The organism is Sagittula sp. P11 (assembly GCF_002814095.1).
GTDB lineage: Bacteria > Pseudomonadota > Alphaproteobacteria > Rhodobacterales > Rhodobacteraceae > Sagittula.
Map to the genome: position 1 here is coordinate 3,106,291 of NZ_CP021913.1, position 112,261 is coordinate 3,218,551.

At 69.1% G+C, this 112,261-nt stretch carries 107 protein-coding genes and 1 riboswitch (2 of these 108 running past the window's edge); of the genes, 77 read left to right on the plus strand and 30 right to left on the minus strand.

Annotated elements, in window-relative coordinates; translation table 11 throughout:
- Nucleotides 1-419 carry the 3' portion of a flavin reductase family protein gene (locus CDO87_RS15055; RefSeq protein ID WP_100929532.1) on the plus strand. Its footprint begins 232 nt before the window's first position, so 419 of the gene's 651 nt are visible here — the last part of the coding sequence; the start codon falls outside the window, past its left edge; it ends in the stop codon at nt 417-419.
- Here CDO87_RS15055 and CDO87_RS15060 read toward each other — a convergent pair whose 3' ends face one another.
- The gene (locus tag CDO87_RS15060; protein WP_100929533.1) at nt 420-1,592 is read right to left on the minus strand and encodes a CaiB/BaiF CoA-transferase family protein; all 1,173 of its coding nucleotides are present in this window, start codon (nt 1,590-1,592) and stop codon (nt 420-422) included.
- Between the two features lie 87 nt (nt 1,593-1,679).
- Nucleotides 1,680-2,171, minus strand: a complete 492-nt coding sequence (locus CDO87_RS15065; protein ID WP_157815007.1) for a MarR family winged helix-turn-helix transcriptional regulator — start codon at nt 2,169-2,171, stop codon at nt 1,680-1,682.
- Nucleotides 2,172-2,303: 132 nt separating this feature from the next.
- Here CDO87_RS15065 and CDO87_RS15070 point away from each other — a divergent pair, with 132 nt between their 5' ends.
- From CDO87_RS15070 to CDO87_RS15105, 8 genes are read left to right on the plus strand one after another with little or no spacing between them, the layout of a single operon-like run.
- Nucleotides 2,304-3,365 (plus strand): 2-hydroxyacyl-CoA dehydratase family protein, encoded by a 1,062-nt coding sequence (locus CDO87_RS15070; protein WP_157815008.1) that lies wholly within the window; start codon nt 2,304-2,306, stop codon nt 3,363-3,365.
- A complete protein-coding gene (locus tag CDO87_RS15075) occupies nt 3,362-4,609 on the plus strand; it encodes a 2-hydroxyacyl-CoA dehydratase family protein (RefSeq protein WP_100929536.1) in 1,248 nt (415 codons plus the stop codon). The genes CDO87_RS15070 and CDO87_RS15075 overlap by 4 nt, the downstream gene beginning before the upstream one ends.
- On the plus strand, nt 4,609-5,790 hold the full coding sequence (locus CDO87_RS15080; protein ID WP_100929537.1) for a CaiB/BaiF CoA-transferase family protein: 1,182 nt from the start codon (nt 4,609-4,611) through the stop codon (nt 5,788-5,790). The genes CDO87_RS15075 and CDO87_RS15080 overlap by 1 nt, the downstream gene beginning before the upstream one ends.
- The gene (locus tag CDO87_RS15085; protein WP_100929538.1) at nt 5,787-6,773 is read left to right on the plus strand and encodes a CoA transferase; all 987 of its coding nucleotides are present in this window, start codon (nt 5,787-5,789) and stop codon (nt 6,771-6,773) included. The genes CDO87_RS15080 and CDO87_RS15085 overlap by 4 nt, the downstream gene beginning before the upstream one ends.
- Entirely contained in the window at nt 6,770-7,963 is a 1,194-nt protein-coding gene (locus CDO87_RS15090; RefSeq protein WP_100929539.1) for a CaiB/BaiF CoA-transferase family protein, read from the plus strand. The genes CDO87_RS15085 and CDO87_RS15090 overlap by 4 nt, the downstream gene beginning before the upstream one ends.
- Before the next feature lie 21 nt (nt 7,964-7,984).
- Entirely contained in the window at nt 7,985-8,980 is a 996-nt protein-coding gene (locus CDO87_RS15095) for a TRAP transporter substrate-binding protein (protein ID WP_100929540.1), read from the plus strand.
- Nucleotides 8,981-9,031: 51 nt separating this feature from the next.
- Nucleotides 9,032-9,520: a TRAP transporter small permease gene (locus tag CDO87_RS15100; RefSeq protein ID WP_100929541.1), complete on the plus strand. Its 489-nt coding sequence runs from the start codon at nt 9,032-9,034 to the stop codon at nt 9,518-9,520.
- Complete coding sequence (locus CDO87_RS15105) at nt 9,517-10,812, plus strand: TRAP transporter large permease (RefSeq protein WP_100929542.1); 1,296 nt, start codon at nt 9,517-9,519, stop codon at nt 10,810-10,812. Before CDO87_RS15100 ends, CDO87_RS15105 begins: the two co-directional genes overlap by 4 nt.
- 56 nt (nt 10,813-10,868) lie before the next feature.
- Here CDO87_RS15105 and CDO87_RS15110 read toward each other — a convergent pair whose 3' ends face one another.
- From CDO87_RS15110 to CDO87_RS15120, 3 genes are read right to left on the minus strand one after another with little or no spacing between them, the layout of a single operon-like run.
- Nucleotides 10,869-11,501: a class I SAM-dependent methyltransferase gene (locus CDO87_RS15110; protein WP_100929543.1), complete on the minus strand. Its 633-nt coding sequence runs from the start codon at nt 11,499-11,501 to the stop codon at nt 10,869-10,871.
- Nucleotides 11,498-12,721, minus strand: coding sequence for a DUF3419 family protein (locus CDO87_RS15115; RefSeq protein WP_100929544.1), 1,224 nt, complete (start codon nt 12,719-12,721; stop codon nt 11,498-11,500). Before CDO87_RS15115 ends, CDO87_RS15110 begins: the two co-directional genes overlap by 4 nt.
- Nucleotides 12,718-13,554, minus strand: coding sequence for a UDP-2,3-diacylglucosamine diphosphatase (locus CDO87_RS15120; protein ID WP_100929545.1), 837 nt, complete (start codon nt 13,552-13,554; stop codon nt 12,718-12,720). Before CDO87_RS15120 ends, CDO87_RS15115 begins: the two co-directional genes overlap by 4 nt.
- Before the next feature lie 346 nt (nt 13,555-13,900).
- Between CDO87_RS15120 and CDO87_RS15125 the strand changes: the two genes are divergently transcribed.
- The 12 genes from CDO87_RS15125 to CDO87_RS15180 all read left to right on the plus strand — a co-directional run bounded on the left by CDO87_RS15125 (nt 13,901) and on the right by CDO87_RS15180 (nt 25,169).
- Complete coding sequence (locus CDO87_RS15125; RefSeq protein WP_100929546.1) at nt 13,901-15,205, plus strand: extracellular solute-binding protein; 1,305 nt, start codon at nt 13,901-13,903, stop codon at nt 15,203-15,205.
- 66 nt (nt 15,206-15,271) lie between these two features.
- Entirely contained in the window at nt 15,272-16,153 is an 882-nt protein-coding gene (locus tag CDO87_RS15130) for an ABC transporter permease subunit (RefSeq protein WP_100929547.1), read from the plus strand.
- Between the two features lie 8 nt (nt 16,154-16,161).
- The gene (locus CDO87_RS15135) at nt 16,162-17,073 is read left to right on the plus strand and encodes an ABC transporter permease subunit (protein ID WP_100929548.1); all 912 of its coding nucleotides are present in this window, start codon (nt 16,162-16,164) and stop codon (nt 17,071-17,073) included.
- Nucleotides 17,074-17,175: 102 nt separating this feature from the next.
- Nucleotides 17,176-18,219: a sn-glycerol-3-phosphate ABC transporter ATP-binding protein UgpC gene (gene ugpC, locus CDO87_RS15140; protein ID WP_100929549.1), complete on the plus strand. Its 1,044-nt coding sequence runs from the start codon at nt 17,176-17,178 to the stop codon at nt 18,217-18,219.
- Nucleotides 18,216-19,244 carry an endonuclease/exonuclease/phosphatase family protein gene (locus tag CDO87_RS15145; protein ID WP_254698150.1) on the plus strand — a complete coding sequence of 343 codons (1,029 nt, stop codon included), beginning with the start codon at nt 18,216-18,218 and terminating at the stop codon, nt 19,242-19,244. The genes ugpC and CDO87_RS15145 overlap by 4 nt, the downstream gene beginning before the upstream one ends.
- A 102-nt stretch (nt 19,245-19,346) precedes the next feature.
- Nucleotides 19,347-19,673, plus strand: a complete 327-nt coding sequence (locus tag CDO87_RS15150; RefSeq protein WP_254698151.1) for a hypothetical protein — start codon at nt 19,347-19,349, stop codon at nt 19,671-19,673.
- A 144-nt stretch (nt 19,674-19,817) separates the two neighbouring features.
- Nucleotides 19,818-20,639, plus strand: a complete 822-nt coding sequence (gene phnC / locus CDO87_RS15155; protein WP_100929550.1) for a phosphonate ABC transporter ATP-binding protein — start codon at nt 19,818-19,820, stop codon at nt 20,637-20,639.
- A gap of 33 nt (nt 20,640-20,672) precedes the next feature.
- A complete protein-coding gene (gene phnD / locus CDO87_RS15160) occupies nt 20,673-21,578 on the plus strand; it encodes a phosphonate ABC transporter substrate-binding protein (RefSeq protein WP_100929551.1) in 906 nt (301 codons plus the stop codon).
- Nucleotides 21,579-21,698: 120 nt separating this feature from the next.
- Complete coding sequence (gene phnE, locus CDO87_RS15165; protein WP_100929552.1) at nt 21,699-22,559, plus strand: phosphonate ABC transporter, permease protein PhnE; 861 nt, start codon at nt 21,699-21,701, stop codon at nt 22,557-22,559.
- Nucleotides 22,556-23,875: a phosphonate ABC transporter, permease protein PhnE gene (gene phnE / locus CDO87_RS15170; RefSeq protein ID WP_100929553.1), complete on the plus strand. Its 1,320-nt coding sequence runs from the start codon at nt 22,556-22,558 to the stop codon at nt 23,873-23,875. The genes phnE (CDO87_RS15165) and phnE (CDO87_RS15170) overlap by 4 nt, the downstream gene beginning before the upstream one ends.
- Nucleotides 23,875-24,516 (plus strand): SDR family NAD(P)-dependent oxidoreductase, encoded by a 642-nt coding sequence (locus CDO87_RS15175; RefSeq protein WP_100929554.1) that lies wholly within the window; start codon nt 23,875-23,877, stop codon nt 24,514-24,516. Before phnE (CDO87_RS15170) ends, CDO87_RS15175 begins: the two co-directional genes overlap by 1 nt.
- Nucleotides 24,517-24,551: 35 nt before the next feature.
- A complete protein-coding gene (locus CDO87_RS15180; protein WP_100929555.1) occupies nt 24,552-25,169 on the plus strand; it encodes a chloramphenicol acetyltransferase in 618 nt (205 codons plus the stop codon).
- Nucleotides 25,170-25,362: 193 nt separating this feature from the next.
- Here CDO87_RS15180 and phnF read toward each other — a convergent pair whose 3' ends face one another.
- Entirely contained in the window at nt 25,363-26,097 is a 735-nt protein-coding gene (gene phnF / locus CDO87_RS15185; RefSeq protein ID WP_100929556.1) for a phosphonate metabolism transcriptional regulator PhnF, read from the minus strand.
- Between the two features lie 82 nt (nt 26,098-26,179).
- Between phnF and phnG the strand changes: the two genes are divergently transcribed.
- The 9 genes from phnG (at nt 26,180) to phnN (ending at nt 32,855) form a co-directional block, all read left to right on the plus strand.
- Entirely contained in the window at nt 26,180-26,644 is a 465-nt protein-coding gene (gene phnG, locus CDO87_RS15190; protein WP_100929557.1) for a phosphonate C-P lyase system protein PhnG, read from the plus strand.
- Nucleotides 26,644-27,225, plus strand: a complete 582-nt coding sequence (phnH, locus tag CDO87_RS15195) for a phosphonate C-P lyase system protein PhnH (protein ID WP_100929558.1) — start codon at nt 26,644-26,646, stop codon at nt 27,223-27,225. Before phnG ends, phnH begins: the two co-directional genes overlap by 1 nt.
- Complete coding sequence (locus CDO87_RS15200; RefSeq protein WP_100929559.1) at nt 27,225-28,337, plus strand: carbon-phosphorus lyase complex subunit PhnI; 1,113 nt, start codon at nt 27,225-27,227, stop codon at nt 28,335-28,337. The genes phnH and CDO87_RS15200 overlap by 1 nt, the downstream gene beginning before the upstream one ends.
- A 347-nt stretch (nt 28,338-28,684) precedes the next feature.
- A complete protein-coding gene (locus CDO87_RS15205; protein WP_100929560.1) occupies nt 28,685-29,014 on the plus strand; it encodes an endonuclease domain-containing protein in 330 nt (109 codons plus the stop codon).
- The gene (locus CDO87_RS15210) at nt 29,011-29,880 is read left to right on the plus strand and encodes an alpha-D-ribose 1-methylphosphonate 5-phosphate C-P-lyase PhnJ (protein ID WP_100929561.1); all 870 of its coding nucleotides are present in this window, start codon (nt 29,011-29,013) and stop codon (nt 29,878-29,880) included. Before CDO87_RS15205 ends, CDO87_RS15210 begins: the two co-directional genes overlap by 4 nt.
- Nucleotides 29,877-30,452, plus strand: coding sequence for a GNAT family N-acetyltransferase (locus CDO87_RS15215; protein WP_100929562.1), 576 nt, complete (start codon nt 29,877-29,879; stop codon nt 30,450-30,452). Before CDO87_RS15210 ends, CDO87_RS15215 begins: the two co-directional genes overlap by 4 nt.
- Nucleotides 30,453-30,663: 211 nt before the next feature.
- Complete coding sequence (gene phnK, locus CDO87_RS15220; protein WP_100929563.1) at nt 30,664-31,431, plus strand: phosphonate C-P lyase system protein PhnK; 768 nt, start codon at nt 30,664-30,666, stop codon at nt 31,429-31,431.
- Between the two features lie 82 nt (nt 31,432-31,513).
- A complete protein-coding gene (gene phnL / locus CDO87_RS15225; RefSeq protein WP_100929564.1) occupies nt 31,514-32,197 on the plus strand; it encodes a phosphonate C-P lyase system protein PhnL in 684 nt (227 codons plus the stop codon).
- A gap of 115 nt (nt 32,198-32,312) precedes the next feature.
- Nucleotides 32,313-32,855: a phosphonate metabolism protein/1,5-bisphosphokinase (PRPP-forming) PhnN gene (gene phnN, locus CDO87_RS15230; protein ID WP_100929565.1), complete on the plus strand. Its 543-nt coding sequence runs from the start codon at nt 32,313-32,315 to the stop codon at nt 32,853-32,855.
- On the opposite strand, the gene CDO87_RS15235 is transcribed toward phnN, so the two are convergent.
- Nucleotides 32,837-33,517 carry a DUF1045 domain-containing protein gene (locus CDO87_RS15235; protein ID WP_254698152.1) on the minus strand — a complete coding sequence of 227 codons (681 nt, stop codon included), beginning with the start codon at nt 33,515-33,517 and terminating at the stop codon, nt 32,837-32,839. The two genes, phnN and CDO87_RS15235, sit on opposite strands and share 19 nt — an antisense overlap.
- Before the next feature lie 25 nt (nt 33,518-33,542).
- On the opposite strand from CDO87_RS15235, the gene CDO87_RS15240 reads away from it, so the two are divergent.
- Nucleotides 33,543-34,709 (plus strand): alpha-D-ribose 1-methylphosphonate 5-triphosphate diphosphatase, encoded by a 1,167-nt coding sequence (locus tag CDO87_RS15240; protein ID WP_100929567.1) that lies wholly within the window; start codon nt 33,543-33,545, stop codon nt 34,707-34,709.
- A gap of 221 nt (nt 34,710-34,930) precedes the next feature.
- Here the strand turns inward: CDO87_RS15240 and CDO87_RS15245 are convergent, their stop codons facing one another.
- Genes CDO87_RS15245 through CDO87_RS15255 form a run of 3 tightly spaced genes read right to left on the minus strand, consistent with a single transcriptional unit; the run spans nt 34,931 to nt 38,177 of the window.
- Nucleotides 34,931-35,542: an Isoquinoline 1-oxidoreductase subunit gene (locus tag CDO87_RS15245; protein ID WP_100929568.1), complete on the minus strand. Its 612-nt coding sequence runs from the start codon at nt 35,540-35,542 to the stop codon at nt 34,931-34,933.
- 3 nt (nt 35,543-35,545) lie between these two features.
- Entirely contained in the window at nt 35,546-37,714 is a 2,169-nt protein-coding gene (locus CDO87_RS15250) for a xanthine dehydrogenase family protein molybdopterin-binding subunit (protein ID WP_100929569.1), read from the minus strand.
- A gap of 4 nt (nt 37,715-37,718) precedes the next feature.
- Nucleotides 37,719-38,177: a (2Fe-2S)-binding protein gene (locus CDO87_RS15255; protein WP_100929570.1), complete on the minus strand. Its 459-nt coding sequence runs from the start codon at nt 38,175-38,177 to the stop codon at nt 37,719-37,721.
- Between the two features lie 434 nt (nt 38,178-38,611).
- On the opposite strand from CDO87_RS15255, the gene CDO87_RS15260 reads away from it, so the two are divergent.
- The 5 genes from CDO87_RS15260 to CDO87_RS15280 all read left to right on the plus strand — a co-directional run bounded on the left by CDO87_RS15260 (nt 38,612) and on the right by CDO87_RS15280 (nt 43,797).
- A complete protein-coding gene (locus CDO87_RS15260) occupies nt 38,612-39,679 on the plus strand; it encodes an NAD(P)H-dependent glycerol-3-phosphate dehydrogenase (RefSeq protein ID WP_100929571.1) in 1,068 nt (355 codons plus the stop codon).
- A gap of 1 nt (nt 39,680) precedes the next feature.
- Nucleotides 39,681-40,463 (plus strand): HAD-IIB family hydrolase, encoded by a 783-nt coding sequence (locus tag CDO87_RS15265; protein ID WP_100929572.1) that lies wholly within the window; start codon nt 39,681-39,683, stop codon nt 40,461-40,463.
- Nucleotides 40,464-40,466: 3 nt separating this feature from the next.
- The gene (gene ggpS / locus CDO87_RS15270; RefSeq protein ID WP_100929573.1) at nt 40,467-41,972 is read left to right on the plus strand and encodes a glucosylglycerol-phosphate synthase; all 1,506 of its coding nucleotides are present in this window, start codon (nt 40,467-40,469) and stop codon (nt 41,970-41,972) included.
- A 178-nt stretch (nt 41,973-42,150) separates the two neighbouring features.
- Entirely contained in the window at nt 42,151-43,377 is a 1,227-nt protein-coding gene (locus tag CDO87_RS15275; RefSeq protein ID WP_100929574.1) for a S8/S53 family peptidase, read from the plus strand.
- Between the two features lie 33 nt (nt 43,378-43,410).
- Nucleotides 43,411-43,797, plus strand: coding sequence for a hypothetical protein (locus CDO87_RS15280; RefSeq protein ID WP_100929575.1), 387 nt, complete (start codon nt 43,411-43,413; stop codon nt 43,795-43,797).
- 25 nt (nt 43,798-43,822) lie between these two features.
- Here the strand turns inward: CDO87_RS15280 and CDO87_RS15285 are convergent, their stop codons facing one another.
- A complete protein-coding gene (locus CDO87_RS15285; RefSeq protein WP_100929576.1) occupies nt 43,823-44,830 on the minus strand; it encodes an Ldh family oxidoreductase in 1,008 nt (335 codons plus the stop codon).
- A 54-nt stretch (nt 44,831-44,884) separates the two neighbouring features.
- Nucleotides 44,885-45,604 carry a HAMP domain-containing sensor histidine kinase gene (locus CDO87_RS15290; protein WP_100929577.1) on the minus strand — a complete coding sequence of 240 codons (720 nt, stop codon included), beginning with the start codon at nt 45,602-45,604 and terminating at the stop codon, nt 44,885-44,887.
- A gap of 191 nt (nt 45,605-45,795) precedes the next feature.
- Between CDO87_RS15290 and CDO87_RS15295 the strand changes: the two genes are divergently transcribed.
- Nucleotides 45,796-46,467 carry a response regulator gene (locus CDO87_RS15295; protein WP_157815009.1) on the plus strand — a complete coding sequence of 224 codons (672 nt, stop codon included), beginning with the start codon at nt 45,796-45,798 and terminating at the stop codon, nt 46,465-46,467.
- 23 nt (nt 46,468-46,490) lie between these two features.
- Here CDO87_RS15295 and CDO87_RS15300 read toward each other — a convergent pair whose 3' ends face one another.
- The 3 genes from CDO87_RS15300 to CDO87_RS15310 form a co-directional block, all read right to left on the minus strand.
- The gene (locus CDO87_RS15300) at nt 46,491-47,267 is read right to left on the minus strand and encodes a hydroxypyruvate isomerase family protein (RefSeq protein WP_100929579.1); all 777 of its coding nucleotides are present in this window, start codon (nt 47,265-47,267) and stop codon (nt 46,491-46,493) included.
- Between the two features lie 43 nt (nt 47,268-47,310).
- Entirely contained in the window at nt 47,311-49,497 is a 2,187-nt protein-coding gene (locus CDO87_RS15305) for an AAA family ATPase (protein WP_100929580.1), read from the minus strand.
- 231 nt (nt 49,498-49,728) lie between these two features.
- A complete protein-coding gene (locus CDO87_RS15310) occupies nt 49,729-51,453 on the minus strand; it encodes a hypothetical protein (RefSeq protein WP_100929581.1) in 1,725 nt (574 codons plus the stop codon).
- A gap of 382 nt (nt 51,454-51,835) precedes the next feature.
- Between CDO87_RS15310 and CDO87_RS15315 the strand changes: the two genes are divergently transcribed.
- The 7 genes from CDO87_RS15315 to CDO87_RS15345 all read left to right on the plus strand — a co-directional run bounded on the left by CDO87_RS15315 (nt 51,836) and on the right by CDO87_RS15345 (nt 58,484).
- The gene (locus tag CDO87_RS15315; RefSeq protein ID WP_404944736.1) at nt 51,836-52,849 is read left to right on the plus strand and encodes an ABC transporter substrate-binding protein; all 1,014 of its coding nucleotides are present in this window, start codon (nt 51,836-51,838) and stop codon (nt 52,847-52,849) included.
- A 111-nt stretch (nt 52,850-52,960) separates the two neighbouring features.
- Nucleotides 52,961-53,743 (plus strand): ABC transporter ATP-binding protein, encoded by a 783-nt coding sequence (locus CDO87_RS15320; RefSeq protein WP_100929582.1) that lies wholly within the window; start codon nt 52,961-52,963, stop codon nt 53,741-53,743.
- Between the two features lie 105 nt (nt 53,744-53,848).
- Entirely contained in the window at nt 53,849-54,610 is a 762-nt protein-coding gene (locus tag CDO87_RS15325) for an ABC transporter permease (RefSeq protein ID WP_100929583.1), read from the plus strand.
- Between the two features lie 246 nt (nt 54,611-54,856).
- Entirely contained in the window at nt 54,857-55,642 is a 786-nt protein-coding gene (locus tag CDO87_RS15330) for a crotonase/enoyl-CoA hydratase family protein (RefSeq protein WP_100929584.1), read from the plus strand.
- On the plus strand, nt 55,635-56,084 hold the full coding sequence (locus CDO87_RS15335; RefSeq protein ID WP_100929585.1) for a MarR family winged helix-turn-helix transcriptional regulator: 450 nt from the start codon (nt 55,635-55,637) through the stop codon (nt 56,082-56,084). Before CDO87_RS15330 ends, CDO87_RS15335 begins: the two co-directional genes overlap by 8 nt.
- A 1-nt stretch (nt 56,085) precedes the next feature.
- A complete protein-coding gene (locus CDO87_RS15340; RefSeq protein WP_100929586.1) occupies nt 56,086-57,354 on the plus strand; it encodes a flavin-dependent oxidoreductase in 1,269 nt (422 codons plus the stop codon).
- Nucleotides 57,355-57,482: 128 nt separating this feature from the next.
- Nucleotides 57,483-58,484: an aldo/keto reductase gene (locus CDO87_RS15345; protein WP_100929587.1), complete on the plus strand. Its 1,002-nt coding sequence runs from the start codon at nt 57,483-57,485 to the stop codon at nt 58,482-58,484.
- Nucleotides 58,485-58,648: 164 nt separating this feature from the next.
- Here the strand turns inward: CDO87_RS15345 and CDO87_RS15350 are convergent, their stop codons facing one another.
- Both CDO87_RS15350 and CDO87_RS15355 read right to left on the minus strand, forming a co-directional pair.
- Nucleotides 58,649-60,247, minus strand: a complete 1,599-nt coding sequence (locus CDO87_RS15350) for an acyl-CoA dehydrogenase family protein (RefSeq protein ID WP_100929588.1) — start codon at nt 60,245-60,247, stop codon at nt 58,649-58,651.
- 221 nt (nt 60,248-60,468) lie between these two features.
- Entirely contained in the window at nt 60,469-62,301 is a 1,833-nt protein-coding gene (locus CDO87_RS15355) for a feruloyl-CoA synthase (RefSeq protein ID WP_100929589.1), read from the minus strand.
- A 200-nt stretch (nt 62,302-62,501) separates the two neighbouring features.
- Between CDO87_RS15355 and CDO87_RS15360 the strand changes: the two genes are divergently transcribed.
- Nucleotides 62,502-63,380 (plus strand): amidohydrolase family protein, encoded by an 879-nt coding sequence (locus CDO87_RS15360; protein WP_100929590.1) that lies wholly within the window; start codon nt 62,502-62,504, stop codon nt 63,378-63,380.
- Nucleotides 63,381-63,680: 300 nt separating this feature from the next.
- On the opposite strand, the gene CDO87_RS15365 is transcribed toward CDO87_RS15360, so the two are convergent.
- The 4 genes from CDO87_RS15365 to cobU all read right to left on the minus strand — a co-directional run bounded on the left by CDO87_RS15365 (nt 63,681) and on the right by cobU (nt 66,480).
- Entirely contained in the window at nt 63,681-64,148 is a 468-nt protein-coding gene (locus CDO87_RS15365) for a DUF3237 domain-containing protein (RefSeq protein ID WP_198521735.1), read from the minus strand.
- Between the two features lie 67 nt (nt 64,149-64,215).
- Nucleotides 64,216-64,959: an adenosylcobinamide-GDP ribazoletransferase gene (gene cobS, locus CDO87_RS15370; RefSeq protein ID WP_100929591.1), complete on the minus strand. Its 744-nt coding sequence runs from the start codon at nt 64,957-64,959 to the stop codon at nt 64,216-64,218.
- On the minus strand, nt 64,956-65,972 hold the full coding sequence (gene cobT / locus CDO87_RS15375) for a nicotinate-nucleotide--dimethylbenzimidazole phosphoribosyltransferase (RefSeq protein WP_100929592.1): 1,017 nt from the start codon (nt 65,970-65,972) through the stop codon (nt 64,956-64,958). The genes cobS and cobT overlap by 4 nt, the downstream gene beginning before the upstream one ends.
- The gene (gene cobU, locus CDO87_RS15380; RefSeq protein WP_100929593.1) at nt 65,956-66,480 is read right to left on the minus strand and encodes a bifunctional adenosylcobinamide kinase/adenosylcobinamide-phosphate guanylyltransferase; all 525 of its coding nucleotides are present in this window, start codon (nt 66,478-66,480) and stop codon (nt 65,956-65,958) included. The genes cobT and cobU overlap by 17 nt, the downstream gene beginning before the upstream one ends.
- 63 nt (nt 66,481-66,543) lie before the next feature.
- Here cobU and CDO87_RS15385 point away from each other — a divergent pair, with 63 nt between their 5' ends.
- From CDO87_RS15385 to cobD, 4 genes are read left to right on the plus strand one after another with little or no spacing between them, the layout of a single operon-like run.
- The gene (locus CDO87_RS15385; protein ID WP_100929594.1) at nt 66,544-67,128 is read left to right on the plus strand and encodes a histidine phosphatase family protein; all 585 of its coding nucleotides are present in this window, start codon (nt 66,544-66,546) and stop codon (nt 67,126-67,128) included.
- Nucleotides 67,125-67,898 carry a propanediol utilization protein gene (locus CDO87_RS15390; protein WP_100929595.1) on the plus strand — a complete coding sequence of 258 codons (774 nt, stop codon included), beginning with the start codon at nt 67,125-67,127 and terminating at the stop codon, nt 67,896-67,898. Before CDO87_RS15385 ends, CDO87_RS15390 begins: the two co-directional genes overlap by 4 nt.
- Nucleotides 67,895-68,833, plus strand: coding sequence for an adenosylcobinamide-phosphate synthase CbiB (gene cbiB, locus CDO87_RS15395; RefSeq protein ID WP_100929596.1), 939 nt, complete (start codon nt 67,895-67,897; stop codon nt 68,831-68,833). The genes CDO87_RS15390 and cbiB overlap by 4 nt, the downstream gene beginning before the upstream one ends.
- 18 nt (nt 68,834-68,851) lie before the next feature.
- The gene (cobD, locus tag CDO87_RS15400) at nt 68,852-69,820 is read left to right on the plus strand and encodes a threonine-phosphate decarboxylase CobD (protein ID WP_100929597.1); all 969 of its coding nucleotides are present in this window, start codon (nt 68,852-68,854) and stop codon (nt 69,818-69,820) included.
- Nucleotides 69,821-69,822: 2 nt separating this feature from the next.
- On the opposite strand, the gene CDO87_RS15405 is transcribed toward cobD, so the two are convergent.
- The 3 genes from CDO87_RS15405 to cobO form a co-directional block, all read right to left on the minus strand.
- Nucleotides 69,823-71,268 (minus strand): cobyric acid synthase, encoded by a 1,446-nt coding sequence (locus CDO87_RS15405; RefSeq protein ID WP_100929598.1) that lies wholly within the window; start codon nt 71,266-71,268, stop codon nt 69,823-69,825.
- Complete coding sequence (locus CDO87_RS15410) at nt 71,265-71,531, minus strand: YrhK family protein (protein WP_100929599.1); 267 nt, start codon at nt 71,529-71,531, stop codon at nt 71,265-71,267. Before CDO87_RS15410 ends, CDO87_RS15405 begins: the two co-directional genes overlap by 4 nt.
- Nucleotides 71,532-72,256: 725 nt before the next feature.
- Nucleotides 72,257-72,868, minus strand: coding sequence for a cob(I)yrinic acid a,c-diamide adenosyltransferase (gene cobO, locus CDO87_RS15415; protein WP_100929600.1), 612 nt, complete (start codon nt 72,866-72,868; stop codon nt 72,257-72,259).
- 35 nt (nt 72,869-72,903) lie between these two features.
- Nucleotides 72,904-73,121: riboswitch (cobalamin riboswitch) on the plus strand.
- A 103-nt stretch (nt 73,122-73,224) separates the two neighbouring features.
- On the opposite strand from cobO, the gene CDO87_RS15420 reads away from it, so the two are divergent.
- The 8 genes from CDO87_RS15420 to cobJ all read left to right on the plus strand — a co-directional run bounded on the left by CDO87_RS15420 (nt 73,225) and on the right by cobJ (nt 81,317).
- Nucleotides 73,225-73,611 (plus strand): DUF1636 domain-containing protein, encoded by a 387-nt coding sequence (locus CDO87_RS15420; protein WP_100929601.1) that lies wholly within the window; start codon nt 73,225-73,227, stop codon nt 73,609-73,611.
- Entirely contained in the window at nt 73,612-74,667 is a 1,056-nt protein-coding gene (gene cobW / locus CDO87_RS15425; protein ID WP_100929602.1) for a cobalamin biosynthesis protein CobW, read from the plus strand. It begins immediately after the preceding gene.
- Nucleotides 74,668-74,713: 46 nt separating this feature from the next.
- Complete coding sequence (gene cobN / locus CDO87_RS15430) at nt 74,714-78,025, plus strand: cobaltochelatase subunit CobN (RefSeq protein WP_100929603.1); 3,312 nt, start codon at nt 74,714-74,716, stop codon at nt 78,023-78,025.
- Nucleotides 78,022-78,366 (plus strand): hypothetical protein, encoded by a 345-nt coding sequence (locus CDO87_RS27500; protein WP_308213893.1) that lies wholly within the window; start codon nt 78,022-78,024, stop codon nt 78,364-78,366. The genes cobN and CDO87_RS27500 overlap by 4 nt, the downstream gene beginning before the upstream one ends.
- Nucleotides 78,367-78,449: 83 nt before the next feature.
- Nucleotides 78,450-79,205 carry a hypothetical protein gene (locus tag CDO87_RS15435; protein WP_308213894.1) on the plus strand — a complete coding sequence of 252 codons (756 nt, stop codon included), beginning with the start codon at nt 78,450-78,452 and terminating at the stop codon, nt 79,203-79,205.
- Nucleotides 79,202-79,831 carry a precorrin-8X methylmutase gene (locus CDO87_RS15440; protein ID WP_100929604.1) on the plus strand — a complete coding sequence of 210 codons (630 nt, stop codon included), beginning with the start codon at nt 79,202-79,204 and terminating at the stop codon, nt 79,829-79,831. The genes CDO87_RS15435 and CDO87_RS15440 overlap by 4 nt, the downstream gene beginning before the upstream one ends.
- Nucleotides 79,828-80,562: a precorrin-2 C(20)-methyltransferase gene (gene cobI, locus CDO87_RS15445; RefSeq protein WP_100929605.1), complete on the plus strand. Its 735-nt coding sequence runs from the start codon at nt 79,828-79,830 to the stop codon at nt 80,560-80,562. The genes CDO87_RS15440 and cobI overlap by 4 nt, the downstream gene beginning before the upstream one ends.
- Nucleotides 80,559-81,317 (plus strand): precorrin-3B C(17)-methyltransferase, encoded by a 759-nt coding sequence (cobJ, locus tag CDO87_RS15450; RefSeq protein WP_100929606.1) that lies wholly within the window; start codon nt 80,559-80,561, stop codon nt 81,315-81,317. Before cobI ends, cobJ begins: the two co-directional genes overlap by 4 nt.
- 98 nt (nt 81,318-81,415) lie before the next feature.
- Here the strand turns inward: cobJ and CDO87_RS15455 are convergent, their stop codons facing one another.
- A complete protein-coding gene (locus CDO87_RS15455; RefSeq protein WP_100929607.1) occupies nt 81,416-82,144 on the minus strand; it encodes a cobalt-precorrin-6A reductase in 729 nt (242 codons plus the stop codon).
- Here CDO87_RS15455 and cbiE point away from each other — a divergent pair.
- The 6 genes from cbiE to cobF all read left to right on the plus strand — a co-directional run bounded on the left by cbiE (nt 82,143) and on the right by cobF (nt 88,073).
- A complete protein-coding gene (cbiE, locus tag CDO87_RS15460) occupies nt 82,143-83,348 on the plus strand; it encodes a precorrin-6y C5,15-methyltransferase (decarboxylating) subunit CbiE (RefSeq protein WP_100929608.1) in 1,206 nt (401 codons plus the stop codon). The two genes, CDO87_RS15455 and cbiE, sit on opposite strands and share 2 nt — an antisense overlap.
- Nucleotides 83,349-83,733: 385 nt before the next feature.
- Nucleotides 83,734-84,096 carry a cobalamin biosynthesis protein gene (locus CDO87_RS15465; RefSeq protein ID WP_100929609.1) on the plus strand — a complete coding sequence of 121 codons (363 nt, stop codon included), beginning with the start codon at nt 83,734-83,736 and terminating at the stop codon, nt 84,094-84,096.
- On the plus strand, nt 84,093-84,890 hold the full coding sequence (gene cobM, locus CDO87_RS15470; RefSeq protein WP_100929610.1) for a precorrin-4 C(11)-methyltransferase: 798 nt from the start codon (nt 84,093-84,095) through the stop codon (nt 84,888-84,890). The genes CDO87_RS15465 and cobM overlap by 4 nt, the downstream gene beginning before the upstream one ends.
- Nucleotides 84,887-86,200, plus strand: a complete 1,314-nt coding sequence (locus CDO87_RS15475) for a cobyrinate a,c-diamide synthase (protein WP_100929611.1) — start codon at nt 84,887-84,889, stop codon at nt 86,198-86,200. Before cobM ends, CDO87_RS15475 begins: the two co-directional genes overlap by 4 nt.
- The gene (cobA, locus tag CDO87_RS15480; RefSeq protein WP_100929612.1) at nt 86,197-86,916 is read left to right on the plus strand and encodes a uroporphyrinogen-III C-methyltransferase; all 720 of its coding nucleotides are present in this window, start codon (nt 86,197-86,199) and stop codon (nt 86,914-86,916) included. Before CDO87_RS15475 ends, cobA begins: the two co-directional genes overlap by 4 nt.
- A 431-nt stretch (nt 86,917-87,347) precedes the next feature.
- Complete coding sequence (gene cobF / locus CDO87_RS15485; RefSeq protein WP_100929613.1) at nt 87,348-88,073, plus strand: precorrin-6A synthase (deacetylating); 726 nt, start codon at nt 87,348-87,350, stop codon at nt 88,071-88,073.
- Between the two features lie 228 nt (nt 88,074-88,301).
- Here cobF and CDO87_RS15490 read toward each other — a convergent pair whose 3' ends face one another.
- From CDO87_RS15490 to CDO87_RS15500, 4 genes are all read right to left on the minus strand, one after another.
- Nucleotides 88,302-88,997, minus strand: coding sequence for a hypothetical protein (locus CDO87_RS15490; RefSeq protein ID WP_254698154.1), 696 nt, complete (start codon nt 88,995-88,997; stop codon nt 88,302-88,304).
- A 163-nt stretch (nt 88,998-89,160) separates the two neighbouring features.
- A complete protein-coding gene (locus CDO87_RS26800; RefSeq protein ID WP_157815010.1) occupies nt 89,161-89,739 on the minus strand; it encodes a hypothetical protein in 579 nt (192 codons plus the stop codon).
- A gap of 218 nt (nt 89,740-89,957) precedes the next feature.
- Complete coding sequence (locus tag CDO87_RS15495; protein ID WP_157815011.1) at nt 89,958-90,671, minus strand: hypothetical protein; 714 nt, start codon at nt 90,669-90,671, stop codon at nt 89,958-89,960.
- A gap of 276 nt (nt 90,672-90,947) precedes the next feature.
- Entirely contained in the window at nt 90,948-92,342 is a 1,395-nt protein-coding gene (locus tag CDO87_RS15500) for a short-chain fatty acyl-CoA regulator family protein (RefSeq protein ID WP_100929615.1), read from the minus strand.
- 140 nt (nt 92,343-92,482) lie between these two features.
- On the opposite strand from CDO87_RS15500, the gene CDO87_RS15505 reads away from it, so the two are divergent.
- From CDO87_RS15505 to CDO87_RS15530, 6 genes are all read left to right on the plus strand, one after another.
- Nucleotides 92,483-93,682, plus strand: a complete 1,200-nt coding sequence (locus CDO87_RS15505; RefSeq protein WP_100929616.1) for an alanine--glyoxylate aminotransferase family protein — start codon at nt 92,483-92,485, stop codon at nt 93,680-93,682.
- A 94-nt stretch (nt 93,683-93,776) separates the two neighbouring features.
- Nucleotides 93,777-94,736: a CoA ester lyase gene (locus CDO87_RS15510; RefSeq protein ID WP_100930990.1), complete on the plus strand. Its 960-nt coding sequence runs from the start codon at nt 93,777-93,779 to the stop codon at nt 94,734-94,736.
- Nucleotides 94,737-94,869: 133 nt separating this feature from the next.
- A complete protein-coding gene (locus CDO87_RS15515; RefSeq protein ID WP_100929617.1) occupies nt 94,870-96,051 on the plus strand; it encodes a malate--CoA ligase subunit beta in 1,182 nt (393 codons plus the stop codon).
- A gap of 50 nt (nt 96,052-96,101) precedes the next feature.
- The gene (gene sucD / locus CDO87_RS15520; RefSeq protein WP_100929618.1) at nt 96,102-96,998 is read left to right on the plus strand and encodes a succinate--CoA ligase subunit alpha; all 897 of its coding nucleotides are present in this window, start codon (nt 96,102-96,104) and stop codon (nt 96,996-96,998) included.
- Nucleotides 96,995-97,864, plus strand: coding sequence for a MaoC family dehydratase N-terminal domain-containing protein (locus CDO87_RS15525; RefSeq protein ID WP_100929619.1), 870 nt, complete (start codon nt 96,995-96,997; stop codon nt 97,862-97,864). The genes sucD and CDO87_RS15525 overlap by 4 nt, the downstream gene beginning before the upstream one ends.
- Nucleotides 97,861-99,096 carry a CoA transferase gene (locus CDO87_RS15530; RefSeq protein WP_100930991.1) on the plus strand — a complete coding sequence of 412 codons (1,236 nt, stop codon included), beginning with the start codon at nt 97,861-97,863 and terminating at the stop codon, nt 99,094-99,096. Before CDO87_RS15525 ends, CDO87_RS15530 begins: the two co-directional genes overlap by 4 nt.
- A 232-nt stretch (nt 99,097-99,328) precedes the next feature.
- Here CDO87_RS15530 and CDO87_RS15535 read toward each other — a convergent pair whose 3' ends face one another.
- Entirely contained in the window at nt 99,329-100,243 is a 915-nt protein-coding gene (locus tag CDO87_RS15535; protein ID WP_100929620.1) for a hydrogen peroxide-inducible genes activator, read from the minus strand.
- 209 nt (nt 100,244-100,452) lie between these two features.
- On the opposite strand from CDO87_RS15535, the gene katG reads away from it, so the two are divergent.
- The 8 genes from katG to CDO87_RS15575 form a co-directional block, all read left to right on the plus strand.
- Complete coding sequence (gene katG, locus CDO87_RS15540; protein WP_100929621.1) at nt 100,453-102,660, plus strand: catalase/peroxidase HPI; 2,208 nt, start codon at nt 100,453-100,455, stop codon at nt 102,658-102,660.
- Nucleotides 102,661-102,858: 198 nt separating this feature from the next.
- Complete coding sequence (locus CDO87_RS15545; RefSeq protein ID WP_100929622.1) at nt 102,859-103,932, plus strand: LysM peptidoglycan-binding domain-containing protein; 1,074 nt, start codon at nt 102,859-102,861, stop codon at nt 103,930-103,932.
- An 82-nt stretch (nt 103,933-104,014) separates the two neighbouring features.
- Complete coding sequence (locus CDO87_RS15550; RefSeq protein WP_100929623.1) at nt 104,015-105,397, plus strand: sensor histidine kinase; 1,383 nt, start codon at nt 104,015-104,017, stop codon at nt 105,395-105,397.
- Nucleotides 105,394-106,383 carry a HupU protein gene (locus CDO87_RS15555; RefSeq protein WP_100929624.1) on the plus strand — a complete coding sequence of 330 codons (990 nt, stop codon included), beginning with the start codon at nt 105,394-105,396 and terminating at the stop codon, nt 106,381-106,383. Before CDO87_RS15550 ends, CDO87_RS15555 begins: the two co-directional genes overlap by 4 nt.
- Nucleotides 106,380-107,807: a nickel-dependent hydrogenase large subunit gene (locus CDO87_RS15560; protein ID WP_100929625.1), complete on the plus strand. Its 1,428-nt coding sequence runs from the start codon at nt 106,380-106,382 to the stop codon at nt 107,805-107,807. Before CDO87_RS15555 ends, CDO87_RS15560 begins: the two co-directional genes overlap by 4 nt.
- A 96-nt stretch (nt 107,808-107,903) precedes the next feature.
- The gene (hypF, locus tag CDO87_RS15565; protein WP_100929626.1) at nt 107,904-110,126 is read left to right on the plus strand and encodes a carbamoyltransferase HypF; all 2,223 of its coding nucleotides are present in this window, start codon (nt 107,904-107,906) and stop codon (nt 110,124-110,126) included.
- A gap of 374 nt (nt 110,127-110,500) precedes the next feature.
- On the plus strand, nt 110,501-111,589 hold the full coding sequence (locus CDO87_RS15570) for a hydrogenase small subunit (RefSeq protein WP_100929627.1): 1,089 nt from the start codon (nt 110,501-110,503) through the stop codon (nt 111,587-111,589).
- Nucleotides 111,590-111,592: 3 nt separating this feature from the next.
- On the plus strand, nt 111,593-112,261 hold the start of the coding sequence (locus tag CDO87_RS15575; RefSeq protein ID WP_100929628.1) for a nickel-dependent hydrogenase large subunit. 1,125 nt of this gene lie beyond the right edge of the window; the window shows 669 of its 1,794 coding nt (coding positions 1-669); it begins with the start codon at nt 111,593-111,595; the stop codon falls past the right edge of the window.

The window sequence follows — 112,261 nt, forward strand, 5'->3', positions numbered from 1 at the left end:
TCCTCGCCACGAAGGAATTCACGGTCCACATCTCCGACCACGCGCTGGTGGACCAGATGGAGATCTGTTCGATCAAGTTCCCGGCGGACGTGGACGAGCTGTCGGTCGCGGGACTGACAACCGTTCCGGGCGAGACCGTGCGCAGCCCGCGCATCACCGCCGCGCCCGCGGCCTTCGAATGCCACCTCGTGCAGACCGTGCCGGTCACGCCCGCGCGCGTCATCGTGCTGGGAGAGGTCAAGCGGATGTTCGTGCGCGAAACCCTCGTCGATCCCGAAACGCTGTACGTCGACCAGATCGGCATCGACGCGGTGGGGCGGCTTGGCGGCCACCTCTACGCCCGGCAACTGGACCAGTTCGAACGGGTCACGCCCACAGTCGAACAGTTCATGGCGACGTCCGGCACAGTGGAAAGCTGATCACCAAAACCGGCGTTTCGCCTGCCCTGACCCGATCCGGAGCGCGGACAGCACCTCCTCCGTATCGGCGCCGAGCGACGGGGCAGGGGCGCTGACCCCGGGGCCGTCGTGCCTGAAGCGGAAACCGGCGTTCAGCACGCGCGACCCGTCGTCGAGGTCGAGGAACAGGTCGCGGTCGCGCAACTGCTCCATCTCCATCGCTTCGCCCAATGGCCGGACCTTCCCGGCGGGCACCCCCGCCGCCGCGAGGTCGGCCTCCCATTCGGAGGCGGTGCGCTCGTCGAAGCGCGCCACCAGCAGCGCGCGCAACTCGGTGTCATGTGTCATCCGGCCTTCAGGCGTCGCGAACCGTGCATCGTCCAGCAGCGACATGCAGCCCAGCACCCGGAACAGCCGCTCCACCTGCACCTGCTGCACCGCGCCGATGGTGATCTCGCCCTCCGCGGTGGGGAAGGTGTCGGCGGTCGGCGCGCCGGAGAAGCCGCGATTGCCCGCGCGCACCGGGGTCTGCCCGCTCATCATCAGCGGCACGACCACGGAACTCATCATCACCATCGTCGCGTCCAGCATCGACACATCGATCACTTGCCCCCGGCGCGCGGGATCGCGTTCCCGCTGCAGCACCGCCGAGAGGATCGCAAAGGCCGACAGCAGGGCGGAATAGGTGTCGACGATGGGAAAGCCTACGCGCTCCGCCGCCTCGCCTTCGTGGCCCGACAACAGCATCAGGCCCGAAACGCTCTGGATCACCTGGTCGATGGCCGGGAAATCGCGCAGCGGCCCGTCCTGACCAAACCCGGAGACGGAGCAGTAGATCAGCGAAGGGTGTGCGCCGGTCAGCGCGTCGGCACCAAGCCCCAGCCGTTCCGCCACGCCGGGCCGGAAGTTCTCGACCACCACGTCGGCGCTGGCCACCAGCGCCCGTGCAGCCGACAGGCCCGCGTCGGACTTGAGGTCCAGAACAATGGATTTCTTGCCCGCGTTGGCGCCGACGAACGGCTCTGCCATGCCGCGCCGCGCCGGGTCTCGCGTGTAGAACCGCATCGGATCGCCCGCCGGCGGTTCAACCTTGATGACCTCCGCGCCCAGCAGGTTGAGGAACTGGGTCGCCAGCGGCCCCGCGATGACATGGCTGAAGTCCGCGATGCGAATGCCTTCGAGCGGTTTCGCCATGTGTCCCTCCCCGACGTTTCCACACACGCAGACCTGTACGGTCATCCGCGTATTTGGTTTCCAAAAGAAACAGTCAGGCAGCTTCTGTCAAGAGGCGTGAGGGTCCGTGTCCCCGTCTTCGGTCACCGCGCTTCCGATCAGGCGCCACAGAAGTTCGAACAGCATCGCGCGTTCTGCCGGGGACAGCGGCGCCAGGAATTCCTCCTGCAGCCGGGCCATGTCGGGCCGCATGCGCGCCAGCCGTGCCTCGCCCGCCTCCGTCAGGTAGAGCGCGTTCAGCCGCTTGTCCGCGCCTTCCTTCCGGCGCTCGATCAGCCCGGTGCGTTCGATCTCGTTCACCAGTTTTGTAAGGGCGGATTTCCTGAGCACGACGGCTTTGGCAAGGTCCTTCTGCGTCAGTCCCGGATTGAGCCCGATGAGATTAAGCACCGCGACCTCGCCGCCTGCCACCGCGTGCGTGGCGAAGAACGACTCGTTGCGTTCGAGGATCCGCGTCCGCAGAAGCCGGGTGACAAAGGAGATGTCCGTCGCCAGGTGGCCAAGGTCCGGACCGCCGTCTTTTCCAGGTCGCTGTGTCATCTTCGGCGTGATCCCCCGCTTTTTCATTCGCTAAGCCGTAGCATGGTGGATTGTCAAACATGGGTGTTGACAGATCCGACAAAAGGTTTCCAAGATGAACCAAGTTGGGCCATGTTCGCAGGGGAGGGCGACATGCCGGTTGACGCGACCTTGCAGAGAGCTTTCGACCTGCGCGCCGATGGCGTGCGCCCGGACGGCGCGGCGCTGGTCGGTGTCTTCGGCGAGGGCGTGCCACTGCCGCTGGTCGCGGCTTTGGGCGGTCTTGCGGTGGACGTGAAGGCGCCACCGCTGGCGGATGCGGCCGAGGGGCCGACAAGCGATCTGGTGCGTTCGGTGACCGAAGACTTCCTCGACCCCTTCGCCACCCGGTTCCTGCACCGCTTCGCTGCGGGCGCCTTCGCCCCCTACGCCACGCTGATCTTCGCCCGCGACGACGTCGCAGGCCTCACCGCCTATCAATACGCGACAGAGCTGCGGCGGCAGGGGCGTCTGACGCAGGGCGGCCCCCGGTTGCACCTGTGGAACGCGCTCCACACAGACAGCGCGCCCGTCGCGGCCTTCAATCGCCACGAACTCGACCGCCTCAGGGCACACCTCGAAGAGACGCTGGGCGCAAAGCTCGACCCCGACCGTCTGGCCGGGGCCGTAACGGAGGAGACCCGAAGGGCCGATGCCCTGGCCGCCTTGCCGCCCGGCGGCCCCGATGCCTTCGTCGCGCGCAACGCCGGGCGCTGGCTGACGCCGTCGCAGCACGCGGCGCTGATAAGGGAGATGCCGCGGGGGCGCGGCCCGTCCATCGTGCTGACCGGCAGCGCCTGCGACATCCCCGTGCTGCATACCCTCTGCGCGGAGGTCGGGCAGGTGTGCGCCGATCTTCAGGACTACGGCCGCGCCGCGCCGCAGCCGGTGGACGCGGCCGACCTGCTGCGCCGGATCGTGGCGGACCCGCTGGCGACCCGCGCCGCGCCGCCCGCGCGTTTCACCCGTGCGCTGCACGACGGGATCGCGGGTGCCGACCTCGTGATCGCCAGCACCGACGCCTCCGACGATTCCTTCGGCTGGGAACTGCCGGGCCTGCGCCGCGCGGCAGAGGCACAAGGCGCAAGCTTCCTCGATCTTGGCTTCCGCCCGTTCCGCCCGGACGACACATGGCAGGACAGGACCCGCCGCCGCATCGCGGAGGCCCTGGCATGACCTGTGCGGCCGAGGCGACCGCGTGGCAGCGCGACTGGCTGAAGGGTCTGCGTCGGCAGATCGCCGACGGCGCGGCCTTTGCCTTCGTCAACGCCGACACCCCGCACGAGCTGTTCCACTTCATGGACGTGCCCATGGTCACCAACCAGTGGTGGTCGGCGGTGATCTCGGCCAAGCAACTGGCGCCGCATTACCTCGACCGGATGGTGGCGCTCGGGTTCCATGCGCATCTGCCGCGCTATTCCAGCCTGCCGCTCATCGCGCAGATGGAAGGCGATTTCGACCGGCAGCCCTGGGGGGGTCTGCCCGCGCCCGCGATCCTCTGCGCGCGGGCCAGTTCGGACGAACACCCGCGCATCTTCCAACGCTGGGCAGAGCTGACCGGGGCAGAGCTGCACCTGCTCTCGGCCCCCGCCACGCCGGACCCCGCGCCGGACTGGTGGGAGCGCGCCCGCGAGGGGTGGGAAGACCTCTACGGATCGGCCCGTCTCGACCTCATGGTGGCCGAGATGGAGATCCTGATCGCCGCCCTCGAACGCCTGTCGGGCCGGGACTTCGACCGCGACGGTTTCGCCGCCTACATGGCCCGGATCGACGAACAGGAGCGTATGCTCGACACCGTCGCCGACATGATCGCCGGTGCCGAAAAGTGCCCCGTGGGCATCGCCGAACAGATGCCCAACGTCATGATCCCGCAGTGGCACCGTGGTTCCGACCGGGCGCTCGACCATGTCCGCGCCTTCCGCGACGAGGTGGCCGGGCGGATCGAGCGGGGCGAGGCGGTCTGCGACGGCGAACGCATTCGCATGATGTGGATCGGCGCGGGCCTGTGGTTCGACACGTCCTTCTACACCGCCTTCGAAGAAACCCACGGCGCGGTCTTCTGCTGGTCGATGTACCTGCCGTTTGCGGCGGACGGCTACATCCGTGCCGACCATGGCGACCCGCTGCGCGCCCTCGCCGCGCGGGTCTCGGCGATGAACGAACAGTTGCACCAGCCGCCCTGGGTCAACGAATGGCTGGTGAAGGAGGCGCGGCGCTGGCGGATCGACGTGGCGGTGATGCTGGTGCCGGAACACGACCGGTTCTCGGGCTACGGATCGTATTTCGCGCGAGAGGCGCTGAAGGCTGCCGGTGTGCGCGTGGTCGAGATACACTCCGACATGGTGGACCCGCGCGACTGGGACCGCGCGGCGATGGAGGCGCGGGTGCGCGCAGAACTGGACGAGGTGGAGGCCGGATGATGGGTGCGCTCGACGGGCTGAAGGTGGCGGATTTCTCATGGGTGGGCGCCGGTCCGCGGTCGACGAAGGACCTGGCCGACAACGGCGCCACCGTGGTGAAGGTGGAATCCGCCCGCCGCCTCGACCTTGGCCGCCGCTCTCCGCCCTTCGCAGGCGGGGACCGAAAATCGCCCGACGCGTCGGTCTTCTTCGCCCAGACCAACACCTCCAAGAAAAGCGTCACGATCAACCTGTCCGATCCCCGCGGGGTCGAGGTGGCGAAGCGGCTGGTGGCCTGGGCGGACGTGGTGGTCGAGAATTTCGGCCCCGGCTACATGGACCGCATCGGCCTCGACTGGGAAACTTTGCAACAGTTGCGGCCCGGGATCATCCTCGCCAGCGTGTCGGTCGCCGGGCGGACCGGGCCGATGGTCGGGTTCCGGGGGTACGGCAACTCCGCCGCGGCGTGGTCGGGGCATTGCGACATGACCGGCTGGCCGGGGTCGGAGCCGCACATGCCGCCCTTCGCCTATGGCGACGTGGTGGCGCCCATGATGCTGACCGTTGCGATCCTCTCCGCACTGGAACATCGCGACCGGACGGGGCAGGGGGTGCATGTCGACGTCAGCCAGATCGAGGCGATGGTGCAGGTCGCGGGCGACCTCTTTGCCGGAATGCCGGACGACAAGCCCGCCAACGCCGATCCGGAAATGGCTCCGCATGGCGTCTTCCCCTGTGGCCCGGACGGATGGATCGCCATCGCCTGCGAGACCGACGCCCAGTGGCAGGCGCTCTGCACGGTTCTGGACGCACCGGACCTTCATGACCGCTGGCCCACGGCAGAGGCACGCCGCGCCAGCCGCGCCGCGCTGGAGGCCGCGTTGACCGACCTCACCCGCCCCATGGACGGCGGCGCGCTGGAGGATACGCTGGTGAAGGCCGGCGTGCCCGCTGCCCTCGTGCTGGACGGCAGGGGCTTGTCGGAACACCCCGCGCTGAACGCGGCGGGGCATTTCGTGTCCGTGGACCACCCGGTGATCGGCACGGCGAAGATGCCCGCACCGCCCTACCGGTTCAGCGCAACCCCGGGTCATGTCGGCCCGTCGCCTTGCCTTGGCGCCGACAACGCCGAGGTCTTCGCCGAGATCGGCCTGACGCCTGACGAGATCGACAGCCTCATGGCAGAGGGGGCACTGGCATGATGCTGCTCGACGGTATCCGCGCCGTGGTCCTTGCCGACCACCTTGCCGATTTCGGCGGCAGCATGCTGGCTCGTCTGGGTGCCGAAGTGGTGCTGGCCGGGGCCGCGCCCCTGACCGGGCCGCGCGAAAAGGCGTGGCACAAGGGCATGACCCGCAGCGACGCGCCGCTGGCAGAGCTTCTGGCAGAGGCCGATATCCTGCTCGACGACCGTCGCTCCAGCCCGCGCGACGACGTGGACGCCCTTGCCGCAAAACAAAGGGAGCTGGTGCACGTGGTCATCACAGGCTTCCCTGACAATCCGCGCCCGGTGACGGACCTGACGCTGATGGCGCAGTCTGGGCTGATGCACGTCACGGGCACCCCCGACCGCCCGCCACTGCGCCTGCCCGGCGAACAGGCGTATGCCCTGACCGCCATACAGGCGGCGACAGCGGCGCTGATGGGCCTCCGGGCGCGCCGGCAAACCGGCGAAGGCCAGCGCATCACGCTCTCTGCCCTGCAGGCCGCCGCGCTCGCCAACTACCGCGAGGCGGTGATGTACGAACACACCGGCCGCATCGGCACGCGGCGCGGCAACATGCTGGTCCGGGGCAGGTCCGGCGTGCGTCAGGTCTGGCCTTGCGCGGACGGCTTCATCACCTGGTCGATGATCGACAACCCCGGCATGATGCGGGCGCTTGTCCGGGTCATGCAGGCCGAAGGGGCGGCAGGCGAGCTGGCCGAGATCGACTGGGACGCGATCCTCGTGGCCGATACGGAGCAAGAGACTATCGAGCGCTGGCAATCCATCGTCGAGGCCTTCTTTGCCCGCCACGATCGCAAGACCCTCGGCGACTGGTCGCTCGAACACGGCTGGGGCCTTTCGCCGATCATCCGCCTGTCGGAGGTCCCGGACAGCCCGCAGATGAAGGCGCGCGGGGTCTTCGACCCCGACGGCGTGCCGGGACCGCTGTTCGCCGTGCACCCGGGGAGGGGCACATGAGCGCGCTGGCCGGTCTCCGCGTGCTCGACTTCTCCCGGCTGCTGCCCGGGCCCTACTGCACGTGGCTTCTGGCCGATCAGGGGGCCGAGGTGATCCGCGTCGAACATCCCCGCGAACTGGCCAAGCAGGCGAAGGTCTTCGGCTGGGACAGGCTGGATCAGGCCGGGCGCGCGCGGCAACGGGCGCGGGACATGCTGGCGCGGGGCAAGAAATCCGTCTGCCTCGACATCGGCGACCCCGACGTGCAGGCCGCCCTGCGCCGCCTCGCCGCGACGGTCGACGTGGTGGTGGAGGATTACCGGCCCGGCGTGCTGAACAGCCTCGGCCTCGGGTACGAGGCGCTGTCCGAAGGCAACCCGGCGCTGGTCTACACGTCCCTGACGCTCTGCGGCCAGACCGGCCCGCTGCGCGACAAGCCGGGGCACGATCCGGTCGCACTGGCGCTGGCCGGTGTCCTCAGCCGCACCGGCGAGGACCCCGACGCCCCCGGCCTTCCGGGTTTTGCTGCCGCCGACGTGGCGACCGGCGCCCATGCCGCCTTTGCCACGCTCGCCGCCGTGATGCATGCCCGTGCCACGGGACAGGGACAGCATGTGGACGTCGCCATGACCGACTGTGCGCTGGTGCTTCTGGCCAATCTCATCGCCCGTTACGAGGATCCCGCCGACCTCCCCGCAAGGGGCGCGCGCCGGGCGGACCTCGGCCTCTGGCGCTGTGCCGATGGCGCGTGGCTCGTGACGACGGATATGGAACCGCGCTACTGGCAGGCCTTCTGCACCGCCATGGGCCGGCCGGAGTTCGCGGCATGGCAGATGGACCCGTCCCGCCGGGCCGAGATCCGCGAAGGCCTCCAGGCGATCTTCGCGACCCAACCCCGTGCCCACTGGCTGGACCATCTCGAAAAGGCCGGAACCCAGTTCGCCCCGGTCAACACTCTGGCCGAGGCCCTGAACGAACCGCATTTCCGCGCACGCGGCATGGTCGTCGCGCTGGACGCGCCGGGCGGCGCCCTGACGCAGGCCGGCCCGCCGGTCCGCCTCGGCCCGTTCGAGACCCCGCACCCGGCCGTCCTGCCGGGCACCCATACCGCCGAGGTCCTGCGCGCCGCAGGCCTGTCGGACACACAGATAAACGCGCTGGCGGCATCGTCCGCGCACCAGACCGGGCCATCAACCCCGGCGACCCACTGAACCATCAAGGGAGGATACACCATGCTCAGAACAACGGCGGTCATCGCACTGTGCCTTGCCGCGCTGCCCGCGTGGGCCGCGGATTTCAACCTGACCTATGCCTCGCCCTACACCGAGGCGCATCCCTACGGCGCCGCCGACGCGGAGTGGATCGCGCGGATCGAGGAACAGTCCGGCGGCCGTGTCGACATCACGCCCTACTGGGGCCGGACGCTCATCACCTCGCGCGAGGGCGTGGACGAGCTGGCCGCAGGCGTGGCCGACATCGCCTATATCGCGCCGATCTATGCGCGGTCGGGCTATGACATGAACCGGCTCGTGCCGGGGATGTTCTACGGCTACACCGACCCGAAGAAGGTGCTCGACGTCTACATGGAGCTTGTCGAGCAGTTCCCGGTCTTCGACGAGGAACTCGATGGCGTGCACGTCGTCGGCTACAACGTCGGCACGCCGATGCACGTCCTCCTGCGCGACAAGCCGGTGGAGACGCTCGATGACCTTCAGGGCCTGCGCATCCGCTCGGCGGTGGACTTCATCGGCCCGCTCGCGGCCTTCGGGGCAGAGGGTGTGACCATGCCGATGACGGAAACCTACCCCTCGCTGGAAAAGGGCGTCGTCGACGGGGTGATCGCCCCCTACGAGGCGCTGAAATCGCTCAGCTTTGCCGAGGTGGTCGGCTACTACTCCGAACTGCCGCATTCGCGCGGCGCCTATCCCTCGCGCGGGATCAACGGCGACGTGTGGTCGAGGCTTCCGGAGGACATCCGGCAGGTCTTCGACGACAACACAGAATGGCTGAGCCTGCGCACCCTTGAGCTCGCGCAGGAGGCCGAGGACGCGGGCCGCGCCTATGGCGAGGAACAGGGTGTGAAGTTCAATGCCGTGGCACCCGAGGTTGTGGCCGAATATTCCGAATCCTTCGCCCCGGTCATCAGGGAGGTGGCGGAGGACCTCGACGCCATGGGCAAGCCGGGCACCGAGGTGCTGGACACCATCCGCGCGGCGCACACGCAGTAAACGTCCGGGGGCGCACCACCCGCGCCCCCGCAAGTCCCCGGGGAGCACGCCATGCGGCTGGTCGAACAACTTCTGGGCGGGATCGTGCGCGGGGCGGCGGCCCTCGGCGTGCTGTCGCTCCTCGCGCTCATGGCGCTGACGGTCGTCACCGTGACCTTCCGCGCCGTGGGCGTGGCCTTTCCGGGCACCTACGTGCTGGCGGAGCTTCTGCTGCTCCCCACGGTCTCCTGCGCGCTGGCCTATGCGGCGTGGGACGGCGCGCACACCAAGGTCGAGCTGCTGGTCAAGAGCTTCCGGCCCCGTGTCGCGGGCCTGTCGCAGGGGCTGATGCTGCTGGCCGGCACCGCCTTCTGGGGCTTCGTCCTTTACGCCGGGATCGAAGAGGCGCTGCGCCGCGGCCGCCAGGGCGAGACGACGCCGCTTCTCGACATTCCCGTGGCCCCGTTCCGCTGGCTCATGGTGGCGGCGATCACGCTGATGATCGCGGTCTGCCTGCTGCGCGGCCTCCAGTTCATCGCGGGCCGGGAGCCGAAGGAATGACCCCGGTCCTTGCAGGCGTCATCGGCATCGCGGCGATGTTCCTCGCCATCGCCTTCGGCATGCCCATCGGCTTTGCCATGGGGCTGGTCGGCGTGCTGGGCTTCGGCCTGCTCATCAGCTTCCACGCGGCGATCATCAAGGTCGGCGTCATCGCCTTCGACCTCGCCACCAACTACGCCATCGGCACCGTGCCGCTGTTCCTGTTCATGGCGCATGTGCTGTTTGCCTCGGGCATCGGACAGGACCTCTACGACTTTGCCGCGCGGATGCTGGGACACCGGCGGGGCGGGCTGGCCATGGCGACGGTCGGCGCCTCGGCGGGCTTCGCATCGGTCAACGCCTCGTCGCTGGCGACCACCGCGACCATGGGCCTTGTCGCGCTGCCCGAGATGCGGCGCCACGGCTATTCGCTGTCTCTCGCCTCCGGCTCCGTCGCGGCGGGGGGCACCATCGGGTCGCTCATCCCGCCCTCCGGCATGTTCATCATCTACGGCATCCTGACCGAGACCTCGATTGGCGACATGTTCGCGGCGGGCATCGTGCCGGGCGTGCTCTTGGCGCTCTTCTACATGACGGTGATCGCCGTCCGCTGCCGCCTGAACCCCGAGGCCGGACCCGCCGGGCCGCGCTACGACTGGGCCGCCCGCTGGCAGGGGTTCCGCCGCACGGGCGACGTGATCGTGCTCTTCGTCTTCGTCATGGGCGGCATCATCTGGGGCTGGTTCACCCCCACGGAGGCCGGCGCCATGGGGGCCTTCGGCGCGCTGGTGATCGCCGGCCTCCGCGGGAAGCTGAGCATCGCGGCCCTGCGCACCGCCGTCTACGACACGCTGCGCACCACCGGCATGATCTTCGGCATCCTCTTCGGCGCGCTGGTCTTCAACGCCTTCGTCACCGTGACGACCATCCCGCTGAACCTCGTCGGCTGGGTCGGCGCGGTGGATCTGCCGCCGCTTGCGGTCCTGCTGATCATCCTCGTGCTCTACCTGTTCCTCGGCATGATCCTCGACGCCTCGGCGATGATGACGCTGACCGTGCCGCTGTTCTTCCCGCTGGTCACGGGCCTCGGCTACGACGCGGTGCTGTTCGGCGTGCTGGTCGTGCGCATGACCGAGATCGCGCTGATCACGCCGCCGGTGGGCATGAACGTCTACGTCCTCAGCAGCGTGGCGCGGGACATTCCGCTGACGACGATCTTCCGCGGCACGGCGCCCTTCGTGCTGGCCGACCTGCTGCACGTGGCGCTGCTGCTGGCCATACCGGCGCTGGTGCTCTGGCTGCCCTCGCTCTGAGGGAGGGCGCCGATCCCGTCCGGCGCGCGCCGATCAAACAGGAGCGGCCCCGGCCCTCAGCCCGTCACCCGCGCGTGCACCGCGTAGCGCCGGTAGAGGCCCCGGTGCTCCACCCCCGCCACGCGCCCGCCGAGGTTGTCGAGCGCGTCGGTCAGCCGGTCGCGCGGCGCAACGTGGAACCGCGCCAGCCATGCCCGCAGGCCCTTGCGGAACCACCGTGGCAGGCCGCCCTGATCGCCGAAGTCGACGATGTGCAACTGCCCGCCGGGGGCGAGATGGCGCAGCGCCTCGTCCATCGCGCCCTGCCAGTCGGGGATCATCGACAGGCAGTAGGAACAGACGATGTGGTCGAAGCGGGCGGTGCCGAACAGGCCCTCGGCATCGAAGTCGCAGGCATCGGCCTGCGCCAGCACCACGCCCGCCCCCAGCTTGCGCCGGGCAGAGATCAGCATCTGCTCCGAGATATCCAGCCCGTAGAGCCGCGCCTCCGGGTGCCTCGCGCGCACGGCGGCAAGGTTGCGCCCCGTGCCGCAGGCGATCTCCAGCACAGACTGGCCGGGGCGGACGTCCATCCGCTCGATCAGCTCGTCGCGGCCCAGCAGATAGTACTTGCGCGTCACGTCATAGAAAAGCCGCTGGTAGCGATAGACATCGTCCATCAGCCGCCCGTGATCCGAAGTCATCGTCATGCAGCGACCTTCCGGTAGAGGTGTACGCCGCCGTAGATCGCCGAACGGTCGGTGGCAAAGGCGGTGGCAGAGGCCGCTTCGTCATACCCCCACTGTGCCAGCAGGTCCTGAGGCACGCGCCCGGGCAGGATGTCCGCCGCGCCGCCGGTCCGGAACAGCACGCGGGCACCGGGCCGGGCGGTGCGGGTGATTTCTTCCCACAGCGCGGTCAGCTGCGCGTCGCTCATCCAGTCCTGCGCATCCAGCAGCACGTAGACCGACTTCGACCCGGCGGGCGCCTCTGCCAGCACGTCGGTGATCGAGCGGTTCCAGACCGCCACACGGGGGGCCGCGGCGCGCAGCGCCTCGAAGTGCTGCGGTTCGAGGTAGGGCGGCACCGGCCCGTCGCCTTCGGGCTTGTAGGCGCGTGTCGCCGCCTGCCAGGCAAAGTAGTTCTCGCCGATGGGGAAGTCGCAGAACAGCTTGCGCGTCCGCTCCCGCAGCACCGGGATCACGTCGCCGCCCGCGTCCGCCGCCAGCTTGTCGTATTGCGCGGGCGGGATGCCGAGGCCGAACAGCGACGCCCGGCGCCGCGCGGCGAACCTGACCAGCCGCGTGTCGTAAAGCGGCGCGATCTCAGCGTCAAAGAAGGCGCGCTGCTCCTCAAGCGTCGTGGCCGTCAACAGCCCGTCCCACCGCACGCCCGCCAAGCGGGTGACAAGATGCACCGCACCAAGGAAGCTGCCCAGCACGCCGTAGCGATGGAACCCGCGCGAAAACAGCGCCTTGCGCCGGACGATCCCGTGGCGCCCCTGCCAGAAGGCCCGCGCCTCCGGGTCGAGCCTGCGCAGGATGTAGCGGTCGAAGAGCGCCTCGTTCCCCGGCCGGTCGGCATGACCGAAGATGTCGTAGAAGCCCGCGTGGTCGGGCAGCACCTGCGCCGCCAGCAGCTTCAGCCGGTTCAGCTCCACATGCCATGGCGACAGGTCCACCGCCGTGACCGAGGCGGGCGAAGCAGTCAGATAGGACATCACGTTGCAGCCGCCCGAGGCGATGCAGACGATATCGTCCTCCGCCGTCAGGCCAAGCGCCGCCATGTCGCAGACCGGATCCTCCCAGATCTGCGGATAGACGAGGCCCCGGAACAGCCGGGCAAAGACCCGGTCCGAAACCGTGTCGAAGGACCATCTGCGGTTCTGGTAGACGGCCTCTCCGATGAGGGCCTGCGTGGTGTCGCTCATTGCGCTTCCTGTTCAAGCTGTGCACTCCGCTCGACCCCGGCCGCCTGCGCGGCGATCCGGGCGCGCTTGCGGGCGCGCCGTTCGAGCAGGAACTGCCGGTTCTTGCGGGCTTCCCAGTCGACCAGCCGCATCTCGCCCGCCGCGTTCTCGATGACCGCGGTGCAGCTTTCGACCCAGTCGCCGGTGTTGATGTAGCGGATGCCGCCGATCTCGCGGATCGAGGCATGGTGGATGTGGCCGCAGATCACCCCGTCGAAGCCCTTCTGACGGGCGTCCAGCGCCAGCACTTCCTCGAACTTGCAGATGTAGTTGACCGCCTGCTTGACCTGCTGCTTCGACCATTTCGACAGCGACCAGTAGCGGTGCGACCAGAGCCTGCGGACCATGTTGATCTTCGGGTTCAGCCAGATCAGCGCGGCATAGGCGCTGTCGCCGAGATACGCGAGCCACTTGGCGTTCGCCACCACCGCGTCGAACTCGTCGCCGTGGGTCACGAGGTAACGCCGCCCGTCCGCCGCGGTGAAGCTGTCGCGCCGCTTCAGCTCGATCCCGCCAAGGTGCAGCCCGATGTAGTCGCGGAACACCTCGTCGTGGTTGCCGGGGATGAAGATCACCCGCGTGCCGCCCCGCGCCTTTTCGAGGATCGCCTGGATGACCGCGTTGTGATCCTCCGGCCAGTGCCAGCCCTTCTTCAGCCGCCAGCCGTCGACGATATCCCCGACAAGGTAGAGCGTCTCCGCCTCGTGCTTCGCCAGGAACTCCGCCAGCAGCCGCGCCCGGCAGCCGCGTGTGCCGAGGTGGACATCCGACAGGAAGATCGTGCGATCGGTCACCGTTTCGTCCGCGCTTCTGGTTCACGTGTTCCAGAGGCGGATACGCCGCGGATGTATCACTGCGGTGACCGTTTTGTATCGGTCGCGTGACCCTTTCCCCTGCGGCGCAAGGGTGCAGCCCCTCCGGTGAAAGCGGCTGTAACCGAACTTTCAGAAATCGGTCATCTGCCTGTCATGAAAGGGAAATAGCCGGTGGCCGCGTGTCCCCGGCCCGACAGCCGGACGGGGGCGAAGAGATGGATGGGGACATCCCGAATTCCTTGCCGTCAGGACGGACCCATCCCGGGTCCGCCCCGGCATTCCTGTTGCCCTGCACCGGCTGGGCACAAACGACCGGAGACAGTCGATGAAACACGTCATGACCTTCACCGCCGCGGCGACCTTTGCGCTGACGGCCTCCACGGCGATGGCCGAAACCCAGATCACCTGGTGGCACGGCATGGGCGGCCACCTCGGCGACGTGGTCAACCAGATCGCCGCCGGCTTCAACGAAAGCCAGTCCGACTACGAGATCACCCCGGTCTTCAAGGGCACCTACGAGGAAACCCTGACCGCCGCCATCGCCGCCTTCCGCGCGGGCGAGCAGCCGAACATCGTTCAGGTCTTCGACGCGGGCGCCGCCACCGTGATCGGCGCCAAGGGCGCGACGATCCCGGTTCAGGACCTGCTGGAACAGAACGGCGTCGACTTCGACATCGAGGATTACATCGCGGGCGTGCGCTACTTCTACGCCGACAGCGACGGCAAGATGATCGGCATGCCGTTCAACTCCTCCTCGCCGGTGCTCTACTACAACGCCGACGCTCTGGCCGCCGCCGGTGTCGAGGCCCCCGCCACCTACGAAGAGTTCGAAGCCATCGCGCCGAAGCTGAAGGACGCGGGCTACACCCCGCTCGTGCAGACGCACCTGCCTTGGGAATTCGTCGAGAACTTCCACTCCCGCCACAACCTGCCGTTTGCCACCAACAACAACGGCTACGACGGCGCAGAGGGCACCGAGATCCTGATCAACTCCCCCGAGATGGCGATGCACTTCACCAAGGTGAAGGAATGGCTTGACGCGGGCCTCTTCGGGTTCCACGGCACCTCCTGGGACGACAACAAGGCGCATTTCCTCGACCAGTCCGCCGCCATGTACATCGGCTCCTCGGGTGACTTCGGCGGCCTGACCGCGCTCGACCTGCCGTTCGAATGGGCCTCCACCTACCTGCCGCACTGGGCCTCGATCACCGAAGAGGGCTACCAGTCCTTCATCGGTGGGGCGTCGCTGTTCGCCATGTCCGGCAAGTCGGACGAGGAAAACGCCGCCTCCGCCGCCTTCTTCGAATACCTGACCTCCCCCGAGGTGCAGTACATGTGGCACCGTGAAACCGGCTACGTGCCGATCACCGAGGCCGCCTACGAGATGGCGAAGGAAGACGGCCACTACGACCGCTTCCCGGCGGCCGAGACCGGCATCAAGCAGCTCATGCTCCAGTCGGGTGAGAACACCCACGGCTACCGCATGGGCTTCTACGTCCAGATCCGCGACATCGAGAACCGCGAGCTGGCAAAGTTCCTGAACGGCGAAACCTCCATCGAGGACGCGCTTTCGACCATCGAAGCCGAAGGCAACGAGCTGCTGGGCCGCTTCGCCCAGACCACGAACTGAGCCTTTCCGCGATGACACGACGGCGGCCGCCCCGGGTGGCCGCCGCTCCCCTTTGAAGGACCTGCGATGAAGCGCGCCTCTTTCGACAACCCGTGGCTCCCGATCCTGCTGCTCCTGCCGCAGCTCTCGATCATCTGCCTGTTCTTCTACTGGCCCGCGTGGCAGGCGCTGCGCTCGTCGTTCTTCCTCGAAGACCCGTTCGGCTTCGGCGAAACCTTCGTGGGGCTGCAGAACTACGCCCGGCTCTGGACATCCAGCCAGTACCTGAAGAACGCGGGCTTCACGGTGGTCTTCTCGCTCTGCGTCACCTTCTTCTCGCTGGCCATCGCACTGCTCCTTGCGGTCAAGGCCGACAGCGTGCTGCGCGGGGCAAAGACCTACCGGACGCTCCTGATGTGGGTCTACGCCGTGGCGCCGCCGGTCGCGGGCTTCCTCGCCCTGATCCTCTTCAACCAGCGCTGGGGCCCGATGGTCGATTTCTTCGCCCAGTTCGGCTGGCAGATGAAGGTCCGCCTCGACTACTTCGACACCGCCTTCGCCATGGTCGTGGCCTCCGTCTGGAAGCAGATCCCGGTGAACTTCATCTTCTTCCTCTCCGGCCTCCAGTCCATCCCGCGCGCCGTGCGCGAGGCGGCGCTGATCGACAACCGCTCCGGCATCTCGCGCTTCTGGACGGTGACCTTCCCGCTGCTCGCGCCCACGGGGTTCTTCCTGCTGATCATCAACATCACCTACGCGCTTTTCGACACCTTCGGCCTGATCGACACCATCCTGCGCAACAACCCCGGCGACCAGCCGGTGACGCTGGTCTACCAGGTCTACCTCGACGGGTTCCGCGGGCAGGACATCGGCGGCTCCTCCGCGCAGTCGGTCGTGCTCATGGTGCTGGTGCTGGCGCTCACCATCATGCAGTTCCGCCTCGTCGAGCGGCGCATCCACTACACCTGAGGACCGCCATGGCAGAGATTTCCCAGACCACCGGACGCACCGCGGCCCGCGCCGCGGAACGCCCCGCCCGCAAGCCCCTGCGCTGGGGTGCCGTCGCCGACCACGCGATCCTGATCGCCGGGGCCGCGCTGATGATCGTGCCGCTGCTGACCATGCTGCAGATGACCACGATCCCCGACGCGCAGGTGATGCAGCACGGCCCCTCGCTGGAAATCGGCGACCGCTTCTGGCCGAACCTGCAAAAGGCGCTCTTCCAGTCGATGAGCTTCTCGGGCGAGACGACCGGCATCAACATGTTCCGCAACTCGATGATCCTCGGGCTGGGCTTCGCCATCGGCAAGATCGTCATCGCCATGATGGCCGCCTATGCCATCGTCTACTTCCGCCTGCGCTTTGCCACGCTGGCCTTCTGGCTGATCTTCACCACGCTGCTCCTGCCGCTTGAGGTGCGCATCGTCCCCTCCTACGAGATCACCCAGAAGCTGGGCCTCCTGAACACCTGGACCGGGCTGATCGTGCCGCTGATCGCCTCGGCCACCGCGACCTTCTTCTTCCGGCAGTTCTTCATGTCCGTGCCCGAAGAGCTGGTCGAGGCGGCAAAGATCGACGGGGCAGGGCCGGTGAAGTTCTTCATCGACATCCTCGTGCCGCTCTCCCAGACGATGATCGCCGCGATGTTCATCATCATGTTCGTCTACGGCTGGAACCAGTACCTCTGGCCCACCATGGTCTCGACCGAGGAAGACAAGTTCACCCTCGTCCAGGGCATCAAGCAGATCACCCAAAGCCTCGAAGGCAACCACATCCCGGAATACGGGCGGTCGAACCTTCTGGCGATCCTCGCGGTCCTGCCGCCGGTGCTGGTGGTCGTCTTCTTCCAGCGCTGGTTCGTGAAGGGCCTCACCGACTCCGACAAGTAACCCCCGCCTCCGCGCGGCGGCGTCCCACCGGGCCGCCGCGACAGGACCCCGGCACGCCCGCGCGAAACGCCGCATCAGGGCAAACGACAAAGGAAAAAAGGAATGGCAACGGTCACGCTGCAAGACGTCCGCAAGGTCTATCCCAACGGGTTCGAGGCGGTGAAGCCCACCAGCTTCACCATCGCCGACGGCGAGTTTCTCGTGCTCGTCGGCCCCTCCGGCTGCGGCAAGTCCACGCTCCTGCGGATGATCGCGGGGCTGGAGGACATCACCGGCGGCACGCTCCACATCGGTGAACGCATGGTCAACGACACCGACCCCGCCGACCGCGACATCGCGATGGTCTTCCAGAACTACGCGCTCTACCCGCACATGACCGTCCGCCGGAACATCGGTTACGGGCTGAAGAACCGGAAGACTCCGAAGGCACAGATCGATGCCAAGGTCGAGGAGGCCGCGAAGATGCTGAACCTCACCGACTACCTCGACCGCAAGCCCTCGCAACTCTCGGGCGGCCAGCGCCAACGCGTCGCCATGGGCCGCGCCATCGTCCGCGATCCGGCGCTCTTCCTCTTCGACGAACCGCTCTCGAACCTCGACGCCAAGCTGCGCAACCAGATGCGGATCGAGATCAAGGCCCTGCAGCGCCGGCTCGGCGTGACCTCGATCTACGTGACCCACGACCAGGTCGAGGCGATGACCATGGCCGACCGGATCGTGGTGCTGAACGGCGGTGTGATCGAACAGATCGGCACCCCGTCCGAGATCTACCACAGCCCCGCGTCCACCTTCGTCGCCTCCTTCATGGGCGCCCCGCCAATGAACCTGGTGGAGGCGCGCTTCGGCGACGGCGCGGTGCGGCTGCCTGACGGCACGCCGGTCATGGCCGCCCCGAACGGCCGCACCGGCGCGATCACGCTGGGCATTCGGCCGGAAGACGTGCGCGTGGGGCAGGGGGCCATGGCCTTCGACGTGGCGCTGGTCGAGGAACTGGGCGCCCATCGCCTGCTGCACGGCGAGGTGGCGGGCCAGCCCTTCACCGCGCACGTCCTGAAGGACAGCGCCCACGCCACGGGCCGCCACCCCATCGAGCTGCCGCAAGCGGCGCTCGCCCTCTTCGACATGGAAACCGGACAACGCCTGTGACCCTCGCCACCACCCGCCCCGCCATCACCGTCACCGACACCCTGCCGCCCGTCACCGTGGACGAACGGCACCGCCTCCTGACCGCGCCCCGCACCGCCGAGGCGCACCGCGCCCTCATGGCAGAGGTCCCGGCCATGTCGATGGTCCAGACCGGCGGCACCGCCTCTGCCCCGCAGTTTCCGGCGACCCTCTCGGTCGTGGCATGGAACGTCGAACGCTGCCTCTTCCCCGAGGACAGCGCCGCCCACCTCGCGCCCCGCGCCCCGGACATCGTGCTTCTGTCAGAGGTCGATCACGGCATGGCCCGCACCGGCCAGCGCCACACGACCGAGGTCATGGCCAAGGCGATGGGCATGGCCTACGCCTACGGGGTGGAGTTCCACGAGCTCGACCTCGGCGGGCCGACCGAACGGGTGTTCTGCAGCGACGACTTCAACGCGCTCGGCTGGCACGGCAACGCGATCCTGTCGAAGGTCCCGTTCGAAAGCGTCACGCTGATCCGGCTCGACGATCACGGCCACTGGTTCTCGGAGGCGGCGGGCGCCGATCCCGAGCAGCCGCGCCTTGGCGGCCGGATGGCGCTTGCCGCCGTGGTGCCGACCGACGCGGGGCCGCTCTGCGTCGTCTCCACCCACCTCGAAAGCAATTCCGGCTCAGACCACCGCGCGCGGCAGATGCAGATCCTGCTCGACGGCATCGACGCCTTCGCACCCGCGATGCCCGTCCTGATCGGCGGCGACCTCAACACCGGCAACCATGTCCCGCCCGACTTCGACTGGCGGGGCGAGGCGCTGTTCGCCATGGCGGAAGAGCGCGGCTATTCCTGGACCTTCACCGCCGAGGGCATGACCACGCGCCCCAGCCTCATCACCCCGCACCCGACCCGCGTGATGAAACTCGACTGGTTCGCCGGGCGCGGCCTGACCCCGCTGGACCGGGCGGTGATCCCGTCGCTCGACGCGAATGGCCGGCCGCTTTCGGACCACGACGCGGTCTGGTGCCGTGCCGGTGTCACACCGCTCTGAGACGCCCGCCGAACAGGCAAACCAGCGGCGCGCCCAATGGCGCGCCGCGCGTTTTTTGTATACACGCTAGCTATACGTCATAAATACGTTACACTCCGGTGCATGAGAGCCGCACCAGCCCCCTTCCGACCGATTCTGGCCCGGGCCGCCGCCGGGGTCCTGCTCTTGCTGTCCGCCGCCCCTGCCGCGGCGCAAAGCCCCATCGCCGACATCATCTGCGCCCCCACGCCGCAGATGGAAAAGCGTCTCGCCAGCCACCGCAACATCACCAAGGCCGCCTCCGGCCTGCGCAATCCCGAAGAGGTGCTGGAGGTCTGGACCGGGGCAGAGGGCACCTGGACCATGGTGATCCGCTACGCCTCCGGCACATCCTGCATCGTGGCCATGGGCGACGCCTGGCAGATGGCGCAGGGCGAAGCGCCTTCCTGAACCGGCCCTCCTGACCCGCGCGACCCGGCAAACGGCAACCGCTGTCATGGAACCTTCGCGCGACCGTCGCAAAGCTGAATCCGAAGCGTCAAGAAACTGACGCGCCCGGCCCGTAGGACCGCCCGGTAACAACCGGGGGACCCGATGCTCGAAGTCGACAATCTGACCAGACGTTTCGGCGACAGGACGGCCGTGGACCGTGCCAGTTTCACCGTGCCGGAACCGGCGATGATCGGCATCATCGGGCGCTCGGGCGCGGGCAAGTCGACGCTGCTGCGCATGGTCAACCGCCTCACGGATGCCTCCGAAGGCGCGATCCGCTTCGAGGGCCGCGAGATCACCGCCCTGACCGGCGCCGCGCGCCGCACCTGGCAAAGCCGCTGCGCGATGATCTTCCAGCAGTTCAACCTCGTGCCGCGCATGGACGTGGTGTCGAACGTGCTGCACGGCACGCTCAACCGCCGCTCCACCCTGTCGACGGTCTTCAACCTATATCCGCGTGCCGACATCCACCGCGCCATCGAGATCCTCGACCGCCTGGGCATCGCCGCCGAGGCGCCCAAGCGGGCCGAGGCGCTCTCCGGCGGCCAGCAGCAGCGCGTCGCCATCGCCCGCGCCCTGATGCAGGACCCGGCGGTGATCCTCGCCGACGAACCCATCGCCTCCCTCGACCCGATGAACGCGCAGATCGTCATGCAGGCGCTGCGCACCATCCACGAGGAAGACGGCCGCACGGTCATCGCCAACCTGCACACGCTCGACACCGCGCGCCGCTACTGCGACCGGGTGATCGGGATGCGCGACGGGCGCATCGTCTTCGACGGCACGCCCGCGCAGCTGACCACCGGCATGGCCCGCGAGATCTACGGCGCGGGCGCGGATTTTTCCGAAGCCGCCACCTCCACCGAAATCGAGACGCTCGACCACGAACTGGCGGCCATCGCCAGGGCCGACGCGCTCGTCTGACCACCGACCACACCTTCATCGACGGAGAAACTGATGAAAAAGCTGATCGCCATCGCCCTCGCCACCACCGCGCTGACCGGCGCGGCACAGGCGCAGGACATCACGGAGTTCCGCATCGGCATCCTTGGCGGCGAGAACGCCCAGGACCGCATGAACTCCTACGCCTGCCTGCAGAACTACGCGTCCGAGGAACTGGGCGTCGAGGTCAAGCTCTTCGCCCCCGCCGACTACAATGGCGTGATCCAGGGCCTGCTCGGCGGCACGCTCGACATGGCATGGCTGGGCGCGTCCGGTTACGCCGCCGTCTACCTGCAGGACCCTGACGCGGTCGAGCCGGTGCTGGTAAAGCAGAACCTCGACGGCTCCATCGGCTACCACTCCATCGGTTTTGCCCGCAAGGACAGCGGCATCACCAAGCTGGAGGACGTGAAGGGCAAGGTCTTCGGCTTCGGCGACCCGAACTCCACCTCCGGCTACCTGATCCCCTCCATCGAGATCCCGCAGGCCACCGGCGCGTCGATGGAATCCGGTGACTACTTCGGCGAGGTGAAGTTCACCGGCGGCCACGAGCAGACCATCGTCGCGGTCTTCAACGGCGACATCGACGCCGGCGTGACCTGGGCCGACGCACAGGGCAACTGGGAAGACGGCTACAACTCCGGCGCGCTGCGCAAGGCGGTGGACGCGGGCCTCGTCGACATGAACGAGCTGACCGAGATCTGGAAGTCCAAGGTCATCCCCGAGGGTCCCGTGGTCCTGCGCAAGGCGCTGCCCGAGGACGTGAAGACCCGCATGACCGCGCTGGTCGACGGTCTTTATGAGCGTGACGCGGACTGCGCCTACGGCGTGGCCGCCGGCGACACGCTGGGCTTCATCCCGGTCGACCACGACACCTACCAGTCCGTGATCGACGCCCGCAAGGCCGAGATCGGCGGCTGATCGCATCCGCGACCGCCCCGGCGGCAATGGCGCGTCAGCCCGCAGCGGCGCGCCCTTGTCCCGCATCCTGCAGACCGCGCCCCGGGCCACGCGCCCGGGGCCATCCCTGAACGGAACCCCATGACAGACGCCACCCTTACCGTCGGCCAGATCCGGTCCGGCTACATGGAGCAGGTCCGCCGCAAGCGCCTTTACGGCGGGCTGACGCTCATGATCTTCGTCCTGCTCATGGTCTCCGGCTTCGTCGTCGCCGACGACCGCAACGCGGGCGGCTTCTGGGACGGGCTGTCGCAACTGGGCGACTACCCCGCCGCCGTCCTGTCGGAGGCCTGGGAAAAGCGCGCCGACCTGCCTTCGCTCGTGGTGAAGTACTTCCCCGCGCTGGTCGAGACGGTGAACATCGCCGCCGTCTCCACCCTGCTGGGCGCTGCCTTCGGCACCGTCTTCGCGCTGCTCTCGACCCGCGGCCTCGCCCGCTGGCCGCGCCTCGTCCCGCTGTTCCGCCGCCTGATGGACGTGATGCGCGCCGTCCCCGAGATCGTCATCGCGCTGGTGCTGATCTTCGTCCTCGGCGGCGGCCCGGTGCCCGCGATGATCGCCATAGCCGTGCATTCCACCGGCGCCCTGGGCAAGCTCTTCTCCGAGGTGGCCGAGAACGCCGATCTGAAGCCGGTCGAGGGGCTGTCCTCCGTCGGCGCCTCCTGGACCCAGCGCATGTGGCTGGGCGTCCTGCCGCAGGTCGCGCCGAACCTGCTCAGCTACGGGCTCCTGCGGTTCGAGATCAACATCCGCGCCTCCGCCATCCTCGGCTTCGTGGGCGCAGGGGGGCTGGGCTACGAACTCAGGAACTCCATGGCCTGGGGCCCGGGCCGCTTCGACGAGGCGGCGGCCATCTTCATCCTGCTCTTCGGTGCCATCGTGCTCTTCGACCAGCTCTCCAGCCGACTGCGCAACCGCCTCACCGAAGGAGTCCACGCATGAGCCTTGCCGATGTCTCCGCGATGCAGGCCGGCGCCGACCGGCTGTTCCTGCGCAAGCGCCTGACCGCCTTCGCGCTGCCCGCGCTGGTGCTGGCCTACCTCGTCTACATCGCTTTCGCCTTCGACATTGCCGGTCTCGCGCAGCGCGCCCGCTGGGACAATGCCGTGACGCTGGCCTCGGACTCGTGGTCCTACAAGGTGCATGTCACCCGCGACCACCGCTCCGGCCAGATCGACTACGCCGTCGAGGGGGAGCGCAAGGGCGCCTATCCCGAAGGCACCCGCCCCGACTGGGTCACGGGCGATACCGTCACCACCGTCGACCTCGGGCACGGCCACATCGTCCGGCTCCTGCCCGAAAACGCGACCGAAGTTGTCATCCCCGGCTTCGGCACGATCGAGGCGCGCTTCGACGGGCGCGCCGTCGTCACCAATCTGCCCGCGGACCTCCCCGACTGGATCAACGCCGCGCGCAACCGCGTGGCGATCACCACCGGCGAGGGCCGGATCACCATCACCCGCTCGAAGACCGAGATCTTCAACTACTTCCCGGGGTGGGAGCTGTTCTTCTACACCTTCGACAGCCCCTATCACGGCCATGGCCTGCCCTGGATCCTCTTCGGCGACCGGATCGACCCGGCCCGTCCGAACCTCGCGGGCGCATGGCAGGACTTCTGGGACAACCCGATGTGGCGCCACGCCGACGTCGCCTGGGCCATCGGAGAGACCATCCTCATGGCCTTCCTCGGCACCTTCGGCGCGGCCATCGTAGCGCTGCCGCTGGCCTTCCTCGCCGCGAAACGCTTCGCGCCGCTGATGGCCGTCCGTTTCGCCATGCGCCGGGTCTTCGACTTCGTGCGCGGCGTCGATGCGCTGATCTGGACCGTCGTCCTCGCCCGCGCCTTCGGCCCCGGCCCGATGACCGGCGCGCTGGCAATCCTCGTCACCGACACCGGCACCTTCGGCAAGATCTTCTCCGAGGCGCTGGAGAACACCGACCCGAAACAGATCGAGGGCATCGCCTCCACCGGCGCCAACCCGGTGCAGCGCATCCGTTTCGGGGTGATCCCGCAGATAGTGCCGGTGCTGCTCAGCCAGGTGCTCTACTTCCTCGAATCCAACACCCGCTCCGCCACGATCATCGGCGCGATCACCGGCGGCGGCATCGGCCTGCTGCTGACGCAGGCGATCCAGACCCAGAAGGACTGGGAAGAGGTTGCCTATTACATCATCCTGATCATTCTGGTGGTCATGATGATGGACTGGATCTCCGGCAAGCTGCGCGCCCGCCTGATCGGGCGCAGGGACGGCCACTGATGGCGCGCGTCTTCGTCACCGGCGTGAACCGCGGCATCGGCGCGGCCCTCATGGCCGAGGCAAAGGCGCGCGGCCACACCGTCGCGGGCACCACCCGCGACGGGCGGGACGGCACCGTGCCGCTGCGCCTCGACGATCCCGCGACCATCGCGGGCCAGCTTGCGGATATCGGCCCCGTCGACATCCTCATCAACAACGCGGGCGTGATCGGCCCCGACCGGCAGTCGCCGCTCGACATGGACTTTGGCGGGTTTGCCGCGACGCTGGCGGTCAACACGCTGGCGCCGCTCGCCGTGGCGCAGGCACTCCTGCCGTCGCTCAGGGCGGGGCAGGGCGCGCGCATCCTCACCGTCTCCTCGCAGATGGCCTTCATGGGCTACGCGAAGTCCGACCGCATCGCCTACCGCGCCTCGAAGACGGCGGTGAACAAGGTCATGCAGGGCCTCGCGACCGACCTCGCGCCAGAGGGCATCGCCTGCGTCCTCGTCGATCCGGGCTGGGTGCAGACCGACATGGGAGGCACCGGCGCGCCCGTAACGCCGGAGGCGGTGGCGCAGGGCATCCTCGACCTCGCCGACCGGCTGACCCTCGCGGACACCGGCCGCTTCTTCCGCTTCACCGGCGAGGAACGCCCGTTCTGAGCGGCCAGCCCGTGACCCACGCAAAAGGACCGCCCATGGCCCGCCTGTCCCCGGACGCCCCCGTCGTCCAGCCCGACTGCTCGATCACCGAAAGCACCTTTGGCCGCTACACGGAGGTCGGGCGCGGCAGCCGCATCGCCTACAGCCACCTCGGCGACTACAGCTACTGCGACCGCTACGCCGATATCGCCAACGCGACCGTCGGCAAGTTCGCCAACATCGCCGCATTCACCCGGATCGGCGCCACGGATCACCCGCTGGACACCGCCGCCTGCCACCACTTCCTCTACCGCTCCGACGACTACTGGGACGACGCGGAACCGGACGCCGCCTTCTTCGACCACCGCCGCTCCCGCCGGGCGGTCATCGGCCATGACACCTGGATCGGCCACGGCGCCATGATCAAGCCGGAGGTCACGCTGGGCCACGGCGCGGTGGTGGCCTCCGGCGCTGTGGTGACGAAGGACGTGGCGCCCTACACCATCGTCGCGGGCACCCCGGCCAGGGTCCTCCGCCTGCGCCAGCCCGAGGCCATCGCCGACCGGCTGATCGCGCTGGCCTGGTGGGACTGGCCGCACGACCGCCTGCGCCAGACGCTCGACGACTTCCGCACCCTGACCGCCGAAGCCTTCCTCGACAAGTACGCGGGCTGACGCCCGGTCCTTCTGCCCACACCGAAACCGCCGACACGCCGCGCCACGTCCTTCACCCCCGCTCCACGCGGCGGGCCGGCGGGGAGGGCATGGCTGACCTCGGCCCCTCCGCCCACCTTCCCGAAACCGCCGACACCCCGGACGACCGCAGGACGCCGCATGCCTGCGGGATCGACCCGACAGCTCCGCCCCGTCAGTCCTCCAGCGTCAGGGTGATCCTGTCGCCCGCCCACCACGTCCGCCCGAACTCGATGGGCACCCCCTCCGGGTCGACGTTAAGGCTGGTGGTCTTCAGGACCGGCGCGCCCTCCGCCAGGTGCAGGTGCAGCGCCTGAACCGCCGTCGCCGCCACGGCAGTGATCCGGGTCGAGGCGCGGGTGTAATCCGCCACGCCCGCCGCGTGCAACGCATGGGTCACGCCCTTGCCCTCCGCCAAGGCCTCCGGCAGCCCGGGCAGCCGGTCGAGCGGGTAGATCGACTCCGCCAGCGCCACCGGCTGCCGGTCCGCGAAAGAGAGCGAATGGCTCGCCAGCACCCGCGCGCCCTCTGCCACGTCCAGCACCTCGGCCTCGCCCGCGCTGGCGGCGCGCACCTCCTGCCCGAGGATCTCGCGCCCGGGCATGCGGCCCGCGCGGCGCAGGTTCTCGGTGAAGCGCACGCGCGCCCCGATGGGATAATCGGTCGGCGCCGCCGCCACGAAGACCCCCGATCCCCGGCGCGACCGGAGCACGCCCGCCTCCACCAGCGAGGCCACCCCGTGCCGCACCGTGTGCCGGTTCACGCCGAAACGCTCCGCCATCTGCGCCTCGGTAGGCAGCTTGTCGCCCGGGCCATAACGTCCCTCGGCGATCTCGTCGCGCAGCGCGCGGGCGATTTCCGCCCACAGAGGCGTCCGGTGCGGCGTCCGTTTCGATGCTCCGTTACTCAAATTTCACACTTTCCGACTCGCGCCCGGGGGCGGCATCTGCGATAATAAGTCTAGTTGTATAGATATGGCGGGATTTGTCGAGATGAAAGACCTGCAAGACGACACCGGCGGCGCCGCGGACCGGCGCGCGTGGATGGGCCTTCTGGCCCGCGCGCCCAGGGGCCGTCCCGCCGAACTGCTGGATGCGCTGGGACCGCGCCCCGCCGCCGACTGGCTGCGCCACCCGGAGACCGGCAGCGTCATGGTGCAAGGCCGGACCGGGGGCACCGGCACGCCCTTCAACCTCGGCGAGATGACGGTGACCCGCTGCGTGCTGCGCCTTGCAGACGGCACCGTGGGCCACGCCTACGTGCAGGGCCGCGACAAACCCCATGCGGAAGCGGCCGCCCTGATCGACGCGCTCATGCAGACCGGCGCCGCCGACCGTGTCCGGGCCGAAGTGCTGGACCCGCTCGCCGCCGAGGCCGCCCGGCGCCGGGACACCCGCGCCCGCAAGGCCGCGGCGACGAAGGTGGATTTCTTCACCATGGTCCGGGGAGACGACTGATGACGACCGACGCCCTCGAAGGCGGGTTCGCCGACCCTGCGCTGGACTCCGCCCGCGCCTTCCGCGCCGTGATGACCGCCATGGCCCGCCCCGGCACGATCCACCGGCTCGACGGCGCGACACCGCCCGCGCCGCTCTCGCCCGCCGCCGGCGCCGTGCTGCTCACGCTCTGCGACGCCGACACGCCGCTGCACTTGGCCGGCGCGGCAGACTGCCCGGCCGTCCGCCAGTGGATCGCCTTCCACATCGGCGCGCCGATCAGCGGTGCGGCGGACTGCACCTTTGCCCTGGGCCGCTGGGAGGACCTCGACCACGACCAATACCCCCTGGGCACGCCGGAATACCCCGACCGCTCCGCCACGCTCATCGTCGAAACCGACAGGCTGACGGCGGAAGGCGCGCGCCTTTCTGGCCCCGGCATCAGGGACACCGCCACGCTCTCCCTTCCCGAAAGCGACCTTTTGTCCCGGAACCGGACGCTTTTCCCGCTGGGCCTCGACCTGATCCTCACCTGCGGCGCGCAGGTCGCCGCCGTGCCCCGCACCACCCGGGTGCAGTTTCCCGCAACGGAGGACCGCTGATGTATGTCGCTGTCAAAGGGGGCGAACGCGCCATCGGCAACGCCCACGCCTGGCTGGCCGAGGAGCGCCGCGGCGATCCCGCGATCCCCGAACTCACCGTGCCGCAGATCCGCGAACAGATGGCGCTGGCGGTCAACCGGGTGATGGCCGAAGGCTCGCTCTACGATCCCGACCTCGCGGCGCTGGCGATCAAGCAGGCGCGCGGCGACCTGATCGAGGCGGTCTTCTTGATCCGCGCCTACCGCACGACCCTGCCGCGCCTCGGCAGCAGCGCGCCGCTCGACACCGCGGCGATGGCCTGCGACCGGCGCATCTCGGCCACCTTCAAGGACCTCCCCGGCGGGCAGGTGCTGGGGCCGACCTTCGACTACACGCACCGCCTGCTGGACTTCAAACTGGCCGCCGAAAGCGCGCCGGAGGCCACGCCGGACCCCGCCCCGGAACGCGAAGCGACGGGCGAGGCCGTGCCGCATGTCACCGGCTTCCTCAACCGCGAGGGCCTGATCGAGGAGGCCCCGGCAGAGGACACCACGCCCCCGGACCTGACCCGCGACCCGCTGGAACTGCCCGCCGAACGGGCGCTCCGCCTGCAGGCGCTGACCCGGGCGGACGAGGGATTTACCCTCGGGATGGCCTACTCGACCCAGCGCGGCTACGCCCGCAACCACGCCTTCGTGGGCGAATTGCGGATCGGCGCGGTGCCGGTGGAGATGGAGATCCCCGAGCTCGGCTTCGCGGTCGAGATCGGCGAGGTCGTCCTGACCGAATGCGAGACGGTGAACCAGTTCAAGGGCTCGAAGACCGAGCCGCCGCAGTTCACCCGTGGTTACGGGCTGGTCTTCGGCCAGACCGAGCGCAAGGCCATCGCCATGGCGCTGGTCGACCGGGCGCTGCGCTGGCAGGAACTGGGCGAGGACGACAGCGGCGCACCGGCGCAGGACGCGGAATTCGTACTCTACCACGGCGACAACGTGCAGGCGACGGGCTTCCTCGAACACATCAAGCTGCCGCATTACGTCGACTTCCAGTCGGAGCTGGAGCTGGTCCGCAAGTTGCGCCGCGAGGCAGAGGCAGCGCAGGACCGCCCCGCCACGCAGGAGGCGGCGGAATGAGCATGGTCCTGACAGCGGCCCGCGGACGGCCCGCGCCTGTCGTCATTGGCGCCGCCGGCCCGTGTGTGCCCTACCCGTTCCCCAGCCTTGACCTGACCCCCTCCGTGAGCCTCCCCCCCTCCCTAACCCTCCCCCGGGACGGGGGAGGGAACCTGCCGCGCAAGACGGTTAAGCCGGGATTAACCTGTCAAGGTCCAGAGTCCGCCCGATGCCGCAGGGCTTTCCCTCCCCCGCTGCGGGGGAGGGCCAGGGAGGGGGCAGGGACAGGACAGGCAGGCCCGGGAGCGACCGCACGCCCCGTTCATCTGATCTTGACGCCCCCCGGAACACCGGCGGTCGGGGACCAGATGACCGGCTTTCACAACGACGCCCAGAAGGCTGAGGCCCGGCGCCGGCGCCACGAGATGACGGAGGCGCAGAAGCGGCTCTGGCAGTTCCTGCGCGCCCACCGCTTCATGGGCCTTTCGGTGCGCCGCCATGCGCCCGTCGGCCCGCTGATCGTGGATTTCCTCATCCCGGCGCACCGCCTCGCGATCGAGACTGGCCACCCCCGCGACCCGGCCCGCGCCGCCTGTCTGAAGGCCCGCGGCTACCGGGTCCTCGGCTTCAACGACACCGACATCCTGACGCGGACGGACGCCGTCCTGCGCGCCATAGCGGAGGCCCTTCGGTCATGACCCCCGACACCGGCGACCTCGCCTACAACTTCGCCTACCTCGACGAACAGACCAAGCGGATGATCCGCCGCGCCATCCTGAAGGGGCTGGCGATCCCCGGCTACCAGGTGCCCTTCGCCTCGCGCGAGATGCCCATGCCCTACGGCTGGGGCACCGGCGGGGTGCAGGTCTCGGCGGCGGTGATGACGCCCGAAGACCGCTTCAAGGTCATCGACCAGGGGGCCGACGACACCACCAACGCGGTCTCCATCCGGACCTTCTTCGAACGCACCGCCGGGGTGGAGACGACCACCCGGACAGCGGAGGCCACGGTGATCCAGACCCGCCACCGCATCCCCGAACAGCCGCTGACCGAGGACCAGATCCTCGTCTACCAGGTGCCGATCCCGGAGCCCCTGCGCTTCCTCGAGCCGCGCGAGACCGAGACCCGCAAGATGCACGCCCTGCAGGACTACGGGCTGATGCACGTCAAGCTCTACGAGGACATCAGCCGCCACGGCCATATCGCCACCGCCTATGCCTACCCGGTTCAGGTCGAGGGCCGCTATGTCATGGACCCCTCGCCGATCCCGCGCTTCGACAACCCGAAGCTGGACGGGTGCCCCGCGATCCAGCTGTTCGGCGCCGGGCGCGAGCAGCGGATCTATGCCCTGCCGCCCTATACACGGGTTGTCAGCCTCGATTTCGAGGACCACCCCTTCGAGGCCTCGAAGGCGGACCACCCCTGCGCGCTCTGCGGGGCGGAGGACAGCTATCTCGACGAGGTGATCGTCGACGACCGGGGCGGGCGGATGTTCGTCTGTTCGGACACCGACCACTGCGAAACCCGGCAGGCGCAGGGGTTTCGCGGGGAGGCCGCGGCATGAGCGAACTGATCCTGCGCGCCCCCGAAGAGCGCGACATTCCCGCCCTGCACGAGATGATCCTGCGCCCCGCCGTGCAATGGGGCACCGGGCGGCTGCCCTATCAGAAAACCGACTGGGTGGCCGAACGGGTGCGGGCAAGGACCGAAGGGGTCCACAGCCTCGTGGCGGAGAAGGACGGCACGGCGATCGGCTGGGCGACCCTGACGCGCGGCCCGGACCGCCGGTCGCATTCCGGGTCGCTGGCGATCACCGTCCACGACCTGCATCACCGGCAAGGGGTCGGGCGGGCGCTGATGACAGCGATCCTCGACCTGGCCGACAACTGGCTGGGGCTGATCCGGACGGAGCTGGAGGTCAACCTCGACAACCACGGGGCCATCGCGCTCTACCGGGCGTTCGGGTTCGAGGACGAGGGCATCCGCCGCGCCTCGCTTCTGCGCGACGGGGTCTACGTGGATTCGCTGCTGATGGGCCGCCTGATCGCCCCGCGCCCCACCGCCGGGGCCCCGGGGGACGCCTCTGCCGCGTCGGGTTTCGCGGCGAAATCCTCCGGGCCGGGAGAGGGGGCATGATGCCCGCCGTTGCCGGGCTGCGGGGGCGTCGCTCTGGCCTGGGCCACGGGCTGGGTGAACCGTTCCGGGCAGGGGCCGGGGATGGCTGCCGGGCTGAGGCCCAAGCCGGGTTTGCGGCTGGGGCGGTGCGTCCGGGCCGGGTGGATTTGATGGATGCCGGGGGTCTGGTGGCAGCTATTGCCACAGGGCGTCCGGGGCAGGGAGAACGAGCATGACACCACTTCTGTCCGTCGAGGGGCTGACGAAGCGATACGGGGCGCACCTGGGCTGCGGGGACGTGAGCTTCGAGCTCTATCCCGGCGAGGTCATGGGCATCGTGGGCGAGAGCGGGTCGGGCAAGTCGACCCTGCTGAACTGCATGGCCGGGCACCTGAAACCGGACGCCGGGCGGGTGGTCTTCGACACCGCCATGGGGCCGCGCGACACCGTCACCATGTCCGAGCCGGAGCGGCGGATGCTGGGGCGGACCGACTGGGCCTTTGTCCACCAGCATGCCCGCGACGGGCTGCGGATGGGGGTCAGCGCCGGGGGCAACGTGGGCGAGCGGCTGATGGCCGTGGGCGCCCGCAACTACGGCGAGATCCGGGGCGCCGCCTGCGACTGGCTGGGCCGGGTGGAGATCGACCCGGGCCGGGTGGACGACCGGCCCACGACCTTCTCGGGCGGGATGCAGCAGCGGCTGCAGATCGCGCGGAACCTCGTGACCGGGCCGCGGCTGGTGTTCATGGATGAGCCAACGGGGGGCCTCGACGTGAGCGTGCAGGCCCGGCTGCTGGACCTTCTGCGCGGGCTGGTGCGGGACATGGGGCTGAGCGCCATCATCGTGACCCACGACCTGGCCGTGGTGCGGCTTCTGGCCGACCGTCTGATGGTGATGAAGTCGGGCCGGGTGGTGGAGCAAGGTCTGACCGATCAGGTGCTGGACGACCCGCAGCACGGGTACACCCAGCTTCTGGTCTCCAGCGTGCTGCAGGTCTGAGGCATGGACCGGGACCGGTGGAGGTTTCGCCGCGAAACCTCATTTATTAACAACGGGTTAATCCTAAAGGCAGGGTGAGACGATGATCGAGATCGAGGACGTGGCCAAGACCTTCACCCTGCACAATCAGGGCGGGGCGGTGATCCGGGTGATGGAGGGCGCGCACCTGCGCGTCGCCCCCGGCGAATGCGTGGCGCTGACCGGCGCGTCGGGCGCGGGAAAGTCGACGCTGATGCGGATGATCTACGGCAACTACCTTGCGGCCTCGGGCCGGATCGTGGTGGGCGGCGTGGACGTGGCACAGGCCGCCCCGCGCGAGATCATCCGGCTCAGGCGCGAGACGCTGGGCTATGTCAGCCAGTTCCTGCGGGTGGTGCCGCGGGTGCCGACGCTCGACGTGGTGGCGGAGCCGCTGCGCGCCGTGGGCGTGGACGAGACGGCGGCGCGCGCCCGTGCGGCGGAGCTGCTGGCGCGACTCAACATCCCCGAGACACTGTGGCCGCTCTCGCCTACGACGTTTTCGGGCGGCGAGCAGCAGCGGGTGAACATCGCGCGCGGCTTTGCCCATGCCTATCCGGCGCTGCTGCTGGACGAACCGACCGCCAGCCTCGACGCGGTGAACCGGGCGGTGGTGCTGGAGCTGATCGAGGCGGCGAAGGCGCGGGGCGCGGCCATCGTCGGGATCTTCCACGACGAGGCGGCGCGGGCGCGGATCTGCGACCGGGAAATCGACGTGGCGCGGTTCACGCCGGGGATGGCGGCATGAGCGGTCTGACCGCCCCCTTCCGGACGGCCCGACTGCGCCCCTGTGGGCGCAGCGGCCCGCTCTCCGGGCCGCAGTCCGGTCACGGGCCTGCCGGAGTTTCCGGCGGGGGTGTGACATGAGCGGGCGGCTGATCGCGGTGGTCGGGCCTTCGGGTGTCGGCAAGGACAGCGTGATGCAGGGGATCGCGGCTGCCGCGCCCTCCATCGGGGTGGTGCGCCGGGTCATCACCCGCGATGCGGAGGCGGGCGGCGAGGTGTTCGACGCGGTGTCCCGGCAGCGGTTCGCGGAGATGCAGGCCGGGGGCGCCTTCTGCCTGTCGTGGCAGGCGCACGGGCTGTCCTACGGCATCCCCGCGGGGGTGCTGGCGGCGGTCCGGAGCGGGGCGGAGGTCATGGCGAACCTGTCGCGCGCGGTGCTGCCGGAGGCGCAGGGGATGTTTCCCGGCTTCGTGGTGCTGAACCTGACCGCCACGCCGGAGACGCTGGCCGCGCGGCTGGCGGGGCGGGGGCGGGAGAGCGCGCCGGAGATCGCGCGGCGGCTGGCGCGGGCGGGCTATGCGCTGCCCGAGGGCATGGCGCGGCTCGACGTGTCGAACGACGGCCCGCTGGAGCGGACCGTCGCCGAGGCGCTGGTGCGGCTTCACCCGGTGAGGGCGTAGCGGTGGATCAGTTCGAAGCGGCCATCGGGACGTTCGCCGCAGAGGCAGATGTCGGCCATGACGAAGGGTTCCCGGAGCGGCGGCAGGGCGTCCCTGATGGCGGCCTCCACCGCGTCGAGCCGGTCCTTGTCCACCTTGCCGGTCAGCGTCAGGTGGAAGCGGAACTGGTCGAGCACGTAGGGGTAGCCCCATTTGCGCAGGTGGTGTTCCTGCCGCTCGGTCAGCCCGGCCTTGCGGCGGCGGTCGAGCTCGGCGTCGGAGGCGGGCGTGCGGAAGGTGTCGAGGTCGGTGACGCAGGCGGCGGCGATCCGGCCGATGCCGGAGATGTCGCCCGTGGGGGTCAGCGCGAACCAGCGGCCGAGCCGGGTGAGCGCGAGGCCCGCGCTGCGCGCCGGGGCGGTGCGGCCAGCCAGGGCCGCGACCGCCGCTTCGAGATCGGGCAGGCTGCCCTGAAGGCGGAAGGGCGGCTTCAGCGTGCCGTGGAAGCCGTACTTGCGGGGCGCCCCGGTGATCTGTTCGATGGGGGGCAGGTTTTCGGGCAGGGCGGTCTGCGCCACCTCTGTCCCGGTGACGGCGTCCCAGCCCAGCCAGCGCGCGCCGAACGTCTGCAACACGCCTTCGGGCGGCATGAAATACACAGCATAACGGGAATGGTCTGACATGAATTCTCCGGTCTTTTCGAGCGACATGACACGCGGTGATGACAGGCGCGTGTCAGCCTCTTTCTGCCTTGCCAATGCGCGCCTCGTTCTGGACGAGCGGGTGGTCACGGGCAAGCTTTGCGTTGAGGACGGGGTGATCGCGGAGGTCCGCTCCGGCGGAGACGTGCCGGCGGGCGCGATCGACTGCGGCGGCGATTACGTGCTGCCGGGGCTGGTGGAGCTGCACACCGACAATCTCGAACGGCACATCCAGCCGCGCCCCGGGGTCGACTGGCCGCATGTATCGGCCCTGCTGGCGCATGACGGGGAGCTGGCGTCCTGCGGGATCACCACGGTCTTCGACGCGATGCGGGTCGGGTCGATCCATTCGGGCAAGGGCCGCTACGCGGAATACGCGCGGGGGCTGGCGTCGGAGATGATGGCGCTCCGGGCGTCGGGGGCGATGCGGATCAGCCACTTCCTGCACCTGCGGGCGGAGATCTGTTCGGAGACGCTGCTGGAGGAGCTGGCGGGCTTCGGGCCGGAGGACCGGGTGGGCATCGTCAGCCTGATGGACCACACGCCGGGGCAGCGGCAGTTCCGCGACCTGTCGAAGATGAAGCAGTACGTCGCCAAGAAGCGCAACATGTCGGACGCGGAGTTCGACGCGCATGTGGCGCACCTGAAGGGGCTGCAGGCGGAGTACGGCACGCGGCACGAGGCGGGCGCGGTCGAGGAGGCGCGGCGGATCGGCGCCGTGCTGGCCAGCCACGACGACACGACCGAGGAGCAGGTGGCGCGGAGCGGGGCGCTGGGCGTGGGCTTTGCCGAGTTCCCGACCACGGTGGAGGCGGCGGAGGCCTGCCGCGAGCGGGGGATCGCGATCATGATGGGTGCGCCGAACGTGATCCGGGGCGGGTCGCATTCGGGCAACGTCTCGGCGCTGGCGCTGGCGGAGTTCGACCTTCTGGACATCCTGTCGTCGGATTACGTGCCCTCGGCGCTGTTGCTGTCGGCGTGGCGGCTGGGGGCGCTGTGGGACGACCTGCCGCGCGCGGTGCGGACGGTGACCTCTGCCCCGGCGCGGGCGACCGGCCTGACGGACCGGGGCACGTTGGCGGAGGGGCTGCGGGCCGACCTGCTGCGGGTCGAGACCTTCGGCGATGCGCCCGTGCTGCGCGGGGTCTGGTCGCGCGGGCGTCAGGTGGGGTGAGGCGCGGGTGCGCTGTGCGGCAGCCGGTTACGGGCGGGGTCGTGGCCTGCGCAAACCTGGCCGAAGCCCGGGCCGGGCGGCGGGCAGGTCGGCTGCGCCGGAGAGCGCGGTGCGCCTGGTGCGTGCCCCTTGGGCCACGTCCGGGGAATTGGCCGGAGTGTGGGGGCCGGAAACGGATCAGGCCGCCCGTGGGGGCGGCCTGATGGTCGTTGTCGGAAAGGTCAGCTCGGGCAGGCGGCGCCGGTTTCGATCCAGGCTTCGGTGAGCTGGCCGAAGATCTCCTGGTTGCCCGGGGCGGGGGTGCGGCCTTCGCCCGGTTCCCAGCCCCAGCCGACGAGGCCGTCCTCGGCGTTGTGCTCGTGCAGTTCCGCCAGCGACTTGCCGCCGTTGGTTTCCGGGTCCTTGAGCTGGGCGCAGATCTCTGCCGCCGACTTGCCGATCCAGCCCATTTCCAGCGGCGCGAGCTGCCACGGGCTGTGGCCGGGGATGGACCCGGTGCCGGTCTCGAAGGCGTAATTCTCCTCGCCGTGGCAGGTGTTGCAGCGCATGCCCGGCGCGCCGAAGTCCGCATCGCCGCGCACCACCGGCGGCATGTGGATCTTCATCTCGTCGCCCTGCCGCGGGGTGTTGTCCACCGGGTGGCAGTTCAGGCAGCGCGGGCTTTCGATCACCACCAGCATCTCTTCGAACAGCGAGACGGAGCGTTCCGTCTCGTCCGTGATGCCGTCGAACTCGTCCACGGTGCGCAGCCCGTTGACGGTTTCGGCGAAGGCGGGGCCCATGAGGGCCGGGGCGACGCCAAGGAGCGCCGCCATCAGAAGGGTCTTTTTCATGGGTCAGGCCTCCATGCTTGCGGTGAAAGGCAGGCGGGTGACGGTCTTGCCCGTCAGGGCGCGCCATGCGTTGGCAACGGCCGGGCCGATGGGCGGCAGGCCGGGTTCGCCGACGCCGGTCGGATCGGCGTCGGACTGGATGATCTCCACCTCCACTTCCGGCATCTCGTGGATGCGCAGCATGCGATAGGTGTCGAAGTTAGACTGCTGGACCTCGCCGCCGTCGCCCAGCGTGATCTCGTCGAAGAGGACGGAGCCGAGGCCGTAGCCGATGCCGCCTTCCATCTGCGCGCGGATCACGTTGGGGTTCACGGCGACGCCGCAGTCCACGGCACACCAGACGCGGTGCACCTTCGGGAAGCCGCCCGCGTCCGAAACCTCGGCGATCTCGGCCACATAGGTGTTGAAGCTTTTCACCACGGCGATGCCGTAGCCCTTGCCGTCGCGCACCGTGGTGCCGTCCCAGCCGGCCATCTCGCCGACCTTTTCGAGCACGCCGCGGAAGCGGTCGCCATCGGCCTTCAGCAGGTCGAGCCGGCCCTGCAGCGGGTCCTTGCCCTGCGCTTCGAGCACCATGTCGAGGAAGACCTCGACCGCATAGCCGGTGTGGCTGTGGCCCACGGAGCGCCACCAGAGCACGCTGACCGGGTTTTCCTGCACGGCCCAGCCGACGCGGGAATGCCCGAAGTCATAGGGCAGGTTCGACGACCCTTCGTAGGAGGTCGGGTCCATGCCGTCCTGCATCATCTGCGCCATGGGGCCGCCCGCCATGATGGACTGGTTGGCCACCACGTTTTCCCAGCCGAGGAGCGCGCCACCGTCGTCCAGACCGGCACGGAAGCGGTGCACCGTCAGGGGGCGGTAGTAGCCGCCGTGGATGTCGTCCTCGCGGGTCCAGACCAGCTTGTAGGTGCCGGGACCGGCGGCCTTGCCGATCTCGGCCAGTTCGGAGGCGAAGTGCGAGGTGTCCTGCGCGCGGCGGCCGAAGCTGCCGCCCGCAAGCATCACGTTGATCTTCACGTTCGCCGGGTCGAGCCCGAGCGGACCGGCGATCGCGGGCAGGTCGAGGGTGGGGAACTGCGAGCCCATCCAGGCCTCCGCGCCGTCCTCGCGCACCTCCAAGACGCCGTCGAGCGGTTCCATCGGCGCGTGGGCGAGGTAGGGGAAGCGGAACTCTGCCTCGATGACCTGCGCGGCGCCGTCGATGCCCGCGGCACCGTCGCCGTTGACCTCCGCATCGCGCCCGCCCTCGGCGGCCGCGGCGGAGAACGCCTCGTACATCTCGTCCGTTGAGCGGGTCTCGGCCGCGCTTTCGTCCCATTCGACGGTCAGCGCGTTGCGGCCCTTGATCGCGGCGTAGGTCGAGGTCGCGTAGACGGCCACGCCCTGCGGGATCTGGTGCACCGCCTCGACGCCGGGGACCTTCAGCGCCTCCGCGTCATCGTAGGAGGCCACGGTCGCGCCGAACTTCGGCGGGTGGGCGACCACCACGGTCAGCATCCCGTCGCGGTAGAGGTCCATGGTGAAGGTCGCGGTGCCGTTCGATTTTGCCGCGGTGTCGAGCTTGGGCAGGTCGGAGCCGATCAGGCGGAACTGGTCGGCGGACTTCACCGGCGGATCCTCGGGCACGGTCTGCATTGCGGCCTTCTCGGCCAGCGCGCCGAAGCCGGAGGACTGGCCGTCGGGGTGGCTGACGATGCCGTTCTCGACGGTGATCTCGCTGGCGGGGACGCCCCATTCCTCGGCGGCGGCGGCGACCAGCATGGCGCGGGCTGCGGCCCCGGCCTTGCGCATCTGCATGTAGCTGTTGGCCATGGCGGTGGAACCGCCGGTGCCCTGCATGCCGAAGGCGAGGTTCTTGTAGAGCTCGGTATTCGCGGGGGCGCTTTCGGCGCGCATCTGCGACCAGTCGGCGTCCAGCTCCTCGGCGACGAGGGTGGCGAGGCCGGTGTTGGGGCCCTGGCCGAACTCGATGTGCTTGATCATCACGGTGACGGTGTCGTCGGGCGCCACGCGGACAAAGGCGTTGGGGGCGAAGGTGCCCTCCGTGCCGTCGCCTTCGAAGGCGAGGGCGGCACCGGACTGGGCGCGGCCGGCCATGGGCAGCGTGAGCCCGATCACGAGGCCGGCGGATGAGGCGAGAAAGCCCCTGCGGGACAGTTGCTTGTTCATGGGATCAGCCCTCCAGCGCGTCGGCGGCGTCGTGGATCGCCTTGCGGATGCGCACGTAGGTGGCGCAGCGGCAGACGTTCCCGGCCATGGCGTTGTCGATGTCTTCGTCGGTGGGTGCGGGGTTTTCCAGCAGGAGCGCGGTGGCGCTCATGACCTGGCCGGACTGGCACCAGCCGCATTGCGGCACGTCGAGCCCCGCCCATGCCGCCTGAACGGCCTCGACTTCGGGGCCTTCCATGCCCTCGATGGTGGTGACGAAGCTGCCGTCGACCATGGAGACCGGGGTCACGCAGGAGCGCCGGGTCATGCCGTTCAGCATCACCGTGCAGGCGCCGCATTGCGCGACGCCGCAGCCGAACTTGGTGCCGGTGAGCTTCAGCTCGTCACGCAGCACCCAGAGCAGGGGCGTGTCCGGGGCGACATCGACGGTCACCTCCTCGCCGTTGAGTTCGAAAGAGATCATTTGGCTGGCCCTCCGTGTGGGAATTCGCTGTGCCGGGAAATAGAGCATGGCAGGGGCGCGTCCATGGCTGCAACGAAAAAATGGAGGGGTGCTCCGTTTTTTATCCGGGCGGATGGTCCGGGGCGGGACGGGCGTGGGGTCTGCCTATTTGATCAACAAATTTTCCTTATCGGATAACGACTTTGCTGCGATGCGGCGGAAAGCCGTTGGTTTCGGCAAATATCCGCCCTAGGTTGATGACGTGGCGCTGGACGGGATGTCCGTGCCCGAGGGTCCGGGTTGGCCCGCGTTGTGCCGACCCCCGCGATGCCGCTCCGAACGGCTGGTGACGCGCCCGGTACATGGATGAACGAAACGTAAACAGGGTATCCTGAAAGGAGCTCCCCATTAAGGATTCGTCTTACCAACCCGCCGCCCCCTATGACCGCGTCGCCGTGCTTGGCGCCGGCAGCTGGGGCACCGCGCTGGCCTGCGTGCTGGCGCGCAACGGTCGTCAGGTGAAGCTTTGGGCGCGCCGTCCCGATCAGGCGGACGCGATCAACGCGGGCGCCGAGAATGCCGAATACCTGCCGGATGTGCCGCTCCCCGCCGGGCTGACCGCCACCGCCGATCTGGCCGAGGCGCTGGAGGGCGCGGAGGCCGTGCTGATGGTGACGCCGTCCTCGACCCTTCGGCCCATGTGCCGGGCCATCGCGCCGCATCTGCCGGAGGGCATCCCGGTCGCGCTGGCCTGCAAGGGCGTGGAGCGCGGCACGGGCCTTCTGTTGTCCGAAGTCGTCTCCGACGAGCTGCCGGGGCATCCGGTGGGTGCCGTCTCCGGCCCGACCTTTGCACGCGAAGCGGCGCTGGATCATCCCACGGCGGCCACCGTCGCCTTCCATTTCCGTTATGCCGACCGGCTGGCGCCGAAGTCGAGCCCCGCGGCACGGCTGGCGCTGTCGCTGTCGGGCAACGGGTTCCGGCCTTACGTGTCGGACGACCTCGTGGGCGTCGAAGTGGGCGGCGCGGTCAAGAACGTGATCGCCATCGCCTGCGGGATGATGTCGGGCGCGGGCTTTGCCGAGAACACCCGTGCCGCGCTGATCACCCGCGGCATCGACGAGATGAAGCGGCTGGCGCAGGCCTTGGGCGGGCGGCGCGAGACCGTCACCGGCCTGTCGGGTGCGGGCGACCTGACGCTGACCTGTTCGTCGACGACGTCGCGGAACATGTCGCTGGGCTACCAGCTTGGGCAGGGCATCCCGCGGGTGTCGTGCTTCGAAGGGCGCCCGGTGGTGGTCGAGGGCGAGATCAATGCGGTCTCGGTCATCGAACTGGCGCAGCGCGTGGGTGTGCCCATGCCGATCTGCGAGACGGTCAACGCCGTGCTGCACGAGGGCGCCGACCTGCAGGAGGCGTTCAGCACGCTCTGGGCGCGCCCGATCGAGGCGGAGCCGCAGGCGCTGGACCTTTCGCTGGCCCACCCGCAACCCGACGTGCCGCTGCAATTCGGAGAAAGCTGACATGAACGTACATGCCACATCGCGCCCGGACATCGCCGCGCGCCGGATGACCCTCGCCACCGATCTGGACGGCACCTTCCTGGGCGGCACCGACGCCGAGCGGGAGCGCCTCTACAGCTGGATCGAGGCCAACCGCGCCAGCGTCGGGCTGATCTTCGTCACCGGGCGCGACCCGGAATTCATCATGGAGATGTGCCGCGAGAAGGGCCTGCCATGGCCGGAGTTCGTGGTGGGCGACGTGGGCACCACCATCGCCGAGGTGACGGCGGACGGGCATGTGACGCCCATTGCCAAGCTCGAAGAGGACATCGCCGAACGCTGGGGCGACAAGGGGGAGCTGGTCCGCGTGACGCTGGACGGCCATCCCGGCCTGACGCTTCAGCCGACCGCGTTCCGCTACCGGGTCAGCTACGACCTCGACCCCGCCGATTTCGACGCCAACGCCAAGGAGCGCGTGGCGGAGTTGGGGCTCGACTGGCTGATTTCCGACAACCGGTATTTCGACGTGCTGCCGAAGGGGGTCTCCAAGGGGCCGTCGATCCGGCGGCTTGTCGATCACCTGGGCATCCCGGAGACGCGCGTGCTGTGCGCCGGGGACACGCTCAACGACCTGTCCATGCTGGAGAGCGGCCTGCCGGCCGTCGCCGTGGGCAATTCCGAAGCCGACCTGAAGGCGCGGCTCGATGGCTGCGAAACCGTCTACCATGCGCGCGCGCACGGTGCGGCGGGCATCATCGAGGCCATCGCCGCGCTTGACCTACATGACACCCCGAAAGGAGCCTGAACCATGCCATCCGACCTGGTGATCGTTTACCACCGTCAGCCCTACGAGGAAGTCGAAGTCGACGGGAAGATCGAGTTCCGGGAGAACAAGAGCCCGAACGGCATCGTCCCGACGCTCAAGAGCTTCTTCGGACGGTTCGAGAAGGGCGCCTGGGTGGCGTGGAAAAACGCCGACGACCCGGCAAACCCGGGCTTCGAGCGGGTGGTGGAAATCGAGGACCAGCACGGCAAATATTCCGTGTCCCGCCTGCCGCTGACGCCGGAGCAGGTGACGTCCTTCTACCACGTTTCTTCCAAGGAGGCGTTCTGGCCGATCCTGCACGGCTTCAAGGAACGCTACAACTACGACCCCGTCGACTGGTCGACCTTCCGGGAGGTGAACTGGGCCTTCGCGGAGGCTGCCGCCGCCGAGGCTGCGCAGGGCGCCGTGGTCTGGGTGCACGACTACAACCTGTGGCTGGTGCCCGGCTACCTGCGGACGCTGCGCCCGGATGTGAAGATCAGCTTCTTCCACCACACGCCGTTCCCGCCCGCCGACATCTTCAACGTGCTGCCGTGGCGACGCGAGATCCTCGAGTCGCTGCTGTCCTGCGACGTGGTGGGCTTCCACATCCCGCGGTACGTGAACAACTTCGTCTCCGCCGCGCGGTCGCTGCTGGAGGTAGACACCCAGAAGCGCGAGAAGGTGAAGGACGAGCTGAACGCCCAGACTTCTGCCCTGTCGGAGCAGTCTGTCATCACCGAGGTCGCCTACGACGGGCGCACGGTGCTGCTGCAGGCGAGCCCGGTGGGCGTCGACGTGGGGTACATCGAGACGCTGGCGAACAACGAGGCGACGGAGAAGCGGGTCGGCGAGATCCGCGAGGGCCTGAAGGACCGCAAGCTGATCCTGTCGGTGGGCCGGACGGATTACACCAAGGGCGGGATCGAGCAGCTCGAGTCCTTCGAGCGGATGCTGGAGAACCGTCCCGACCTGCGCGGCAAGGTGCAGCTGATGCACGTCTCGGTCAGTGCGAACGTCAACATGACCGCCTACCGGCAGATCCAGGAGGACCTGGAGTCGATCGCCGGGCGGATCAACGGGCGGTACGGCAACTTCGACTGGCAGCCGCTTTTGCTGATCTCGAACCCGGTGCCGTTCACCGATCTGGTGGCCTTTTACCGGGCGGCGGACGTGGCGTGGATCACGCCGCTGGCGGACGGCATGAACCTTGTCTGCAAGGAGTTCTGCGCGGCGCGCACCGATGGCGACGGCGTGCTGGTGCTGTCGGAATTCGCCGGGGCGGCGGTGGAACTGGCGACGGCTGTGCCGACCAACCCGTTCTCGCACAAGTCGATGGATTCGGCGATCGAGTTCGCGCTGGCCATGCCGGAGGAAGAGCGCCGGGGCCGGATGAAGGTCAACCGCGCCATGGTGCAGAAGCAGGACATCCGCTTCTGGGCCGAGGACCAGATGCGCGCCTTCAGCACACCCAAGGAAAAGACCTCGAGCGCGGCGGAGGTGGCCTGAGCCACCAACATCGCTTGATGGAACAGCACGGCGGACGGGCGCGGGCCCGTCCGCTTTTTCATATCCCGCTACCCGCAATGCGGGGATTGTGGTAGCATTACTCATTCTTTGATTGTCAGCGGCCCGTCGGGCGGCGCCTGCCGTGGCCCCATTTTCAGCACAGAGGGGGATTTGTCCCGTGGCCCGATTTCTTGCCCTGCCGAAGAACGACCCTGTCATCGCCTCGCTCAGCATGGCCGATGTGACCATGGCGCCCGAAGCGCGCGCCGCGCAGGTCGCCCGCGTCATCGAGGCGCGCCGCCGGCTTGGGGCGCAGACCCGGGGACCGGAACCCGCCGCCCGCGCGCGGATGCGCTCGGCCGAGATCGTGGCGCACCCGGAGGAGACGACCTCCGTCACCGGGGTGATGGTCTTCGACATGGACGATCCGGAAGAGCTGGAGCGGCTGAAGACGGACCTGCCGAACTACGACGTGGTGGAGGACCTGCCGCTGTCGCTGATCCCGCCGGTGCGCGCCACGGCGAACCATTCGGCGGAGGCGGGGCTGGACCTCTGGCACCTCGACGCGGTGGCGGTGGCCTCGGCCCGCGCGGCGGGCTTCGGCGGCACGGGGAAGGGCGTGGGGGTCGCGATCCTCGACACCGGGGTGGAGGAAGTGGAGGAAATCGCCGGGAGGGTCGCCTCGGCCTTCCGGCTGGACCGCACCACCAACACGCCCGTCGCGATCCAGAGCGAGGACACGGAGGGCCACGGCACCCATGTCGCCGGGCTGGTGGCCGGGTCGCGCGTCGGCGTCGCACCGGAGGCGGACCTGATGAACTACGTCATGATCCCGAACGCGCTTGGCAATATCTCCGACTTCATCTTTGCCATCGACTTCGTGGCGCGGCGGCCGGAAATCGCGATCCTCAACATGTCGGCGGGCATTCCGGGCTTTCACGGGGCGATGAAATCCTCGGTCGTGCTGCTGAAGCGCATGGGCATCCTGCCGGTGATCGCGGTGGGCAACGAGGGGCCGAACACCAGCCGCAGCCCGGGCAACTACGCAGAGGTGCTGTCGGTGGGCGCGGCCAACCGCCATGGCCGGGTGGCGAGCTTCTCTTCGGGCGGGAGCATGGTCGCCGACGCGCAAAGCTACGATGTGCCGGACCTTGTGGCTCCGGGGGCGGAGGTGACCTCCTGCGTGATGGGCGGCGGCTACGAGGCCTGGGACGGCAGTTCGATGGCGACGCCGCTGGTCTCGGGCATCGCCGCGCTGATCGTGGAGCGGTTCCCGACGATCACGCTGTCGGACCTGACGGAGGAGATCATTGGCGTGTTGCAGCCGCTGTCGGGCGTGGATGCGCTGCGGCAGGGCGGCGGGATGCTGCAACTGCCGCCGCACCTGTGGCAGGCTGTGTCATGAGTCGGCGCACACTTGCAGGGAAGGGCGGTCTGGATGGATGAGGAAAGCCTGAAGAAGCTGCAGGCGGAACTGGGCGCCAAGCCCTCGGGCGGGACGGAGCGGATGATCCTGCAGACCGCGCGGCCTTCCCGCAGCCGGGGCGCCGCGGCGCCCGCGCCGGACACCTTCCCGGACCGCACCGCCTACCGCAAGGCGCTGATCGACTTCGAGGATGCGCAGGGCGCGCCCGGTCTCGACGCGCTGGTGGGCAAGTTGCAGGCGCTGGGGCTGAAGACCTCGGTCGCGCGCGGCGTGCAGGCGGTGGTGGTCGAAGGCGCACCGGACGCACTGAGCCGCGCGCTGGAGGCCGAGGAGGTCGAAGACGCGGAGTTCGACCGCGCCGTCGATCTGGTGCGGCCGCGGCGCCCCTCGGAGGAATAGGCGCCGGCCTATCCCGGCCCGGCGGTCAGAGCGCCTTCAGATCGTCGTAGAGCGATTGCGCGATTTCCACGTAGCCGCGCGCCTTGTTGCGGGCGCGGGCAGCATAGCGGCGTTCGGCGGGCAGGCGGGCGCCTTGCCCGGCGATCTCGGCAAACAGCGCCTCGGCCGACGACTGGCCCGCATCGGCGCGGCCGCCCGACAGGCGCGCCGGGTCGAAGGCCACGATGATCTGGCCGTGGTAGGGCGCTTCGGGGCGGCCCTCGGCGTAGGCCATGCTTTCGAGGCTGGTCATGTCGCCGATCAGCGGCCCGGCCATCAGTTCGACCATCAGCGACAGGGCAGAGCCCTTGTGGCCGCCGAAGGTGCACATGGCGCCCTGCATCGCGGCCTCCGGATCGGTGGTGGGCTTGCCGTCCGCGTCCAGCGCCACGCCTTCGGGCAGGGGTTTGCCCTCGCGGCGGTAAAGCTCGATCTCGCCGCGCGCGAAGGCGGAGGTGGCGAGGTCGAAGACCAGCGGATCGGCGTCGCCGCGCGGCCATGCGAAGGCGATGGGGTTGGTGCCGAGCGCGCCGCGCGTGCCGCCCGCGGGCGCGACCCAGGCGTGGCTGGGCACCATCGACAGCGCGGAAAGCCCTTCGCGGGCAAGGTGTTCGACCTCCGGCCAGAGGGCGGAGAAGTGGTAGCAGCGGTTGACGGCCATGGCCGCGACACCGAAGCGGCGCGCGCGCTGGGTCAGGAGCGGCAGGCCTCCCTGCGTCGCCAGAAGCGAGATGCCGCCCCGCGCGTCGGCCCGCACCACGGCGCTGTCGTCGGTGACGATCTCCGGCTCTGCCGTGCCGTCGACGGTGCCCCGGCGCATCGTCTCGACGCACATGAACAGGCGGAACAGCCCGTGAGAGCCGCAGTCGTCCATCTGGCAGGTGGTCAGGAACGCGGCGATGGCCTGCGCGTGGGCGTCGCCATAGCCGGTCCGGGTCAGCGTATCGTAGGCGAGGCTGTGGATCTCTTCGGGGGTCAGGCGGATCTGGGGCATGATGTGGTCCTGAGGGTCACGGCCCCTTCGGGGTACATCAAGTGCGGGCAGTTCTCAAACGATTGGGGCGGGGGCCAGCGGCAGGCCGATTTCCACCGTGCAACCGCGCCGCGCGGGGGTGTCTACGATGGCGATGCTGCCGCCGAGCGTCTTCGCCACCTTCTCCGCCACGGCGAGACCCATGCCTGCCGTGCCGACCTCATCCTTGGCGCGCAGGGTGAAGAGCGGTTCGAAGACCTTCCGGCGGTAGTCCGGGTCGACGCCCGGCCCGTCGTCCGTCACGGTCAGGATGAGGCGGGCGCCGTCGCACCGGGTGCGGACGGTGACGTGGCCCTGCGCGGCATCGTGGTGGCGGACGCAGTTGGAGAGCACGGCAAACAGCATGCGGTCGAGGTCGTTGCCCGGGGCTACGACCGCGCCCGCCGCCTGCGACAGATCGAGGTCGAACCCATCGCGCCCAGGAACGCGGCACCAGGCGTCGCACAGCGCCTCGGGCAGGGGGTGGCGGTCCGGTGTGTCGGCCAGCCGCCCGACGCGCGACAGTTCCGTCAGCCCGTCGAGCATGAGGTCGAGCCCGCGGGCGTAGTCGCGCAGCATGGTGACGTGTTCGCGGACCTCCGCCGGGACGGCGTGACCGGCGGCGCCCAGATCCTCCTCGATCCATTCGGGGATGACGCGCATGGCGCGGGAATAGGTCTTCAGATCGTGCGTAACGATATAGAGGTAGGATTCGAAATCCCTTTCCGTTTCGCCCGTTTCTGTAAGATCCTTCATTTTACCGCTCTGTCCAGGGGTTTATGGTTGCACGAGCATTGGTACCAGTCAGCCGGAGGATCGCCAAACGCTTCCCTCCGATAGTTTTGCGAAATTTCACGTTAATAAATTTGGGGGCTTCATTCAGGGTTAAGATTTCTCCCGGCTATTCTTTCGTACATCAGGTGACCCTGAAGCTTGGGAGTAGACGGATGGCGGAAACGGATAGAGTGGACGGCGTGCTGGCAGCCGGCGGTCGGCGGGATGGCGCAGTGCAGCGCGGGGTGTTCGAGGTGCTGGTTCTCGACGACAGCACCTTCGACCTGAACCGGATCAAGCGCGCCTGCGGAAAGACCGGGCTGCCCGTGAACACGCGCCTGACCACGGGCATGGACGAGTTCGAGAAGGCGCTGGATGAGCGGTCCTACGACGTTATTTTCATTGACTATCTCCTGCCGAAGGGCAACGGGCTGCACGCGCAGAGGCTGGTGAACAACCACCCCATGAACTTCGGCGCGGCGGTGGTGATGATCTCGTCGGAGATGCGCACCGACGTGGCCGTCGCCTCGATGAAGAAGGGGTCGATGGACTGTCTCAGCAAGGACGCGCTTGACCCCGACAAGCTGCGGGAACTGATGATCGCCTCTGCCAAGGTGTTTTCCGAGGCGTCCCGCCACTGGATCGGCGAATTGCTGGCACAGCAGCGGGTGCAGATTTCACGGGACGTGGCGAAAGTCATTCGGGATGAAATGGAATTCGGTCGATTTGTCGATACAATCGACAAGCGGATTATCGATATGCTGGCCAGCAAGGGATTTACGGAGCCGGAAAACTGGAATGTCTCCTACCTCTTCGATTCCGACGAACCGCTGAGATTTCGCTGACCCCGTTCCGGATTGTCCGGGGTTCAGATGCTGCGCGCCCGGGCCAGCCAGCCGAGCGTGGCGTCGGTGTCGGGACCGGGGCGGTATTCGGCGCCCAGCGGGGCCGTCCATCCCAGTGCGGCGATCTCCTCGAACACGGCGGTGTAGTTGAGCTCTCCCTCGTCCGGCGGTCCACGGTCCGGCGCGCCCGCAAACTGGATGTGACCGATCACCGGAAGGAGGTCGCGCAGGTGGTGGATCACGTCCCCCTCGGCGCGCTGGACGTGGTAGCAGTCGAACATCAGTTTCAGGTTGGGCAGTCCCAGCGTCTCGATGATGCGCCGTGCGTGGGCGGTGTCGCGCAGGAAGTAGCCCGGCGCGTCCTTCTGGTTGATGGGTTCGATCAGGATCGTCAGCCCGTGCGGCGCGGCCAGCGCGCAGGCATGGCGCAGCGCGTTGTGATAGGCGGCACGGGCCTTCGGACCGCGCGCCTTGCCTGCCATGACATGTACCATGCGTGCGCCAAGGGCCACGGCGCCGTTCACCGCCTCCGCGATGGCGGCATGGGCCTCTGCCTCGCGCCCGGGAAGGGCCGACAGGCCGAAGTCGCCCGGCCGCGATCCCCGCCGCGTGTTCACGCTGAGTAGCGGCAGGCCGGTGTCCGCCAGCGCCTCCAGCACGGATGCTGCGGGAATGTCGTAGGGCCAGTGGCATTCGACCGCGTCGAAGCCCGCCGCCCCCGCCGACCGTATCGCATCGGGCAGGGGCCTGTCGGTCCAGAGGAACCCCAGGTTGGCGGAGAATGTCAGGCGCCCGCTCATGCCCGGCGCCCCTTTGCGGCGTCCCTGTCCGGCTGCGCGCACGTCATGCCGGCACGATCTCCACCCGGCCGCCGTCGTCGGCATGGTAACGCACGTCGAGCGTGCCGGCCGTGTCCGGCGCCGACAGGATGGTGCGCGCGATGGAGGGATAGACCTCTGCCGCGAAGAAGCCGGGGATGCCGCGCGCGCCGTGCACCGGATCGTAGCGGTCGGCACAAAGCGCTGCGACCTGATCCGGCGCCATGGTGATCGTCACCGCGTGCCCGGCGGCCCGGATGCGCGCATTGACCTTCTGCAGCTCGCGGTTGGCGATCTTCTCGATCAGCTCCAAGGGCAGGGTCCGGAAGCCGATGATGTTCTGTCGCCCGTTGAAACGGTTCAGAAATTCCGGGCGGAAGGTGCCTTCGAGATCGCGCATGGTCTCTTCCATCGCGGCGGCAAAGCCCAGGTCGGTGTTGAGGAAATGCGCCTGCCCGATGTTCGTGGTCATCAGGATCAGCGTGTCGGCAAAGCTGACGGTCAGCCCGCGGTTGTCGGTGAGCCGCCCGTCGTCCAGCACCTGCAGGAAGACGTTGAACACGTCCGGATGCGCCTTCTCGATCTCGTCGAAGAGGATGATCGAATGCGGGTTGCGGCGCACGGAATTGGTGAGGATGCCGCCCGCCTCGTACCCCTCGTAGCCCGGCGGCGCGCCGATCAGCTTGGCCATCGCGTGCTTCTCCATGTATTCCGACATGTCGAAGCGCAGCATCGCCTTCTCGCTGTCCTTGAGCGCCATGGCGAGCGCCTTGGCGATCTCCGTCTTGCCGACGCCGGACGGCCCGCAGAACATGAAGGACCCCTGCGGCTTGTCCGGCTCCTTGAGCCCGGCATTGGCCATCAGCACAGCACCGACCAGCTTTTCGACGGCGTGGTCCTGGCCGTAGACCCGCGCCTTCAGCGCCCGGTCGAGGGTCAGGAGCTTTTCGCGTTCGTCCTGGTTCAGTTTTTCGGCGGGGATGCCGGAAATGGCGGAGAATTCCAGCGTGACCGCCGCGGCGTCGAGCGCGAGACCGGCGTTCATCTCGTCCTGCAGGGCGTCGAAGGCTCGCCTGTTGTCGGCGATGGCGGCAGAGGCCTGCCTGATCTCCTGCAGGATGCGGTTTTCCTCGCGCGAGCCGAAACCCGCGCCGCCGGAAAGCCGGGCAGAGAAGGAGGGCGCGGCGTCTGCCTGCGCGGTCTCCGGCTTTTCCTTCTGCCGTTCCGCCTCCAGTTGCTCTTCGAGGGCGAGCAGCAGTTCCTCCCCGCTGCGCTGCGCATTGCGCAGGGAGGTGAGCCGGTCGACCTTGGCGGCCCAGTCGGCTTCGGCGGTGGCCAGCATGTCCCTGAGGTCGCCGTGCTGGCGGGCAATGTCGGGCGAGCGGGCCGCTTCGGGCAGCGCCTCGATCTCTGCCAGCGTGGCCCGCAGCCGGACAAGGTGCGGCGGGCGCCGGTGCACCGTCTGCCGGTAGGAGGTCAGCGCCCGGTCGATCAGGTTCAGCGTCCGCTCGGGCTGCGCGCGCGACAGTGACAGATCGCCGACGTGGTACTTGGAGGTCAGTTCGATCGCGGCGGCGATGGCCTCTTCCGTGACGGGCACGCCGTGATGGGTGGTGAGCCTCGCGGCCCCGACCCGGGCGATCTCGGCCAGCGCGTCGGGACCGGGCTCGCGGATCTCCAGCATGGTGAAGACCTCACGCATGTTGGAATGGCACTTGAGCACGATCTCGAGGTCCTCGTCCCGGGCTTCGAGGATGCACTGGTAGCGCCCCGTCAGCACGTCGCGCATGACCGCGTTGATCAGATGGGTGGTGCCGTTGTTGCGGGCGGCCTCGATGAAGTCGCGGAAATCGTCGATGAGCAGGACGGAGTTCGCGGTACGCAACAAGGTGCGGCGCAGCTTCTCGAACCCTTCGGAGATGCGCGCATGGGTGCCGGAGGAAAACAGCCCGTCGGTGTCGAGCCAGAACAACCGCCTGGCCAGCACGTCGAAGGGCAGGGAGGCATCGGCCTTCGCCGCCTCCAGCCCGATGCAGATCGAGGTCGCCCCGACCCCGCCCGGGCCGACGAGCAGCACGTTGGAGGCGGTGTGCCGCATGAGCATACCCGATATCTGGGAGAGCTCCTTCGCCCTCCCCACCAGACGGAAATGTGGCCGCCGCGCGAGCAGGTCCGCACCGCGGATCAGATGATCCCTGACCTGCTCAGGCATGGGCAAGCCATCCTGATACTCCAATGCAGACAGGAGTGTTTCGCCTCGCTGACGCGAGGCGACCGGCCGGGGGGCGTTGCCCCCCGGACCCCCCAAGGGTATTTGGACCAAGGTGATGGGAAAGGTCTGCCTTCATCTTGGCTGAAATACCTCCGGGGGTCCGGGGGCGGAGCCCCCGGCCGGTCGGATCGCGCAGCGATCCGAAACCGGAACCGGCGTCAGTCGGGGCGGTCATGATCCTTCCCGGGACCGGCCGAGGCCGAAGGGGTTGGGCGGGGCCTGCCTGGCGTCGGCCTCTCTTGCGGTGTCTTCGGGGGCCGGGCTGCGGGTGCCGCCCTTGCCGCCCGCGACATCCGCCGCGACGGAGAGCGATTCCTTGACCGCCGCCTGCGTTTCCGCCGTCTGGCGTTCGATCTGCGCCAGGAGGTTTCGGGTTTCCGAGAGCCCCTCGCGGGTGATCGAGGTGGCGGCGCGGATGGTCTCGCCGTATTCCGACAGTTCGGAGAGCGCGTTGGAGAGGTCCTGGTTGATCTCCTTCGTGCCGAGTGCCACGCGGATGACCTCGCGCTGTCCCAGTTCGGCGGTCGTCCGGTTCATGCGTTCGAGGCTGATCTTGGCGGCTTCGGAGCTTTCGCCGAGCGCCGCGGCAGAGACGGCCTGCAGCACGGTCGAGAGCTGGTCGGCCACGCCCGCGACGCCGGAGGTGTGGAGCTGGCGCGTCTTGGCGACCTGCTGTTCGTTCGCCTCCTTCATGGAGTGGATGCGGTGGCCCGAGGCGGTCAGTTCGGCCAGCACCGCGGTGGTGTCCACCGACGACCGGCCGAGGTTCGAGATGTAGGCGTTGATGTCGCGTTCCAGCCGTTCCTGCCCCAGCTTCTCGAGGTCGCTGCCGGCCGCCTCGATCGACTTGCGGATCTCCTCGCGCCGGGCCTCGTTGCGGGTGTCGACCTCCTTCGTGGCATCCGAGAGGATCGCGTACATCGACCGCATGGTGAAGTTCGCCTCGTCGAGGTTCTCGATCTGGCCGTTCATGCCGTTGAAGTGGCCGAGCACGCTGGAGACGCGCGCCTCCGTCGTGTCTATGAAGTCCTGCGCGGATTTCACCAGCGCCTCCTGCCGGGCCTTGTGCTCCTCGGACGTGATGTCGAGCAGCTCCTTCAGCTTCGCCTTTTCCGCCGCGAATTCGGCGTATTGCGCGCTTTGCGGAGCGTCGGCGTCGAGCGCCTTCATCTCGGCCAGGATGCCCTGGAGTTTCTTGGTGTCAGCGGCCAGCGCGACCTCGTTCTGGGCCATCTTGTCCTGCGCCGTCTTCTTCACCCCGCCGAAGCCGAAGAAGCCGCGGTCGTCCTTGAGAAATCCGTTCTCGGCCTTCAGCGCGCGGATGTTGTCCTCGAGATCGAGCATCTGCTCGCGCAGGACGGCCTTCTTCCCGGCGCGCTGCTTCGCGTCCTCGCGCTCGCGCAGGAGTTCCTGGAAGATGTCGAAGGTCACACCGTTCATGCGCAGCGTGTAGACGGCGTCGACGATGTCGGTGAGCGGGCCGATCCGCTCCTCGAAGGTCATGAGCGCGGTGTTGATGTCCTCGAAGACCTGCTTGAGTTCGCCGAAGGCCTCCGTGTCGGTGAGCGCGATGATCTCCTGCGCCATGCGCTTGCGCTCGAACTGGAGGTATTCCTTGAAGGCGTTGAAGGCGGCGAGATTCTCGCGCGCCCTGGCGCGGTCGTCGGTGAAGGTCAGGGCCTGCGTCACCCGGTCGAGCTTGTCCTGAGGCGAGGCGCTTTCGTCGAGCATGATCCTGAAGAACGGGTTGTCCTGGATCGCGGCAAAGGCCTGCCCGGCCGTCTTTTCCGTGCCTCTTGTTTCGGCATCCGCCTGCGCCGCTGGCGTGGCATGGGCCTTCACGAAGTCCCTTGCAGAGGTGATCTTGGCGGCTTTGGGCTTGGCGGCGTCGGACATGAAATACCTGTTCCTGAATGGCGGGCCCGGCTGGCCGGGACGCATCAATTGCCGCTCACGATACATCGCGCGATGCGATTTGGAAGCCGCTTTTGTCGTTTTTCCGGGCAGGTTCAGTCTGTTGCGGCGGGGTGAGCCGGGGGCGGCATGGGGTCTTGGCGCGAGCGCGCAGGCCGGAAAGATCGCCTTGGTTGAAAGCGTCTTGCGGTGCCCGCCGGGCCGCCCATGGCCTGCATGCGCAAATTTTGGGCGCACCGCGTTCGTCTGCCCGATTGTTGAACGTTTCGCTTCACCCGCGCGCCCGCGCCATGGCAGGGTGATTGCCGGGCCCCCGCCGAGAAAGACGAAAAGGGGGCATACAACCTGACAGGGGAGAGACACCGTGCTGCATCGCAATCTGTTCGCGCTTGCCGGTCTGTCGCTGGCCACCGGACTTGCCACCGGAGCCGCCGCCGAGACCGATATGCCGTTCGCACTGGACTGGAAATTCGAAGGGCCGTCCGCGCCGTATTTCGTCGCCATCGACAAGGGCTATTTCGGCGATGCCGACCTGACGGTGGAAGTGACCGCCGGGCAGGGCTCGCTCGACGCCATTCCGAAGGTCGCGACCGGCGCCTTCCCGGTGGGCTTCGCCGACATCAACTCGCTCATCAAGTTCCTCGACCAGAACCCCGGCGCGCCGGTGACGGCGGTGATGATGGTCTACGACAAGCCGCCCTTCGCCATCGTGGGGCGCAAGTCGCTGGGCGTCGAGACGCCGAAGGACCTCGAGGGCAAGGTGCTGGGCGCGCCGCCGCCGGACGGCGCATGGGCGCAGTTCCCGATCTTCGCCGCCGAGAACGACCTCGACATGGACGCGATCACGGTGGAGCCGGTTGGCTTCCCGACCCGAGAGCCGATGCTGGCCGAGGGCAAGGTGGCATCGGTCACCGGCTTCTCCTTCTCGTCCTTCCTGAACCTCGTGCGGCTGGGCGTGCCGGAGGACGACATCTCCACCATCCTGATGGCCGACCACGGCGTCGACCTCTACGGCAACGCGATCATCGTCAACACCGACTTCGCCACCGAGAACCCGGAGGCCGTGAAAGGCTTCCTCGAAGCGGTCGCGATGGGCTGGAAGGACGCCATCGCCGATCCGGCGGGCGCCACCGAAAGCCTGATGGAGCGCAACCCGGCGGCGGATGCGGGGCTCGAAGAGCGTCGCCTGCAGCTGGCCATCGACGCCAACGTGGTGACCGACTGGACGCAGGCGAACGGCTTCGGCGGCATCGACGACGACCGCATGGCAAGCGCCATCGAGCAGATGAAGCTCACCTACGAGTTCCAGAACGAACCCGACGCGGCGCTCTATTTCTCCGACGCCTACCTGCCGGACGGCGGCTTCGCGCTGGAGTGACGGGACAGGTGGGGAACCCGCCCTGCCGGGCGGACCCCCCACCCTGCGATCGGGCCGGGCCATGGGTCCGGCCCCTTTCACAACGACGACACGACCGGGCGCGGGGGCCACATGGGAAATCTGATCGACATCAAGGATGTGCGGCACACCTACCAGACGCAGAACGGCCCCTTGCCGGTTCTGGACGGGCTGAACGTCTCCGTCCCGGAGGGCGGCTTCTGCGCCGTGGTCGGGCCGTCGGGCTGCGGCAAGTCCACCCTCACGCGGCTGATCGCCGGGCTGATGAAACCGGACCAGGGCGAGGTCTGGCTGCACGGCGATCGGGTGAAGGGGCCGCGCTCCACGGTCGGCATGGCCTTCCAGAACCCCGTCCTGCTGGAATGGCGCACCATCCTGCAGAACGTGGTCCTGCCGCTCGAGATCGTGCCGAACAGCCTGTCGCGCAAGCAGCAGGAGGACCGCGCGCGCTACCTGCTCTCGCTGGTGGGGCTCACCGGGTTCGAGGACAAGCGCCCCTCCGAGCTCTCCGGCGGCATGCGGCAGCGCGCCTCGCTCTGCCGGGCGCTGGTCCACAAGCCCGAGGTGCTGATCCTCGACGAACCCTTCGGCGCGCTCGACGCCTTCACCCGAGAGGACCTCTGGCAGACCATGCACAGGGTGAAGGAGAAGGAGCCTTTCACCGGCGTCCTCATCACCCACGACCTGCGCGAGTCGATCTTCCTCGCCGACCAGGTGATCGTGCTGTCGGGGCGGCCCGCCCGCACGCAATACGTGCTCGACGTGCCGGACACCGGGCCGCGCGACCTCGACCACCTCTACACCGCCGAGGCCGCCGAGATGCTGGGCATCCTGCGCCACCAGATCGAGATCGCGCAGGGCAGGGCCGCGGCCTGAGGGCACCCGCTCCGGCAGGCGCTCCTCCCCCTGCTTCTCTGCTTCGAAAATACTCACATTCCGGCGCCGCCACACGCGCCGCCGCCCGACCGAAAAAGAACCGCCATGCGTCTCAAAGCCTTTCTCACCCCGGTCATCGCCGTGATCATCTTCCTCCTGCTGTGGGAACTGCTGGTCTGGGCGATGGGCTGGCCGAACTACAAGATGGCCTCGCCCTCGGACCTGTTGCCCGCCTACACCCGCTACTGGGAGCTGTTCCTCGTCATGGGCTGGCAGACGCTCTGGCGGACGGTGGCGGGGCTGCTGCTGGCCATCGTGGTGGGTGTCGTGATCGGCATGATCATGGGCTTTTCCCGCACGATGCGCGACGCGCTCTACCCGCTGCTGGTGGGCTTCAACGCCATTCCGAAGGCCACCGTCGTGCCGATCATCGCGCTGATGTTCGTCGGCATGCACGACTTCAACACCGTGCTGATCGCCTTCATGATCTCCTTCTTCCCGATCGCCGTGTCGATCTCCATCGGGCTGTCGACGCTCGAGCCCGAGTACCGCGACATCCTGCGCTCGCTCGGGGCCAGCCAGACCACCATCTTCTGGAAAATCGCCCTGCCCAAGACCTTGCCGGAGTTCTTCGGCGCGCTGAAGGTCTCGGTCACGCTGGCCTTCATCGGCACCAACCTGATGGAGATCGTCTCGCCCCACGGCCGCGGCCTCGGCGCGCTCTTCGACTCGGGCAAGACTAACTCCGACTACCCGCTGATGTTCGCCGTCCTGATCGCGCTCGCCTTCCTGGGCATCGTTCTCTACTATGTCGTCGTCGCGCTGGAGAAGGTCTTTGCGGGCTGGGCGGAACGCGCGCCGGGCTGAGGCGGAACACCGGCGCCAAGCGTGCGTCCCCGGTCCGGAAACCTCTGGACAGCTGCGCCGGAAGCGGCTGAAACTGGACGGCAGCCGCCCGGCAGACCCGCGGGCCATGTCAGGCGCGGGCCCTGCGCATTATCCGCACACGCCCCGGCCTGCCCCAAACAGCGCGCTCCCGCGTTGACACGACTCGACAACATTGTTTACGTGTGAACAAACTGGCGCCGAAAACGGCTGCCGCGGGAGGATCGCATGGACACGACAGAGACGCTCGTCACTTACGAGCTCAAGGGCGCCGTTGCGCTGATCGGGCTGAACCGTCCCGAAAAACGCAACGCGATTTCCGACCGTTTCGTCGAGGCCATCCACGAAGCCGTACAGCGCGCGCAACGCGAAGCCCGCGCCGGGGTGATCTTCGGCCACGGCAAGCATTTCTGCGCCGGCCTCGACCTTGCCGAACATTCGGAGAAACCGCTCTTCGAGGCGGTGAAGGGGTCGCGCCGCTGGCACGCGGTCTTCGACGGGATCGAACGCGGCACCATCCCCTTCGTCGCGGCGATCAGCGGGGCCGCGGTGGGCGGCGGCTTCGAGCTGGCCGCCTCCACCCAGATCCGCGTGGCGGACCAGACCGCCTTCTTCGCCCTGCCCGAAGGCCAGCGCGGCATCTTCGTGGGCGGCGGCGGCTCGGTCCGGATCGCCCGGCTGATCGGCGCGCCGCGCATGGGCGACATGATGCTGACCGGCCGCGCCCTGAAGGCCACGGAGGCGGAGGCCTGGGGCGGCGTGTCCTACGTGGTGGCGGAAGGCGAGGCGCTGACAAAGGCCGTCGCGCTGGCCGAGCAGATGGCCACCAATGCCGAGTTCACCAACTACGCGATCATCAACGCCCTGCCGCGCATCGCGGACATGTCGTCCGAGGACGGGCTCTTCGCCGAATCCATGGTCGCGAGCCTCGCCACGATGACCGACGATGCGAAGGACCGCCTGCGCGCCTTCCTCGAAAAGCGCGCCGCGAAGGTGCAGGACCCCAATGCCTGAGGGCGACGAGGCGCTGGCTTTCGGCCCGCTGGCGGACAGCCTCGGGTTCCTGCTGCGCCTGTCGCAGCTCCGCAGCTTTGCCCAGTTCTACAGCGACTTCGAATCCGCCGGGATGCGTCCCGGCGAATGGTCGGTGCTGCTGATGCTGGCCGAGAACCCCGGCGTCCGTCAGGGCGTCCTGGCCAAGGCGCTGCGCATCAAGCGCGCGCACATGACGAAGATGGTGCACGGGATGGAGGCCGAGGGCCTCGTCCGCCGCACCGTGCCGCAAGGCGACAAGCGGTCGGTGGAGCTCTGGCTGACGGAGGAGGGCACGGCCCGCGTCGATGCGCTCCGCCCGTCGTTCGTGATCCATGAGGGGGCGTCGCCCGTGCCGCTCAGCGACGCGGAGGCGGAGCAGCTGAAGACCCTCCTCCGGCGCTACCTGAAGATGGAGAGCTGACATGGCCGACCCCGTCCTGATCGCCGGAGGCGGCATCGGCGGCCTCGTGACCGCGCTGACCCTGCACCAGATCGGCGTGCCCTGCGTGGTCTACGAGAAGGTGCGCGAGCTGAAACCCCTGGGCGTGGGCATCAACCTGCAACCCAACGCGGTGCGCGAGCTTTACGACCTGGGCATCGGGCCGGAGGTGCTGGACCGCGTCGGCGTGCCCGCGCGCGAATGGGCGCTGGTCGGCCTGAACGGCAACGACATCTACGCCGAGCCGCGCGGGCTGGAGGCGGGCTACGACTGGCCGCAATACGCCGTGCACCGCGGCGCCTTTCACATCGCGCTGCTTGAGACGTTCCGCGAACGTGCCGGCAAGGACGCGGTCCGGACCGGCCATGCCTCGGCGGGCTACGAAGAGGACGAGGACGGCGTCACGCTGGTGATGCAGACAGAAGCCGGCGAGGTCCGCGCCCGCGGCAGCCTGCTGATCGGGGCGGAAGGCATCCACTCCGCCACCCGCGCGCAGATGCACCCCGACCAGCCGCCGATCCACTGGGGCGGCGCGGTCATGTGGCGCGGCACCACGCGGGCGGCCCCGATCCGCACCGGCTCCAGCTTCGTGGGACTTGGCACGCACCGGCACCGGATGGTGATCTACCCGATCTCCGCCCCGGACGCGGACGGGCTCGCGACGATCAACTGGATCGCCGAACTGGTCGTCGACAAGAGCGAGGGCAGGGGCGAAAGCGGCTGGTTCCGCCCGGTGGAGATCGCGGAATTCGCCCATCACTTCGAAGGCTTCCGCTACGACTGGCTGGACGTGCCGGACCTGCTGTCCCGCGCCGACATCGCCTACGAGAACCCGATGATCGACCGCGACCCGATCCCCACATGGGTCGACGGGCGCGTGGCGCTTCTGGGCGACGCGGCCCATGCGATGTATCCGACCGGCTCCAACGGCGCGAGCCAGGCGGTGATCGACGCGCGCACGCTGGGCCAGTGCCTGCTGGCGGAGGGCGTCGGCCCGGCCGCGCTTGCCGCCTACGACGCGCGCCTTGCCGGACCCGTCGGCCAGCTCGTGCTGCGCAACCGGGGCGCCGGTCCCTTCGGCCTCCTGAACATGGTCGACGAACGCTGCGGAGGGGAGTTCGACGACATCGACGCGGTGATCCCGCCCGCGGAACGCGACGCCTTCATGGCGGGCTACAAGGCGGCGGCGGGCTTTGCGCGCGAGGCCCTGAACGAGGCCCCCCGCATGATCCCCGAGGGCGCCCGCGTCTGACGCGTTTGCCCGCGGGCCACCAGCGGCTGCCCCTGGTTGATACTGGCAAAGAAACCTTCGCCTGCGCCCTTGGCCCCGCCCCGCTTTTCGGGGATGGTCGCGCAAACGGACATGCGGGAGACGAGGCGATGCTGAAACGGGAACTGGGGACCGGCGGCCCGGAGGTCGCGGCGCTGGGTGTGGGGGCGATGTCCTTCTCGGACTTCTACGGCCCGGTCAGCGTCGAGGAGGCGCACGCGGTGCTCGACGCGGCACTGGATGCCGGCGTGACCCATATCGACACCTCCAACGTCTACGGCATGGGCCGCTCCGAAGAGACCATCGGCGCCTACCTCAAGCGCTACGCGGGCAAGGGCGGCATGCCCTTCACCATCGCCACGAAGGCGGCGATCACCAGGGACGCGGAGGGGCGGCGCACCTTCGACAACGCGCCCGAACACCTCGAGGCAGAGCTGGACCAGAGCCTCAAGCGCCTTGGGGTGGAGCAGGTGGCGCTCTTCTACGTGCACCGCCGCGACCCCCGGCACGAGATCGAGGCGGTGACGGAAACCCTCGCCGCGCTCAGGGCGAAGGGCAAGATCGCCGCCTTCGGCTTTTCCGAGATCGCGCCGACCTCGCTCCGGCGCGCGGCGGCCGTTGCGCCGGTGGCGGCGGTGCAGTCGGAATACTCGCTGCAGACGCGCCTGCCGGAACTGGGACTTCTGCAGGCCTGCGAGGATCTCGGCACGGCGCTGGTCGCCTTCTGCCCGGTGGGCCGCGGGCTGCTGTCCGACACGCCGCCCACGCCGGAGCGTGTGGCGGCAAGCGGCTTCATGTCCGGCAATCCGCGCTTCACCGGCGGCAACCTCGACCGCAACATCGCGGCCAGCGCGCCCCTGCGCGAGATGGCGGCAGACATGGGCGTGGCGACCGCATCCCTCGCCATCGCATGGACCCTGGCCAAGAGCCCCGCGATCCACGCGATCCCGGGCACGCGCAGCACCGCGCATTTCGCCGAACTGGTCGCTGGCGCCGGTATGAAGCTGTCGCCCGACATCGTCGCGGAGATCGAACAGCGGCTGCCGGTCGGCTGGTGCCACGGCGCGCGCTACTCCGACGTGCAGTCCGTGGGACCGGAAGCCTACTGCTGACGCGGCCCAAGCGGAGCGTCGTCCGGTCCGGGCAAACCCGGCGCTGCCTTCATCTTGGCAAAAATACCTGAATGCCCTGGCGCACCGGCGCGCGCCGCCGGCAGGGGGCTGTTCACGGGGCCACCAAGGTACGCGCGCCCGAAGGGCGCGCGGATCGGGTCGCGTCAGCGATCCGAAACCGTCAGCGCCCAGTCCACGCCAGCCTCTGCCAGCCCCATGCGCGCCGCCGCGCCGGAGAGCCAGAGGTCGAGCGCCGCGCTTGGCCCCAGCGACCCAAGCAGGCGCTCCGCCAGCCCCGCGGCCACGACCTCCCAGGCGGCACGCAGCGCGGCGTCGGCGGCGAAGGCCTGCGCCTCAGGTTTCGCGCCTGAAAGCCGCTCCACGAGGGTATCGAGCCGCGCCAGCAGCGCCGGGAAGACCGCGTCCCCCTCCAGCCGGGCCGTCAGGGCCGCGCGGATCGTCGCGCCGTCCTTCAGCAGGCGGCGGAACAGCACGTCCTGCGCCTGCATGCCGGTGGTGCCTTCGTAGATCGTGGTGATGCGGGCGTCGCGGAAGTGCCGCTCGGCGGGCCATTCCCGGGTGTAGCCCGCGCCGCCCAGCACCTGGATCGCGGCGCAGGCATTGGCCTGACCCATCTCGCCGCCGAAGGTCTTGGCCAGCGGCAGCAGGAAGGCCGAGAGCGCGGCGGCCTCCGGGTCGCCGCCCTGCGCCTGGCCCAGCGTGACGGCGGTCTCCACCACCAGGGCGGCGGCGATCAGCGCGCGCGCCTCCATCAGCCAGAGCTGGCGACGGACGTCCGGGTGGGTGGCTATGGCGACGGGGGCGGCGTCGGGCCGTCCGCCCTGCCTGCGATCCCCGGCATAGTCCCGCGCCAGCGTGGCGCATGTGGCGGCGACGCCCGCGCCCTGCACGCCGACCTGCAGGCGCATCAGTTCGATCATGTTGAAGAGCGCGGGCAAGCCGCGGCCGGGCGTGCCGATCAGGGTGGCCTCGGCACTTTCGAACCGCAGCACGCATGTGGGCGAGCCGTGAAGGCCCAGCTTCTCCTCGATCCGCTCGACGAAGATGCCGTTCCTGCTGCCGTCCTGCAGCGTGTCGGCAACGAGGAACAGCGACAGGCCGCGCGTGCCCTCCTCCGGCGCGCCGGTCCGGGCGAGGCAGAGTTGGCCGATGCGCTCTGCCATGTCGTGATCGCCGAAACTGATCCAGCATTTCGTGCCCGAGACGGTCCAGCCCTCGCCCTCTGCCGTGGCCTTGGTGCGGATGCGGCCCACGTCGGAGCCCGCGTCCGGCTCCGAGATGCAGATCGTCGCCGCCCACTGGCCGGAGGCGAGTTTCGGGCACCACTCTGCCGCCAGTTCCGGCGCGGTGGCTGCCAGGCAATGCGCCGCCGCGCGGGTCGATCCCAGCGCCATCATGAAGGGCAGGGCCGCGCCCTCCATCGGCAGGGAGGCTGCCGCGTGCAGCGCCAGCGGCAGGCCCATGCCGCCAAGGTCTGGATCGAGGTCGGCGGCGATCCAGCCGTCCGCGCCCATCTGCCGGAAGGCGTGCGCATAGCCATCTGGCGTCCTGACCCGGCCATCCTCGACCCGGCAGCCCGCCGTATCGGCATGGGCGGCGAGGGGCGCGAGGGCGGTCTGCGCGAATTTCGCGGCCTCCGAGAGGATCTGCAGCGTGGCCGTGTCGTCGAGGTCGGCGGCCGCGGCCTGTGCCGTCCAGCCGGGCGTGGCGTCGAGGAGGGAGAGGAGCGTTTCAGGTGTCATGCGGGGGCCTTGCGTTCAGGGGAACGGGGTTCGGATCGCCGTGCGGGCTTTCCTTCGGAAATCCCTGCGGCGATCCGACGGTCGCGCGCCTCCGGCGCGCGGGACGTGCCTGTGCCGGGCGTCGGTGCGGGATGGCGCCGTCCGCAAGGCAGGTATTTCCGCCAAGATGAAGGGGGCGGGCAGCGCCCCGTTTCCGGCGGTGGCAGAGGCGGGCACCGGGGTCAGCCTTTGGTGACGTGGATGACGCGCGGGTCCTCGGACCACAGCGCCTCCACCAGGTCGGCGCGGTGGCGCAGCACGGCGCGCTGGTTGATCGAGCCCTTGTCGGTGACCTCGCCCTTGTCGAAGTCGAGCGGCACGGACATGTACATCAGCCGCAGGACGCGGGACGCGGAGCCGGTGGCGGCCCGCGCGTGGGCGGCGAGGCGGTCTGCGGTGCGTCTGCGGACCTCCGGATGGGACAGGAGTTCCTCGCCGTCGAGGTCTTCGCCCGCGATCTCGCGCAGGGCGGCGCGGTTCGGCACGACAAGGGCGCCGAGCTCGGTATGGCCTTCGCCGGCGATCACCACGTCGGAGGCGAGGCCGCCGAGGTCGTCGGTCAGTTTCGCCCGCAGCGGGCCGACGGCGACCCATGTGCCGGAGGCGAGCTTGAAGTTCTCGGCGAGCCGTCCGTCGAAGAGCAGACCCTGAGAGGGGTCGGCCGGATCGGCGAAGCGGAAGGCGTCGCCGAAGCGGTAGAAGCCTTCCTCGTCGAAGGCCTCTTCGGTCAGCGCCGCGTTTTTCCAGTAGCCGGGGGTGATCGAGGGGCTTTTCACCCGCGCCTCCAGCTTGTCGCCCTGCGGCACGAGTTTCAGCGTCACGCCATGGGCGGGCAGGCCGAGGTTGCCGGATTTCTTCTGCCGGGCGGTGTTGATGACCGAGAAGGGGCCGGTTTCCGTCGCGCCGAAGCCGGAGGTCAGCAGCACGCCGCCCGGCACCATCTGATCGCAGACCCGGGTGAGGCGGTCCCAGACCGGCTGGGACATGCCCGCGCCCGCGTAGAACAGCATCTGGATGCGCCTGAAGAAGGTCTCGCGCAGCTTCGCGTCGGTCTCGAAGGCGTCGAGCAGCATCTGGTAGCCCAGCGGCACGTTGAAGTACCATGTGGGCGAGATGTCGTGCAGTGTCTCGATGGTCTTGTGGATGGCTTTCGGCGTCGGGCGGCCGTCGTCGATGTAGTAGGTGCCGCCGTTGTAGATCACCATGTTGAAGACCTTGTTCCCCGAGGCAGTGTGGTTCCACGGCGCCCAGTCGACGACCACGGGGGGCGTGTCCTTCATGAAGGTGAAGCACTGCTGCACCATCTGCTGGTTGGCGCAGAGCATCCGCTGGGTCTGGATCACCGCCTTGGGCGAGCCTGTGGTGCCCGAGGTGAAAAGGAACTTCGCCACGGTGTCGGGGGTGACGGCGGCGGCGGCCGTGGCCTCCGCGTCGGTCAGGGGTGTCAGCGTCAGGTCGTCGAAGGACAGCGTCTCGCGCCCCTCCACCGTGCCGGTCAGGGAGGCCACGGGCACCTCCGCGCCGAAGACCGTCGTGATCGCGTCGGCGTAGGGGCCCGCGTCGTCGGCGAAGATCAGACCGGGCGAGATCTGGGCGGCGATGTCGCGCAGCTTGGCGTAGTCGCCGCCGGTCAGCGCGTAGGCGGGGGCGAGGGCGGCGGAGGGCACGCCCACGTGCTGCGCGCCGAGCGCCATGAGCGCATGGGCGATGGAGTTGCCGGAGAGGATCAGCACCGGGGTGTCCTGCGTCAGGCCGCGGCGGGCGAGCGCCTCGCCGATGGCGCGGATCCTGGCCCAGGCTTCGCCGTAGGAGAGCGTGTCCCAGCCGTCGCCGGATTTCTCGGCCATCCAGATGCGGTCGGGTGCCTCTTGCGCCCAGTGGGCGAAGCGCTGGCCCATGTGGTCGGGATAGGCGCCCAGCGGCTCTTCCTGTGCCAGCAGGATGGTGCCGTCCGCGCGGCGGACGACGGTCAGGCGCGGTGTCCAGAAGGACACCTCTCGCGGTGTTGTGGTCATCTCTCCTCCGGGCATTTCGCCGTCCCGGTCGTTCCCCGCCGGGCCTGTTTCGGGCACGTTGACTCGAATCCGTTATTTTGTCTACTAGGAAACAATAATCGCCGCCGGAATCCTCGGGCACCGGGGGACGGGCGGCGGATGTTTCCGGTTGGATGGCGCGCGGAGGCGTGCTTGTCTGGCCGCGACCCCAGGGAGGCACCATGAACATCGACGATCTGATCGCCATCGACTTTCACACCCACGCGGAGGAGCCGTGCTGCGGCCCGCGCGACGACGGCTACGACGAGTTCCAGGCCGGGATGGCCCGGTACTTCCGGAACCCGGCGGGAGCCGAGGGGATGCTGCCCTCCGTCCAGCAGACGGCGGAATACTTCCGCGAGCGCAAGATCGGCGCGGTGATCTTCCCGGTCGACGCGGAGCGGGAGACGGGCTTCCGCCGCTATTCCAACGAGGAGGTGGCGCAGATCGCCGCCGAGAACTCCGACATCCTGATCCCCTTCGCCTCCATCGATCCGCACAAGGGCAAGGCGGGCGCGCGGGAGGCGCGTCGGCTGGTGAAGGAGTTCGGGATCAAGGGCTTCAAGTTTCACCCGACGATGCAGGGCTTCTTTCCGAACGACCGGGAGGCGGCCTACACGATCTACGAGGCGATTGCCGAGGAAGGCGGGATCATGCTGTTCCACACCGGTCAGACGGGCGTGGGATCGGGCATGAAGGGTGGCATGGGGATGCGGCTGAAGTACTCGAACCCGGTGCATATCGACGACGTGGCGGTGGACTTCCCCGACACGCCCATCGTGCTGGCGCACCCGTCCTTTCCGTGGACCGAAGAGGGGCTGATGGTCGCCCAGCACAAGCCCAACGTCTACATCGACATGTCGGGCTGGTCGCCGAAGTACTTCCCCGAGATCTTCGTGAAATACGCCAACTCGATCCTGAAGAAGAAGATGTTGTTCGGGTCGGACTGGCCCGCGATCACGCCGGACCGCTGGCTGGCGGATTTCGAGACCATCGGCATCAAGGACGAGGTCAAGCCGCTGATCCTGAAGGAAAACGCCCGGCGGATCCTGAAGATCTGAGGGTTTCGCCGCCTGACGGCGGCGACCCGCGCGGGCTGCGCCCGCGCAAGGGCGCCCTGTCCCCGGCAAGGGGGCCTTGAGACCCGCCGTTCTGACCGGCCAGCGCCGAAGGGCAGCGGAGCCTTTCGGAAGAGGCGCGCAGCGGAAGAGCGCCGGTCGCGCCCGTTTGCCTGACGGTGGACACACACCTATGGCGGGAAGCCATGACCGCGTCATTTTCTGCAGACCATATGGGGCCGCGTTGGCGGCCCCTTTCAGATTGCGCGGCGCGGTCCTGCCCTGCGTCCGGCGCAGCCCGCCTCAGGCGATCTCGTAGAAGGAGATCACCACGGAGGCCGCCCTTCGCCCGCCCGTGCCGAGGAACAGCGGCGCGTTCACCCATTCGTACCGCGGATCGCCGGTTTCGAGGCGGCAATGGGTGCGCATGTAGTACTCCGCCGGATCGACCTCCTCGCCCGCGGCGACACGCGCCATCACGTCCTCCGGCCCGAAGCGGCGGCCGTAATTGATGATCTCGATGGTCGCGCCGTCATGCGTCTCGATCCCGTAGCGGGTGTCGAGTTCGGAGACCCCGCTGTCCCAGATCGTCTGCCAGTCGGCTCCGAGGTTCAGGACACGGCCCTTGATGCGCGGGCCCTCGCAGGTGCCGCCGACGATCGGGATGATCCGGCGGCGCCCGGCGCGGCCGCGGCCCATTTCCCGGATCGGGTCGAGCTCGACCGTCAGGTCGAAGGCGTGGCGCAGCTCCGGCGGCTGGAAGAATGGCATGGGACAGGTCCTCCTCAGGTCTGCGGGACGGATTGGCGCCGCCCGCTGTCGTGATGCAATCGCGCGGTCATCCGAGCGTCAGGGCGGCCAGCCCGGCGGTCTCGCACAGAAGCTGTGCCGCGCCCAGCACGTCGCCGGTCTGGCCGCCGATCCGCCGCTGCGCCCGCCACGCCACCAGCGCCGCGGTCACCGCCACGGCGACAAGCGCGGCCAGCCCGCCGATCCCCAGCGGCAGGATCAGCACAAGCGCCAGCAGCGCGCCCGGCAGGTAGGGGCGCCCGCCCGAGGCACTGGCCGACTGGCCAAGCCCCTTGGCGCGGACCGAGGGCAGTTCCACCAGCAGGACCAGCATCGCAAGGCGGCTCAGCACGGACAGCGCCAGCAGCGCCATCAGCCCGCGCGCCGGCGAAAGCCCGGACAGCGCCGCTGCCCAGGCGCCCACCGTCAGCACCAGCGCCACCGCGCCGTAGCTGCCGATCCGGCTGTCGCGCATGATCTCCAGCGCGTGGGTCGCGTCGCGCCCGCCGCCGAAACCGTCGGCCACGTCCGCCAGCCCGTCGAAATGCAGCGCGCCGGTGATCATCACCATGGCCGCCAGTGCCAGCACGGCGGCCAGAAGCGGCGCCAGCCCGATCCAGCCCGCCAGCGCAAAGACCAGCCCCCCGGCCAGACCCACCGGCAGGCCCGCCAGCGGAAAGGCCCATCGCGCCTCCGCCAGCGTCGGCACGGGCTCGGGCAGAATACCCACCGGCAGGCGGGTCAGGAACATCACCGCCAGCCGGATCTCGTGGAGGCGGTGCGCCGTTCTCATCCGCCGGAGACCTGCGCCTCGGCGAAGGTGGCCATGCCGTTGTGGCACTCCAGCGCCGCGCGCAGCACCCCGAGCGCAAGCGCCGCGCCGGAGCCTTCGCCAAGTGCCATGTCCAGCGTCAGGACCGGCGCCTTCTCCATCGCGGCGAGCAGGCGGGCGTGGCCCGGCTCGGCGCTCTGGTGGCCGACGATGCAATGGTCGAGGAACCGCTTGTCCTGCGCAAAGAGCGGCGCCACGGCAGCGGTGCAGATGTAGCCGTCGAGGATCACCGGGATGCGGCGGGCGCGGGCTTCGATCACCGCGCCGCAGATCGCCGCCTGTTCGCGCCCGCCGTAGGCCATCAGCAGGCCCAGCCCCCGCGCATCGGCGTGCAGGGTGCGGCCCTCTTCGATGACCTTTGCCTTCAGCGCCTTGCCCTCCGCGTCGGACCCGGTGCCCCGGCCCACCCAGTCGGCGGCGTCGCCCCCGAAGGCCGCGGCGGCAAGGGCGGCGGCGACGGTGGAGTTGCCGATGCCCATCTCGCCCAGCACCAGGACGGAGGTCGTCGCAGGCACGGCGCTTGCACCGGCCTTCATCGCTTCCAGCACCTCGGCCTCCGTCATGGCGGGGCCGGCGGTGAAATCGGCGGTGGGCGTGTCGAGGTCCAGTTCGACCACGTCCAGCTCGGCCCCCGAGGCACGGCAGAGCTGGTTGATCGCCGCGCCGCCGTTGCGGAAGTTCGCGACCATCTGGGCCGTCACCTCCTGCGGGAAGGGGTTCACGCCGCGCGCGCAGATGCCGTGGTTCCCGGCGAACACCAGCGCCTGCGCCTGCGTGATCGACGGGCGGTCGGTCTTCTGCCACCCGGCCATGAAGACGGCCAGATCCTCAAGCCGTCCCAGCGCGCGCGGCGGCTTTGTCAGGCTCATCTGGCGGGCATCGGCGGCCTCGCGGGCGGCGGCATCGGCCTCCGGCAGGGTGGCAGCCAGGGCCGCGACATCGGCCAGCGTGGTCAGGTCAGAGAGTGACGTCATCGGGTTTCACCTTCAGGGGGCAGCCCGCGACCGAGAGATAGACCTCGTCACAGGCGGTTGCGATGGTTTGGTTGAGCCAGCCCGCGGCGTCGCGGAATTCCCGCGCAAGCCGGTTGTCGGGCACGATGCCGGAGCCGACTTCGTTGGTCACCAGCACCACGGGGGCGGCCTGCCGGGGCAGCGCCTCGGCCAGCGCCATGCCCGCCGCGCGCCAGTCCGCGCCAGACAGCATCAGGTTTGTCAGCCACAGCGTCAGGCAATCGACAAGCCGCGGCGCATCGCCGTCGGTGGCGTCGAGCGTGCCGACCAGATCGAGGGGCGCCTCGTGGTCGGTCCACCCTGCGCCGCGGCGGGCGCGGTGCTGCGCGATCCGGTCGCGCATCTCGTCGTCGCGGGCCTCGGCTGTGGCGATATAGACCGCACGGCCGGTGCGCGACAGCGCCAGCCGTTCGGCGAGGGCCGATTTGCCGGATCGGGCACCGCCCGTGATCAGTATCGACTTTTTCATGGCGCCGTGAAAGAGCAGGTTCGGCGCGGAATGGAAAGTGGAAATCCGGGGGACTGTCAGGGCATGGGCGAAGAGCGACCGGAACTGGTCCTTATCCGGCATGCGCCGGTGGCTGAGCCGGGCGTCCTGAACGGCCGCCGCGACGTGGCGGCCGTTCTGTCGGCCGATGCCGTCGATGCGCTGGCCCTTGGTGTGGGCCGGGTGGCGCGGGTCATCGTCAGCCCGGCGCTGCGCTGCCGGCAGACGGCCGCGGCGCTCTGGCCCGGGGCCGATCCCATGCAGGATGCCCGTCTCTGGGAACAGGATTTCGGCGACTTCGAGGGGCGCGCGCTGTCCGACCTGCCCGACCTAGGCGAGATGACGCCGGAGGCACTGGCCGCGCACCGCTGGCCGGGCGGCGAAAGCTTTGCCGATGTCTGCGCGCGGGTGACACCCGGCCTGCAGGACGCCGCGCGGCTGGCAGAGGACCTTGGCGCGCCGGTGGCGGTCGTGGCCCATGCGGGCGTGATCCGGGCGGTGCTGGCGCTGGTCACGGGGCATGTGCCGGGCGCGCTGGCCTTCGAGATCGCGCCGCTCTCGGCCACCCGGCTGGGCGTCTGGCGCGGGGCGCCCGTTTCGGTGCGCAGCGTGAACCGGGTCTTCGCATGACGGGTGTCGCAGGGCATTTCGGCGAATGGCTGCAGGGGCGGCTGGGCGTGGACGGGCCGGTGGTGCTGGTGACGCTCCATTGCCCCGCGCTGCGCGTGACAGCCGGCCCGGGACCCGCGCTGTTCCCCGGGGACGCGGTGGCACGGTTCTGCGCGGCACTTGGCACGGACACGGCCCACTGGCCCGATCTGGCCTGCGACATGCCGCCGGGCGGCGGGGCAGGGGCCTCCACCGCCTGGCTGGTGGCGGGCGCACGGGCCGTCGCGCCGCAGGCCACGGAAGAAGAGGTCGCGCGCGCCTGCCTCGCCGTCGAAGGCGCCTGCGACCCGCTGATGTTCCCCGACCCTGACCGGCTGCTCTGGGCCTCGCGCGAGGGGCGCATCGCCGACCGCCTGCCCGCACCGCCCCATTGCGAGGTTGTCGGCGGCTTCTGGGGGGCACCGACGCGCACCGACCCGGCGGACCACGCCTTTCCGGAGGTCGGCGACCTCGTGACCGACTGGAAGCAGGCGGTGACGGCGGGCGACCTCGCACGGGCCGCGCGCGTCGCCAGCGCCTCCGCCGCCCGCTGCGACGCGCTGCGCGGGCCGGGCGACCCGATGACCGGGCTTGCACGCGACCTGAAGGCGCTCGGCGTGGTGCGGGCGCACACCGGCTCTGCCCGCGGGCTGATCTTCGCCCCCGGCACCGTGCCAGCCAAAGCAGAAGCCGCGCTGCGCGAGTCCGGCCTGACGCAGGTGCTACGCTTCGCAACCGGACAACGCCCATGAGTTTCGCCGCGACGATGCTGGTGGCGCTGGTGCTCGACGCCGCGATTGGCTGGCCCGACCGGCTTTACCAGCGGATCGGCCACCCGGTCGTCTGGATCGGCAACCTGATCTCCCTCTGCGAACGGCGCTGGAACGCGGGCCCACGCCACAGGCGCATCGCCCTCGGCGCGCTGACCGTCCTCCTCGTCACCGGCCTTCCGATGACGCTCGCCGCACTCATCGCGCTGGCGCTGCCCGGCGGCTGGGCGGGCATCTTCCTCTCCGGCCTCCTCGCCTGGCCCTTCGTCGCCGTCCGCTCCCTGCACGACCACGTGGCGGCGGTCGCCCGTCCGCTGGGCGGCTGCGACCTCGACGGCGCCCGGCAGGCGGTGGCGATGATCGTCGGGCGCGACGTCACGCAGCTCGACACCGGGGGCGTCGCCCGCGCCGGGATCGAGAGCCTGGCCGAGAACGCCTCCGACGGGGTGATTGCGCCGCTCTTCTGGGGTGTCCTGCTGGGTCTGCCGGGCATCGTGGGGTACAAGGCGATCAACACGATGGATTCGATGATCGGCCATCGCAACGACCGCTACGAGGCGTTCGGCAAACCCGCCGCCCGGCTCGACGACGTGGTGAACTGGATCCCGGCGCGGATCACCGCCGCGCTCTTTGCGCTCGGCACGCCGCGCCGTCTGAAGGAGGCGCTGAAGGTGGTGGGCCGGGACGCCGCCGCCCACCGCTCGCCCAACGCGGGCTGGCCCGAGGGCGCGATGGCGGGCACGCTCGGCGTACGCCTGTCCGGCCCGCGCGTCTACGCCACCCACCGGGTGGAGGAGCCCTGGCTGAACGCCGGCGCCCCGGACCCTGCGGCGCGCGACATGCGCCGGGCGCTCCGGGCTTACATGCGGGGCATGGCGCTGGCCGGGGTGCTGCTCCTGGCACTCGCCGCGCTCTAGCGACACGAAAGGAACCACATGGCACGCGACCACGGAGGCAACCTCGACGCCGCGATCAGGCGCTTCGGCGGCGTGGCGCTCGACTGGATCGACCTGTCCACCGGCATCAACCGCGTGCCCTACCCGGTGCCGCATGTGCCGCCGCAGGCGTGGCAGGCGCTGCCGACCCGCACCGACATGGACCTCCTGCGCAGCGTCGCCGCCCGCGCCTATGCCACCCGGGCCGAGGTTGTGCCGCTGGCGGGCGCGCAGGCAGCGATCCAGGCCGTGCCCTTCCTCGCCGCTCCCGGCACCGCCCGCGTCCTGACGCCCACCTACAACGAACACGCCGCCTGCCTGCGGGCCTTCGGCTGGACGGTGGAGGAGGTCGCGACCCCCGACGCGCTCCGCGGCGCCGACCTGGCCGTCGTCGTCACGCCGAACAACCCCGACGGCTGCGTGCTCGACACCGAGGCGGTGGCCGCGCTGTCGGAACAGGTCGGGCTGCTGGTGGTCGACGAAAGCTTTGGCGATGCCACGCCCGACGCCTGCATCACCCCGGACCTGCACCGCCTGCGCGACAACGTGGTGGTCCTGCGCTCCTTCGGGAAGTTCTACGGGCTCGCAGGGCTGCGGCTGGGCTTCGCGCTCGCGACCGGCCCGCTGGCAGAGCGGCTGAAGGCCATGGCCGGACCGTGGCCCGTCTCCGGCCCCGCGATCGAGATCGCCTGCACCGCCCTCGCCGACACCGGCTGGCAGGCGGAGACGGTGGCCCGCCTCGACCACGACTGCGCCGCGATGGACGCGCTGGCCATGGCGCGGGGCTGGCCGCTGGTGGGGGGCTGTCCGCTTTTCCGGACCTACGCGGTGCCCGACGCCGTGGCCGCGCAGGACCGCTTGGCCCAGGCCCATGTCTGGAGCCGCGTCTTCCCCTACAGCGCCACATGGCTGCGGCTGGGCCTGCCGGGCAGCGACGAATGGCCCATGGTGGAGGCCGCGCTGCGCTGAGGCTAGCGTGCCACCGCCAGCAGCCCCTCCACATCGAGATGCGTTTCGAGGTGATCCGCCAGGGCATCCAGCGTCGCGTCCACCGTGGCATCGTATGCCTGCGACGAGGCCACCCCGAACCGCTTCAGGAACCCCGCGCGGAAGGCGTCGTCGGTGAACATGCCGTGCAGGTAGCTGCCCATCACCCGGCCATCGGCGGAACAGGCGCCCTCGGGCCGGTCGTCGACAAAGGCGAAGGGCCGCGCGCAATCCGCGCCGGTCGTGCGCCCGATGTGGATCTCGTACCCGGCGAAGGGCAGGGCGGTCGCGGCGTGTTGCGCGCGCACCCGGGTCAGCCGCTTGTCGCCGGTCATCACCGTGTCGACGTCGAGCAGCTCGAGCCCCGCCGTCTCGCCCGCAGCGCCCTCGATCCCGTCCGGGTCGGCCACGCTCCGCCCCAGCATCTGGAAGCCGCCGCAGATGCCCAGCACATGCCCGCCGCGCCGGTGATGGGCGGCGAGGTCGATGTCCCAGCCCTGGTCGCGCAGGAAGGCCAGGTCGCCCCGCGTGCTCTTCGAGCCGGGCAGCACCACGAGGTCGGCATCGCCGGGGATCGGCTCTCCGTGGCCCAGCATGGTCAGCCGCACGCCCGGCTCCTGCGCCAGCGGGTCCATGTCGTCGAAATTGGCGATGCGCGACAGGCGCAGGCAGACGATGTGCAGCCCCGTGCGCCGCTCCGGCGCCCGGATGTCGAGCGCATCCTCGGCGGGCAGTTTCCAGGCATGGGCAAACCACGGCGCGGTGCCGAAGCCGCGCCAGCCGGTGCGCGCCTCGATCAGCGCGTAACCGTCGTCGAACAGCGACGGGTCGCCGCGGAACTTGTTGATCAGGAAGCCCACGATCCGCGCGTTGTCCGCGGGCGAGAGCACCGCCTGCGTGCCCACCACCTGCGCGATCACGCCGCCCCGGTCGATGTCGCCGATCAGCACGACGGGCAGGCCCGCCGCCTCCGCGAAGCCCATGTTGGCGATGTCCCCGGCGCGCAGGTTGACCTCGGCCGGGCTGCCCGCGCCCTCGACGATCACGAGGTCATGGCGCGCCTTCAGACGTTTGAAGCTCTCGGTGACATGGCCCAGCAACTGCGGCTTCAGCGCGGCGTATTCGCGCGCCCGGACCGTGGCCAGCCGCTTGCCCTGCACCACGACCTGCGATCCCACGTCGGTTTCCGGCTTCAGGAGGACCGGGTTCATGTCGGTGTGCGGCTCCAGCCCGCAGGCCCGCGCCTGCAGCGCCTGCGCGCGCCCGATCTCGCCGCCGTCGACGGTGACGGCGGCGTTGTTCGACATGTTCTGCGGCTTGAACGGCGCGACCGACAGGCCCCGGCGCAGCGCCGCGCGGCAGAGCCCCGCCACCAGCACCGACTTGCCCACGTTGGACCCGGCGCCCTGAAGCATCAGCGCGCGTGTCATTCCGGATCACGATCGCCGGGCAGCGGCAGCTGTGCGAGGTGGTACTCCCGCGCAAACCGCGACGCGGGCCGCGCGACGAAAAGGACGGAACCCACGGTGAAAAGCCAGGTCGCCGGGTACTGCGTGTCCTCCCAGAAGAACAGCACGGACCCCACGAGGAAGGCCATCCCCGCGCAAAGGTCGATGGTGGTATAGAGCTTCTCGTAGAAGCCATAGACCTCCTCGTGCCGGGAGGTGGCGTCCTGCATCCGTTTCCTGAACATCGGGCGGCGGTCCCTTCATGGCCTGGGCGTACTGACCTCCACCGTTACCAGCCTGCGAAGCAGGGTCAACGCACCGCCCGCCATCGCCCGTCGCCACGCACTCGAAGACAGCCTGAGAACAAAACCGCCCGGCGGTCCGAACAGCGCCCCCGAAACACCTCTGACGACGCTGCCACATCGGCCGTGGATGCAAAGAAACCAAAACGGAAAGCGTCCGGAAAAAGCCCCGACCCGCGGCTAAGGTGTGCCTTTGCACCTTCCAGGGAAACGCGACGCCAGCGGTCGCGGAGGGCCAGGAGACCTTAGGCAGCTTCGTCGCTTGACCCTCCCGCGAGGCCACCACCGACAAATCCGCGCAACAAGAAAATTCGCCCTCGCCTTTAACGCGAGACCGCGACCCATCCCGCCCCGCGCCTCTGGCAAATGCCGCGCCCTTGCCAGCCATATGACGCATGCGGCCTCGTCAGGACGCCTCCGGCGGAGGTATTTTCGCCAAGATGAAGGAGAGGGTCGGGCACCGCGCCTCGGGCCTTCCGGGAAGGGGGAGACGCGGTGCCTTCACCTTGGGCGGTCATCGGGACCTCTCCCTGTACCGCCCGGCGAGCCTCCGCGATTCCGGTTAAGAAAGCCTTTCCTTCATCTTGGCGAAAATACCTTGGGGGTCTGGGGGGAACCCCCAGCGGGTCGGGGCGCCGCAGGCGCGCCGAAACCCGGATCCCGCAGGCTCAGAACTCGACACCCTTCTGCGCCTTCACCCCCTCGCGGAACGGGTGCTTGACCAGCGTCATGTCGGTGACGAGGTCCGCCGCCTCGATCAGTTCGGGCTTGGCGTTGCGCCCGGTCAGGCAGACGTGGGTCATCGGCGGCTTCTGCTCCAGCAGGAACCCCACCACCTCGTCGATGTCGAGGTAGTCGTAGCGCAGCGCGATGTTGATCTCGTCGAGCAGCACGAACTGCACCTCCGGGTCGAGAATCTGCGCCTTGGCGATCTCCCAGCCGTTCTGCGCCGCCGCGATGTCGCGCTCGCGGTCCTGCGTCTCCCAGGTGAAACCCTCGCCCGACACGAAGAACCGGCATTCCGCCGCGAAGCGTTCGCGCAGGAACGTGCCTTCGCCCGTGGGCCAGGCGCCCTTGATGAACTGCACCACCGCGCAGGGCATGCCGTGGGCGATGCAGCGCATGATCATCCCGAATCCGGAGGACGACTTGCCCTTGCCGGTGCCGGTGTGAACGATGATCAGGCCCTTCTCCTCCGTCTTGGTCGCCATCATCCGGTCGCGGGCCGCCTTGATCTTCTTCATCTTTTCGGTGTGGCGGGCGTTCTCGTCTTCGCTCATGGCGCGGGCTCTCCTTGACATTGCCGGGCGTCCGGCGCATCAGCCGGGGTGCTGGTGCCTGTGTCTAGCAGGTGAAAAGGGAATGCGCAGCCCCGCGTCGGGGTCAGGCGCAGCCGCCCCCGCGACCGTGACCGGAAAGGGCCCGAAGCCACTGGCGAGATCGCCGGGAAGGCCGGGTGCCGTTGGGCAGACAGGGACCCCCTGCCGCCCAGTTCCGCAAGCCGGGAGACCTGCCAGTGGCCGCGCCGTGGAAGGGGCGGAGGAACGAAACCGGACGGGGTGATCCGGGGTCGGGAGAGGGCCTGTCATGGCCCGTGCCCCGCTCAAGGTCCCCCCATGAGACGCGCGAGGTCGCCATGTCATCGGAAGCCGAACTTCTGGTCTGCGTGAAGTGCCGCCGGGGGCAGGAGATCCCCGCCGACGACCGCCGGCCCGGCCAGGCGCTCTACGACGCGCTGGCCGCCCGGCCCTTGCCCGCGGGCCTGCGCCTGACCCCCGTCGAATGCCTGCAGAACTGCGACGCGGGCTGCACCGTCGCCCTGCGCGGCGGCGACCGCTGGACCTATGTGTTCGGGAATGTCGACGAGGTGTCGCATCCGGACATGCTGCTCGACGGCGCGGCGCGCTATCACGCGACCGGCGACGGGCTGATCCCGTGGCGCGAGCGGCCCGAACACTTCAAGCGCAACTGCGTGGCGCGCATCCCGCCCCTGACCCCGAACACCCCACTGGAGGCCGACTGAATGACCGATCTAGCCAAACTCCCCGTCACCGTGATCACCGGCTTCCTCGGCTCCGGCAAGACCACGCTGGTGCGTCACCTGATGCAGAACCCCGGCGGCCGTCGCCTGGCCGTGGTGGTCAACGAATTCGGCGACGTGGGCGTCGACGGAGAGATCCTGAAGTCGTGCGCCATCCCCGACTGCCCTGCCGAGAACATCATGGAACTGGCCAACGGCTGCATCTGCTGCACCGTGGCCGATGACTTCATCCCGACCATCGAGGCGCTGATGGCGCTCGATCCGCGCCCCGACCACATCCTGATCGAGACCTCGGGCCTCGCCCTGCCGAAGCCGCTGCTGAAGGCCTTCGACTGGCCGGACATCCGTTCGAAGATCACCGTCGACGGCGTGATCGCCCTGGCCGACGCAGAGGCGGTGGCGGCAGGCCGCTTCGCCCCCGACGTGGCGCGCGTCGACGCGCAGCGTCTGGCCGACGACAGCATCGACCACGAAACGCCGCTGAGCGAGGTCTTCGAGGATCAGATCTCCTGCGCCGACATCATCCTCCTGACCAAGCCCGACCTCGCCGGTCCCGAAGGCGTGGCGAAGGCCAAGGCGATCATCGCCGCCGAGGCGCCGCGCCCGCTGCCGGTGGTCGAGGTCGCCGAGGGCGTGGTGGACCCGCGCGTGATCCTCGGGCTCGAGGCCGCGGCCGAGGACGACATGGACGCACGCCCCTCGCATCACGACGATCATGACGACCACGAACACGACGACTTCGAATCGATCGTGGTGGAACTGCCGGAACAGGACACCCCGGCGCAGCTCGTCGTCGCCATCGAACGGCTCGCGAAGGAACAGAACATCCTGCGGGTGAAGGGCTACGCCGCCGTGAAGGGCAAGCCCATGCGGCTTCTGGTGCAGGCGGTGGGGGCGCGCGTGCGTCACCAGTACGACCGCCCGTGGAAGCCGGACGAGGCGCGCGTCAGCCGTGTCGTGGTCATCGCGGAACACGACGACATCCGTCCCGACGCCATCCGGTCGGTCCTCGGCGCCACGCCGGTCGCCGCAGAGTGACATGAAGTAGGGCGGGGCTCTGCGCCGCCTTCCCCGGGAACCGCCGATGCACGTCATCTTCCGCGAAAGCCACGGCCTCGACGAGAGCGAGACGCCGCAGGACCTGGGCCAGAGCCCGGCGGACCTCGTCGTCCTGTCGTTCTCCGACAGCGACCTCGGCGCCTTCGCCGAAGGCTGGCGGCGCGGCGGCGGACCGGAGGGGCGGATGCCCACGCTCCGCCTCGCCAACCTTGCAGCCCTCAGGCATCCGCTGTCGGTCGACACCTATGTCGAGCAGACGCTGGAGGGCGCGAAGGGCATCCTGATCCGGCTGATCGGCGGCGTGCCCTACTGGTCCTACGGCTTGCAGCAGGTCTTGGCGCTGGCGCAGCAGAAGGGCATCGCGCTGGCCGTGTTGCCCGCCGACGGGCGCGAGGACAGGCGGCTCGACGAGATGTCGACGCTGCCGGTGTCCACGCTGCGGCGGCTGGCGCATCTCTGCGACGCGGGGGGCACCGTGGCGGCGCAGGCCGCGCTGGCGCAACTGGCGCTGGCGGCGGGCCTCTATGCCGGGCCGGTGCGCGGCGCCAAGGGGCTGCCGCCGCTGGGCGCCTGGACGCCCGAACACGGCGTGACCTGCCCGGTGCTGACGCGGGAGCCGGACAAGACGCCGCTGGCGGTGGTCTTCTACCGCTCCTACCTCGTCTCCGCCGACCTCGCACCGATCCGAGCGCTTTACGAGGAGTTCGCCGCACGCGGCTTTGCCGTCACCGCCTTCTTCGTCCCCTCGCTGAAGGCGCCGGAGGCGGCGGGCTGGCTGCGCCGCCAGATCGCGGCGCTGGCCCCGGCGGCCATCGTCAACGCCACCGCCTTCTCCGGCAAGGGCGCGGACGGCACCTCGCCGCTCGATGCCGCCGACGTGCCGGTCTTCCAGTGCGTGCTGGCCACCTCCGACCGCAAGGCCTGGGCAGAGGCCGACCGCGGCGTCTCGCCCGCCGATCTCGCCATGCACGTGGTCCTGCCGGAGGTCGACGGCACCATCCTGGGCGAACCCGTCTCCTTCAAGGAAGCCGGCGCGCGCGACCCCGACCTGCAGTTCGCCCGCGCCGCCCATGCCGCCCATGCCGAAGGCATCGCGGCCCTCGCCGACCGGGTGGTGGCGCGCCTGTCCCTGGCCCGCCGTACCCCGGCCGAGCGCCGTCCCGCGCTGATCCTCTCGACCTACCCGGGCAAGGACTGGAACATCGGCCACGCCGTGGGCCTCGATGCGCTGGCCTCCGCCCGCGCGATCCTCGACGACCTGCGCGACGCGGGCCACGACGTGACGGGCGCCCCCGCCGACCTGCCCGCAGCCCTTCTGGCCCGTACCGAAAGCTGGCCGCTGGCGGAGTACGAAACGGCCCTCGCCAGACTGCCCGCCACCCTGCGCGACGACCTCCATACCGCATGGGGCGCCCCCGACACCGACACGCTGGTCCGGGACGGCGCCTTCCGCTTCGCCGCCCTCCGCTGCGGCCGCGCGACCGTGGCGCTCCAGCCCGAACGCGGCACGCCGGAAACCCGCGACGACGACTATCACGACCTCTCGCGCACGCCCTGTCACGGCTACGTCGCCTTCTACCTCTGGCTGCAACAGCAGTCCGACGCGCTGATCCACATCGGCGCCCACGGCACGCTGGAATGGCTGCCGGGCAAGTCGGTGGCGCTCTCTGCCGCCTGCTGGCCCAAGGCGCTGACCGGCACACTGCCGGTGATCTACCCCTTCATCGTCAACGACCCCGGCGAGGCCGCGCAGGCCAAGCGGCGCCTCGGTGCGCTCACCCTCGGCCACGTCCCCCCGCCGCTGCGCGAAAGCGGCACGCCTGACCGGCTCGCCCGGCTCGAGGCGCTGCTGGACGAATTCTCCAACGCCGACGGTCTCGACCCGCGCCGCCGCGACCGGCTGCAATCCGACATCCGCGACGAGGCACAGGCGCTGGGGGTGGAGGACGACCTCGGCCTCGACCGCGCAAGCTCCACCGCCGAGGCGATCACCCGCATCGACCGCTTCGTCTGCGACGTGAAGGAAAGCCAGTTCGGCGAGGGCCTGCACATCTGGGGGCGCAGGGATCCTACGGCGCAAGACCTCCCACACGACCTCACCGGCTCGCCCGCATCCGAACGCCGCGCCATCCCCGCCGCGCTCGACGGCCGCCGCATCGCGCCGGGGCCCTCCGGCTCGCCCTACCGGGGCCGCCGCGACGTGCTGCCCACGGGCCGCAACCTCTTCACCACCGACCCCCGCGCCGTGCCGACCCGCGCCGCCCACGCGCAGGGCGTGAAACTGGCGGAGGAGCTGGTGCGCCGCCACCTGCAGGACGAAGGCGACTGGCCGCGCGGCCTGATCGTCGACCTCTGGGGCTCCGCCACCATGCGCACCGCCGGCGAGGAATTCGCCATGGCGCTGCACCTCCTCGGCGTGAAGCCGGTCTGGGACAAGGGCTCCGAACGTGTTTCCGGGATAGAGGTGCTGCCCATCGCGGAACTCGACCGCCCGCGCATCGACGTCACCCTCCGCGTCTCCGGCCTCTTCCGCGACGTCTTCCCGACGCTCTCCGCGCTCTTCTCACAGGCCGTGCGCGCGCTGGCGCAGCGCGACGAGGCGCCCGACTGGAACCCCTTCGCCGGGCGCGCCGACCTCGCCCGCGTCTATGGCCCCGCGCCGGGCAGCTTCGGCCTGAACATGGGCGCCACGCTCGAGGACTACAGCGACGCGGGCCGCCGCGCCGCGGGGGAGGCCTGGCTTGCCGCCTCGGCCTTCGCGCTGGACGGCGACGCCGCCACCCGCGATGCGCAGGGCCTCGCCGCCCGCGTCGCCGCCGCCGACAGCTTCGTGCACCTGCACGACCTGCCGGAAACCGACCTGCTCCTGGCCATGGACTTCGCCGGGCACGAGGGCGGCTTTGCCGCCGCCCAGCAGGTCACCGGAGGCAATGCCGCGCTCTGGCATCTCGACAACACCGACCCCGCCCGCCCGCGCGCCCGCACCCTGACCGAGGAGATCGCCCGCGTCGTGCGCGCCCGCGCCGCCAACCCCGCATGGACCCGGGGCATGATGCCCCACGGCTTCCGCGGTGCTGCGGAAATCGCCGCCACGCTCGAACACATGGCGGCCTTCGCGCACCTGGCCCGGGCGGTCCCCGACCACCTCTTCGACCTCTACCACGACGCCACCCTCGGCGATCCGGAGACCGACGCCTTCCTGCGCGAGGCCAATCCGCAGGCCCATGCGGCGATGCAGGCGCGTTTCGCGGAACTGCACCGTGCGGGCCTCTGGACCAGCCGCCGCAACTCCATCCTCGCCGACATGGCAACCGGCATCGAAAGGGCGGCGGAATGACAGACGGCTCTGACCCACAGGTGCGCGGCTGGTGCCCCGGCGCGCTCCGGCCCATGGCCTCGGGCGACGGCCTCGTGGTGCGCGTCCGCCCGCGCTTCGCACGGCTCACGGCGGCGCAGGGGCAGGGGCTCTGCACCCTTGCCCTGCGCTACGGCGACGGCGGGCTGGAAATGACCAACCGCGCCAACCTGCAGATCTACGGCGTGGCCGCGGCCGATCACCCGGCGCTCCTCGACGGTCTGCGCGCGCTTGATTTGCTCGACGCCGACGAGACGCTCGAAGGCCGCCGCAACGTCCTCGTGGCCCCGGCCACGTCCCGGGGGACCTCACCCACCGCCTGACAACCGCGCTTTACGCCGCACTTCCGGAGCTGCCTGAGCTTCCGGCGAAGGTCGGCTTCGCCGTCGACACCGGCCCCGCGCCGGTGCTGACAAACGACCCTGCCGACTTCCGCCTCGAGATGTCGGCGCAGGGCCCGATCCTCCGCGCCGACGGCACTGACAAGGGCCTGCCCGTCACCGGGGACGAGGCGATCCCGAGGCTGATCGCCCTCGCCACCCTCTTCGCCACGACCCGCACCCCGGGGCAGCGGCGCGCCCGCGCCTGGACCGCCGCGGGCGGGCTGCCCGAGGCCTGGCAGACCACGCCGCCCCTGTCTTCCCCGCATCCTTCATCTTGGCGGAAATACCTCGGGGGTCCGGGGGCAGCGCCCCCGGCGGGTCGGCCCGGCGCCAGCCGGGACGATCCCGAAGGTTATGCCGCCCCCTTCGGCCGGATCGAGGCCACGGACCTCGCGGAGCTTCTCACTCGCTCCGGGGCCAACGCGTTCACGGTCACCCCGTGGCGTCTTCTCCTGCTGCACGGCGGCCAGCGCGTCGATCATCCGGGCTTCATCACCGATCGCGACGATCCGCTGCTGACCGTCTCCGCCTGCCGGGGTGCGCCCTTCTGCCCGCAGGCCACGGTAGAGACCCGCGAACTCGCCCGGCGCCTCGCCCCCCATGTGCGCGACCTGCATGTCTCGGGCTGCGCCAAGGGCTGCGCCCGTGCCACGCCCGCCTCCGTCACCGTCACCGGACGCGACGGCGCCTATGACCTCGGTCAGGGTTGCGCAGGCGAGACCCCCCGGCTATCCGGCCTCACCGCCGACGCCCTCATCCAGGACCTCACCCGCCCATGACCTACCAGTACGAAACCGACGGGGCTGCGATCTACCGGCAGTCCTTCGCCACCATCCGGGCCGAGGCCGACCTCGCCGCCTTCGGTCCCGACGAGGAACAGATCGCCGTCCGCATGATCCACGCCGCCGGCATGGTGGGTCTGGAACGGCACATCCGCTTCTCCCCCGGTTTCGCCGCTGCCGCCCGCACGGCGCTGGAAAACGGCGCGCCGATCCTCTGCGACGCGCGCATGGTCTCCGAGGGCATCACCCGCAAGCGCCTGCCCGCCGACAACGCCATCGTCTGCACCCTGCACGACCCGGACGTGCCGGCGCTGGCGGCCAGCATGTCCAACACCCGCTCGGCGGCGGCGCTGGAGCTCTGGCGCCCGCACCTCGGCGGCGCGCTGGTGGCCATCGGCAACGCGCCCACCGCGCTCTTCCACCTCCTGAACATGCTCGAGGACCCGGACTGCCCGCGCCCCGCCGCCATCGTCGGCTGCCCCGTGGGTTTCGTCGGCGCGGTGGAATCGAAGGACGCGCTCTGGGCCGACCAGCCCGTGCCCTGCTGCATCGTCGAAGGACGCCTCGGCGGCAGCGCGATCACCGTCGCCGCCGTCAACGCCATCGCGAGCCGCGCCGAATGACCGCGCAGCACGGCACCCTCTACGGCGTGGGCCTGGGCCCCGGCGCCGCGGACCTGATGACGGTGCGCGCCGACCGGCTCATCGCGAACGCCCGCCACGTCGCCTACTTCCGCAAGGCCGGGCGCAACGGCCACGCGCTGACCATCGCCGGGCCGCTCCTGCCGAAGGACGCGATCCACTTCCCGATGGAATACCCCGTAACCACCGAGATCCCCCTCCAGGACCCGCGCTACAACGAGACCCTGTCGGAGTTCTACGCGCAGGTGACCATGCACCTCCGCCAGCTCCTCCTCTCGGGCGAGGACGTGGTGGTGCTCTGCGAGGGCGACCCGTTCTTCTACGGCTCCTTCATGCACCTCTACGAACGGCTGAAGGACACCGTCCGGGTCGAGGTCGTGCCCGCCGTCACCGGCATGTCCGCCGCCTGGACCGCCTCCGGCGCGCCGATCACCTGGGGCGACGACGTGCTGACCGTGCTGATGGGCACGCTGCCGTCAGAAACCCTGATCCAGCGGATGACCGACGCCGACGCCATCGTGGTGATGAAGATCGGCCGCAACATCGGCAAGATCCGCCACGCCCTGCGCGAGGCGGGCAAGTACGACCGCGCCTGGCTGGTGGAATACGCAGCCCAGGAGGGCCAGACCGTCCAGCGCCTGTCAGAGGCCGAGGACCGCGTCACCCCCTATTTCTCCATCGTCCTCGTGCACGGGCAGGGGCGCCGCCCATGACCGGCGCCGCCGCAGGCTGGGTGAAGATCGTGGGCCTCGGCCCCGGTGCCGACAGCCTCGTCACGCCCGAGGCGCAGGCCGTTCTGGCCGAGGCCACCGATGTGGTGGGCTACATCCCCTACGTGGCCCGCGTCGCCGACCGCCCCGGCCTGACGAAACACGCCTCCGACAACCGGGTGGAGATCGACCGCTCGCAGCACGCGCTGTCCATGGCCGCCGAGGGGCACCGCGTCGCGGTGGTCTCCTCCGGCGATCCCGGCGTCTTCGCCATGGCGTCCGCCGTGTTCGAGGCGCTCGAAGACGGGCCCGACGCGTGGAAGGCCCTGCACATCGAGGTCATTCCCGGCATCACCGCCAGCCTCGCCGCCGCCGCCCGCGCGGGCGCGCCGCTGGGCCACGACTTCTGCACCATCAACCTCTCGGACAACCTCAAGCCCTGGGCGCTGATCGAGAAGCGCCTGCGCCTCGCGGTGGAGGCGGACTTTGCCATGGCGTTCTACAATCCGCGCTCGAAATCGAGGCCCGAGGGCTTTGCCCGCGTGCTCGACCTCCTGCGCGAGACCTGCGAACCCGGACGCCTCATGATCTTCGCCCGCGCCGTATCGGCCCCGGACGAGACGCTGAATGTCGTGCCGCTCTCCGACGCGACGCCGGACATGGCCGACATGCGCACCATGGTCATCGTCGGCTCTTCGCTGACCCGCCGCATCGCGGGCACGCCGCACGTCTACACCCCGAGGTTTGTCGCGGAATGACCCCTGCCGCCGATCACCCGCCGCACCCCCCGTGCGGCCCTGCCGCAGGGCAGCGCGCGGCGGTCGGCCTCAGGACCCGCTCGGGCGCGGTGCGGCTTTCAGCCCAGCCAGTCCAGCACGGCCTGCACGTCATGCGCCTCTCTCCGGTCGGGCAGGGCGGGGCGGTCGATCATGATCACCTCCAGCCCCAGCGCCCGCGCCGCGTCAATCTTCGCCCGCGCTCCGGTGCCGCCCGCGTTCTTCGACACCACCAGACCGATCCCGTTGTCGCGCATCAGGGCAAGGTCGTCCTCCAGCGTGAACGGCCCGCGGTCGATCACCGCGTGGCTGTCGGGGAAGGGCAGGGCCTCCTTCGGCGGATCGACGAGGCGCAGAAGGTAGAAGTGCTGCGGGTTCGGCGCGAACTCCGCCAGGTGCATCCGGCCCACCGCCAGCATGACACGCGTCGCGGGACGGTCGAGCGCGGCAACCGCGCCAGCGATGTCCGGCACCCGGGTCCAGCGGTCGCCCTCCTGCGGCTGCCAGGGCGCTCTGGTCAGGGCGATCAGCGGCGTGCCGGTCATCTCGCAGGCGGCCACGGCATTGGCGCTCATCTGCGCGGCAAAGGGGTGGGTTGCGTCGACGACATGCGTCACGCCCTCCTCGCGGATGTGGCGCGCCAGCCCTTCGGCACCGCCAAAGCCGCCGACGCGCTGCGGCAGCGGCTGGCGCACCGGGCGCTCCACCCGTCCCGCAAACGAGATCGTGCCATGAATGCCCTCGTCCGCAAGACGGCGGCACAGTGCGGTGGCTTCCGTCGTGCCGCCAAGGATGAGAAGGTTGGGCATGTCTGAGATCCAGTCCGATCCTTGGTTGACCATCGTCGGCGTGGGCGAGGATGCCGGCCTGACGCCCGCGGCCCTCGCCGCCATCGCTGGGGCAGAGGTGGTCATGGGCCCGCCCCGCCACCTCGCGCTGCTCGCTGAGGTTCTGGGCGAGACCCGCGCCGAGATCAAGCCCTGGCCGGTGCCCTTCGCCGATGGCGTCACCCAGTTGATGGCACTGGCGGGACGGCGCGTGGTGGCGCTGGTCTCCGGCGATCCCTTCTGGTTCGGCGCCGGATCAGTGCTGGCCGACAGACTTCCGCCGGGCGCGTGGCGGGCGATCCCGGGCGTCTCCGTCTTCTCGCTGGCGGCGGCGCGGCTCGGCTGGCGGCTGGAAGGCACGGTCTGCCTCGGCCTGCACGCCGCGCCGCTCACGCGGCTGGCGCTGCACCTCGCCCCGGGCCGCCGGCTGATCGTTACGCTGCGCGACGGTGCGGCGGTGGGCGACCTTGCCGAATACCTGCGCGCGGCGGATTTCGGCGCGACGGTCATGCATGTGATGGAGGCGCTCGGCGGCCCCCGCGAACGGCTGCGCCGCGTGACGGCCGAGGCCTGCGCGCTGGACGACGTGGACCACCCGGTCTGCGTGGCGCTGGAACCGCTGGGCGAGCCGCTGCCGCTGGCGACCGGCCGGCCCGACAGCACTTTCGACAACGACGGCCAGATCACCAAGCGGCCTGTCCGTGCCCTGACGCTTTCGGCGCTGGCGCCGCGTCCCGGCGAACACCTCTGGGACATCGGCGGCGGCTCCGGCTCCATCGGGATCGAGTGGCTGATGTGCGATCCGCTGATGCGCGCCACGGCGGTCGAGGCCGACGCAGGCCGCGCCGCCCGCATCCGCAGCAACGCCGAGGGCCTCGGGCTGGACCGGCTTCAGGTGGTCGAAGGCCGCGCGCCCGAGGCGCTCGACGGTCTGCCCGCGCCCGATGCGGTCTTTGTCGGCGGCGGCCTCTCGCAGGCGCTGCTCGACCGGCTCGACGTGCTGGCCCCCGGCGCCCGCCTCGTCGCCAACGCGGTGACGCTGGAGTCCGAGGCGCTGCTGGCCCGCGCCCACGCCGCGCGCGGCGGCTCCCTCCTGCGCATCGAGCTGTCCGACGCCATGCCCCTCGGCACCCGCCGCGGCTGGAAATCCGCCTACCCCATCGTGCAATGGAGCGTGACGCTATGACCGCCGTCTACCCGCCACGCCCAGACGCCGTGCACGAAAGCCCGCCCCAGAAACAGCCCGCACCCGCCGCCGTGCACAGCACAAGGGGGGTCATACTGTTGCAAAACTCCTCGACCGCCCAACTCGCTCGCGAGACCATGCTCCTGCGCTACAAGTCCCACACGGACGACCGGCCTCACCAGCTGACGCCCAGACCCGTACCTGTGACTGGCCGCCCCGCTAGCCAGCCCATACCCCGGTGCTGCACGTCGCACACGGACGACCAGCCCCGCCAACTGGCACCAAAGCGTGCCCACGCGACCGCACCCTGCATCCGCCAAATCCCGTTCCGGACGAGACCCCGGGCCGCGACAGCCGGACCCGCACAGCCAGGAAGGACCGCCCCATGATCGTTGCCGGATTCGGATATCGCAGCGGGGCGACCCTCGACAGCCTGCGCGACGCCTACCGCCGCGCGCGGCTGGGACAGGAGGCCGACGTGCTCGCCACCGTCGAGGACAAGCTGCCTCTGCTCCACGATCTTGGGGCCGACATCCGCCGCCCCGCCGTCGGCATCTCCTCGAAGTTTATGCAGGTGCAGGAAACCGAAACCGTGTCCGAGATCGTGCTCGCCGCCCGCGGCGTCGGATCGGTGGCCGAGGCCGCCGCCCTCGCCGCCGCGGGCCCCGGCGCGCAGCTCCTCTCGACGCGCGTGGTGTCGGAGGACGGCCGCGCCACCTGCGCCTTCGCCATCGGAGAAGACGAATGACCGTACACTTCATCGGCGCGGGCCCCGGCGCGCCCGACCTCCTGACCCTGCGCGGCCGCGACCTGATCGCCGCCTGCCCGGTCTGCCTCTACGCCGGCTCCCTCGTCCCCGAGGCCATCCTCGGCCATTGCCCCGAAGGCGCGCGCATCGTGAACACCGCGCCCATGGACCTCGACCGCATCATGGCCGAGATCGCCGCTGCCCATGCCGAGGGCCACGACATCGCGCGCCTCCACTCCGGCGACCTCTCCGTCTGGTCGGCCATGGGCGAACAGCTCCGCCGCCTGCGCGAGATGGGCATCCCCTACACCGTCACCCCCGGCGTGCCGTCCTTTGCCGCCGCCGCAGCAGCGCTCGGTACCGAACTCACCCTGCCGGGCCTCGCCCAGTCGGTCGTCCTGACCCGCACGCCCGGGCGCGCCTCCTCCATGCCGGAGGGCGAGACGCTCACCAACTTCGCCCGCACCGGCGCGACTCTGGCCATCCACCTCTCGATCCAGAACCTCGACACCGTGACCGCCGACCTGATCCCGGCCTACGGGCCCGACTGCCCGGTGGCCGTCGTCTTCCGCGCAAGCTGGCCCGACCAGCGGATCATCCGCGGCACGCTCGCCGACATCTCCGGCCGCATGGACGGCGACATCACCCGCACCGCGCTGATCCTCGCAGGCCCCGCGCTCGCCGCCGAGGGCTTCGACGAAAGCTGTCTCTACGCCGTCGACTACGACCGCCGTTACCGCCCGCAAAGCGCCGAGAGCCCCTGGGCCGGATGGCGTCCGGAGGACGAGGCATGAAGGGTGTCCTCGTCTCCGCGCCGTCCTCCGGCACCGGCAAGACCACCGTCATGCTGGGCCTCCTCCGGGCGCTGGCCGACGACGGCGTGAAGGTCCAGCCGTTCAAGTCCGGCCCCGACTACATCGACCCGGCCTTCCACCGCGCCGCCAGCGGGCGCTATTCCTTCAACCTCGACACATGGGCGATGGACGCGGCGCTTCTGGACGCGCTCGCCAGCGAGGCGGCAGAGGCCGACTTCTGCATCGCCGAAGGCTCCATGGGCCTTTACGACGGCGTCGCGACCGAGGGGCAGTCGGGCTTCGGCTCCTCCGCCGAAACCGCGCGCCGCTTCGGCTGGCCGGTGGTGCTGGTGCTCGACGTGGGCGGGCAGGCGCAGTCGGCGGCGGCCACGGCGCTGGGGTTCGCCACCTACATGCCGGACCTGCCCTTCGCGGGCGTGATCCTGAACCGCGTGGCCTCGCCGCGCCACGAAAGGCTGACCCGGCTGGGGATGGAGCGTGCGGGCCTGAACGTGCTGGGCGTGCTGCCTCGGCGCGGCGACCTGACGCTGCCGGAGCGCCACCTCGGGCTGGTGCAGGCGGTCGAACATCCCGACCTCGACGCCGCCATCGCGGGCTATGCCGACTTCCTGCGCGAACACGTGGACCTCAAGGCAATCGTCGCGGCAGGCCGGGGCGAATCCCGCCCCACGGGGCCGATGCGCCTGCCGCCGCCGCCCGCGCAACGCATCGCGCTTGCGCAGGACGCGGCCTTCTCCTTCACCTATCCGCACATCCTCAAGGGCTGGCGCGAGGCCGGGGCAGAGATCCTGCCGTTCTCGCCCCTTGCGGACGAGACCCCGGCACAGGACGCCGACCTCGTCTGGCTGCCCGGGGGCTACCCGGAGCTGCACGCAGGCCGCCTTGCCGCCGCCGACCGCTTCCGCACGGCGCTTTGCCGCCACGCCGAAACCCGGCCCGTGCACGGCGAATGCGGCGGCTACATGGCGCTTGGCGCGGCGCTGACCGACAAGGACGGCGTCACCCACCGGATGGCGGGCCTTCTGGGCCTCGTCACCTCCTACGAGAAGCGCAAGTTCCACCTCGGCTACCGCCGCGCCGTGCTGCAGGCGGCCATGCCCGGCTTCACCCCCGGCATGGCGCTGCGCGGGCATGAATTCCACTATTCCACCATCCTCGAACAGCCCGACGCGCCGCTGGCGCAGGTCTTCGACGCGGATGGCAACCCGGTGGTGGAAACCGGCTCCGTCCGGGGCCACGTGTCGGGGACGTTCTTCCACCTCATCACCGGCGAAGGGGGCATGGCATGACCGGCTTTGTCAGTTTCGTGGGCTCCGGTCCCGGCGATCCGGAGCTTCTGACCCTGAAGGCCGTGGACCGCCTGAAACGGGCCGACGCGGTGCTGTTCGACGACCTCTCCTCCGGTCCGATCCTCGGACATGCGCGGCAGGGGGCGGACCTCGTGGGCGTGGGCAAGCGCGCCGGGCGCCCCTCGCCGAAACAGGACCATGTCTCTCGCCTGCTGGTGGACTACGCCCTGACCGGCCAGCGAATCGTGCGGCTCAAATCCGGCGACAGCGGTATCTTCGGCCGGCTGGAGGAAGAGCTGACAGCCCTCAAGGCGGCGGGCATCCCGTACGAGATCATCCCCGGTGTGCCCTCAGCCGTGGCGGCGGCCGCGGCGGCGGGCATCCCGCTGACCCGGCGCCTGACCGCACGGCGGGTGCAGTTCGTCACCGGCCACGACGTGTCCGGCGCGCTGCCCGAGGACCTGAACCTCGACGCGCTGGCCGATCCGCTGGCCTCCACGGTGATCTTCATGGGCAAGGGCACCTTCCCGCGCCTGTTTGCCATGCTCGAAGCGCGCGGCCTCCCGGCCTCCACCGCCGCGATCCTCGCCGAAGAAGTGAGCGGCCCGGGCCAGACCATCACCCGCACGACCGTGGGCGCCCTGGCCGAACAACTGGCCGCCGAGAAGGGCACCAAGGCCGCCCTGATCCTCTACGGCTCCCTTGCGGAGGCCTGAGGGGTGCGCGGGCGGTCGGGTCTTTGTGGCGTCCGGATGGGGCGGGTTGCGGGTGCTGTCTGTCGTGCCGCCCATGCAGAGGGGCTTGAACGGTGATGGAGCACGCCGCTCCTCCGCAAGCCGACGCGCCCGCTCTCGTCCGTCCGATCCGGGCCTGTCAGGCGTGCCACGCCTTGTCCTTCGCGTGTATCCAAGAGGCCGACCGATGAGAGACCACACGACCCACGCCGACGCCCTGACAACCTCCCGCGTTCACCGTGCCGTGGCAACGCAGGCGGAAGGCGCTTGTCTTGGAACGTCTTCCGAAAGGTCCGACCGATGACCAACCACGCGACAGGCGTGGACGGCGCGACAGCCTCCGTCCACCTTAGAGCCATGGACCGGCAGGTGACGAGCGCCTGCTGGGTCAAACCCTTGGAAAGGACCGAACGATGATCGAACGTGTGGTCCTTGTGGGCATCGGGACGGGCAGTCTCGGCCACCTGACGCTGGACGGGCAGGCGGCGCTGCGGGCGGCGGACGTGATCCTCGTGCCCCGCAAGGCCGAGAAGGACGACCTCGCCGAGATCCGCCTGCGCCTGCTGGAACAGGCCGGCGTCGCGGCCCGGGTCGCCTTCTTCGACTATCCCGTCCGGGACGAAACCTTGCCATACCTCGAACGCGTCGAACGCTGGCATGACGAAATCGCAACCCGCTGGTCCGCCGCCGCCGGAGAGGCCGCCGAAGTAGCCCTCCTGGTCTGGGGCGACCCCTCCTTCTACGACAGCACGATGCGCATCGCGTCCCGGCTGGTGTCCGCGGGTGCGGTGCGGGTGGTGCCCGGGATCACGGCGGTGCAGGCCCTTACGGCGGCGCATGGGGTGCCTTTGAACACGGTGAACGGGCGGATCCTGGTCACCACGGGCCGGCGGCTGAGGGACGGGGGATGGCCCGAGGGGGCGGAGAGCGTGGTGGTGGTGCTGGACGGGGAGTGCTCGTTCAGGGGGCTGACTGGACTGGGGCTGGAGATCTGGTGGGGGGCGTTCCTGGGGATGCCCGAGGAGATCCTGCTGAGCGGGCCGCTGGACGAGGTTTCGCCGCGGATCGTGGAGGTCCGGGAGGCGGCGCGGGGGCGGCACGGGTGGGTGATGGACACCTACCTGATGCGGAAATCCTGAGGGGTGGGGCCCCGTCCGGAGGCTCCGCAGGTTTCGCGGCGAAACCTTCTTTTGTTAACAATGGGTTAATGTGTTGGGTTTGGGGTGTTGGTCATGATTGTCGCTTTGGTATTTGAAAGTAAGATCAATGCCGGTCGAAAGTCGGAAACGGCCCTCTGCGGACATTGACTGTTCTCCGGCCACGCCGCAGTGCGGCCCGTTAGACCGGACATTCGCTGCCGGCGCACACTAGCCGGTGAGTATGTGCCGTAGGACAGCCTGAGCGATGTCCAAGCTTGGAACTGCCAGCATGGCATATCCCAGAACTCCAAGCGTCAAGGAACATATTCGTGCGGGCTTATAGGTGTGCATCATACCAACCCACCATTCTCTGGCGAGAAAACCAATGTAGTCGCCATGCTTCGAGAACATCTGGGTTCTGCTATCTGGCCTAAAACCTGCAACCACGGGCTTCTTGGTACGTTTTTTACCCAACACCATCCAAAATGCTTCTGTACGTTCGACCCACGATTCAGAATGAACCCGCTCTTCAATTTGGGCGAGCTCGTAGACACTGTATCTCTGCCTTACTAATTCAGAATACTCGAGGTCGTTCTTGGCGGCTTCCAATATTTCCGGGCGGAACAATCTGTAGATCAAGAATGAGCATAGCACTAATAGGCTGCCGAAAAATACAAATCGAAGCTTGGACAGGCCGTCCAATAGAAAGGAAGATCTCTCAGCTCCACCAACACCTGCTAGTGCATTGAAAGAAAGCATCCCAGCGATTTCATCGTTAAACAGGATCAGGTAACCGGCTATTGGTATCAGCCCCACGACCCGCGTGAAGTCATTATTTGCCACACTCTTCACGGTCTCCCAACGCACAACCTTCCAATCTGTAGGCGATTTCAACAATAAAGCACCTCCGAAAATTCGGTCCACGTTACAATCTCTTGCGCAAAGCGCCACCCCAAACGGGCCCCACCCTCCGTGGGGATTCGAGCTAGGCGCCAGACTTGACCGCTCCCGGCCCAGAGGCGACCTTCACCCTGCAGAGCGTCACTGCAGTGCAGCTTACCCAAAGCCGCCATTCATCAAATTGAACTCAGCCATCGCCGCGAAACGGTTTTGGCGGTGCAACTGTATTTAGCATGCACCCTGCGACATATCTGTAAATCTTTTGAAAGGTGCTCTGCCCCAAGATATGTTCGGAGCACTTCGCGCGCTCCAGAACACTGTCCGTGAAGGGTGGCGCGACGAGCTCAACATAAGGCACGCCTTCAGCTTCAAACAATCGAGCATAAGCAGGACCACTAAAAGCAAGACTTAAATCTTCAGCTCGCTGATCGGAAGCATCTGCAAGATAACTATTGGAAAGAGACTCCCAATTCACCAAGAATACAGGTGCGCCCAAACTTTCAACCAAATCAACTGCAATTTTATCGTTGTACATTTCTATCGATGCATCTGCAAAAATGCCCCTATGCAAGTCAAATGACACGTAAATAACTGATCTATTGTTGACCTCAAAGAAATCCAAGGGGTTCTCAACTTCAAAATCCCCCAAATCAATCGAGGGAAGACTTCTGTTGGCTGTAGTTACCTCGAAAACAAAAACTAAAGCCGTGACAACGCCGACAACTTCAACAAGGCGACGCAGTGCTTTAGAAAAATACTCAACCATCTATAATTTCTCCCGGGGCAGTGGTTTCGTCGGCAGTGTCTCGCTTCGGCCCTCACCTGCCCTTCATGGGACTGGTTATCGTTGCGGGCAGCTTCCTCAATCTGGCCATTTTTTCTGCTTTTCTTTCGCGGTTGGCAGGTGGAGGCAATCGAAGAATTGCCCGAAGCCACCCAAAAATCGCTCATGCAGCAAGTAGAGTGGAAGCGAAATCGCTTCGATTAGAAGGGGATTTCGTCGTCTAAGTCTCGCCCGCTGCCATATCCCCCGTCAGGCTTGGGCAGCTCTTTTCGGGGCGGTTCGATCTTCTTGGTTTCTGGTGGCTTGGGCAACTTTGGCTCAGCCTCTTTGGCATCATCCAAAAGGCCCATAATCTTCTCAAACCAAGGCCACCAAGGGCGGGCGCCCTCGCGCTCAACGTCCGCACTCAATCCTGCCAGTGACCGCGCTAAGTCCGCGAAACGCTCAAAGCGGGTGCGTGCCTTGCTTACCTCTTGGGCGAGTTTCGCCAAGATGTCATAGAGCTTTTCTTTCTTTGCGTCCGGTGCAGTAGACGATTCAACTTCACCACGGATTTTTTCAATGAAGTGGTGAATCTTGGTCTTTTGCGCTTCTGTCAAACCCACGCTCATGGCGCTTCGGTTTCGAGAATTTGCAATGCGCATCTGGACAATCACGTTGTCCACAGCACGCAAAAATTCATCGAAATTTTCGCTGTGCTCGTCGGTATCGCGAGTATTTACCGAAAAACCGGAAAGCGCATCTATTTCTAAAGCGGTCGCGGCAGCGAGCGTCTTGTTCATGTAATCGGCAGTTTCATAAGCCCAATTAGATTTTTGGTCTTCTTGGGCATTATGTAGTTGTTGTCGAAATTCGCGTTCCAGCTGAAGAAAAGCCACATGATTGTCTTCAGAGATTTCTTCGTATGGGTCCATCTACTGCCCCTCAAGCCATTTACTTTTCGCCACGGTAGCGCGGCGCTTAGGCATTGTCACCGCCTGAACGTCTTCCGCGTGGCGCACACCGTTCCACCGTGCGGCGGGTTGGGATCGTTTCGCTGAACTTTGCGAACCTCATTCTCTGCGCATTACTGACGTTGGGGGTTGGTGCAGCGTGGCTGGGCATTGAGCCTGTGCTCTGAATGGCTGCTTTCATGTGTTTGACTGAATGCCTTCGCAGGCGCGGCGAATTCACACTTGCCGCCCATCCCCTCACGTCGCATACCGTGTCGCGCCTCTCCGGGCGGTGTCGACCGGGGTCGAGAGGACCAGGGCCTGGTGGGCGCGCTGGTCGCAGTTGGCGCGGGGGCAGATGCGGCAGTTGATGCCGATCTCGGTGGGGCGGGCCTCGGCCAGGTTGAGGTCCTCGGCGTAGCCCAGGGCGTCGGCGTGGTCGCGGGCGCAGCCCATGGCGACGGCGAGGCGGACGTCCTGCGCGTGGCGGGTGAAGGTGGGCCGGTCGACGGTCCGCGCGAAGACGAAGAACTGCGAGCGGTCCGGCATCTCGACCACCTGCGGCACGATGCGGCCGGGGGTGCGGAAGACGGAGTGGACCTCGAGCCGGGGACAGGCGCCGCCGTATTCGGCGAGGTGGAAATCGGTGGCGTTGAAGCGCTTGGTGACGTTGCCGGCCTTGTCGATCCTGAGGAAGAAGAAGGGGATGCCGCGGTGGCCCGTGCGCTGGAGGGTGGTGGCGCGGTGGCAGGCCTGCTCGAACGAGACGCCGAAGCGGGTGGCGAGGTGGTCGAAGTCGTACTTGGAGGCGCGGGCCTCGGCGAGGAAGCGGTCGTAGGGCATGAGGACGGCGGCGGCGAAGTAGTTGGCCAGCTCGACCCGGCAGCGGGCGCGGCCGTGGGCGTCCTCCAGCCCGGCCTCCGTCAGGATGGTGTCGAGGAGGTCGGCCTGTTCGAGGAGGCCCGCGACGTGCACGAGCTGGAAGAGGCGGTTGGGGTGGTCGAGGGCCTCGGACAGGCGGACCTCGCCGCGGGTCTCGTCGTATTCGCGCAGGGAGCGGGGCATCTCGGCCACGGGGGCGATGCGGACGCGCAGGCCGAGCTGCTGGCGGAGGCGGGATTTCAGGGCGAAGTACATGTCGTCGGCGGCGACGGGGGCGTCCCAGAAGGCCTCGGCCGCGGCCTCGAGGCGGGGGAAGTGGTTCTGGTGGCGGCGGAAGACGTTGTGGACGACGGCCTCGGGCGCGGTGGGCAGGACCGATTCCTCGCCGGCGGCGGCCACGGACATGAGCTGATCGGTGGCGGCGAGATAGGCGCGGTGCAGCGTGACGAAGGCCGAAGCGAGGTCCGGGCTGTGGGCGAGGCTGGCGCGCAGTTGCGGCAGATCGGGGCGGTGGCCCTCGAACAGCGGGTCCTGGAGGGCGGCGCGGATGTCGGCGAGGGCGGCGGTGTCGTCATCCTCGGCGATGTCGCGCCAGTCGACGCCGTAAGCCTCGAAGAGCTTCAGAAGGACCGGGACGGAGACCGATCTTTCGTTCTTTTCCAGAAGGTTGACGTAGGAGGTGGAGATGCCGAGTTCCTTCGCCATCTGCACCTGTGTCTGTCCGTGTTCGATGCGCAGGCGCCTGAGGCGCGGGCCGATGAAGGTTTTCATGGTATTTGACAGTATACAGAATTTGACACTTTTACAATTGTGAGAGTTTGTAAAATTTCGCGTTCACAGCAGGACCCGGTTTGGTTTCCCGTTTGGCGGGAGAGGGCGCATGGTGGCTTCAGCGAAGAGGAGGCGCCCCCATGCAAAGCGGATACACACATCTGTTCATACCCGGTCCCACCAATGTCCCGGAGGTCGTGCGGCAGGCGATGAACGTGCCTCAGCAGGACATGCGCGCACCGGATTTCGCGGCGTTCACGCTGCCCCTGTTCGAGGGCCTGAAGAGGGTCTTCAAGACCACGACGGGCGAGGTGATGATATTCCCCGGCTCCGGCACCGGCGCGTGGGAGGCGGCGATCACCAACACGCTGAACCCCGGCGACAAGGTGCTGATGTCGCGCTTCGGGCAGTTCTCGCACCTCTGGGTGAAGATGGCGGAGATGCTGGGGCTGGACGTGATCTGCGTCGACGTGCCCTGGGGCGCGGGTGTGCCCTGGAAGGAATACGGACGCATCCTCGGCGCCGACAAGAACGACGAGATCAAGGCGGTCTTCGTCACCCACAACGAGACGGCGACCGGCGTGGTCAGCGACGTGGCCGCGGTGCGCCGGGTGATGGACGAGTGCTTCCATGATGCGCTGCTTTTCGTGGACGGGGTGTCCTCTGTCGCCTCGGTCGATTTCCGGATGGACGAATGGGGCGTCGACCTTGCCGTGACGGGGTCGCAGAAGGGGCTGATGATGCCCGCGGGTCTCGGCATCCTCGGTGTCAGCCAGAAGGCCATGGCGGCGTCGAAGAACGCGCGGATGCGCCGGGCGTACTTCGACTTCGAGGACATGGTGAGCATCAACCGCAGCGGCTATTTCCCGTACACTCCCCCGACCCCGCTCCTGCATGGTCTGCGCGCGTCGCTCGACCTGCTGGAGCGGGAAGGGCTGGAGAACGTCTTTGCCCGCCATGCGCGACTGGCGGAGGGCGTGCGCCGCGGCGTGAAGGCCATGGGGCTGGAACTGGTGGCGGAGCATCCCTCGCTGATGTCCGACACGGTGAGCGCGATCCGCGTGCCGCCGGAGGTGGATGCACGCGAGGTGCTGCGCATCGCCTACGAGGAACTCAACGCCTCGTTCGGGTCGGGCCTGGCGCGGCTGGCGGGCAAGGTTTTCCGCATCGGGCACCTCGGCAGCTTCAACGAGGGCATGGCGCTGACTGCGCTCGGCCTTGCGGAACTGGCGCTGGTCAAGGCGGGCGCGAAGGTGCCGCTGGGCGCCGGGGTGGCCGCCGCATCGTCCTATTTCGCCGAAGGCGCGCAGAGCGGCGACCTGAAGATCGCGGCGGAATAAGTCCCGCCTTTCAATAACCAAATCAAAGACCTGGAGCCTGTCTGCCGCACCCCCGAGGGGTGCGGTCCGGGAGGCTCTGACCAAGGAGGACATGATGTCTCATACGCTTCACCCGCTGCGCAAGCAGCGCCTGCACCGCTCCGAACTGGCCGTGCCCGCATCCAACCCCGCGATGGTCGAAAAGGCCGCCGACAGCGCCGCCGACTACGTGTTCCTCGATCTGGAAGACGCGGTTGCGCCGCCCGAGAAGGACCAGGCGCGCAAGAACGCGGTGGAACTGCTGAACGACATCGACTGGGCCGGGAAGGGCAAGACCGTGTCGGTGCGTATCAACGGGCTCGACACCCATTACATGTACCGCGACGTCGTGGACATCATGGAAAAGGCGGGCGACCGGGTGGACACGCTGCTTGTCCCGAAGGTGGGCGTGCCCGCGGACCTCTACATGGTGGAGGCCATGATCAACCAGATCGAGCAGGCCTGCGGGCTTGAGAACCGCGTGGGGCTGGAGGCGCTGATTGAAACGGCCCTGGGCATGGCCAACGTGGAGGCCATCGCACAGTTCGGCGGGCGGCTGGAGGCGCTGCACTTCGGGGTGGCGGATTACGCGGCCTCGATGCGGGCGCGGACGGTCAATATCGGCGGCCTGAACCCGGATTACCCGGGCGACCAGTGGCATGCCTCGATCAGCCGGATGGTGGTGGCCTGCCGCGCCTACGGGCTGCGGGCGGTGGACGGACCGTTCGGCGATTTCAGCGATCCCGAGGGGTACATCGCGGGGGCGAAGCGCGCCGCCGCGCTGGGCTGCGAGGGCAAGTGGGCGATCCACCCGAGCCAGATCGCCATGGCCAACGACGTCTTCAGCCCGCCGGAGGCGGAGGTGTCGAAGGCGCAGCGCATCATCGAGGAGCTGAAGGCGGCGGAGGCCGCGGGCAAGGGGGCGGCGAGTCTCGACGGCAAGATGATCGATGCGGCGTCGGAGAAGATGGCGCGCAACGTGATCGACATGGCGAACGCCATCGCCGCGAAGTCGCAGCCGATCGCGGCGGAGTAAGGCCTTTTCGGCAAGGGGGGCGGCGGCGCAACGCCCCGCCCTGTGACAGCACCCGCGGGCGGCGGGGTGGTTCGGCGTGCCCGGCGGGGCGGTGGGGGGAACCCCCACCCTACGGAATGGAGGAGAGACGGAAATGGACATTCATGAGCATCAGGCCAAGGAAATCCTGAAGGGCTTCGGCGTGCCGGTGCCGAAGGGCTTCGTGGCCTATTCGCCCGAGCAGGCGGCCTATTGCGCCCGCGAACTGGGTGGCCCCGGCCCCTGGGTCGTGAAGGCGCAGGTGCATTCCGGCGGTCGCGGCGAGGCGGGCGGCGTGAAGCTGTGCAAGACGGATGCGGAGGTGATGGAGTACGCCGCCTCGCTTCTGGGCACGCGGCTGGTGACCAAGCAGACCGATGCGCAGGGCAAGGGGGTCTACCGGCTTTATGTCGAGGAGGCGTCGGACATCGCGCAGGAGCTGTACCTGGGCTTTGTGCTGGACCGGAAGTCGGAGCGAATCATGATCGTCGCCTCCGGCCATGGCGGGATGGAGATCGAGGACCTGGCGCATGAGGACCCCGACAGCCTCGTGCGGTCGGTGATCGACCCGGCGGTGGGCCTGCGCGAGTACCAGGCGCGCGACGTCGGGTTCCGGCTGGGGCTGACGGGGCCGCAGGTGGCGCAGTTCGTGACCTTCCTGCAGGCGTGTTACCGTGCGTACCGCGACCTGGACGCGATGATGGTGGAGATCAACCCGCTGGTCATCACGGGGAAGGGCGACCTGGTGGCGCTGGATGCGAAGATGTCCTTCGACACCAACGCGCTGTACCGCCGTCCGCAGGTGGCGGCGCTGCGCGATCCGGGCCAGGAGGACCCGCGCGAGGCGATGGCCGCCGACAACGGGCTGGCCTACGTCGGGCTCGACGGCGACATCGGCTGCATCATCAACGGTGCGGGGCTGGCGATGGCGTCGATGGACATGATCCAGCTGGCCGGCGGGCAGCCCGCCAACTTCCTCGACATCGGCGGCGGCGCCTCGCCCGAACGGGTCTGCCAGGCCTTCCGCACCGTGCTGTCGGACCGCAAGGTGAGCGTGATCCTCGTGAACATCTTCGCGGGCATCAACCGCTGCGACTGGATCGCGAAGGGGGTGATCCGGGCCTATCGCGAGGTGGGCATCGAGATCCCCGTGGTGGTCCGCCTGTCGGGCACCAACGTCGAGGAGGGCCGGAAGATCATCCGCGAGAGCGGCCTGCCGATCATCTCCGCCGACACGCTGGCCGAGGCCGCCGACAAGGCCGTCGCCGCCGCTTCCCAGAAAATCGCAGCAGAATAACCGCCCCTCGGGTCGCGCAGGCGACGGCAGGGCAGAAAGGACATCCGGAGATGGCAATTCTCATCAAGGACGACACACGGGTCGTGGTGCAGGGTCTTTCGGGGCGCATCGGACAGTTCCACGCGCAGGAGATGATCGAATACGGCACGAAGGTCGTGGCCGGGGTCACGCCCGGGAAGGGCGGCTCATCGGTGCTGAACCGCCCCGTCTTCAACACCGTCCGCGAGGCGGTGGAGCAGACCGGCGCGACCGCCTCGCTGCTGTTCGTGCCGCCGGCCTTCGCCGCCGACGCGATGATGGAGGCGGCAGAGGCAGGGATCGAGACGGCGGTCTGCGTGACCGACGGCATCCCGGCGCAGGACATGATGCGGGTGAAGCGCTTCCTTCGCCGTTTCCCGCGCGACCGCAAGATGCGGCTGATCGGGCCGAACTGCGCGGGCATCATCAGCCCGGGGCAGGGCTTCATGGGCATCATGCCGCCGCACATCTACATGCCGGGCCGCGTGGGCATCATCGGCCGGTCGGGCACGCTGGGCTACGAGGCGGCGAGCCAGATGCAGGCGCTGGGGATCGGCATCTCCTCTTCCATCGGGATCGGCGGCGACCCGATCAACGGATCAAGCTTCCGCGACATCCTCGAGCTGTTCGAGAACGATCCCGACACCGATGCGGTGATGATGATCGGCGAGATTGGCGGCCCGCAGGAGGCAGAGGCGGCGGAATACGTGCGCGACCACATGACGAAACCCGTCGCCGCCTACATCGCCGGTCTCGCCGCACCCAAGGGCCGCAAGATGGGCCATGCCGGTGCGATCATCTCGGCCTTCGGCGAAAGCGCGCAGGAGAAGGTGGACATGCTCTCTGCCGTCGGCATCACGGTGGCCCCGAACCCCTCGGCCATGGGCGAGACCGTCGCCCGGATGCTGGGCATGAAGGCCGCGGCATGAGCGCGTCATCCCTGATGGAGCCGGACCACACCGCCTGGATCGGGCGCACGCAGACCGTCGAGGGGGGCGTCACACCCAACCTCGCCGGGATGCTCGGCGCGGCGGTCGGCCACGATCTCTCCCCGGTCCGCGACCTGCGGGCCGGACGGCCGCTGCCCAGCCTCTGGCACTGGGTGGCGTTCCCCGAGTTCGTCCAGATGTCGGATCTGGGCGAGGACGGGCACCCGGCGCTGGGCGGCTTCCTGCCTCCCCTGCCGTTCCGGCGCCGGATGTGGGCCGGGGGCGACGTCACCTTCAAGGGCGTCTTCCACGTCGGCGAACGGCTGACAAAGGTGTCGACCATCCGCGCCGTGACGATGAAGGAGGGGGCGACGGGGCGGATGGCCTTCGTCACCGTCGATCACGTCACCAGGGGCGCCGAGGGCGGCGTCGTCGAGGAAGAGCAGAACATCGTCTACCTCGACATCCCGAAATCCTTCCGTCCGCCGAAGCAGACCCCGGTGCCCGAACGTCTGGCCTATGACGAACGGGTGCCGATGAACGAGGTGCGGCTCTTCCGCTACTCGGCGGCGACCTACAACGCGCACCGCATCCACTACGACCTGCCCTATGCGCAGCAGGTGGAGAAGTACCCGGCGCTGGTCGTGCACGGCCCGATGCAGGCCACCATGGCGATCGAGGCGGCGGAACGGCACACGCGGCGCGCGCCCGCGCGGTTCAGCTACCGCGTGGTGCACCCGATGTTTCACGATCATGACCTGCGGCTGGTCGGTGCGCTCGACCCGGCGGGCGGCGCGATCGAGATCGGAACGGCAACCTTCGAGGACTACCTCGGGCTCAAGGCAAGGATGGAGTGGGCGGCATGAGTATCCTGACAGGCATGCGCGTGGTCGAAAGCTCCGCCTTCGTGGCGGTGCCGCTGGCCGGGATGACGCTGGCGCAGATGGGGGCGGACGTGATCCGTTTCGACCTGCCGGCAGGCGGCATGGACGCGAAACGCTGGCCGGTGACGCGGGACGGGCAAAGCCTGTTCTGGGCCGGGATGAACAAGGGCAAGCGCTCGGTCGCGCTGGACGTGAAATCGCCGCGCGGCCGGGAGATCGCGCAGGAGATCATCTGCGCCCCCGGGCCGGATGCGGGGCTGTTCATCACCAACCTCGCGGTGAAGGGCTGGACCGATTACGAGACGTTGTCGGAGCGGCGCGGCGACCTCTGCATGGTGCAGCTTCGCGGCGACCGGCACGGGCGCCCGGCGGTCGACTACACGGTGAACCCGCAGCTGGGCTTTCCCATGGCCACGGGGCCGAAGGGATCGGCTGATCCGGTCTGCCACGTGCTGCCCGCATGGGACTGCATTGCCGGGAACATGGTGGTCAGCGGTCTTCTGGCTGCCGAGCGCCACCGGCTGCGCACGCGGCAGGGGCAGTTCGCCGACCTGACGCTGAAGGACGCGGCGAGCGCGATGCTGGGCAACCTCGGGATCCTGGGCGAAGTGCAGGTCAACGGCGAGAGCCGCGGGAAACACGGCAACGCGCTCTACGGTGCCTACGGGCAGGACTTCCTCTGCGCCGACGGACGGCGGGTGATGGTCATCGCCCTGACGCTGCGTCAGTGGAAGAACCTCTGCCGGGTGACCGGGACGGAGACCGACATGAACTACCTGTCGGGCGCGCTGAACGCCGACCTCGACACCGAGGGCGCACGCTGGGAACATCGCGCCGCGATCACGAAGGTGCTGACGCCCTGGTTCGCGGCGCGCGGCGTCGCCGACTTCGCGGAGCTCTTCGACAAGAGCGGCGTGACCTGGTCGGTCTTCCGCACCTTCGCAGAGGCGGTGGCGGAGGACCCGGATATCTCCACCGCGAACCCGATGTTCTCGGAGGTGGATCACCCCGGCATCGGGCGGATGCTGACCCCGGGCTCGCCGTTCAGCTTCGCGGGCTACGGGCGCGACGTGCCTAGGCCCGCCCCGGTCCTCGGCCAGCACACGGAGGAGGTGCTTGCCGACGTGGCCCGCCTGACCGACGGAGAGATCGGGCGGCTGATGGACGACGGCATCGCCATGCAGACGGGCGACCGGCTCCGAATGGCCTCCTGACACGCGCAGCGCCCCGCCGCTGTGCCCGGTGACCGGATGCGCAACCCGGACACCGGCATGGGTCCGCGCCGCCCCCCGGCGCGGACCCGGTGTGCCCGCCCGTCCAAAAACGCCAGACCCGAACCGCCCGGCCCGCTTCATCTTGGCCGAAATACCTCGGGGGTCCGGGGGCAGCGCCCCCGGCGTGTCGGATCGCGCCAGCGATCCGACACGCCCCGGCGCCGCAGCGGCATCAGGCGTGAACGGGTTGCGGGCCGCCCGCCGCGCCCACCCGGCGGACCACCTCGGCGATGCGGGCGAACTGTTCGGCCATGGGCGAGGACTTCCGCCAGACCATGCCGATGGTGCGCGCCGGTTGCGGCTCGGCGAAATGCGCGACCGAGACCTGCGCCGCGCCGGTTTCCACCGGGACCGCCATCTCGGGGATCAGGGTGACGCCGATGCCCGCGCCCACCATTTGCACCAGCGTCGTCAGCGATGAGCCGTCCAGACCGTCGCGCGGCATGGCCGAGCCCAGCTTGCAGAACGACAGCGCCTGGTCGCGGAAGCAGTGGCCTTCCTCCAGCAGCAGCAGCCGCATCTTCTGCAGCGCCTCGCCGTCGGGCACGGGCTTGGCCGCGTCGCGGTCGGGGCGCACGAGGACGAAGGTCTCGTCGAAGAGCGCCACCTCGGTCAGCGCGGGTTCGGAGATCGGCAGCGCGAGGATGGCGGCGTCGATGCGGCCGTCGTGCAGCTCCGTGATCAGGCGCGGGGTCAGGGTCTCGCGGACGTGCAGGTCGAGGCCGTCGAACTCTGCCGACAGGTGCCCCACCAGCCGGGGCAGCAGGTAGGGGGCGATGGTCGGGATGATGCCCAGCCGCAGCCGCCCGATGTGGCCGCCCTGCACGCTGCGGGCGAGGTCGCCCAGCTCGTCGACGGAGCGCAGGATCTCCGTCACGCGTTTGCGGAAGGTCTCGCCGAATCCGGTCAGCCGGACGGAGCGCGGCCCGCGTTCGAAGAGCGGCAGGCCAAGTTCGGCCTCCAGCTCCTTGATCTGCACCGAAAGCGCGGGCTGGGAGATCGCGCAGGCCGCGGCAGCGTGGCCGAAATGCCCTTTCTGGGCGAGCGCCTCGAAATAGCGCAACTGTTTCAGGGTGATGTTCTTCATAGTCGCAAATTATGGGCGCCATCAGAACTTTCAACTTAAATATATTGGAACCCCCGTTTAGAAAGAGTCCAGACTGGCGACGCGAGGAGACTGCGCGCGCGGCCGAAGCACGCGGCGCAACACGTCACGGAACGAAAAGACATGAACTGTCCCAAGGGCTTGGCGCCTTTCATGGGGCTGAAACCGACTTTGACCGTAGGGAGATCGACATGGACGGAAACAACACAGGCGGATGCCCGGTGATGCACGGGGCGCAGATTGCCTCGACCTTCGGGGTACGCTCGAACCGCGACTGGTGGCCGAACCAGCTCAACCTCGGCATCCTGCACCAGCATGCGCCCAAATCGAACCCGATGGGCGAGAACTTCTCCTACGCCGAGGCGTTCAAGAAGCTCGACCTGAAGGAGGTCAAGAAGGACCTCACCGCGCTGATGACCGACAGCCAGGACTGGTGGCCGGCGGATTACGGCCATTACGGCCCGTTCATGATCCGCATGGCGTGGCACTCTGCCGGGACCTACCGCACGGCGGACGGCCGGGGCGGCGCGGGCTCGGGCCAGCAGCGGTTCGCGCCGTTGAACTCCTGGCCGGACAACGGCAACCTCGACAAGGCCCGGCGCCTGCTGTGGCCGGTCAAGAAGAAGTACGGCAACAGCCTGTCCTGGGCCGATCTCTTCATCCTCGCAGGCAACGTGGCCATCGAATCGATGGGCGGACGCACCTTCGGTTTCGGCGGCGGCCGTGTCGACACATGGGAGCCGGAGCAGGACGTCTACTGGGGCTCCGAGGCCGAGTGGCTGGCGACTTCCGGCGGCGAGGGCTCGCGCTACACCGGCGACCGCGTGCTGGAAAACCCGCTGGCCGCCGTGCAGATGGGCCTGATCTACGTGAACCCGGAAGGCCCCGACGGCAATCCGGACCCGCTGGCCTCGGCCCGCGACATCCGTGAGACCTTTGCCCGCATGGCGATGAACGACGAGGAAACCGTCGCACTGACCGCCGGCGGCCACACCTTCGGCAAGGCGCACGGCGCCGGTGACGCGGGCCTCGTCGGCACCGATCCCGAAGCCTCGCCGCTGGAGTCGATGGGCTTCGGCTGGGCCTCCACCCACGAGACCGGGCTGGGCAAGTACACCATCACCTCGGGCATCGAGGGGCCGTGGACCGCGAACCCGACGCAGTGGGACATGGGCTATTTCGACCTGCTGTTCGGCTACGAGTGGGAGCTGACCAAGTCGCCCGCCGGGGCGAACCAGTGGACGCCGAAGGACCTCAGGGACGAGGACTTCGCACCGCAGGTCGACGGCTCGGGCGAGAAGGTCAAGCCGATGATGACCACCGCCGACATGGCGATGCGCATGGACCCCGAGTACGAGAAGATCTCGCGCCGGTTCCACCAGAACCCGGAGGAGTTCGCCGAGGCGTTTGCCCGCGCGTGGTTCAAGCTGACCCACCGCGACATGGGGCCGAAGTCGCTGTACCTCGGGCCGGAAGTGCCGGAAGAAGACCTGATCTGGCAGGACCCGCTGCCGAAGGCGGACTACCCGATGATCGACGACGCCGATGTCGCCGCGCTGAAGTCCGAGATCCTGTCGAGCGGCCTGTCGGTGCGTGACCTCGTCTACACGGCGTGGTCCTCTGCCTCGACCTTCCGCGGGTCCGACAAGCGGGGCGGTGCCAACGGCGCGCGCATCCGTCTTGCGCCGCAGAAGGACTGGGAGGTCAACGAGCCCGAGCAGCTTGCGCAGGTGCTGTCGGTGCTCGAAGGCATCAAGTCCGGTTTCGACGCCAAGGGGGCGAAGAAGGTCTCCATCGCGGACCTGATCGTGCTGGGCGGTGCCGCCGCCATCGAGAAGGCGGCAAAGGCCGGGGGTCAGGAGGTCGAGGTGCCCTTCGTTCCGGGCCGCGTCGACGCCACCGACGCGCACACCGACGCCGAGAGCTTCGAGCCGCTGGAACCGCAGGCGGACGGCTTCCGCAACTACGCGCAGCAGACCTTTGCCGTCTCGGCCGAGGAGATGCTGCTCGACAAGGCGCAGCTTCTGGGCCTGTCGGCGCCGGAGATGACGGTGCTGGTCGGCGGGATGCGCGCGCTGGGGGCCAACCACGGCGGCACCACGCACGGCATGTTCGACGGGGATTACGGTGTCCTGGACACCAAGTTCTTCGAAGGCATCACCGAGATGGGCGTGAAATGGGCCCCGGCGGACGAGGAAGGCACCTTCAAGGCCACGAACCGCACCGACGGCGGCGAGCGCTGGACCGGCACGCGGGTCGACCTCGTGTTCGGCTCCAACAGCCAGCTTCGGGCGCTGTCCGAGGTCTATGCGCAGGACGACAACCGCGGGAAGTTCATCTGCGATTTCGTCAGCGCGTGGAACAAGGTGATGAACGCCGACCGTTTCGACGTGGCCTAAGCGCCTTGGGCATGTGAACAGGCAGGCGGCGCCCTTCGGGGCGCCGTTTTGCGTCGGGGGCGTTTTTTGGCAAGGTTGGGTTTCGCATACTTCCCCGCGCGGCGGCTGCGGTGCTAGGCTGCGGCCATTGACGCGGAACGTGCGGCTTCGGGCCTGTGCCCGGGGGGCGTTCCTGACAGGATTTCGAAAGGGGCCGCCATGTCCATCCGACCCTACACCATCCGGGACGGGGATACGCTTTGGGGCATCGCCGGGCGCAAGCTGGGCGACACCAAGCTGTGGGGCGACATCTGGCGCATGAACATCGACGCCGAGCGCCTGCCGAACAACGCCACGCTGATCGTCGATCCCGACGTGCTGTTCACCGGCGACACGATCTACATCCCGAAGGACGGCTCGAAACTGCCGCGTCGGGCGCCGATGCCCATGGCGCGCAGCCTGCGCCGGTCGCTGGGCGAGCGCGGCGCGCAGTCGGAGGTGACGCCGCCCCGGTTCGAGTTCGACATGGTCAAGGTGACGGGCACGGCCTTTCACCCCGATTTCCGCATCACGCTGACGCTTGTGGGGGCGATGGGGATGCAGGCGAAGGACCCTGTCAGGTTCCTCGACATGAAGCCGTCGAACTACGAGATGAAGGAGGCGACCGCGAAGCGGATGATCCTGTCGCGGCTGTTCAACGCCATCCGCGCCGATTACCGGCCCGAGGCGGCGTCGGTGACGCTGGACGCGGGGCAGGCGTTCCGCTCGGCGGGCGGGCTGACGGCGCGGCTGAAGGTGAACCCGGTGACCCGCGTGCGCACCGGCCAGGTCGACCTGCCCTCGGACGAGGTTCGGCTCTACGGGCACAGGTTCGATCCGCTCCTGTCGCTGAAGATCGAGATCCAGCACCGCGGCCAGTCGGACGAGGGCGCCTCGGAGGGCATCCAGTCGGTTCAGGTGGCGCTGCCGATCACCGATTTCGGCGTCGATGTGTTCATCACCGCGGACCCGTCGATGGGGCAGAAGCTGCCGAGCTATGCGCTGGCCAGCCGGATGCTGACGCGCGGGGCGCTGGGGGCCAAGATGCTCATGTCGGGCAGCCGCGACGTGGTTACCGGCGGGGTGCGGATGGGCGGCCCTGCGGGCAAGAAGGGCGGCGCCGGACGCGCGGGGATCAGCGGCGCGGAGGCGGTGATCGCCGAATCGGGCGGCAACAAGCGCCTGCTGCTGGAGCGCCGCGCGCCGAAGACCGGCCATGGCGCGGCCACCGACCTCGTCCGCGCGGGCGCCTGACGGGGCATCGCCGAAAGACGCCGCGGCCATCCCCGCCGGAGGTGCATTGTGCTTTGCGGTCCGGGGCGGCTAGGGTCGTGGCATGGAGAACAGCTTCGCAGGCCATGGACAGGGCGACACGCCCGGCGGCGCCCCCGGGGAGATGGGGGAGGCCGCATGGGCGGACGTGCTGCGCGCGGTGGACCGCACCTATGCGGAGCTTGTGGATTACCAGGAAAAGCTGGAGAGCCGGAACGCCGAACTGAGGGCGCTGCGCGGTGTGCTCGCATCGATCCGCGAGTCGATCGGCGACTACCTTGTGGTGACCGACCGCGACGGGCTGATCGTGGAGGCGAGCGCCTCGTTCTGCGCGATGGCGGGCGTGGCGGAGGCGCGCACCGTGGGGCGGCCCTTCCTCGATTTCCTCGAACCAGACGCGCGCGCGGCGCTTGGCCGGGCCATCGAGCAGGCGCTTATGGACCGTAGCGTCGCGGGGGTGGAGGCGCCGCTTTCCGGACGCGACGGGCCAGAGCCGGTGGAATGGCGCGTGGCGCCCCGGCAGGAGCAGCGCCGCCGCGTCGGTGTCGTGCTGACGGGCCGGCCTCTGGGCGAGCTGCGGCGCGCCTATTCGGAACTGGCGGAGGGCCATGAACGGCTGAAGCAGGCCCAGACCCTGCTGGTGCGCAACGAGAAGCTCGCCTCGCTCGGGCGGCTGCTGGCCGGGGTGGCGCACGAGCTGAACAACCCCATCAGCTTCGTCTACGCCAACTCGCACGCGCTGGGGAAATACGTCGACCGGTTCGAACAGTATTTCGAGCGGGTGCAGGCCGGCGCCTCGCGCGAGGAACTGGTGGAGTTGCGCGCGAAGCTGCGGCTTGACCGTGACCTGAAGAACCTGCGGTCCGCCCTGAACGGCGCGCAGGAGGGGGCGGAGCGGGTGCGCGACATCGTGGCCGACCTGCGGCGCCTGTCGGCGGACGGGACGGGCGACATGGTGCCCTTCGACCTTGGCGACTGCGCGCGCGTTGCGGCCAGCTGGGTGGAGCGCGGCAGCCGGTCGGACCTGAAGATCACCTTCGAGGGCGCCTGCGACGGGCCTGCGGTGGGCCGTCCGGGACACATCCAGCAGGTGCTGATGAACCTCGTGCAGAACGCGGCGGACGCCATGGCTGGGCAGGCGGACGCAGAGGTCACCCTGCGGCTGCACAGCGATGCCGGGCGCGAGATGATCGACATCTGCGACAACGGTCCCGGCGTGCCGGAGGAGCTGACGGCGGCGATCTTCGACCCGTTCTTCACCACCAAGGACGTGGGCGCGGGGACGGGGCTGGGGCTGGCGATCTCGGCCAAGATCGTCGAGGAACACGGCGGCACGCTGGAACTGCTGCCGCAGGAGAGCGGCGCCTGCTTCCGTGTCGCGCTGAGGCGCGCGGAGGCCGGGAAGGACACCGGCAGGGACGCCGGGAAAGGAACGGAGCCGGAATGAACGTACTCTGGTTGCAGACCGCGGGTTGCGGCGGATGCTCCATGTCACTCCTCTGCGCGGAGGCGCCGGGGGTCTTCGACTTGCTGGAGGGCGCGGGGATCGAGATGCTGTGGCACCCGTCGTTCTCTGAGGCGACGGGCGGCGAGGTGCGCGCCTTGCTGGCCGCGATCGAGGCGGGCGAGCAGCGGCTCGACGTGCTCTGTGTCGAAGGCTCCATCCTGATGGGGCCGGGCGGCACCGGGCGCTACCAGATGATGGCGGGCACCGGGCGGTCGATGCTCGACTGGGTGCGCGCGCTCTCGGCGTTGGCCACGCATGTGGTGGCGGTGGGCACCTGCGCGACCTACGGCGGCGTGACCTCGGCGGGCGAGAACCTGACCGACGCGATGGGCCTGCAATACGACGGGGCGCACAGGGGCGGCGCGCTCGGGGCCGGGTTCGTGGCGAAGGGCGGCCTGCCGGTGGTCAACGTCGCGGGTTGCCCGACGCATCCCGACTGGGTGACGGAGACGCTGATGATGCTGGCCGAAGGCGTGCTGGATGCCGGCGCGCTCGACACGCTGGGGCGACCGAAGTTCTATGCCGAGAACCTCGTGCACCATGCCTGCCCGAAGAACGAGTTCTACGAGTACAAGGCCAGCGCCGAGAAGCTGAGCCAGATCGGCTGCATGATGGAGCATCTGGGCTGCGTCGGCACACAGGCCGTGGGTGACTGCAACATCCGCGGCTGGAACGGCGAGGGGTCCTGCACGCGGGCGGGCTATCCCTGCATCAACTGCACCGCGCCGGAGTTCGAGGAACCCGGCCACGCCTTCGCCGAGACGCCGAAGTTCGCGGGCATCCCGGTGGGACTGCCGACCGACATGCCCAAGGCGTGGTTCATGGCGCTGGCTTCCCTGTCGAAGGCGGCAACGCCGCCGCGCATCGGGCGGAACGCGGTGTCGGACCGGATCCGCGTCCCCCCCAGCCCGAAGGCGCGTTCATGACCAAGACCTTGCTGGTTGGGCCGTTCAACCGGGTCGAGGGCGACCTGGAGATCCGGCTTGAGGTGGCGGAGGGCCGCGTGGCTGCGGCCTATGCCAATTCGCCGATGTTCCGCGGGTTCGAGCGGATGATGATCGGCAAGGGGCCGGAGGACGCGCTGACGATCACGCCGCGGATCTGCGGCATCTGCTCGATCTCGCAATCGGCGGCGGCGGCCCTGGCGCTGGCGGATCTTGCCGGGGCGGAAATGGCGCCGGAGGGCGCGCGGGTCGCCGCGCTTTTGCACGGGGTGGAGAACCTGCTGGACCACCTGACGCATTTCTACCTGTTCTTCATGCCGGATTTCGCGCGTGCGGGCTATGCGGGCCGGGGCTGGCACGACCGGGTGCAGGCGCGGTTCCTGGCCGGGCAGGGGTCCGGCACACGGGCGGCCGTGGCGGCACGGGCCGAGCTTTTCCACATCGTGGGGCTTCTGGGCGGCAAGTGGCCGCATACGCTGGCGATCCAGCCCGGGGGCGTCACGCGGGCGCCTTCCGCGCGCGACAAGGCGCGGATCGGCGCGTGGCTGGCGGGCTTCCGGCGGTTCCTGGAGCGCGAGGTCTTCGGCGCACCGCTTGAGGCCTTCGACGCGCTGTCGGACGTGGCGGGGCTGGAGCGCTGGGACGCGGGAGACGCCGGGTTGTTCCTTGAGGTGGCGGCGGACACCGGGCTCACCGATCTGGGCCGGGGCCCGGGGCGCTACATGTCCTTCGGCGCCTACCCGGTGCCGGAGGGGCGGCTCTTCCGGCGCGGGCTCTGGCAGGGCGGCGCGGTGGGGCCGGTGGACGAGGGGGCCATCGTCGAGGACCTGAGCCACGCCTGGATGCTGGGCGCGGCGGCGCATCCTTCGGCCGGGGAGACGCGGCCCGACGCGGCCATGCGCGAGGAGGCCTACAGCTGGTGCAAGGCGCCGCGGCTGGGCGGAGAGACGGTGGAGGTCGGCGCGCTGGCCCGGCAGATCGTCGACGGCCACCCGCTGGCGGTGGCGCTGGCGGGGGAGGGCGGCGTGCGGGCGCGTGTCGCCGGGCGCCTGCTGGAGATCGCGCGGACGCAGATCGTGCTGGAGGGGCTGCTGGCCGGGATCGCGCCCGAGAAGGCTTTCATGACCGAGGTGGCGCTGCCCCGGGACGGGTCCGGCGTGGGGCTGGTGGAGGCGGCGCGCGGGTCGCTCGGCCACTGGCTGAGTGTCGAGGGCGGGCGCATTTCCAGCTACCAGATCGTGGCGCCGACCACGTGGAACTTCTCGCCCCGCGACGGCAGCGGCGTGCCCGGCCCGGTGGAGGCGGCGCTGGTCGGTGCGGAGGTGCGCCAGGGCGAGGACACGCCCCTGGCCGTGCAGCACGTGGTGCGGAGCTTCGACCCGTGCATGGTCTGCACGGTGCATTGATGGCGCCGTGTCTGCGGTTGGGCAGGGCGCGCCCGGGTGTCGGCGGCCTGCGGTGTGGCAGGCGGTGCGCCGAGGTATTTGGACCAAGGTGAAGACATGGGAGCGGGGAGGCGGATACGGGTGCGCGGTCAGGTGCAGGGCGTGGGCTTCCGCCCCTTCGTCTGGCAGCTTGCGCGCGAGCGGGGGCTGACCGGGATCGTGCTGAACGATCCCGAGGGTGTGCTGATCCTCGCCGCCGGGCCCGACCTGGACGGGTTCGAGCGGGCGCTTGTGGAGCGTGCGCCCCTGCTGGCACGGGTGGATTCGGTGGAGTCCATGCCTTGCGAGGTGGAGGCGGAGGGCTTTGTCATCGGCGCGTCCGAAGGGGCGGGGGCCGAGACACGGGTGACGCCGGACGCGGCGAGCTGCGCCGAGTGCCTGGCGGAGGTGCGCGATCCCGGCGACCGGCGGCACGGCTATGCCTTTGCCAATTGCACCCATTGCGGGCCGCGCTTCACCATCCTGCGGGGGCTGCCCTACGACCGGGCGCAGACGACCATGGCGGCCTTCCCGATGTGCGGCGCCTGCCGGGCGGAGTATGGCGACCCGGGCGACCGGCGCTTTCACGCGCAGCCGGTGGCCTGCCCGGACTGCGGTCCGCGGCTGTGGCTGGAGCCGGAGGGCGGTCTGGCCGAAGCGGTGGCGCGGCTGGCGCGGGGCGAGGTGCTGGCGGTCAAGGGGCTGGGGGGGGTCCACCTGGCCTGCGACGCCGCGAACGCGGAGGCGGTGGCGCTCTTGCGGGCGCGCAAGCGGCGGCCGACGAAGCCCTTTGCGCTGATGGCGCCGCTGGAGGTGGTCCGGCGGTTCGCACGGGTGGACGGCGCGGCGGAGGCGCTGCTGCGCGATCCGGCGGCGCCGATCGTGCTGTTGCCGAAGGGCTGCGAGACCCTGCATGAAGGCGTGGCGCCGGGCATGGCGGAACTGGGCTGGATGCTGCCCTACACGCCGCTGCACCACCTGCTGCTCGACGCCTTCGGGGGCGTGCTGGTGATGACCTCGGGCAACCTGTCGGGTGAGCCGCAGGTGATCGGCAACGCGGAGGCGCGGGAAAAGCTCGGGCCGTTCGCCGATGCCTTCCTGCTGCACGATCGCGACATCGCGCGGCGGCTGGACGATTCCGTCGAACGGGCGGAGCCGCCGATGGTTCTGCGCCGGGCGCGGGGGCGGGTGCCGGGGACGCTGCCGCTGCCGGAGGGCTTTGGCGATGCGCCGCAGGTGGTGGGCTATGGCGGCCAGATGAAGGCGGCGATCTGCCTTCTGAAGAACGGGCAGGCGCTTTTGGGGCATCACCTGGGCGAGCTGGACGAGGCGCTGACCTGGGATGCTTTCCTCGACGCCGACCGGGATTATGCGGCGCTTTTCGATCATCGCCCGGAGGTGGTCGCCGTGGACCTGCATCCGGATTTCCGCGCCTCGCGCCACGGGGCGGCGCGGGCGGAGGCGGAGGGGCTGCGGCTGGAGGAGGTCCAGCATCACCACGCGCACCTTGCGTCCTGCCTCGGCGAGAACGGCTGGCCGCTGGACGGCGGGCCGGTCGCCGGGATCGTGCTGGACGGTCTGGGGCTGGGGCCGGATGGCACGGTCTGGGGCGGCGAGCTGCTGCTGGGCGATTACCGCGGGTACGCGCGGCGCGGCTGGCTGGCGCCGGTGCCGCTGGTGGGCGGCGACCGGGCGCAGGCGGAGCCCTGGCGCAACGCGCTGGTCCGGCTGGACGCGGCGGGGCTGGCGGACTGGGCGGACGGGCTGTTCCCCGATGCGCCGCGCGACATGCTGCGGATGGCGGCGGCGCGGGGGCTGAACGCGCCAGCGTCGTCTTCGGCCGGGCGGCTCTTCGACGCGGTCGCGGCCTGCCTCGGGATTTGCCCGGACAGGCAGAGCTACGAGGGCGAGGCGGCCATGCGGCTGGAGGCGCTGGCCGGTGAGGGCGGCGGTGCGGGCTATGAGTTTGGCCATGACGGGCCGGTCATCGACCCGGGGCCGGTGTTCCGCGCGCTTCATGAGGACGTGTCGCGGGGTGCGGGCGCGGCGCAGGTGTCGGCGCGGTTCCATGCCGGGCTGGCGCGGGCCTTTGCCGGGCGCGCGCGGGCGCTGGTGCGGGACGGGGAGGCTGAGGCCGTGGCGCTGACGGGGGGCTGCTTCCAGAACGCGCGCCTTCTGCGGGAGACGCTGGATGCGCTTGGCGATGTGCCGGTGCTGGTCCATCGGACTGTGCCCGCGAACGACGGCGGGCTGGCGCTGGGGCAGGCGCTGGTGGCGGCGGCGCGGGTGGTGCCGGACTGACCGCCCTTTCGTTGCGATGTTGGTGCGCGGGGAGGGTGGCGTGAAACCCCACCCTACGGGGTGTCGCGCGACCGGGACGGACATGACTCGGGTCCGTGGTTGCCGCGCTGCGGCAGGGGGCCCTGCGGAAAGCGACTTACCGGAAGCGGGTGGAAAGCGGACAGCCCTTTGCCGGAGGTAGGCGCATCCGTCACCTGCACAATCGGCGCAAGCATCTGAAAATCCGTGACTAATCGAAGATATGCGCGGTCTGCACATTCATTTTGCATCGACCCCCTCCGAGCGGCCCATATGGGTGGCAGCTTTGTATGCCACGGCATTCTGCAGCGCCGCATCGCGCCGCTGACGAGGCCGGATGACAGGGAGGGACCAGCTTGAGCCAGATAGAAACCTTCTATGACGTGATGCGCCGGCAGGGGATCACCCGCCGGAGCTTCATGAAGTACTGCACGCTGACGGCGTCGGCGCTGGGGCTGGGACCCGCCTTCGTGCCGCAGATCGCCCACGCGATGGAGACCAAGCCGCGCACGCCGGTGATCTGGGTGCACGGGCTGGAATGCACCTGCTGCTCGGAGTCGTTCATCCGCTCGGCGCATCCGCTGGCGAAGGACGTGGTGCTGTCGATGATCTCGCTGGACTACGACGACACGCTGATGGCGGCGGCGGGCCACCAGGCCGAGGCGGCGCTGCAGGACACCATCGAGAAGTACAAGGGCAACTACATCCTCGCCGTGGAAGGCAACCCGCCGCTGAACGAGGACGGGATGTACTGCATCGTCGGCGGCAAGCCCTTCGTCGAGCAGCTGCGCCATGCGGCGGAGCACGCCAAGGCGATCATCTCGTGGGGCGCCTGCGCGTCCTATGGCTGCGTGCAGGCCGCGGCGCCCAACCCGACGCGGGCGACGCCGGTGCACAAGGTCATCACCGACAAGCCGATCATCAAGGTGCCGGGCTGCCCGCCCATCGCCGAGGTCATGACCGGCGTCATCACCTACATGCTGACCTTCGACCGGCTGCCGGAGCTCGACCGGCAGGGCCGCCCCGCGATGTTCTACGGCCAGCGCATCCACGACAAGTGCTACCGCCGTCCGCATTTTGACGCCGGCCAGTTCGTCGAGGCATGGGACGACGACAACGCGCGCAAGGGCTATTGCCTCTACAAGATGGGCTGCAAGGGCCCGACCACCTACAACGCCTGCTCCACCGTGCGCTGGAACGAGGGCGTGTCCTTCCCGATCCAGTCGGGCCATGGCTGCATCGGCTGTTCCGAGGACGGCTTCTGGGACCAGGGCAGCTTCTACAACCGCGTGACCGATCTGACCCAGTTCGGGGTCGAGGCGAACGCCGACAAGATCGGGCTGGCCGCTGCCGGTGTCGTGGGGGCGGGCGTCGCCGCCCATGCCGCCGTGACCGCGCTGAAGGCCGCACAGAAAAAGACCCAGTCCGCGAAAGAGGAGGCCTGATAGATGGTCATTCAAACCCCGAACGGCTTTGACCTCGACAATTCCGGCAAGCGGATCGTCGTGGACCCGGTGACCCGGATCGAAGGCCACATGCGCTGCGAAGTGAACGTGGACGAGGAGGGCTTCATCCGCAACGCGGTCTCTACGGGGACCATGTGGCGCGGGCTGGAGGTGATCTTGAAGGGCCGCGATCCGCGCGACGCCTGGGCCTTTACCGAGCGGATCTGCGGCGTCTGCACCGGCACCCATGCGCTTACCAGCGTGCGGGCGGTGGAGGATGCGCTGGGGATCACCATCCCCGACAACGCGAACTCCATCCGCAACATCATGCAGCTCAACCTGGAGATCCACGACCATGTCGTGCACTTCTACCACCTGCATGCGCTCGACTGGGTGAACCCGATCAACGCGCTGAAGGCGGACCCGAAGGCCACGTCGGAGCTGCAGCAGGCCGTGTCGCCCTCGCATCCGATGTCCTCGCCCGGCTACTTCCGGGACGTGCAGAACCGGCTGAAGAAGTTCGTGGAAAGCGGGCAGCTTGGCCTCTTCAAGAACGGCTACTGGGACAACCCGGCCTACCTGCTGCCGCCCGAGGCGGACCTGATGGCCACGACCCACTACCTCGAGGCGCTCGACCTCCAGAAGGAGATCGTCAAGGTCCACACCATCTTT

Bases quoted from the DNA above. Each gene is read 5' to 3' on its own strand.
- cobT (WP_100929592.1), bottom strand. From the start codon at position 65,972: ATGACGTCACTCTCTGACCTGACCACGCTGGCCGATGTCGCGGCCCTG.
- CDO87_RS15235 (WP_254698152.1), bottom strand. From the start codon at position 33,517: ATGTCAGACCATTCCCGTTATGCTGTGTATTTCATGCCGCCCGAAGGC.
- CDO87_RS15440 (WP_100929604.1), top strand. From the start codon at position 79,202: ATGACCTACCAGTACGAAACCGACGGGGCTGCGATCTACCGGCAGTCC.
- CDO87_RS15355 (WP_100929589.1), bottom strand. From the start codon at position 62,301: ATGACCACAACACCGCGAGAGGTGTCCTTCTGGACACCGCGCCTGACC.
- CDO87_RS26800 (WP_157815010.1), bottom strand. From the start codon at position 89,739: ATGGTTGAGTATTTTTCTAAAGCACTGCGTCGCCTTGTTGAAGTTGTC.
- CDO87_RS15125 (WP_100929546.1), top strand. From the start codon at position 13,901: ATGAAACACGTCATGACCTTCACCGCCGCGGCGACCTTTGCGCTGACG.
- CDO87_RS15205 (WP_100929560.1), top strand. From the start codon at position 28,685: ATGACCGGCTTTCACAACGACGCCCAGAAGGCTGAGGCCCGGCGCCGG.
- CDO87_RS15385 (WP_100929594.1), top strand. From the start codon at position 66,544: ATGGGCGAAGAGCGACCGGAACTGGTCCTTATCCGGCATGCGCCGGTG.
- CDO87_RS15240 (WP_100929567.1), top strand. From the start codon at position 33,543: ATGACACGCGGTGATGACAGGCGCGTGTCAGCCTCTTTCTGCCTTGCC.
- CDO87_RS15255 (WP_100929570.1), bottom strand. From the start codon at position 38,177: ATGATCTCTTTCGAACTCAACGGCGAGGAGGTGACCGTCGATGTCGCC.
- CDO87_RS15550 (WP_100929623.1), top strand. From the start codon at position 104,015: ATGGAGAACAGCTTCGCAGGCCATGGACAGGGCGACACGCCCGGCGGC.
- CDO87_RS15525 (WP_100929619.1), top strand. From the start codon at position 96,995: ATGAGCGCGTCATCCCTGATGGAGCCGGACCACACCGCCTGGATCGGG.
- CDO87_RS15285 (WP_100929576.1), bottom strand. From the start codon at position 44,830: ATGCCCCAGATCCGCCTGACCCCCGAAGAGATCCACAGCCTCGCCTAC.
- phnK (WP_100929563.1), top strand. From the start codon at position 30,664: ATGACACCACTTCTGTCCGTCGAGGGGCTGACGAAGCGATACGGGGCG.
- cobW (WP_100929602.1), top strand. From the start codon at position 73,612: ATGACCGATCTAGCCAAACTCCCCGTCACCGTGATCACCGGCTTCCTC.
- CDO87_RS15065 (WP_157815007.1), bottom strand. From the start codon at position 2,171: ATGACACAGCGACCTGGAAAAGACGGCGGTCCGGACCTTGGCCACCTG.
- CDO87_RS15200 (WP_100929559.1), top strand. From the start codon at position 27,225: ATGTATGTCGCTGTCAAAGGGGGCGAACGCGCCATCGGCAACGCCCAC.
- cobJ (WP_100929606.1), top strand. From the start codon at position 80,559: ATGACCGGCGCCGCCGCAGGCTGGGTGAAGATCGTGGGCCTCGGCCCC.
- CDO87_RS15280 (WP_100929575.1), top strand. From the start codon at position 43,411: ATGGATGAGGAAAGCCTGAAGAAGCTGCAGGCGGAACTGGGCGCCAAG.
- CDO87_RS15250 (WP_100929569.1), bottom strand. From the start codon at position 37,714: ATGAACAAGCAACTGTCCCGCAGGGGCTTTCTCGCCTCATCCGCCGGC.
- CDO87_RS15070 (WP_157815008.1), top strand. From the start codon at position 2,304: ATGCCGGTTGACGCGACCTTGCAGAGAGCTTTCGACCTGCGCGCCGAT.
- phnH (WP_100929558.1), top strand. From the start codon at position 26,644: ATGACGACCGACGCCCTCGAAGGCGGGTTCGCCGACCCTGCGCTGGAC.
- CDO87_RS15100 (WP_100929541.1), top strand. From the start codon at position 9,032: ATGCGGCTGGTCGAACAACTTCTGGGCGGGATCGTGCGCGGGGCGGCG.
- phnE (WP_100929552.1), top strand. From the start codon at position 21,699: ATGACAGACGCCACCCTTACCGTCGGCCAGATCCGGTCCGGCTACATG.
- CDO87_RS15500 (WP_100929615.1), bottom strand. From the start codon at position 92,342: ATGAAAACCTTCATCGGCCCGCGCCTCAGGCGCCTGCGCATCGAACAC.
- CDO87_RS15150 (WP_254698151.1), top strand. From the start codon at position 19,347: ATGAGAGCCGCACCAGCCCCCTTCCGACCGATTCTGGCCCGGGCCGCC.
- CDO87_RS15135 (WP_100929548.1), top strand. From the start codon at position 16,162: ATGGCAGAGATTTCCCAGACCACCGGACGCACCGCGGCCCGCGCCGCG.
- hypF (WP_100929626.1), top strand. From the start codon at position 107,904: ATGGGAGCGGGGAGGCGGATACGGGTGCGCGGTCAGGTGCAGGGCGTG.
- CDO87_RS15085 (WP_100929538.1), top strand. From the start codon at position 5,787: ATGATGCTGCTCGACGGTATCCGCGCCGTGGTCCTTGCCGACCACCTT.
- cobU (WP_100929593.1), bottom strand. From the start codon at position 66,480: ATGAAAAAGTCGATACTGATCACGGGCGGTGCCCGATCCGGCAAATCG.
- CDO87_RS15265 (WP_100929572.1), top strand. From the start codon at position 39,681: ATGAACGTACATGCCACATCGCGCCCGGACATCGCCGCGCGCCGGATG.
- CDO87_RS15060 (WP_100929533.1), bottom strand. From the start codon at position 1,592: ATGGCGAAACCGCTCGAAGGCATTCGCATCGCGGACTTCAGCCATGTC.
- cobA (WP_100929612.1), top strand. From the start codon at position 86,197: ATGACCGGCTTTGTCAGTTTCGTGGGCTCCGGTCCCGGCGATCCGGAG.
- phnN (WP_100929565.1), top strand. From the start codon at position 32,313: ATGAGCGGGCGGCTGATCGCGGTGGTCGGGCCTTCGGGTGTCGGCAAG.
- CDO87_RS15515 (WP_100929617.1), top strand. From the start codon at position 94,870: ATGGACATTCATGAGCATCAGGCCAAGGAAATCCTGAAGGGCTTCGGC.
- CDO87_RS15210 (WP_100929561.1), top strand. From the start codon at position 29,011: ATGACCCCCGACACCGGCGACCTCGCCTACAACTTCGCCTACCTCGAC.
- cbiE (WP_100929608.1), top strand. From the start codon at position 82,143: ATGTCTGAGATCCAGTCCGATCCTTGGTTGACCATCGTCGGCGTGGGC.
- cobI (WP_100929605.1), top strand. From the start codon at position 79,828: ATGACCGCGCAGCACGGCACCCTCTACGGCGTGGGCCTGGGCCCCGGC.
- CDO87_RS15535 (WP_100929620.1), bottom strand. From the start codon at position 100,243: ATGAAGAACATCACCCTGAAACAGTTGCGCTATTTCGAGGCGCTCGCC.
- ugpC (WP_100929549.1), top strand. From the start codon at position 17,176: ATGGCAACGGTCACGCTGCAAGACGTCCGCAAGGTCTATCCCAACGGG.
- cobF (WP_100929613.1), top strand. From the start codon at position 87,348: ATGATCGAACGTGTGGTCCTTGTGGGCATCGGGACGGGCAGTCTCGGC.
- phnD (WP_100929551.1), top strand. From the start codon at position 20,673: ATGAAAAAGCTGATCGCCATCGCCCTCGCCACCACCGCGCTGACCGGC.
- cobM (WP_100929610.1), top strand. From the start codon at position 84,093: ATGACCGTACACTTCATCGGCGCGGGCCCCGGCGCGCCCGACCTCCTG.
- CDO87_RS15555 (WP_100929624.1), top strand. From the start codon at position 105,394: ATGAACGTACTCTGGTTGCAGACCGCGGGTTGCGGCGGATGCTCCATG.
- phnC (WP_100929550.1), top strand. From the start codon at position 19,818: ATGCTCGAAGTCGACAATCTGACCAGACGTTTCGGCGACAGGACGGCC.
- CDO87_RS15495 (WP_157815011.1), bottom strand. From the start codon at position 90,671: ATGGACCCATACGAAGAAATCTCTGAAGACAATCATGTGGCTTTTCTT.
- CDO87_RS15180 (WP_100929555.1), top strand. From the start codon at position 24,552: ATGGCCCGCCTGTCCCCGGACGCCCCCGTCGTCCAGCCCGACTGCTCG.
- CDO87_RS15340 (WP_100929586.1), top strand. From the start codon at position 56,086: ATGGCCGACCCCGTCCTGATCGCCGGAGGCGGCATCGGCGGCCTCGTG.
- CDO87_RS15130 (WP_100929547.1), top strand. From the start codon at position 15,272: ATGAAGCGCGCCTCTTTCGACAACCCGTGGCTCCCGATCCTGCTGCTC.
- CDO87_RS15365 (WP_198521735.1), bottom strand. From the start codon at position 64,148: ATGCCATTCTTCCAGCCGCCGGAGCTGCGCCACGCCTTCGACCTGACG.
- phnE (WP_100929553.1), top strand. From the start codon at position 22,556: ATGAGCCTTGCCGATGTCTCCGCGATGCAGGCCGGCGCCGACCGGCTG.
- CDO87_RS15455 (WP_100929607.1), bottom strand. From the start codon at position 82,144: ATGCCCAACCTTCTCATCCTTGGCGGCACGACGGAAGCCACCGCACTG.
- CDO87_RS27500 (WP_308213893.1), top strand. From the start codon at position 78,022: ATGACAGACGGCTCTGACCCACAGGTGCGCGGCTGGTGCCCCGGCGCG.
- CDO87_RS15295 (WP_157815009.1), top strand. From the start codon at position 45,796: ATGGCGGAAACGGATAGAGTGGACGGCGTGCTGGCAGCCGGCGGTCGG.
- CDO87_RS15360 (WP_100929590.1), top strand. From the start codon at position 62,502: ATGAACATCGACGATCTGATCGCCATCGACTTTCACACCCACGCGGAG.
- phnL (WP_100929564.1), top strand. From the start codon at position 31,514: ATGATCGAGATCGAGGACGTGGCCAAGACCTTCACCCTGCACAATCAG.
- CDO87_RS15105 (WP_100929542.1), top strand. From the start codon at position 9,517: ATGACCCCGGTCCTTGCAGGCGTCATCGGCATCGCGGCGATGTTCCTC.
- cbiB (WP_100929596.1), top strand. From the start codon at position 67,895: ATGAGTTTCGCCGCGACGATGCTGGTGGCGCTGGTGCTCGACGCCGCG.
- CDO87_RS15530 (WP_100930991.1), top strand. From the start codon at position 97,861: ATGAGTATCCTGACAGGCATGCGCGTGGTCGAAAGCTCCGCCTTCGTG.
- ggpS (WP_100929573.1), top strand. From the start codon at position 40,467: ATGCCATCCGACCTGGTGATCGTTTACCACCGTCAGCCCTACGAGGAA.
- CDO87_RS15110 (WP_100929543.1), bottom strand. From the start codon at position 11,501: ATGACGATGACTTCGGATCACGGGCGGCTGATGGACGATGTCTATCGC.
- CDO87_RS15465 (WP_100929609.1), top strand. From the start codon at position 83,734: ATGATCGTTGCCGGATTCGGATATCGCAGCGGGGCGACCCTCGACAGC.
- katG (WP_100929621.1), top strand. From the start codon at position 100,453: ATGGACGGAAACAACACAGGCGGATGCCCGGTGATGCACGGGGCGCAG.
- CDO87_RS15290 (WP_100929577.1), bottom strand. From the start codon at position 45,604: ATGAAGGATCTTACAGAAACGGGCGAAACGGAAAGGGATTTCGAATCC.
- sucD (WP_100929618.1), top strand. From the start codon at position 96,102: ATGGCAATTCTCATCAAGGACGACACACGGGTCGTGGTGCAGGGTCTT.
- CDO87_RS15095 (WP_100929540.1), top strand. From the start codon at position 7,985: ATGCTCAGAACAACGGCGGTCATCGCACTGTGCCTTGCCGCGCTGCCC.
- CDO87_RS15410 (WP_100929599.1), bottom strand. From the start codon at position 71,531: ATGTTCAGGAAACGGATGCAGGACGCCACCTCCCGGCACGAGGAGGTC.
- cobO (WP_100929600.1), bottom strand. From the start codon at position 72,868: ATGAGCGAAGACGAGAACGCCCGCCACACCGAAAAGATGAAGAAGATC.
- CDO87_RS15350 (WP_100929588.1), bottom strand. From the start codon at position 60,247: ATGACACCTGAAACGCTCCTCTCCCTCCTCGACGCCACGCCCGGCTGG.
- CDO87_RS15310 (WP_100929581.1), bottom strand. From the start codon at position 51,453: ATGTCCGACGCCGCCAAGCCCAAAGCCGCCAAGATCACCTCTGCAAGG.
- CDO87_RS15080 (WP_100929537.1), top strand. From the start codon at position 4,609: ATGGGTGCGCTCGACGGGCTGAAGGTGGCGGATTTCTCATGGGTGGGC.
- CDO87_RS15505 (WP_100929616.1), top strand. From the start codon at position 92,483: ATGCAAAGCGGATACACACATCTGTTCATACCCGGTCCCACCAATGTC.
- CDO87_RS15245 (WP_100929568.1), bottom strand. From the start codon at position 35,542: ATGAAAAAGACCCTTCTGATGGCGGCGCTCCTTGGCGTCGCCCCGGCC.
- CDO87_RS15090 (WP_100929539.1), top strand. From the start codon at position 6,770: ATGAGCGCGCTGGCCGGTCTCCGCGTGCTCGACTTCTCCCGGCTGCTG.
- CDO87_RS15215 (WP_100929562.1), top strand. From the start codon at position 29,877: ATGAGCGAACTGATCCTGCGCGCCCCCGAAGAGCGCGACATTCCCGCC.
- CDO87_RS15405 (WP_100929598.1), bottom strand. From the start codon at position 71,268: ATGACACGCGCGCTGATGCTTCAGGGCGCCGGGTCCAACGTGGGCAAG.
- CDO87_RS15175 (WP_100929554.1), top strand. From the start codon at position 23,875: ATGGCGCGCGTCTTCGTCACCGGCGTGAACCGCGGCATCGGCGCGGCC.
- CDO87_RS15345 (WP_100929587.1), top strand. From the start codon at position 57,483: ATGCTGAAACGGGAACTGGGGACCGGCGGCCCGGAGGTCGCGGCGCTG.
- phnG (WP_100929557.1), top strand. From the start codon at position 26,180: ATGAAAGACCTGCAAGACGACACCGGCGGCGCCGCGGACCGGCGCGCG.
- CDO87_RS15510 (WP_100930990.1), top strand. From the start codon at position 93,777: ATGTCTCATACGCTTCACCCGCTGCGCAAGCAGCGCCTGCACCGCTCC.
- CDO87_RS15420 (WP_100929601.1), top strand. From the start codon at position 73,225: ATGTCATCGGAAGCCGAACTTCTGGTCTGCGTGAAGTGCCGCCGGGGG.
- cobN (WP_100929603.1), top strand. From the start codon at position 74,714: ATGCACGTCATCTTCCGCGAAAGCCACGGCCTCGACGAGAGCGAGACG.
- CDO87_RS15560 (WP_100929625.1), top strand. From the start codon at position 106,380: ATGACCAAGACCTTGCTGGTTGGGCCGTTCAACCGGGTCGAGGGCGAC.
- CDO87_RS15475 (WP_100929611.1), top strand. From the start codon at position 84,887: ATGAAGGGTGTCCTCGTCTCCGCGCCGTCCTCCGGCACCGGCAAGACC.
- CDO87_RS15115 (WP_100929544.1), bottom strand. From the start codon at position 12,721: ATGAGCGACACCACGCAGGCCCTCATCGGAGAGGCCGTCTACCAGAAC.
- CDO87_RS15545 (WP_100929622.1), top strand. From the start codon at position 102,859: ATGTCCATCCGACCCTACACCATCCGGGACGGGGATACGCTTTGGGGC.
- CDO87_RS15390 (WP_100929595.1), top strand. From the start codon at position 67,125: ATGACGGGTGTCGCAGGGCATTTCGGCGAATGGCTGCAGGGGCGGCTG.
- CDO87_RS15300 (WP_100929579.1), bottom strand. From the start codon at position 47,267: ATGAGCGGGCGCCTGACATTCTCCGCCAACCTGGGGTTCCTCTGGACC.
- CDO87_RS15320 (WP_100929582.1), top strand. From the start codon at position 52,961: ATGGGAAATCTGATCGACATCAAGGATGTGCGGCACACCTACCAGACG.
- CDO87_RS15075 (WP_100929536.1), top strand. From the start codon at position 3,362: ATGACCTGTGCGGCCGAGGCGACCGCGTGGCAGCGCGACTGGCTGAAG.
- CDO87_RS15325 (WP_100929583.1), top strand. From the start codon at position 53,849: ATGCGTCTCAAAGCCTTTCTCACCCCGGTCATCGCCGTGATCATCTTC.
- CDO87_RS15305 (WP_100929580.1), bottom strand. From the start codon at position 49,497: ATGCCTGAGCAGGTCAGGGATCATCTGATCCGCGGTGCGGACCTGCTC.
- cobS (WP_100929591.1), bottom strand. From the start codon at position 64,959: ATGAGAACGGCGCACCGCCTCCACGAGATCCGGCTGGCGGTGATGTTC.
- cobD (WP_100929597.1), top strand. From the start codon at position 68,852: ATGGCACGCGACCACGGAGGCAACCTCGACGCCGCGATCAGGCGCTTC.
- CDO87_RS15335 (WP_100929585.1), top strand. From the start codon at position 55,635: ATGCCTGAGGGCGACGAGGCGCTGGCTTTCGGCCCGCTGGCGGACAGC.
- CDO87_RS15330 (WP_100929584.1), top strand. From the start codon at position 54,857: ATGGACACGACAGAGACGCTCGTCACTTACGAGCTCAAGGGCGCCGTT.